The organism is Phenylobacterium sp. P4_E10 (genome assembly GCF_056401675.1).
Genome location: NZ_JBFUIW010000004.1, coordinates 1 through 109,306 on the forward strand (window position 1 = coordinate 1; position 109,306 = coordinate 109,306).

112 protein-coding genes, 2 tRNA genes and 1 pseudogene (1 of these 115 cut by a window edge) are annotated in these 109,306 nt (G+C 67.6%); 54 read left to right on the forward strand and 61 right to left on the reverse strand.

Features of this window, described 5'->3' with window-relative positions; genetic code table 11:
* The 3 genes from AC1DQJ_RS05645 to AC1DQJ_RS05655 all read left to right on the forward strand — a co-directional run.
* The coding region (locus AC1DQJ_RS05645; protein ID WP_477601120.1) for a carboxyl transferase domain-containing protein at positions 1-248 on the forward strand (248 nt) is incomplete at its 5' end.
* 90 nt (positions 249-338) lie between these two features.
* Positions 339-1,172, forward strand: coding sequence for a BON domain-containing protein (locus AC1DQJ_RS05650; protein WP_477601122.1), 834 nt, complete (start codon positions 339-341; stop codon positions 1,170-1,172).
* A 43-nt stretch (positions 1,173-1,215) separates the two neighbouring features.
* Positions 1,216-2,025: an aminoglycoside phosphotransferase family protein gene (locus AC1DQJ_RS05655; RefSeq protein ID WP_477601124.1), complete on the forward strand. Its 810-nt coding sequence runs from the start codon at positions 1,216-1,218 to the stop codon at positions 2,023-2,025.
* Here AC1DQJ_RS05655 and AC1DQJ_RS05660 read toward each other — a convergent pair.
* Together AC1DQJ_RS05660 and msrB are read right to left on the reverse strand one after the other, a co-directional pair.
* Positions 2,022-2,993: an SDR family NAD(P)-dependent oxidoreductase gene (locus tag AC1DQJ_RS05660; RefSeq protein ID WP_477601126.1), complete on the reverse strand. Its 972-nt coding sequence runs from the start codon at positions 2,991-2,993 to the stop codon at positions 2,022-2,024. The two genes, AC1DQJ_RS05655 and AC1DQJ_RS05660, sit on opposite strands and share 4 nt — an antisense overlap.
* 62 nt (positions 2,994-3,055) lie before the next feature.
* Complete coding sequence (gene msrB / locus AC1DQJ_RS05665; protein ID WP_477601128.1) at positions 3,056-3,550, reverse strand: peptide-methionine (R)-S-oxide reductase MsrB; 495 nt, start codon at positions 3,548-3,550, stop codon at positions 3,056-3,058.
* Between the two features lie 58 nt (positions 3,551-3,608).
* On the opposite strand from msrB, the gene AC1DQJ_RS05670 reads away from it, so the two are divergent.
* Positions 3,609-3,929, forward strand: a complete 321-nt coding sequence (locus AC1DQJ_RS05670; protein WP_477601130.1) for a heavy metal-binding domain-containing protein — start codon at positions 3,609-3,611, stop codon at positions 3,927-3,929.
* Positions 3,930-3,955: 26 nt separating this feature from the next.
* On the forward strand, positions 3,956-4,360 hold the full coding sequence (locus AC1DQJ_RS05675; protein ID WP_477601132.1) for a DUF805 domain-containing protein: 405 nt from the start codon (positions 3,956-3,958) through the stop codon (positions 4,358-4,360).
* Positions 4,361-4,468: 108 nt separating this feature from the next.
* On the opposite strand, the gene lipB is transcribed toward AC1DQJ_RS05675, so the two are convergent.
* Positions 4,469-5,194: a lipoyl(octanoyl) transferase LipB gene (gene lipB / locus AC1DQJ_RS05680; RefSeq protein ID WP_477601134.1), complete on the reverse strand. Its 726-nt coding sequence runs from the start codon at positions 5,192-5,194 to the stop codon at positions 4,469-4,471.
* A 41-nt stretch (positions 5,195-5,235) separates the two neighbouring features.
* On the opposite strand from lipB, the gene AC1DQJ_RS05685 reads away from it, so the two are divergent.
* From AC1DQJ_RS05685 to AC1DQJ_RS05705, 5 genes are all read left to right on the forward strand, one after another.
* Positions 5,236-5,526, forward strand: a complete 291-nt coding sequence (locus AC1DQJ_RS05685; RefSeq protein ID WP_477601661.1) for a FliM/FliN family flagellar motor switch protein — start codon at positions 5,236-5,238, stop codon at positions 5,524-5,526.
* Between the two features lie 48 nt (positions 5,527-5,574).
* Positions 5,575-5,659: transfer RNA gene (locus tag AC1DQJ_RS05690), tRNA-Leu, on the forward strand.
* A 61-nt stretch (positions 5,660-5,720) separates the two neighbouring features.
* Positions 5,721-7,151 (forward strand): magnesium transporter, encoded by a 1,431-nt coding sequence (mgtE, locus tag AC1DQJ_RS05695; protein ID WP_477601136.1) that lies wholly within the window; start codon positions 5,721-5,723, stop codon positions 7,149-7,151.
* Between the two features lie 69 nt (positions 7,152-7,220).
* Positions 7,221-8,462 (forward strand): lysozyme, encoded by a 1,242-nt coding sequence (locus tag AC1DQJ_RS05700; RefSeq protein WP_477601138.1) that lies wholly within the window; start codon positions 7,221-7,223, stop codon positions 8,460-8,462.
* A 48-nt stretch (positions 8,463-8,510) separates the two neighbouring features.
* Positions 8,511-8,924, forward strand: coding sequence for a DUF3574 domain-containing protein (locus AC1DQJ_RS05705; RefSeq protein WP_477601140.1), 414 nt, complete (start codon positions 8,511-8,513; stop codon positions 8,922-8,924).
* Here the strand turns inward: AC1DQJ_RS05705 and AC1DQJ_RS05710 are convergent.
* Together AC1DQJ_RS05710 and AC1DQJ_RS05715 are read right to left on the reverse strand one after the other, a co-directional pair.
* Positions 8,921-9,727, reverse strand: a complete 807-nt coding sequence (locus AC1DQJ_RS05710; RefSeq protein WP_477601142.1) for an MmyB family transcriptional regulator — start codon at positions 9,725-9,727, stop codon at positions 8,921-8,923. The genes AC1DQJ_RS05705 and AC1DQJ_RS05710 overlap by 4 nt on opposite strands.
* A gap of 308 nt (positions 9,728-10,035) precedes the next feature.
* Positions 10,036-11,796, reverse strand: coding sequence for a patatin-like phospholipase family protein (locus tag AC1DQJ_RS05715; RefSeq protein WP_477601144.1), 1,761 nt, complete (start codon positions 11,794-11,796; stop codon positions 10,036-10,038).
* A gap of 97 nt (positions 11,797-11,893) precedes the next feature.
* On the opposite strand from AC1DQJ_RS05715, the gene AC1DQJ_RS05720 reads away from it, so the two are divergent.
* Positions 11,894-12,730: an enoyl-CoA hydratase-related protein gene (locus tag AC1DQJ_RS05720; RefSeq protein WP_477601146.1), complete on the forward strand. Its 837-nt coding sequence runs from the start codon at positions 11,894-11,896 to the stop codon at positions 12,728-12,730.
* A 7-nt stretch (positions 12,731-12,737) separates the two neighbouring features.
* Positions 12,738-13,139, forward strand: a complete 402-nt coding sequence (locus tag AC1DQJ_RS05725; RefSeq protein ID WP_477601148.1) for a DUF1489 family protein — start codon at positions 12,738-12,740, stop codon at positions 13,137-13,139.
* A 1-nt stretch (position 13,140) separates the two neighbouring features.
* On the opposite strand, the gene panC is transcribed toward AC1DQJ_RS05725, so the two are convergent.
* On the reverse strand, positions 13,141-13,992 hold the full coding sequence (panC, locus tag AC1DQJ_RS05730) for a pantoate--beta-alanine ligase (RefSeq protein ID WP_477601150.1): 852 nt from the start codon (positions 13,990-13,992) through the stop codon (positions 13,141-13,143).
* 166 nt (positions 13,993-14,158) lie between these two features.
* Between panC and AC1DQJ_RS05735 the strand changes: the two genes are divergently transcribed.
* Both AC1DQJ_RS05735 and AC1DQJ_RS05740 read left to right on the forward strand, forming a co-directional pair.
* Entirely contained in the window at positions 14,159-14,983 is an 825-nt protein-coding gene (locus tag AC1DQJ_RS05735) for a division plane positioning ATPase MipZ (protein ID WP_477601152.1), read from the forward strand.
* A 10-nt stretch (positions 14,984-14,993) separates the two neighbouring features.
* Complete coding sequence (locus AC1DQJ_RS05740) at positions 14,994-15,416, forward strand: J domain-containing protein (protein WP_477601154.1); 423 nt, start codon at positions 14,994-14,996, stop codon at positions 15,414-15,416.
* A 127-nt stretch (positions 15,417-15,543) separates the two neighbouring features.
* On the opposite strand, the gene AC1DQJ_RS05745 is transcribed toward AC1DQJ_RS05740, so the two are convergent.
* Positions 15,544-16,845 carry a D-alanyl-D-alanine carboxypeptidase gene (locus AC1DQJ_RS05745; RefSeq protein WP_477601156.1) on the reverse strand — a complete coding sequence of 434 codons (1,302 nt, stop codon included), beginning with the start codon at positions 16,843-16,845 and terminating at the stop codon, positions 15,544-15,546.
* A gap of 308 nt (positions 16,846-17,153) precedes the next feature.
* On the opposite strand from AC1DQJ_RS05745, the gene AC1DQJ_RS05750 reads away from it, so the two are divergent.
* From AC1DQJ_RS05750 to AC1DQJ_RS05765, 4 genes are all read left to right on the forward strand, one after another.
* The gene (locus AC1DQJ_RS05750; protein WP_477601158.1) at positions 17,154-17,588 is read left to right on the forward strand and encodes a phasin family protein; all 435 of its coding nucleotides are present in this window, start codon (positions 17,154-17,156) and stop codon (positions 17,586-17,588) included.
* Between the two features lie 111 nt (positions 17,589-17,699).
* Positions 17,700-18,161 carry a RidA family protein gene (locus AC1DQJ_RS05755; protein WP_477601160.1) on the forward strand — a complete coding sequence of 154 codons (462 nt, stop codon included), beginning with the start codon at positions 17,700-17,702 and terminating at the stop codon, positions 18,159-18,161.
* Complete coding sequence (locus AC1DQJ_RS05760; protein WP_477601162.1) at positions 18,158-18,904, forward strand: glycerophosphodiester phosphodiesterase; 747 nt, start codon at positions 18,158-18,160, stop codon at positions 18,902-18,904. Before AC1DQJ_RS05755 ends, AC1DQJ_RS05760 begins: the two co-directional genes overlap by 4 nt.
* The gene (locus tag AC1DQJ_RS05765) at positions 18,901-20,061 is read left to right on the forward strand and encodes a GNAT family N-acetyltransferase (RefSeq protein ID WP_477601164.1); all 1,161 of its coding nucleotides are present in this window, start codon (positions 18,901-18,903) and stop codon (positions 20,059-20,061) included. Before AC1DQJ_RS05760 ends, AC1DQJ_RS05765 begins: the two co-directional genes overlap by 4 nt.
* A 53-nt stretch (positions 20,062-20,114) precedes the next feature.
* Here the strand turns inward: AC1DQJ_RS05765 and AC1DQJ_RS05770 are convergent, their stop codons facing one another.
* Positions 20,115-20,789, reverse strand: coding sequence for a PEPxxWA-CTERM sorting domain-containing protein (locus AC1DQJ_RS05770; RefSeq protein ID WP_477601166.1), 675 nt, complete (start codon positions 20,787-20,789; stop codon positions 20,115-20,117).
* A 259-nt stretch (positions 20,790-21,048) separates the two neighbouring features.
* Between AC1DQJ_RS05770 and AC1DQJ_RS05775 the strand changes: the two genes are divergently transcribed.
* Positions 21,049-21,486, forward strand: coding sequence for an HIT family protein (locus AC1DQJ_RS05775; RefSeq protein ID WP_477601168.1), 438 nt, complete (start codon positions 21,049-21,051; stop codon positions 21,484-21,486).
* Between the two features lie 59 nt (positions 21,487-21,545).
* Here the strand turns inward: AC1DQJ_RS05775 and clpA are convergent, their stop codons facing one another.
* The 4 genes from clpA to AC1DQJ_RS05795 all read right to left on the reverse strand — a co-directional run bounded on the left by clpA (position 21,546) and on the right by AC1DQJ_RS05795 (position 25,776).
* Entirely contained in the window at positions 21,546-23,867 is a 2,322-nt protein-coding gene (gene clpA / locus AC1DQJ_RS05780) for an ATP-dependent Clp protease ATP-binding subunit ClpA (RefSeq protein WP_477601170.1), read from the reverse strand.
* A 6-nt stretch (positions 23,868-23,873) separates the two neighbouring features.
* Positions 23,874-24,203 carry an ATP-dependent Clp protease adapter ClpS gene (clpS, locus tag AC1DQJ_RS05785; RefSeq protein ID WP_056734830.1) on the reverse strand — a complete coding sequence of 110 codons (330 nt, stop codon included), beginning with the start codon at positions 24,201-24,203 and terminating at the stop codon, positions 23,874-23,876.
* A 152-nt stretch (positions 24,204-24,355) separates the two neighbouring features.
* Entirely contained in the window at positions 24,356-25,624 is a 1,269-nt protein-coding gene (locus AC1DQJ_RS05790) for a DNA polymerase IV (protein WP_477601172.1), read from the reverse strand.
* Complete coding sequence (locus AC1DQJ_RS05795) at positions 25,621-25,776, reverse strand: hypothetical protein (protein WP_477601174.1); 156 nt, start codon at positions 25,774-25,776, stop codon at positions 25,621-25,623. Before AC1DQJ_RS05795 ends, AC1DQJ_RS05790 begins: the two co-directional genes overlap by 4 nt.
* A gap of 68 nt (positions 25,777-25,844) precedes the next feature.
* On the opposite strand from AC1DQJ_RS05795, the gene AC1DQJ_RS05800 reads away from it, so the two are divergent.
* Positions 25,845-26,558, forward strand: a complete 714-nt coding sequence (locus AC1DQJ_RS05800; protein ID WP_477601176.1) for a YceI family protein — start codon at positions 25,845-25,847, stop codon at positions 26,556-26,558.
* A 31-nt stretch (positions 26,559-26,589) separates the two neighbouring features.
* On the opposite strand, the gene AC1DQJ_RS05805 is transcribed toward AC1DQJ_RS05800, so the two are convergent.
* Positions 26,590-27,204, reverse strand: a complete 615-nt coding sequence (locus AC1DQJ_RS05805; protein WP_477601663.1) for a hypothetical protein — start codon at positions 27,202-27,204, stop codon at positions 26,590-26,592.
* Positions 27,205-27,367: 163 nt separating this feature from the next.
* On the opposite strand from AC1DQJ_RS05805, the gene AC1DQJ_RS05810 reads away from it, so the two are divergent.
* From AC1DQJ_RS05810 to AC1DQJ_RS05820, 3 genes are all read left to right on the forward strand, one after another.
* The gene (locus AC1DQJ_RS05810; protein WP_477601178.1) at positions 27,368-27,733 is read left to right on the forward strand and encodes a response regulator; all 366 of its coding nucleotides are present in this window, start codon (positions 27,368-27,370) and stop codon (positions 27,731-27,733) included.
* Positions 27,734-27,740: 7 nt separating this feature from the next.
* Positions 27,741-29,105, forward strand: coding sequence for a PleD family two-component system response regulator (locus tag AC1DQJ_RS05815; RefSeq protein ID WP_477601180.1), 1,365 nt, complete (start codon positions 27,741-27,743; stop codon positions 29,103-29,105).
* Positions 29,106-29,181: 76 nt separating this feature from the next.
* Positions 29,182-29,859 (forward strand): spermidine synthase, encoded by a 678-nt coding sequence (locus AC1DQJ_RS05820; RefSeq protein ID WP_477601182.1) that lies wholly within the window; start codon positions 29,182-29,184, stop codon positions 29,857-29,859.
* 23 nt (positions 29,860-29,882) lie between these two features.
* On the opposite strand, the gene AC1DQJ_RS05825 is transcribed toward AC1DQJ_RS05820, so the two are convergent.
* The 8 genes from AC1DQJ_RS05825 to AC1DQJ_RS05860 form a co-directional block, all read right to left on the reverse strand.
* On the reverse strand, positions 29,883-30,839 hold the full coding sequence (locus tag AC1DQJ_RS05825; protein WP_477601184.1) for a DMT family transporter: 957 nt from the start codon (positions 30,837-30,839) through the stop codon (positions 29,883-29,885).
* 143 nt (positions 30,840-30,982) lie between these two features.
* Positions 30,983-31,150: a 50S ribosomal protein L33 gene (gene rpmG / locus AC1DQJ_RS05830; protein WP_056018215.1), complete on the reverse strand. Its 168-nt coding sequence runs from the start codon at positions 31,148-31,150 to the stop codon at positions 30,983-30,985.
* Between the two features lie 112 nt (positions 31,151-31,262).
* Positions 31,263-32,255: an FAD:protein FMN transferase gene (locus AC1DQJ_RS05835; RefSeq protein ID WP_477601187.1), complete on the reverse strand. Its 993-nt coding sequence runs from the start codon at positions 32,253-32,255 to the stop codon at positions 31,263-31,265.
* Positions 32,255-33,073: a DUF4198 domain-containing protein gene (locus AC1DQJ_RS05840; RefSeq protein WP_477601189.1), complete on the reverse strand. Its 819-nt coding sequence runs from the start codon at positions 33,071-33,073 to the stop codon at positions 32,255-32,257. Before AC1DQJ_RS05840 ends, AC1DQJ_RS05835 begins: the two co-directional genes overlap by 1 nt.
* 11 nt (positions 33,074-33,084) lie before the next feature.
* Complete coding sequence (locus tag AC1DQJ_RS05845) at positions 33,085-33,600, reverse strand: DUF2271 domain-containing protein (protein WP_477601191.1); 516 nt, start codon at positions 33,598-33,600, stop codon at positions 33,085-33,087.
* Positions 33,601-33,611: 11 nt separating this feature from the next.
* A complete protein-coding gene (locus AC1DQJ_RS05850; RefSeq protein WP_477601193.1) occupies positions 33,612-34,289 on the reverse strand; it encodes a PepSY-associated TM helix domain-containing protein in 678 nt (225 codons plus the stop codon).
* Positions 34,290-34,386: 97 nt separating this feature from the next.
* The gene (locus AC1DQJ_RS05855) at positions 34,387-35,055 is read right to left on the reverse strand and encodes an NUDIX hydrolase (RefSeq protein ID WP_477601194.1); all 669 of its coding nucleotides are present in this window, start codon (positions 35,053-35,055) and stop codon (positions 34,387-34,389) included.
* Between the two features lie 96 nt (positions 35,056-35,151).
* Positions 35,152-35,580: an EamA family transporter gene (locus tag AC1DQJ_RS05860; protein WP_477601195.1), complete on the reverse strand. Its 429-nt coding sequence runs from the start codon at positions 35,578-35,580 to the stop codon at positions 35,152-35,154.
* Between the two features lie 24 nt (positions 35,581-35,604).
* On the opposite strand from AC1DQJ_RS05860, the gene AC1DQJ_RS05865 reads away from it, so the two are divergent.
* From AC1DQJ_RS05865 to AC1DQJ_RS05875, 3 genes are all read left to right on the forward strand, one after another.
* The gene (locus tag AC1DQJ_RS05865) at positions 35,605-36,294 is read left to right on the forward strand and encodes a phosphatase PAP2 family protein (RefSeq protein ID WP_477601196.1); all 690 of its coding nucleotides are present in this window, start codon (positions 35,605-35,607) and stop codon (positions 36,292-36,294) included.
* A 99-nt stretch (positions 36,295-36,393) separates the two neighbouring features.
* Positions 36,394-38,355: a YbaL family putative K(+) efflux transporter gene (ybaL, locus tag AC1DQJ_RS05870; protein ID WP_477601198.1), complete on the forward strand. Its 1,962-nt coding sequence runs from the start codon at positions 36,394-36,396 to the stop codon at positions 38,353-38,355.
* A gap of 338 nt (positions 38,356-38,693) precedes the next feature.
* Complete coding sequence (locus AC1DQJ_RS05875) at positions 38,694-39,596, forward strand: type II toxin-antitoxin system prevent-host-death family antitoxin (RefSeq protein WP_477601200.1); 903 nt, start codon at positions 38,694-38,696, stop codon at positions 39,594-39,596.
* Positions 39,597-39,600: 4 nt separating this feature from the next.
* Here AC1DQJ_RS05875 and rnr read toward each other — a convergent pair whose 3' ends face one another.
* The 4 genes from rnr to plsY form a co-directional block, all read right to left on the reverse strand.
* On the reverse strand, positions 39,601-41,907 hold the full coding sequence (gene rnr / locus AC1DQJ_RS05880; protein ID WP_477601202.1) for a ribonuclease R: 2,307 nt from the start codon (positions 41,905-41,907) through the stop codon (positions 39,601-39,603).
* A 62-nt stretch (positions 41,908-41,969) separates the two neighbouring features.
* Positions 41,970-44,630, reverse strand: a complete 2,661-nt coding sequence (gene topA, locus AC1DQJ_RS05885; RefSeq protein WP_477601204.1) for a type I DNA topoisomerase — start codon at positions 44,628-44,630, stop codon at positions 41,970-41,972.
* Between the two features lie 89 nt (positions 44,631-44,719).
* A complete protein-coding gene (dprA, locus tag AC1DQJ_RS05890) occupies positions 44,720-45,814 on the reverse strand; it encodes a DNA-processing protein DprA (protein ID WP_477601206.1) in 1,095 nt (364 codons plus the stop codon).
* Positions 45,811-46,455: a glycerol-3-phosphate 1-O-acyltransferase PlsY gene (gene plsY / locus AC1DQJ_RS05895; RefSeq protein WP_477601208.1), complete on the reverse strand. Its 645-nt coding sequence runs from the start codon at positions 46,453-46,455 to the stop codon at positions 45,811-45,813. Before plsY ends, dprA begins: the two co-directional genes overlap by 4 nt.
* Before the next feature lie 227 nt (positions 46,456-46,682).
* On the opposite strand from plsY, the gene AC1DQJ_RS05900 reads away from it, so the two are divergent.
* Complete coding sequence (locus AC1DQJ_RS05900; RefSeq protein ID WP_477601210.1) at positions 46,683-47,156, forward strand: DUF4440 domain-containing protein; 474 nt, start codon at positions 46,683-46,685, stop codon at positions 47,154-47,156.
* 4 nt (positions 47,157-47,160) lie between these two features.
* Here the strand turns inward: AC1DQJ_RS05900 and pyrC are convergent, their stop codons facing one another.
* The 3 genes from pyrC to AC1DQJ_RS05915 are packed head-to-tail and all read right to left on the reverse strand — an operon-like array spanning position 47,161 to position 50,011.
* A complete protein-coding gene (gene pyrC / locus AC1DQJ_RS05905; RefSeq protein WP_477601212.1) occupies positions 47,161-48,447 on the reverse strand; it encodes a dihydroorotase in 1,287 nt (428 codons plus the stop codon).
* Positions 48,444-49,034 carry an LOG family protein gene (locus AC1DQJ_RS05910; protein ID WP_477601214.1) on the reverse strand — a complete coding sequence of 197 codons (591 nt, stop codon included), beginning with the start codon at positions 49,032-49,034 and terminating at the stop codon, positions 48,444-48,446. The genes pyrC and AC1DQJ_RS05910 overlap by 4 nt, the downstream gene beginning before the upstream one ends.
* Positions 49,034-50,011: an aspartate carbamoyltransferase catalytic subunit gene (locus AC1DQJ_RS05915; protein WP_477601216.1), complete on the reverse strand. Its 978-nt coding sequence runs from the start codon at positions 50,009-50,011 to the stop codon at positions 49,034-49,036. Before AC1DQJ_RS05915 ends, AC1DQJ_RS05910 begins: the two co-directional genes overlap by 1 nt.
* 137 nt (positions 50,012-50,148) lie before the next feature.
* Between AC1DQJ_RS05915 and AC1DQJ_RS05920 the strand changes: the two genes are divergently transcribed.
* Complete coding sequence (locus AC1DQJ_RS05920) at positions 50,149-50,520, forward strand: PilZ domain-containing protein (RefSeq protein ID WP_477601218.1); 372 nt, start codon at positions 50,149-50,151, stop codon at positions 50,518-50,520.
* On the opposite strand, the gene ruvX is transcribed toward AC1DQJ_RS05920, so the two are convergent.
* Entirely contained in the window at positions 50,517-50,990 is a 474-nt protein-coding gene (gene ruvX, locus AC1DQJ_RS05925) for a Holliday junction resolvase RuvX (RefSeq protein WP_477601220.1), read from the reverse strand. The two genes, AC1DQJ_RS05920 and ruvX, sit on opposite strands and share 4 nt — an antisense overlap.
* 78 nt (positions 50,991-51,068) lie before the next feature.
* On the opposite strand from ruvX, the gene gatC reads away from it, so the two are divergent.
* Together gatC and gatA are read left to right on the forward strand one after the other, a co-directional pair.
* The gene (gene gatC / locus AC1DQJ_RS05930) at positions 51,069-51,356 is read left to right on the forward strand and encodes an Asp-tRNA(Asn)/Glu-tRNA(Gln) amidotransferase subunit GatC (protein ID WP_477601222.1); all 288 of its coding nucleotides are present in this window, start codon (positions 51,069-51,071) and stop codon (positions 51,354-51,356) included.
* On the forward strand, positions 51,357-52,829 hold the full coding sequence (gene gatA / locus AC1DQJ_RS05935) for an Asp-tRNA(Asn)/Glu-tRNA(Gln) amidotransferase subunit GatA (RefSeq protein WP_477601224.1): 1,473 nt from the start codon (positions 51,357-51,359) through the stop codon (positions 52,827-52,829).
* Positions 52,830-52,845: 16 nt separating this feature from the next.
* Here the strand turns inward: gatA and AC1DQJ_RS05940 are convergent, their stop codons facing one another.
* Complete coding sequence (locus AC1DQJ_RS05940; protein WP_477601226.1) at positions 52,846-53,763, reverse strand: slipin family protein; 918 nt, start codon at positions 53,761-53,763, stop codon at positions 52,846-52,848.
* A gap of 168 nt (positions 53,764-53,931) precedes the next feature.
* The gene (locus tag AC1DQJ_RS05945; RefSeq protein ID WP_477601228.1) at positions 53,932-54,252 is read right to left on the reverse strand and encodes a hypothetical protein; all 321 of its coding nucleotides are present in this window, start codon (positions 54,250-54,252) and stop codon (positions 53,932-53,934) included.
* A gap of 169 nt (positions 54,253-54,421) precedes the next feature.
* On the opposite strand from AC1DQJ_RS05945, the gene gatB reads away from it, so the two are divergent.
* The gene (gatB, locus tag AC1DQJ_RS05950; RefSeq protein WP_477601230.1) at positions 54,422-55,918 is read left to right on the forward strand and encodes an Asp-tRNA(Asn)/Glu-tRNA(Gln) amidotransferase subunit GatB; all 1,497 of its coding nucleotides are present in this window, start codon (positions 54,422-54,424) and stop codon (positions 55,916-55,918) included.
* 47 nt (positions 55,919-55,965) lie between these two features.
* Here gatB and AC1DQJ_RS05955 read toward each other — a convergent pair whose 3' ends face one another.
* On the reverse strand, positions 55,966-56,487 hold the full coding sequence (locus AC1DQJ_RS05955) for an RcnB family protein (protein WP_477601232.1): 522 nt from the start codon (positions 56,485-56,487) through the stop codon (positions 55,966-55,968).
* A gap of 348 nt (positions 56,488-56,835) precedes the next feature.
* Here AC1DQJ_RS05955 and AC1DQJ_RS05960 point away from each other — a divergent pair, with 348 nt between their 5' ends.
* Positions 56,836-57,102 carry a sel1 repeat family protein gene (locus tag AC1DQJ_RS05960; protein WP_477601234.1) on the forward strand — a complete coding sequence of 89 codons (267 nt, stop codon included), beginning with the start codon at positions 56,836-56,838 and terminating at the stop codon, positions 57,100-57,102.
* Positions 57,103-57,112: 10 nt separating this feature from the next.
* Here AC1DQJ_RS05960 and AC1DQJ_RS05965 read toward each other — a convergent pair whose 3' ends face one another.
* Positions 57,113-57,832 (reverse strand): polysaccharide biosynthesis/export family protein, encoded by a 720-nt coding sequence (locus AC1DQJ_RS05965; protein ID WP_477601236.1) that lies wholly within the window; start codon positions 57,830-57,832, stop codon positions 57,113-57,115.
* A gap of 193 nt (positions 57,833-58,025) precedes the next feature.
* On the opposite strand from AC1DQJ_RS05965, the gene AC1DQJ_RS05970 reads away from it, so the two are divergent.
* The 3 genes from AC1DQJ_RS05970 to AC1DQJ_RS05980 are packed head-to-tail and all read left to right on the forward strand — an operon-like array spanning position 58,026 to position 61,464.
* Positions 58,026-59,447 carry a GumC family protein gene (locus AC1DQJ_RS05970; RefSeq protein WP_477601238.1) on the forward strand — a complete coding sequence of 474 codons (1,422 nt, stop codon included), beginning with the start codon at positions 58,026-58,028 and terminating at the stop codon, positions 59,445-59,447.
* Positions 59,448-59,500: 53 nt separating this feature from the next.
* Positions 59,501-60,202, forward strand: a complete 702-nt coding sequence (locus AC1DQJ_RS05975) for a P-loop NTPase family protein (RefSeq protein ID WP_477601240.1) — start codon at positions 59,501-59,503, stop codon at positions 60,200-60,202.
* On the forward strand, positions 60,199-61,464 hold the full coding sequence (locus AC1DQJ_RS05980) for an O-antigen ligase family protein (protein ID WP_477601242.1): 1,266 nt from the start codon (positions 60,199-60,201) through the stop codon (positions 61,462-61,464). The genes AC1DQJ_RS05975 and AC1DQJ_RS05980 overlap by 4 nt, the downstream gene beginning before the upstream one ends.
* Here the strand turns inward: AC1DQJ_RS05980 and hfsH are convergent.
* The 5 genes from hfsH to AC1DQJ_RS06005 all read right to left on the reverse strand — a co-directional run bounded on the left by hfsH (position 61,461) and on the right by AC1DQJ_RS06005 (position 67,426).
* Positions 61,461-62,222 carry an oligosaccharide deacetylase HfsH gene (hfsH, locus tag AC1DQJ_RS05985; protein WP_477601244.1) on the reverse strand — a complete coding sequence of 254 codons (762 nt, stop codon included), beginning with the start codon at positions 62,220-62,222 and terminating at the stop codon, positions 61,461-61,463. The two genes, AC1DQJ_RS05980 and hfsH, sit on opposite strands and share 4 nt — an antisense overlap.
* Entirely contained in the window at positions 62,222-63,154 is a 933-nt protein-coding gene (gene hfsG / locus AC1DQJ_RS05990) for a polysaccharide biosynthesis protein HfsG (protein ID WP_477601246.1), read from the reverse strand. Before hfsG ends, hfsH begins: the two co-directional genes overlap by 1 nt.
* Complete coding sequence (hfsF, locus tag AC1DQJ_RS05995) at positions 63,151-64,587, reverse strand: polysaccharide biosynthesis protein HfsF (protein WP_477601248.1); 1,437 nt, start codon at positions 64,585-64,587, stop codon at positions 63,151-63,153. The genes hfsG and hfsF overlap by 4 nt, the downstream gene beginning before the upstream one ends.
* Before the next feature lie 84 nt (positions 64,588-64,671).
* Entirely contained in the window at positions 64,672-66,198 is a 1,527-nt protein-coding gene (hfsE, locus tag AC1DQJ_RS06000) for a polysaccharide biosynthesis protein HfsE (RefSeq protein ID WP_477601250.1), read from the reverse strand.
* 238 nt (positions 66,199-66,436) lie between these two features.
* On the reverse strand, positions 66,437-67,426 hold the full coding sequence (locus tag AC1DQJ_RS06005) for an alpha/beta fold hydrolase (protein WP_477601252.1): 990 nt from the start codon (positions 67,424-67,426) through the stop codon (positions 66,437-66,439).
* 151 nt (positions 67,427-67,577) lie between these two features.
* Between AC1DQJ_RS06005 and AC1DQJ_RS06010 the strand changes: the two genes are divergently transcribed.
* The gene (locus AC1DQJ_RS06010; RefSeq protein WP_477601254.1) at positions 67,578-67,787 is read left to right on the forward strand and encodes a hypothetical protein; all 210 of its coding nucleotides are present in this window, start codon (positions 67,578-67,580) and stop codon (positions 67,785-67,787) included.
* Between the two features lie 139 nt (positions 67,788-67,926).
* On the opposite strand, the gene AC1DQJ_RS06015 is transcribed toward AC1DQJ_RS06010, so the two are convergent.
* On the reverse strand, positions 67,927-68,187 hold the full coding sequence (locus AC1DQJ_RS06015) for a hypothetical protein (protein ID WP_477601256.1): 261 nt from the start codon (positions 68,185-68,187) through the stop codon (positions 67,927-67,929).
* 936 nt (positions 68,188-69,123) lie between these two features.
* On the opposite strand from AC1DQJ_RS06015, the pseudogene AC1DQJ_RS06020 reads away from it, so the two are divergent.
* Both AC1DQJ_RS06020 and AC1DQJ_RS06025 read left to right on the forward strand, forming a co-directional pair.
* Positions 69,124-69,234 (forward strand): annotated as a pseudogene (locus tag AC1DQJ_RS06020) (PEPxxWA-CTERM sorting domain-containing protein); the annotation flags it as partial.
* 177 nt (positions 69,235-69,411) lie between these two features.
* Positions 69,412-69,501, forward strand: a tRNA-Ser gene (locus tag AC1DQJ_RS06025).
* A 200-nt stretch (positions 69,502-69,701) separates the two neighbouring features.
* On the opposite strand, the gene AC1DQJ_RS06030 is transcribed toward AC1DQJ_RS06025, so the two are convergent.
* The 7 genes from AC1DQJ_RS06030 to AC1DQJ_RS06060 form a co-directional block, all read right to left on the reverse strand.
* On the reverse strand, positions 69,702-69,977 hold the full coding sequence (locus AC1DQJ_RS06030; protein WP_477601258.1) for a hypothetical protein: 276 nt from the start codon (positions 69,975-69,977) through the stop codon (positions 69,702-69,704).
* Complete coding sequence (locus AC1DQJ_RS06035) at positions 69,974-70,270, reverse strand: hypothetical protein (protein ID WP_477601260.1); 297 nt, start codon at positions 70,268-70,270, stop codon at positions 69,974-69,976. The genes AC1DQJ_RS06030 and AC1DQJ_RS06035 overlap by 4 nt, the downstream gene beginning before the upstream one ends.
* Before the next feature lie 630 nt (positions 70,271-70,900).
* Positions 70,901-71,362 carry a YybH family protein gene (locus tag AC1DQJ_RS06040; RefSeq protein ID WP_477601262.1) on the reverse strand — a complete coding sequence of 154 codons (462 nt, stop codon included), beginning with the start codon at positions 71,360-71,362 and terminating at the stop codon, positions 70,901-70,903.
* A gap of 27 nt (positions 71,363-71,389) precedes the next feature.
* A complete protein-coding gene (locus AC1DQJ_RS06045; protein ID WP_477601264.1) occupies positions 71,390-71,824 on the reverse strand; it encodes a DUF805 domain-containing protein in 435 nt (144 codons plus the stop codon).
* Positions 71,825-71,869: 45 nt separating this feature from the next.
* The gene (locus AC1DQJ_RS06050; RefSeq protein ID WP_477601266.1) at positions 71,870-74,827 is read right to left on the reverse strand and encodes a hypothetical protein; all 2,958 of its coding nucleotides are present in this window, start codon (positions 74,825-74,827) and stop codon (positions 71,870-71,872) included.
* Positions 74,828-74,834: 7 nt separating this feature from the next.
* Positions 74,835-75,242 (reverse strand): hypothetical protein, encoded by a 408-nt coding sequence (locus AC1DQJ_RS06055; protein WP_477601268.1) that lies wholly within the window; start codon positions 75,240-75,242, stop codon positions 74,835-74,837.
* A 22-nt stretch (positions 75,243-75,264) separates the two neighbouring features.
* Entirely contained in the window at positions 75,265-75,708 is a 444-nt protein-coding gene (locus AC1DQJ_RS06060; RefSeq protein WP_477601270.1) for a DUF3617 domain-containing protein, read from the reverse strand.
* A 294-nt stretch (positions 75,709-76,002) separates the two neighbouring features.
* Here AC1DQJ_RS06060 and AC1DQJ_RS06065 point away from each other — a divergent pair, with 294 nt between their 5' ends.
* The 4 genes from AC1DQJ_RS06065 to AC1DQJ_RS06080 all read left to right on the forward strand — a co-directional run bounded on the left by AC1DQJ_RS06065 (position 76,003) and on the right by AC1DQJ_RS06080 (position 81,838).
* Positions 76,003-78,552: a GAF domain-containing protein gene (locus AC1DQJ_RS06065; RefSeq protein WP_477601272.1), complete on the forward strand. Its 2,550-nt coding sequence runs from the start codon at positions 76,003-76,005 to the stop codon at positions 78,550-78,552.
* The gene (locus AC1DQJ_RS06070; protein ID WP_477601274.1) at positions 78,549-79,259 is read left to right on the forward strand and encodes a response regulator; all 711 of its coding nucleotides are present in this window, start codon (positions 78,549-78,551) and stop codon (positions 79,257-79,259) included. The genes AC1DQJ_RS06065 and AC1DQJ_RS06070 overlap by 4 nt, the downstream gene beginning before the upstream one ends.
* 129 nt (positions 79,260-79,388) lie before the next feature.
* Positions 79,389-80,036, forward strand: coding sequence for a hypothetical protein (locus tag AC1DQJ_RS06075; RefSeq protein WP_477601276.1), 648 nt, complete (start codon positions 79,389-79,391; stop codon positions 80,034-80,036).
* 140 nt (positions 80,037-80,176) lie between these two features.
* Positions 80,177-81,838, forward strand: coding sequence for a CocE/NonD family hydrolase (locus tag AC1DQJ_RS06080; RefSeq protein WP_477601278.1), 1,662 nt, complete (start codon positions 80,177-80,179; stop codon positions 81,836-81,838).
* A gap of 6 nt (positions 81,839-81,844) precedes the next feature.
* Here the strand turns inward: AC1DQJ_RS06080 and AC1DQJ_RS06085 are convergent, their stop codons facing one another.
* Positions 81,845-82,579 carry a hypothetical protein gene (locus AC1DQJ_RS06085; protein WP_477601280.1) on the reverse strand — a complete coding sequence of 245 codons (735 nt, stop codon included), beginning with the start codon at positions 82,577-82,579 and terminating at the stop codon, positions 81,845-81,847.
* 135 nt (positions 82,580-82,714) lie between these two features.
* On the opposite strand from AC1DQJ_RS06085, the gene AC1DQJ_RS06090 reads away from it, so the two are divergent.
* Positions 82,715-82,876: a hypothetical protein gene (locus AC1DQJ_RS06090; RefSeq protein ID WP_477601282.1), complete on the forward strand. Its 162-nt coding sequence runs from the start codon at positions 82,715-82,717 to the stop codon at positions 82,874-82,876.
* 4 nt (positions 82,877-82,880) lie between these two features.
* Here the strand turns inward: AC1DQJ_RS06090 and AC1DQJ_RS06095 are convergent, their stop codons facing one another.
* On the reverse strand, positions 82,881-84,152 hold the full coding sequence (locus AC1DQJ_RS06095; RefSeq protein ID WP_477601284.1) for a M20/M25/M40 family metallo-hydrolase: 1,272 nt from the start codon (positions 84,150-84,152) through the stop codon (positions 82,881-82,883).
* A 57-nt stretch (positions 84,153-84,209) separates the two neighbouring features.
* A complete protein-coding gene (locus AC1DQJ_RS06100) occupies positions 84,210-84,743 on the reverse strand; it encodes a sigma-70 family RNA polymerase sigma factor (RefSeq protein WP_477601286.1) in 534 nt (177 codons plus the stop codon).
* A gap of 193 nt (positions 84,744-84,936) precedes the next feature.
* Between AC1DQJ_RS06100 and egtB the strand changes: the two genes are divergently transcribed.
* Positions 84,937-87,162 (forward strand): ergothioneine biosynthesis protein EgtB, encoded by a 2,226-nt coding sequence (gene egtB / locus AC1DQJ_RS06105; protein WP_477601288.1) that lies wholly within the window; start codon positions 84,937-84,939, stop codon positions 87,160-87,162.
* Here the strand turns inward: egtB and AC1DQJ_RS06110 are convergent.
* The 5 genes from AC1DQJ_RS06110 to AC1DQJ_RS06130 all read right to left on the reverse strand — a co-directional run bounded on the left by AC1DQJ_RS06110 (position 87,159) and on the right by AC1DQJ_RS06130 (position 92,114).
* Positions 87,159-87,377 (reverse strand): con-10 family general stress protein, encoded by a 219-nt coding sequence (locus tag AC1DQJ_RS06110; RefSeq protein ID WP_056018305.1) that lies wholly within the window; start codon positions 87,375-87,377, stop codon positions 87,159-87,161. The genes egtB and AC1DQJ_RS06110 overlap by 4 nt on opposite strands.
* Before the next feature lie 317 nt (positions 87,378-87,694).
* Positions 87,695-89,044 carry a sensor histidine kinase gene (locus tag AC1DQJ_RS06115; RefSeq protein ID WP_477601290.1) on the reverse strand — a complete coding sequence of 450 codons (1,350 nt, stop codon included), beginning with the start codon at positions 89,042-89,044 and terminating at the stop codon, positions 87,695-87,697.
* Positions 89,041-89,781, reverse strand: coding sequence for a response regulator (locus AC1DQJ_RS06120; RefSeq protein WP_477601292.1), 741 nt, complete (start codon positions 89,779-89,781; stop codon positions 89,041-89,043). The genes AC1DQJ_RS06115 and AC1DQJ_RS06120 overlap by 4 nt, the downstream gene beginning before the upstream one ends.
* A 52-nt stretch (positions 89,782-89,833) precedes the next feature.
* Positions 89,834-90,502 carry an MBL fold metallo-hydrolase gene (locus AC1DQJ_RS06125; RefSeq protein ID WP_477601294.1) on the reverse strand — a complete coding sequence of 223 codons (669 nt, stop codon included), beginning with the start codon at positions 90,500-90,502 and terminating at the stop codon, positions 89,834-89,836.
* A 64-nt stretch (positions 90,503-90,566) separates the two neighbouring features.
* On the reverse strand, positions 90,567-92,114 hold the full coding sequence (locus AC1DQJ_RS06130) for an amino acid permease (protein WP_477601296.1): 1,548 nt from the start codon (positions 92,112-92,114) through the stop codon (positions 90,567-90,569).
* Between the two features lie 173 nt (positions 92,115-92,287).
* Here AC1DQJ_RS06130 and hrpB point away from each other — a divergent pair, with 173 nt between their 5' ends.
* Complete coding sequence (hrpB, locus tag AC1DQJ_RS06135; RefSeq protein ID WP_477601298.1) at positions 92,288-94,723, forward strand: ATP-dependent helicase HrpB; 2,436 nt, start codon at positions 92,288-92,290, stop codon at positions 94,721-94,723.
* Here the strand turns inward: hrpB and AC1DQJ_RS06140 are convergent.
* The 3 genes from AC1DQJ_RS06140 to AC1DQJ_RS06150 are packed head-to-tail and all read right to left on the reverse strand — an operon-like array spanning position 94,720 to position 96,675.
* Entirely contained in the window at positions 94,720-95,505 is a 786-nt protein-coding gene (locus AC1DQJ_RS06140; RefSeq protein WP_477601300.1) for a TrmH family RNA methyltransferase, read from the reverse strand. The genes hrpB and AC1DQJ_RS06140 overlap by 4 nt on opposite strands.
* The gene (locus tag AC1DQJ_RS06145; protein ID WP_477601302.1) at positions 95,502-96,404 is read right to left on the reverse strand and encodes a class I SAM-dependent methyltransferase; all 903 of its coding nucleotides are present in this window, start codon (positions 96,402-96,404) and stop codon (positions 95,502-95,504) included. The genes AC1DQJ_RS06140 and AC1DQJ_RS06145 overlap by 4 nt, the downstream gene beginning before the upstream one ends.
* 49 nt (positions 96,405-96,453) lie before the next feature.
* On the reverse strand, positions 96,454-96,675 hold the full coding sequence (locus AC1DQJ_RS06150; RefSeq protein ID WP_477601304.1) for an RING finger protein: 222 nt from the start codon (positions 96,673-96,675) through the stop codon (positions 96,454-96,456).
* Positions 96,676-96,873: 198 nt separating this feature from the next.
* Between AC1DQJ_RS06150 and AC1DQJ_RS06155 the strand changes: the two genes are divergently transcribed.
* The gene (locus tag AC1DQJ_RS06155; protein WP_477601306.1) at positions 96,874-97,509 is read left to right on the forward strand and encodes a TetR/AcrR family transcriptional regulator; all 636 of its coding nucleotides are present in this window, start codon (positions 96,874-96,876) and stop codon (positions 97,507-97,509) included.
* Positions 97,510-97,521: 12 nt separating this feature from the next.
* Here AC1DQJ_RS06155 and AC1DQJ_RS06160 read toward each other — a convergent pair whose 3' ends face one another.
* A complete protein-coding gene (locus tag AC1DQJ_RS06160; protein WP_477601308.1) occupies positions 97,522-99,690 on the reverse strand; it encodes a lytic transglycosylase domain-containing protein in 2,169 nt (722 codons plus the stop codon).
* Positions 99,691-99,809: 119 nt separating this feature from the next.
* Between AC1DQJ_RS06160 and dapA the strand changes: the two genes are divergently transcribed.
* From dapA to AC1DQJ_RS06175, 3 genes are read left to right on the forward strand one after another with little or no spacing between them, the layout of a single operon-like run.
* Positions 99,810-100,694 carry a 4-hydroxy-tetrahydrodipicolinate synthase gene (gene dapA, locus AC1DQJ_RS06165; protein WP_477601310.1) on the forward strand — a complete coding sequence of 295 codons (885 nt, stop codon included), beginning with the start codon at positions 99,810-99,812 and terminating at the stop codon, positions 100,692-100,694.
* Positions 100,694-101,149, forward strand: a complete 456-nt coding sequence (gene smpB, locus AC1DQJ_RS06170; protein ID WP_477601312.1) for an SsrA-binding protein SmpB — start codon at positions 100,694-100,696, stop codon at positions 101,147-101,149. The genes dapA and smpB overlap by 1 nt, the downstream gene beginning before the upstream one ends.
* On the forward strand, positions 101,136-101,876 hold the full coding sequence (locus AC1DQJ_RS06175) for a GNAT family N-acetyltransferase (protein WP_477601314.1): 741 nt from the start codon (positions 101,136-101,138) through the stop codon (positions 101,874-101,876). The genes smpB and AC1DQJ_RS06175 overlap by 14 nt, the downstream gene beginning before the upstream one ends.
* Here AC1DQJ_RS06175 and AC1DQJ_RS06180 read toward each other — a convergent pair.
* Together AC1DQJ_RS06180 and AC1DQJ_RS06185 are read right to left on the reverse strand one after the other, a co-directional pair.
* The gene (locus AC1DQJ_RS06180; protein ID WP_477601316.1) at positions 101,873-102,517 is read right to left on the reverse strand and encodes a uracil-DNA glycosylase; all 645 of its coding nucleotides are present in this window, start codon (positions 102,515-102,517) and stop codon (positions 101,873-101,875) included. The genes AC1DQJ_RS06175 and AC1DQJ_RS06180 overlap by 4 nt on opposite strands.
* On the reverse strand, positions 102,517-103,125 hold the full coding sequence (locus AC1DQJ_RS06185) for a LabA-like NYN domain-containing protein (RefSeq protein WP_477601318.1): 609 nt from the start codon (positions 103,123-103,125) through the stop codon (positions 102,517-102,519). The genes AC1DQJ_RS06180 and AC1DQJ_RS06185 overlap by 1 nt, the downstream gene beginning before the upstream one ends.
* On the opposite strand from AC1DQJ_RS06185, the gene folK reads away from it, so the two are divergent.
* The 4 genes from folK (at position 103,124) to AC1DQJ_RS06205 (ending at position 107,088) form a co-directional block, all read left to right on the forward strand.
* Positions 103,124-103,660, forward strand: coding sequence for a 2-amino-4-hydroxy-6-hydroxymethyldihydropteridine diphosphokinase (folK, locus tag AC1DQJ_RS06190; protein ID WP_477601320.1), 537 nt, complete (start codon positions 103,124-103,126; stop codon positions 103,658-103,660). The genes AC1DQJ_RS06185 and folK overlap by 2 nt on opposite strands.
* Positions 103,661-103,744: 84 nt before the next feature.
* Positions 103,745-104,383 (forward strand): HAD hydrolase-like protein, encoded by a 639-nt coding sequence (locus AC1DQJ_RS06195; protein WP_477601322.1) that lies wholly within the window; start codon positions 103,745-103,747, stop codon positions 104,381-104,383.
* Between the two features lie 84 nt (positions 104,384-104,467).
* A complete protein-coding gene (rpoZ, locus tag AC1DQJ_RS06200) occupies positions 104,468-104,827 on the forward strand; it encodes a DNA-directed RNA polymerase subunit omega (protein WP_477601324.1) in 360 nt (119 codons plus the stop codon).
* Positions 104,828-104,919: 92 nt separating this feature from the next.
* Positions 104,920-107,088: a RelA/SpoT family protein gene (locus AC1DQJ_RS06205; RefSeq protein ID WP_477601326.1), complete on the forward strand. Its 2,169-nt coding sequence runs from the start codon at positions 104,920-104,922 to the stop codon at positions 107,086-107,088.
* Between the two features lie 42 nt (positions 107,089-107,130).
* Here AC1DQJ_RS06205 and AC1DQJ_RS06210 read toward each other — a convergent pair whose 3' ends face one another.
* Entirely contained in the window at positions 107,131-107,568 is a 438-nt protein-coding gene (locus AC1DQJ_RS06210; RefSeq protein WP_477601328.1) for a CBS domain-containing protein, read from the reverse strand.
* A gap of 429 nt (positions 107,569-107,997) precedes the next feature.
* Between AC1DQJ_RS06210 and AC1DQJ_RS06215 the strand changes: the two genes are divergently transcribed.
* Positions 107,998-109,306, forward strand: partial view of an N-acyl-D-amino-acid deacylase family protein gene (locus AC1DQJ_RS06215; protein WP_477601330.1) — the 5' portion only. Its footprint extends 428 nt past the window's final position; only the first 1,309 of its 1,737 coding nucleotides appear in the window; the start codon lies at positions 107,998-108,000; its stop codon lies beyond the right edge, outside the window.

Genomic DNA, 109,306 nt, shown 5'->3' on the forward strand with positions numbered 1-109,306 from the left:
TGATGGGCGCCAAGGGCGCAGTGGAGATCATCTTCCGGGCCGAGGCTGGCGACCCCGAGGCGATCGCGGCCCGAGAGGCCGAGTACAAGGCCCGCTTCGCCAACCCGTTCGTCGCCGCTTCCCGCGGCTACATCGACGACGTCATCATGCCCCACTCCACCCGCCGGCGCATCGCCCGGGCGCTCAAGAACCTCCAGGGAAAGCAACTCGCCAACCCTTGGAAGAAGCACGACAATATCCCGCTGTAGGGTTCTGGGCGTCGCGGAGACTTCGCGGAACTTGGCCGCTCATCCCTCGTTGTCGATCCCATGGCGAACGAAAATCCAGGGAGTACGACCATGTCCGACAGATGGATGGACGAGCGCGAGGAGCTGGAGCGAATGGACCGCGAGCGCGGCTACGGCCGCTATGGTCGCGACCGCGAAGACGCCTACCGATACGACCGCGGGCTCTATGGCGACCGCAGCTTCCAGCCCCGAGGCGACCACGTTTTCGGGGAGAGTGAGAACGGCGTCGACTACATCAGTCCGCGCGGCTCGAGTGACTACGCCTATGGGGCTCGGATGGCCCAGCGCGCGCGCCGCCAATATGCCCGCCGCGCCGACGCCGACTACCGCGGCGACTATGCGGCGATCACCCGTGGCGGCGCCTACCCGCAACGTCGCTATGAGGCCGACCGCTACTACAGCCCGGACCACTACGACCGTGATCGCTGGCGCGAAGAGCACGCCTACCGCGTGGCCTATGGGGATCATCATCCCGACCACGAAGGCCACTACGAACAAGAGCCCGAGCACCGCAGCTTCTGGGAGCGAACCAGCGACCGGGTCGCCTCCTGGTTCGGCGAGGGCGAGCACCGCGGCCGCGGGCCGAGCGGCTACAAGCGTACCGACGAGCGGATCAGCGAGGTGGCGCATGAGCGGCTCACCGACGATCCGTGGCTCGACGCCAGCGCCATCACCATCATTGTGGACGGCGGAGAGGTGACGCTGGCCGGGACCGTGCCTGATCGAGAATCCAAGCATCGCGCAGAGCGACTCGTGGAGGACCTGGCTGGGGTGAACCACGTGCAGAACAATCTGCGCATTAGCCGTGGCGACCCGAACGCCGGACCCGCAACGGGCTTCGGCGACAGCGGGGCGCAGATCAGCGCCTCGACCCGCAAGAACTAGACGCGCCTCTGGCCCCGGCGCCTCCATGGCCTAGATTGTGGACGTGCCGGGCCCCTCCTTCCAATCCTGGCTCGACCTCTGGAACCTAGTTCCGGATGGCGAAGCCTTCACCACGCCGGTCACCGGCAGTTGGCTGCTGCCTGTGCGCCTGGCAGATCGTCCGGCGATCCTTAAGGTCGCCAGCGCGCCGGAGGAGATCGCGGGCGGTGCGCTGATGGAATGGTGGGGCGGCGAAGGGGCGGCGCTGGTGCTGGCGCGGCAGGGCGAGGCCCTGCTGCTCGAGCGCGCCGAGGGCGTCCGCTCGCTGGCCGAGATGGCCTGGGCCGGCCGCGACGCGGAGGCCACCGCGATCATCTGCGATGTGGTCGATGTGCTGCATGGGCCGCGCGGCCGGGCGCCGCCCAAGACCCTGGTTCCTCTGGATATCTGGTTCCGCGCCCTGGGGCCCGCAGCTCGGGTTCATGGCGGCGTGCTGGCCAAGGCGGATGCAGCGGCTCAGGCGCTGCTGGCGGAACCCCGGGACGTCATGCCGCTGCACGGCGATGTGCACCACGGCAATATCCTCGACTTCGAGAGCCGCGGCTGGCTGGCCATCGACCCGAAGGGCGTGCTCGGCGAGCGCGGCTACGACTACGCCAATACGGTCTGCAATCCCGACATCGCGACTGCTCTCGCGCCGGGCCGACTGGAACGCTACCTGGCGCAGGTGTCAGTCAGGGCGTCGATCGAGCCGCGGCGCCTGTTGATGTGGATCCTCGCCTATAGCGGCCTTTCAGCCGCGTGGAGCCTTGGCGACGGCGGCAGTGTCGACCTGTCGATCGTCGAGCGGGCCGCCGCGGCCCTGGACGGCTAGCGGCCCAGCCGCCAGCCGACGTCGCGGGCGAAGTCCTCGAAGAATTCCGGCTCGTAGGCCTTCTCCGGATCGCGCCGGACCCATTCGTCCAGCGCCTTGGCGTCCTCGCCGACCAGGATGCGCCAGCGTTCGGCCTTCACCCCGTCGAGGATCACCTTAGCCGCCGCCGATGCGGTCATCGGCGCGTCCTCCAGGAAGGCGCGGGCCATTTCGGCGCTCATCGCCCGGATTGTGTCATCGGGGATATGATCAGCCTCCATGCCGGCTGCGGCCATCCGCGCCCGGGCCGCGGCGAGCTCTTCGGCGGTCAGGTCGTCGGAGTCGGTTCCGCCCTGCACCTTGCGTGAGTTGGCGATGATGGAGGTGCCGATGTGGCCGGGCATGACCACCGAGCACTTGATGTGCGGCGCGGTCAGCCGCAGGTCGGTGACCAGCGCCTCGGTGAAGCCCTTTACCGCGAACTTTGCTGCGGCATAGGCGGTGTGCGAGGTGTTGGGGCCGATGGTCGCCCAGAAGCCGTTGACGCTGGAGGTGTTGACGATGTGGCCCTCGTCGGCGGCCATCAGCATCGGCAGGAATGTGCGGACCCCCAGATAGACCCCGCCCCAGCAGACGTTGAAGGTCTTCTCCCAGGCCGCGCGGCTGTCGGCGACCATGCTGCCGCCGCCGGCGATGCCGGCGTTGTTGAACAGCAGGTGGATGTGGTCGGTCTGCTGCTGTTCCTTCAGCTCCTCGCGGAAGGCGATCAGCGCCTCTTCCAGCGAGACGTCGGCGATGTGGGTGGTGACCTTGGTTCCCTGAGGACGGCCGTCGGCCTCGATCAGCCGCACGGTCTCGGCCATGGCCTTGGCCGAGACGTCGCACATGGCCACGCTGCAGCCCTCAGCCACCAGTTGACGGGCCAGCTCACGGCCCATGCCCGTACCCCCGCCGGTGATCACGGCGGTCTTACCTGCGAAGTCCTTCACGGCGTCGCCTCCCTTATATTTTACGGGAGACTAGAGCGGTTTCCGCGCGGTCCGCCAAGCGCTCAGGCTGTGGCGGCGTCCAGGGCTGCGACGTCGCCGCGGTGCAGGGGATCGCGCAGCTGCTCGTTGTGCCCCACGAACTCCAGCGACACCGAATTGATGCAGTAGCGCAGGCGGGTCGGCGGCGGGCCGTCCGGGAACACATGGCCCTGGTGGCTGTCGCAACGGGCGCAGCGGGTCTCGATGCGGACCATGCCGTAGCTATCGTCGCGGACGCCGACCACGTGGGCCTCGTCGAACGGTGCGAAGAAGCTGGGCCAGCCGGTGCCGCTCTCGAACTTGGTCTTGGCGCGGAACAGCGGCAGGCCGCAGAGTCGGCAGCAGTAGACGCCGTCCTCCTTGTTATCCAGCAGACCGCCGCAGAACGGCGCCTCGGTGCCGTGGTGCAGCAGCACGTCGGCTTCTTCCTGGGTGAGGTCGGCCTCCAGCGCTTTGCGTTCCGCCTCATCGGGCGGGGTGAGGTCGAAACCGGTGGGGGAGGCGGCTAGCGTGCTCATGGGCTCCAATCTAAGGTCCCTGCCGAGATCGCGAAAGTATGTCGCGGAGGAAGAGATCATGATCACCAGCACGACGCCACAGGTGGCGGAACGGGACATCGCCCAGACCATCGGCGTGGTGAGCGGCGAGGCCATCATCGGGGCTCACATTTTCCGCGACCTGTTCGCCGGCATCACCAACATCATCGGCGGGCGCGCCGGGGGCTATGAGAAGGCGCTGCGCGAGGCGCGCGACATCGCCATCCGCGAAATGTGCGAAGAGGCCGCCAAGCTGGGCGCCGACGCCGTGGTCGGCGTCGATCTCGACTACGAGGCCCTGGGCATCGACAACGGCATGCTGATGGTCACGGCGGCCGGTACAGCGGTTAAGCTGCGCTAGGGCTCCTCGATTCCCGGGGGAACGCGATGAACGGACAGATGGACTGGGCGACGCTGCTGTTGTCGGCGCAAGGCCGGCTGGCGCGCGCGCCGTTCCTGATCGCCGCAGCCATGCTGCTGGGCCTGGCGGCGGTCTACGAGGCCGTCGTCGGGGTGACCCTGCACTGGCTGACCGGCTGGTTCGTCTATCCGGCCCTGATCTATGCCGGGGCCTGCGTGCTGTCGAAGCGGCTGCACGACCGCGGCAAGTCCGGCTGGTGGGCGGCGCTGATCCTGTTCGCCCTGGTGGCGGTTTGGCCCCAGCCGGTCGGCTTCTTCGACTTCCTGTTCGGAATCGCCCTGGTCTGGGCGGCGGTCGAGCTGGGCGTCATGGGCGGCGAGATGGGCGCCAACCGATTCGGCCCGAACCCGCTGCGGGCGGCGACGGCGTAGGAGTTCTCCTCTTGGGGGAGGGGGACTGCTCTCAAGCAGTGATCAAAATCCCCCTCAGTCAGCCATTCGGCTGACAGCTCCCCCAGCGGGGAAGCATCTGACATCGCCTCAAACCGGCGCCTGCGCCTCTTCGATCTCGCCGAACACCAGGCGGAAGCTGGCCTTCAGCGCCTCGTCGGCCTCGTCCATGGTCACCGGAAGGCCCAGGTCGACCAGGCTGGTGACGCCGTGCTCGGTTTGGCCGCAGGGCACGATGCCGGAGAAGTGGCCGAGGTCGGGCTCGACGTTCAGCGAAATGCCGTGGAACGACACCCAACGGCGCAGCTTCACGCCAATGGCGGCGATCTTGTCCTCGCGAGGCGGCGCTCCAGGCGTCTTGCGTTCGACCCAGACCCCGACCCGGCCGTCGCGAATCTCTCCCTCGACATTGAAGCGGGCGAGGGCGCCGATCACCCAGGCTTCCAGGCTGGCGACGAAGGCGCGGACGTCGCGCTGGCGCCGGGTGAGGTCCAGCATGACGTAGGCCACCCGCTGGCCGGGGCCGTGATAGGTGAACTGCCCGCCGCGGCCGCTGGCGAACACGGGGAATCGGTCCGCATCCAGAAGATCCGATTCTTTCGCTGAAACCCCGGCCGTGTAGAGCGGCGGATGCTCCAGCAGCCAGACCAGCTCGCCGGCCGATCCCTCCGCAATGGCCGCGGCGCGCGCCTCCATGGCCGCCACGGCGACCGGATAGGGCACCTGGCCGCTCGAAATCGCCCATTCGACAGGGAGGCCGTCCTCACGGCCGAAGATCGCGGGCTCGGCAATCAGGTTTAACGACCGGTCAAGCATGTCAGACCCAATGTGGTGTTCGAGCAGGGCAAACCAAGCCCATCCGTCCGTACCTCTTAGTGTTTCAAGGGCTTTCCGTCTTGGGTCAGGTCAACGAAGTCAATGTCGAGATATCGGTCCTGCTGGGCCGATCGACCCTGCCCATGCAGCAACTCCTGCGTATGGGACGCGGCGCCGTGATCCCGCTGGACGCCGGCGTGAACGAGGAAGTTTGGATCCTGGCGAACAACCATCCGGTCGCTCGCGGCGAGATCCAGATCAACGAAGACCGCATCTCGATCGCCGTCACACGTGCGGCGGATGTGTATGACTTCATGGCAGGCGGTCAGTAGGGCTTCACAAAGCTGCGGGGGTTTGCTACCTGCCGCGCCTCACCACGAGCGGTCGTGGCGGAATTGGTAGACGCGCAGCGTTGAGGTCGCTGTGGGGCAACCCGTGGAAGTTCGAGTCTTCTCGACCGCACCAGTGAATCAGGGTCTTCAACAGCGATAGAGCAACAGTTCGTTCGACGCCGAGGGAGGTCCGCATGAGCCGCGAAACGGCCGACCTTTCCGGAGCGAAAGACAAGCTCGCTCCTGAGGTTGAAGAAGACCTTGAAGACCTCGCCCTAGGCGAGGACTACGCGCTAAATCCAGAGTTCGTTGCGATGGTGGTGGACGCCGCCGATCGCGGCGACGCTGAGCGGCTGCGCGAGTTGCTCGGAGCCCTGCACCCGGCCGACGTGGCCGACCTGATGGGCTTCCTGTCGGCCGACTACCGCGAAGAGGTGCTGGCCCACCTGGCGCCTGAGGCTCTGGCTGAAATCCTTTCCGAACTCGACACCGAGATTCGCGAAGAGGTGCTGGAGACCGTCGCCCCGGCGACCCTGGCCAAGGCCCTCGAGGAACTCGATTCCGACGACGCCGCCGACGTGGTCGACGACCTGGAAGACGACAAGCGCGTCCAGGTCCTGGCCGCGATGCCGGAGACCGAGCGCACCGCGATCGAATCCTCGCTCTCCTACGAGGACGAGACCGCGGGCCGGATCATGCAGCGCGAGGTCGTGGCCGCGCCTCAATTCTGGACGGTCGGGCAAACCATCGACCACTTCCGCAAGGAAGCTGACGACCTGCCCGAGCTGTTCTTCGACGTCTATGTGGTCGACCCGAGCTACAAGCCGGTCGGCGCCACCCCGGTCAGCCACCTGCTGCGGGCCAAGCGCGATACGCCGCTTGCTCAGATCATGGAGCCGGTCACTGAAATCCCGGTCGGCATGGACCAGGAAGAGGTCGCCTACATCTTCGACAAGTACCACCTGATCTCGGCGCCGGTGGTGGAGCCGGGCGGGCGGCTGGTCGGCCAGATCACCGTCGACGATATCGTCGGGGTCATTCAGGAAGAAAGCGAGGAGGACATCCTCGCCCTGGCCGGCGTGTCCGACGCGGGCCGCAACGCCGACGTGCTGGACATCATTCGTGCGCGTCTTCCGTGGCTTGCGCTGAACACGATCACCGCCGCCCTGGCCGCCAGCGTCATCCAGGCCTTCGAGGGCGAGATCGCCAAGCTGGTCACCCTGGCGGTGCTGATGCCGATCGTCGCCTCGCTGGGCGGCAACGCCGGCACCCAGGCCCTGGCTGTCGCCGTGCGCGCTCTGGCGAGCAAGGAACTGTCCGAGGTCAACGCCTATCGGACGGTCTTCCGGGAAATGGCCGTTGGGCTCGCCAATGGCGCGGCGCTGGCGCTGGTGACGGGCAGCGTGATCTTCCTGATCTTCCGCGACCCGATGCTGAGCCTCACGTTTGGGCTCGCACTAGTCATAAACCTGTTCGTCGCCTCGCTGGCCGGGGTCCTGGCGCCTCTCGTGCTGGAACGGATCGGTCGCGATCCCGCCGTGTCGTCGTCGGTGTTCGTCACCTTCGCCACGGATTTCACGGGCTTTTTCGCCTTCCTAGGCCTGGCCGCCCTCATCCTGCTGTAAGCGGCGCCTATCTTGCCACCTGAGCCATGGGCGCGTGCGCCCTTGTGTCAGGATGGGTCAGAACAGGCCATGAAACCGCGTAGCCAAGTGTCGAGATCGGCCATCGAGCTGATCAAGCGCTTCGAAGGATACCGCCGCAAGTCCGCCCGGCTGGCCGATGGCCGCTGGACGATCGGCTATGGCCACACCCTGACCGCCCGCGAGGGCGTGGAAGTCTCGGAACAGGACGCCGAGGCGCTGCTGATCTACGACCTGATCGCCGTCTCGCATTCGGTGAACGAGTGGGTGTTCACCCCGCTCACCCAGAACCAGTTCGACGCCCTGGTGGCGTTCGCCTTCAACATCGGCCTCGACAACTTCCGCCATTCCTCGGTCCTGCGCCGCCTGAACGAGGGCGCGATGATCCAGGCCGCCTGCGCCATGGAGCTGTGGCGCAAGGCCGAGTTCGAGGGCGAGACCATCGTCGTCGACGCCCTGGTCCGCCGCCGCTCGGCCGAGAAGACCCTGTTCCTGACTCCTGCGGAGGGTTGGCGCCCGGCGCCGTCGCCGGTGCTGCGGCCCAATCTGGACCACGACATCTATGGGGTGGTGCCGCGCGAGACGCCGACCGCCCTGACCACGCCGATGGAGGGCGCGACCGCCGCCGCCGAGCGCGACGAGGCCCGTCAGGAGCATCCGCACGCAGCGATCGTCGAGGATGACGACGCTCAGAGCCCAGCCGCGGCCGCCGCCGCCTCGGTTTCCTCGCGGCTGTCGGCGATCTTCCGCGAACCGGCCGACGGCCCGATCCCGCCGCCCGAGCCGCGCCTGATCATCGAAGAGGTCGAGGGCCCCGCCGAGACCGCGGAAGAGGCCGGCTTCGTGCTGACGCCGCCAGAGGAAGAAGAGCTTCCCCCCTCGGAAGCCTTCGTAGCCCGTCGTGAGTACGTCGCCGCCAACGAATCCGAACCGGGCCTGTTCGACGCGCGGGACGCGCCGCCTGAGGTCGCGGCGGAACTGGAGCTGACCGACGCTGTCCCGACCCCGGTCGAGGACGAAGCGCCGATCTACATGAAACCCGCGCGGAAACGCAGCCTCGCGCCCGCCGTCGGCCTGGCCGGGGCAGGGGTGGCGCTGTTCGGCGGTTGCCTGTTCTGGGCGCTCAACATGCCCGCCCCGCCGACCGACGGCGCGCTCAATCCGGGGACGGTGGTCTGGCTGGCCGGAATCGCCGGCGTCGGTCTGATCGGTGTGGCCGTCTACCTGATCCTGGATCGCCTGGGCCGCCCGCCGATCGAGCACATCGACGCGGTCATCGAGCGCGACGAATAGCCACGGGGCTGTTCCTGCACGCGCACTACGCGTGCTAGGCAACGCTCCATGATGCGTTTCGCCCCTGTCGCGGCGGTCGCGAGCGTGTTCGCGCTCGGCGGCTGCGCCACCCTAAGCGGGCCGGCCTGTCCGGTCGGCCAGGAGCCGATGCGCACGGCCCAGCTCTTTTTCGGCCAGAACATCGGCGACAAGCCCGGCGTCACGCCGAAGGAGTTCCAGGCCTTCGTCGACGAGGAACTGACCCCGCGCTTCCCCAGCGGCCTGACCGTTCTGGACGGCGGCGGCCAGTGGAAGGGCGACGAGAACCGCCTGATCCGTGAAGCCTCCAAGGTGGTGGTGCTGGTGCTGCCCAACCGCCTCGAAGCCAGCCTGAAGCTCAACGAGGTGCGCCGCGCCTACAAGGCCCGCTTCAAGCAAGAGTCGGTCATGCTGGTCACCCAGGCCGCCTGCGTGGATTTTTAGGCCGGCAGCCTGTCGGCGAGCGCTCTTAGCGCTTGGGCGGTCTCGGCGTCGGCCGGGAAGAAGGTCTCCAAAGTCAGTTCCGACAACGTCACGTCCACAGGCGTGCCGAACACGGTCGTCGTGCTGAAGAATGACAGCATGCCGGCGGGGGTCTGGATCCGGAACGGGATCGCGACGCCGCCATATTCGTCCGAGGCCTTGCGCGGCGGTTGCCCGCCGGGAATGGGATAGGCCTTCAGTTCGGTCAGCAATTCCGACAGCCGCGGGTCGGCGGTCAGTTCGACCTCGCGCCGCAGACGCTCCAGCAGGTGGGCGCGCCACTCGTGCAGATTGGCGATCCGCGGCGCCAGGCCCCGAGGATGCAGGGTCAGGCGCAACACGTTCATCGGGGGCGCAAGCAGCTCCGGATCGACCCCCTCGAGCATGGGCGCGATCATCCGATTGGCGCTGATCAGGTTCCACCCGCGGTCCACGGCCAGGGCCGGGTGCGGTTCGTGCCCGGTCAGGATGATGTCCACGGCCTTGCGCGCCGAGGCCAGGGCGGGATCGTCCAGCGATCGCTGCGGAAACACCGGCGCGTAGCCGGCGGCCACGAGCAGGGTGTTGCGCTCACGCAAGGGGATTTCGAGGTGCTCGGCCAGACGCAGCACCATGTCCCGGCTGGGCTGGGCGCGGCCGGTTTCCAGGAAGCTGAGGTGGCGGGTGGAGATCTCGGCGTCGAGGGCCAGGTCGAGCTGGCTGAGCCGGCGGCGCTGACGCCATTGGCGAAGGTGGTCGCCCACTGCGGTTGCTGTCGCGATCATGGGCGGCAGCTTAGTCGGCCGAGCGCGGCGGCTCCATGACCTCAGAGGTAAAGGATCTGCGGCCCAGAAAGGACAAAGGGCCGGCCCCCTTTCGGAGACCGGCCCTTCCATTGTCGGACCGCAAAGCGGCCCACAACTCGGCGCTTACTTGGAGACCTCGTAAGCGGCGACCCGAGTCGCGGCTTCCACTTTCGGATGAGGACAATGAGACACTGGGTCACCTCCTTTCAGCTGTTGAACAGGAATCTCAATATGGGGCCGTTTCTGCGGTTTGCAAATGGAGATCGAGCTCAAGCCAGCGTGAGCGCCTACGCCATAGGCGCCTCATGGCGGCCGGGGCGGCGGCGGAGCTCGCTGACGGGCTTGGCGAGCTTGTCGAGCGCCTCGATGGTCGAGCGGTAGCCGGCCTCGACCGCGGGGTCGTAGGCCGACCAGTCACGGATCTCGACGCCGGTCAGGTCCGGGGTGATCAGCACGTCAGTGGCCTCGCGGGCGGCGGCCAGGTCGCGGCCCGATGAGACCGTGGCGGCACGCATCAGCAGCGAGACGATCGGCGGGCCCTTCCGCCATTGGCCCGAACGGATCCAGCGCCAGACCGATTCCGGCCGCGCCACGTCGTCGGCGGTGATCGAGCGGCCGCGGCTGACATCGACCCCGACAATCGGGCCCAACTGCGAGGCGCGCATGATGTCGGCGGGGAAGTTCTTCATCACCGCGCCGTCCACCAGCACGTTGTTGTCGGCGGTGGTGGCCGGCGGCAGGACCCCGGGCAGGGCGATGGTGGCGCGCAGCGCCTCGCGCAGCAGGCCGTTCTTGTGCAGCTCGTAGGCGCCGGTGGTCAGGTTTGAAGAGACGCAGAAGAACGGCAGCCACAGATCGGCGATCTGGATGTCGCCGAAGTGCCTGGCCAGCCGCTCGCGCACCTTCTCGCCGCGGGTCATGGCCAGCAGCGGCAGGGCGATGTCGTCCAGCGGACTGGTGGTGACGAAGGCGTCGCGGAGGCGCCGGTCCATTTCCTCGCCGTCCCAGCCCACGGCCAGGCCCGCGCCAATGATGGCGCCCATCGAAACGCCGCCGATGAAGTCGATCGGCACGCCGCGCTCACGTAGCGCCTTGATCGCCCCGACATGGGCGTAGGCCCGCGCGCCGCCCCCCGACAGCACCAGGCCGACCGATTGGCCGGTCAGCAGGCGGGCGATGCGCTGGGCGTCGTCTGTGTTGTCACGGCGGACCTGAAACAGGCGGGCCGGCGACAGGGCGTCGACCCACGCCTGCGAGCCCTGCGGCGTCTTGCGGGTCTTGGGCTGCACCAGGATCAGATCGACCAGCCGCTGGGCCTGCAGCGGTTCGGCGTGCGCCAGGCGCCCGGCGGGAGGCGCGGTGTCGCCCTTCGCGACGCGGAACAGGCGGTCCACCTGGCGGCCGACAACCTGGCGCCAGCCGCTGTCTTCGGCCTCGGCGGCGTACAGCACGAAGTCGTAGTCGCGCTCGACCTCGGAGAACCATTCGGTCGGGGCGTGCTGGGCCTCGGCGCCGATGACGGTCACGGTATAGCCGAGCCGGCCGATCTCGCGGCCGATCTTGTCGACCAGGGTGCGGACCGGAAGCGGCGCGCCGGTGGCGACGAAGCCGAACACCGAGGGCTCGCCGATGCTGGTCTTGGTGGCGGCCTGACGGCTGCGCAGGATCATCAGCCGCGCCAGCTCGGTCATCACATGGGCGTCGGCCTCGGCGGCCTCGAAGAAGGCGGCGCGGGGCAGGGCGAAGATCTCGGAATCGCGCAGCGCCACCACTGTGCCGCTGTGCGGCGCGCCGGCGATCAGCGACATCTCGCCGGCCGGTTCGCCCGGTCGGATGACGCCCAGGAAATGCGGCTCGCCGTTGTCTTCCTTGCGGAACGCCCCCAGCCGGCCGGCGCGCAGGAAATAGAGATGATCGGCCGGTTCGCCGGCCTGGAAGAGGGTCGCGCCGCCGGGCAGCGAGAACCACGTGGCCTCGCCCTGACCGCGCTCCTCGTAGAAGAGCCGGGCCAACGCCGAGTCGGTGGGAATGTCAGGCAGGCCGACCACGCAGGCAGCCTAGCTTGCGTCGCGCCGGGGGGCTATGGCTTGGCCTGATCCAACCGTTAGGTTCGGCGTTGTTGAGACGTACGAGGAGTGCGCAACCATGACCAATCCCATCGCCGACCCGCTGGTCGAGGTTCCGGACACCGACGCGGAGTCACGGCTCGTCGACATCGATGCGACGCCGGAGGGCGTGGCCATCGTCACCCTGAACCGCGCCTTCCGCCGCAACGCGTTCAACGCCGAGCTGATCGCGGCCCTGCACGAGGCGTTCGAGACGCTGCAGGGCGCCGAGGGCGTGCGGGTGGTGTTCCTGCGCGGCGCGGGCGGGACGTTCAGCGCCGGCGCTGACCTGCAATGGATGCGCGACGCCATCGAGCGCACCGAGGCCGACAACCGCGACGACGCCATGCTGATGGCTAAGATGCTCAAGAGCCTGTGGGACATCCCGGCCCTGACGGTAGCCCTGGTCGAGGGCGGCGCGTTCGGCGGCGGGGCGGGCCTGGCGGCGGCCTGCGACCTGGCGGTGGCCACCGACGACGCCAAGTTCAGCTTCTCCGAGGTGCGCCTGGGCATCATCGCCGCCACCATCAGCCCCTATGTGGTCGCGGCCATCGGTCCGCGTCAGGCGCGCGGCCTGTTCGCCACCGGCAAGGTGTTCGACGCCGCCTATGCCGAGAAGATCGGGCTGGTCAACGAGGTCGTGGCCGACGTGGCCGCCCTCGACGCCGCCCGCGACCGCATCGCCGAGGAGATCATGGCTTGCGGTCCCGAGGCCGTCGCCGAGTCCAAGAAGCTGGTCGAGGACGTGGCCTATCGCCCGATCGAAGAAGTGATGGACGAGACCGCCCGCCGCATCGCCCGCATCCGCGTCAGCCCCGAAGGGCAGGAGGGCGTGCGCGCCTTCCTGGAGAAGCGCAAGCCGAACTGGCTCGCCTGAGGCCCCGATGCCGTTGCACATGATCAAGCTGGTGGTGGGCGCGAGCACCATCGAGGACCTGCTCGCCTGGAGGGCCGGCCAGCCCGGCCCCTGGGTGATGCGGACCCGCCAGACCCCCAAGCGCGCCGCCGAGCTGCTGGACGGCGGTTCGCTCTATCGCGTCTTCAAGGGCGTGATCCTGTGCCGCCAGGCGATCCTGGCGGTCGACACCGTGGGCGAGGGCGTCACCGCCCGGTGCGAGGTCACCGTGGATCCGCAGATCGTCCGCGTCGCGCCGACGCCGCGGCGCGCGTTCCAGGGATGGCGTTATCTGGAAGCCAAGGACGCGCCGCCCGACATGATGGGCGGCGAGGACGGCGAGATCCCGGCCGAGCTGGCCCGGCAACTGCGTGAGGCCGGAGCCTGGTAGCCTAGACGGCCATGTTGTCGATCAGGCGGGTCTTGCCGATCACCGCAGCGGCCAGCACCCGGCCGGGGACGGTGAGGGGGCCTGCGCCCGGATGGCTGAGGTCGTCGGCGTTGCGGACCTCGAAGTAGTCGATGCGCTGAAAGCCGGCGCGTTCCAAGGCGGCGATGCCGGTCGCTTCGACCCGTTCGACGCTCTCGCCCGCGTTCAGGCGGCGCACCGCCTCGGTCAGGGCCACATTCATGCGGCCGGCCACCTCGCGCTCGGCCTCGCTGAGATAGGCGTTGCGCGATGAGCGGGCCAGGCCGTCCTCCAGGCGCGAGGTCGGCGCGCCAAGGATCTCGACCGGAATGTCCAGGTCGCGGACGAAGCGCTTGATGACCTGGAGTTGCTGGTAGTCCTTTTCGCCGAAGATCGCGACGTCCGGGCCGCACTGAAGCAGCAGCTTGGTGACCACGGTGGCGACGCCGGCGAAGTGTCCCGGACGTGCGGCGCCGTCCAGCGGGTCTGAGACGCCGGTGACGTTGACGGTGGTGGAGAAGCCGGGCGGGTACATCTCGGCGACGGTCGGGGCGAACAGCAGATCGCAGCCGGCCCCGGCCAGCAGCTCGGCGTCGCGCGCCTCGCCGCGCGGATAGGCGTCGAAATCCTCATTGGGCCCGAACTGGGTCGGGTTGACGAAGACGCTGGCGACCACCCGCTCGGCCCGGGTCTTGCCCAGGGCGATCAACGACAAGTGGCCGTCGTGCAGAGCGCCCATGGTCGGAACCAACGCCACTCGCTCGCCGCTCTTGCGCCAGGCCGCCACCTGGGCGCGGAGGTCGGCGACGGTGCGGACGATGGCGATCTGGGACATGGAGGAACTCACTTTGGGTGTGGGGCTTATGGCGCGGTCCCCCGCCTGCGTCCATTCCATCCACAGACCTTCCGGCGGATCGCGTTGACGCCACGTCGCAGTGAAGGTTCCTGTTAACCTATGGAATCGGTGCAATGCCGCCGACTCGATGTGGAGTTAGAGATCGATGTCACAAGCCAAGGTGATCGTCGTCGGCAATGAGAAGGGCGGGGCGGGCAAGTCCACCATCGCCATCCATCTGGCCACGGCCCTGCTGCATGACGGGGCGAAGGTCGCGACGCTGGATCTGGACGTGCGCCAGCAGTCCATGGCGCACTTCTTCGCGCACCGCCGCGCCTGGCTGGAAGCGAACGGCGCCGTTGCGCCCGTGCCCCAGGAATTCCTGCTTGGCCCCGAAGTGGCCAAGCTGCCCGAGGCCGACGCGGTGGCCCAGTTCGAGGACGCCTTCGGCCGTGCGGCCGAGCAGGCCGACTTCGTGCTGATCGACACCCCCGGCAGCGACACGGCGATCGGCCGCGCGGCGCACGGCATGGCCGACTTGATCGTCACCCCGATGAACGACAGCTTCGTCGACTTCGACATGCTCGGCGTGGTCGATCCGGTGACGCTCGAGCTCAAGCGCCCGAGCCTCTATTCCGAGACTGTGTGGAACAGCCGCAAGGTCCGCGCCGTCTCGACCGGCAAGTCGATCGACTGGGTGGTGCTGCGCAATCGCCTGGCCCCGACCGAGGCCCGCAACCGCAAACGCCTGGACGAGCGGGTGCAGGCCCTGTCGCGCCGCGTGGGGTTCCGCGTCGGGCCGGGGCTGCGCGACCGAGTCATCTATCGCGAGCTTTTCCCGTTCGGCCTGACCATCGCCGACCTGTCGCCGACCATCCGTCCGGTCGCCATGTCGCTGCAGCACGTGGCTGCGCGCCAGGAGCTGCGGGCGTTGATGGGCTCGCTGGGACTGGGCGGTCTGGCTGGCGAAGAGCTGTTGGCGGCGCAGTAAGCCGGCTCAGATGCTCTATCTCGCCATCGGCTGCGCGGTGCTGGTGCTGTTCATCATGGCCGGCCGCGGCAAGCCCATGCTGAAGCGTCGCGAGTGGCGGTTCCTGGCCGGAGCCCTGGCCATCGCCTGCTTCGCGGCCGCCGCCTATGTGGGTGTGCGCGGCGGCTGGGGAAAGTCCATCGTCCTGGTGGTGTTGGGGCTGTGGCTGGCGGTTTCGACGCGGCGGACCGGGATGGGACCCGGCGCAGCGCCTGCGAGCAAGATCAGCGACGCCGAAGCCCGTTCGATCCTCGGCGTCGGCCCCGAGGCGGGCGAGGCTGAAATCAGGGAAGCCTATTCGCGCCTAATGCGCATGGCCCACCCCGACAAGGGTGGGACCAGTGGCCTGGCCGCGCAGTTGAACGCGGCCAGGGATCGTCTTCTCAAGAAGTAGCGGTTGTCACGCCCCTAGACCCTTTCCGGTTCAGGTGGATCACCTGTACCGGAGGAAAAGGGTCTATCTTCATAAGTTTAGAGCGTGACGGTCGCTTCAACCGGCTTCCACTTGAAGCGGTCACGCCCTAGGCCGGGCGGACCACCATGCAGGCCAGCCGCTTGGCTTTCAGGGCCTGGCAGGCGTCCTTGGCCGAAGCCTCGGTGTAGCCGGAGAACCGGGCGCGATACGATCCGCCGACCTTGGCTCCGACCTCGCCGTCGGCGGCGTCGAAGTGCTTGCCGAAGCGCTTGGTCACGAACGCCAATTGTTCCTTGGCGTCGGACTTGGTCTTGAAGGCGCCGACCTGAACGGTCCACTTGCCGCCCTTCTTCTTGTCGTCCTTCTGGCGCAGGGCGCTCTTGCCCGGCTCGACGATCTTGGTGCGCGAGGCCGAGGCCGGGGGAGGGGCCGAGGCCAGAACGATCTTCAGGCCGTCCTGCTCGCCGTCGCCCTGAGCGATCGACGGGCGCATGACCGGGCCGGAGGGCTCGGGCTCGAACAGGTTCTGGGCGACGGTGATCTTCTCGCCGCGGTCGCGGCGGGCCATCACGTCGAAGCCGGTGAGCAGCAGGTCTTCTGCGTTGTTGTTGCGGATAGCGGTGGACGGCGCGCCCAGCACGACGGTGATCAGGCGACGATTGTCGCGCACGGCCGAGACCGCGATGTTGAAGCCCGAGGCGTTGGTGTAGCCGGTCTTGATGCCGTCGACGCCCGGCATGGTGTTCAGCATGCCGTTGTGGTTGCGCATGGTCACGCCACGGTGGGTGAAGTTCTTGGCGCCGAAGAAGCCGTAGTACTGCGGATAGTCGCGCATCACGGCGCGCGACAGGATGGCGATGTCGCGAGCAGTGGAGATCTGACGGCTGTCGGGCAGGCCGGACGCGTTCACGAAGCGGGTGTTCTGCATGCCCAGTTCCTGGGCGCGCAGGGTCATCATTGCGGCGAACCTAGCCTCGGTGCCGCCGATCTTCTCGGCCATGGCCACGGCCATGTCGTTGGCCGACTTGGTGCACATGGCCAGGATCGCGTCCTGGACTGTGATGGTTTCGCCGGGACGAAGGCCGAGCTTGGTCGGGGCCTGGGCGGCGGCGCGCGGCGAGACGACGATGGTGTCATCCAGCCTCAGGCGTCCGGCGGCCAGCGCCTCGAACGCGAGATAAAGGGTCATCACCTTTGTGATCGACGCGGGATACCTCGGGCTGTCCGCGCGTTTAGCGTAGAGCACCTCGCCGGTCTTGGCGTCGACAACGACGGCCGCATACTTCGGCTGGCTCGCGGGGAGCTGGAGATAGGGAACCTGGGCCTGCGCGGTCGAAGCTACCGGCGCGACAAGCGTTGCGGCGGCGAGCGTGAGAGTCGCAAACAGGCGGCGGGCGCGCTGAAACATGCGGGTTCGTCCGTCGATACAAAGGGTTAAGTGACCCTCTGGGGCCACTCGAGATGACCCTACCATGACAGCGTCAGCCTTGCGCGATGGTAAACAGCTCTTGAACGAGCCCAATTGTCGCGCCTTTTGCGATCAACTCTCGCGTGATCACCCTGTGGGCGTTTTTCGGGCAAAGCTATTGTGCGGTGCACAAAAATGCCTTGACTGCTGCACTGCAACATGGAAAATACGGGCAAGTTCAAGGCAAGTCCCCCGTCCACGTTTGCGTCGCGGTACACCCGCCCCATCCCGACCCCAGGAGTCCGCCCATGGCCGCCGCTGAGACCGTCAAGAACACCGTCGAGCAGTTCACCACCGCCGGCAACGTCGCGTTCAAGGACGCTGTCGAGAAGTCGCTGACCCAACTCAACGATTTCAACACCCATTCGAAGAAGAACCTGGAAGCCGTCATCGCCTCGGTGACCGCCTCGACCAAGGGCGCTGAAGCCCTCGGCGCCCAGGCCATGGCCTACTCCAAGAAGGCCGTGGAAAATCACGTGACCGCCGCCAAGACGCTCTCGGGCGCCAAGTCTGTGCAGGAAGTGATCGAACTTCAGACCACCTACGCCAAGTCGGCTCTCGATGCGTACATCGCCGAAGTCTCGAAGATGTCGGACATCGTGTCGTCGTCGATGAAGGACGCGGTGAAGCCGCTCAACGAGCGTGTCACCGCCGCCGTCGAGCGCCTGCAGGCCGCTCGCTAACAGCTCTCCAGTCGCCCGGCGTATCGGGGCGTCCTCCTGGAAAGGCCCGCGCCAGCCATGGCGCGGGCCTTTTCTCTTTGCGGCGTCAGAGCGCGGCGCTAGACCTTCGGCATGTCTCAGGTTGAAGAACGTCTGGCCGCACTCGGGATCACCCTGCCGCAGCCCAATCCGCCCGTAGCCAACTACGTCCCGTTCGTGCGGGCCGGAGATATCGTCCACATCTCGGGCCAGGTCTCGATCGACGCAGGCGGCGGAGTCCGCGGCGTGGTCGGCGAGGACGTTGATCTGGAAACCGCCAAGGGCGCCGCGCGGCTGTGCGGAATCAACCTGCTGGCCCAGATGAAGGCCGCCTGCGAGGGCGATCTGGAGCGGGTGGTCCGGGTGGTGAAGCTGGGCGGCTTCGTCCAGGCCGGCCCGGGCTTCTTCGAAATTCCCCAGGTGGTCAACGGTTGCTCCGACCTGATGGTCGCGGCCTTCGGCGACGCGGGCAAGCACGCCCGCTCTGCGGTGGGGGTCTATCGGCTGCCGATGAACTTCGCGGTGGAAGTCGACGCTGTGGTGCAAGTGCGGTGAGCAACACGTTCGGCGAGGCCTGGGAACTTCTGTTCCACCCGCCGGTGGCGCACCGGGGCCTGTGGAACGGCAACGGCGCGCCGGAAAACTCGCTGGGTTCGTTCCAGGCCGCCTGCGACGCCGGCTACGGCATCGAACTGGACGTTCAGCTGTCGTCCGATGGCGAGGCCATGGTCTTCCACGACGATGACCTGCTGCGAATGACGGGCGTCGCGGGACGCTTGCGCGACCGCACGGCCGCCGACCTCTCCGAGCTATCGCTGGCCGGGTCGGACGAGCGCATCCCGACCCTGCGGGAAACCCTGGCCCTGATCGGCCGCCGCGCCATGGTCCATGTGGAGCTCAAGACCCCCTATGGCGAGGTCGGGCCGCTGGAGCAGCGGGTGCACGAGATCCTGATCGATCACGCCGGCCCAGTCTGCGTCATTGGCTTCAATCCCTATTCCCACGCCTGGTTTGCAGAGCGCTTTCCGGGCGTGCTGCGCGGGCTCGACAGTTACGACTACCGGCGCGCGCCGAACATGAACGAGGCCCAGCGCGAGTCGTTTGCGCGGCTTGAGCATGTATCGATCGCCCGGCCGCACTTCCTGGCCCTGCATTTCGACATGCTTCCGGATCCCCGCGCGACCAAGTTTCGCGAAGATGGGATGCCGGTGGTGGCCTGGACGATTCGCGACCCGTCCCAATGGGCCGCCGTGAAGGATCACTGCGACAACCTAATCTTCGAGGGCTTCGCCGCGTGAAGCTGAAGTCGGCGGTGCAGATCAGCCGCCGGATCGCCGATATCGGGCGAGAGGCGTGGGAGAACTGCGCCGCCAATCCCGACTATTTGGGCAATCCGTTCGTCGGCTTCGACTTCCTCGATATCGTCGAGGCGTCCGGCTGCTGCATCGAACGCACAGGCTGGGGTCCCCAGCACATTTCGGTCGAGGACGATGCTGGCCAGGTTGCGGCGGTGATGCCGCTTTACCTGAAGTCCCACAGCCAGGGCGAGTACGTCTTCGACCACGCCTGGGCGGACGCCTATGAGCGGGCAGGGGGCCGCTACTATCCCAAGCTGATCTCGGCAGCGCCCTTCACCCCGGTGACCGGGCCGCGGCTGCTGGTCCGGCCGGACGTCGATCCGGAAGAGGCGCGGCGTATCCTGATGGGCGGCGCGCTGGCTGTCTGCGAGCGCTTTGACGCCTCGTCGCTGCACGTGAACTTCCCGATGCAGGACGAATGGGCCTGGATGGGCGAGCACGGCCTCTCCCTGCGTCAGGGCCAGCAGTATCACTGGGTCAACGGGGGTTATTCCAGCTTCGACGACTTCCTCGGGGCGCTGTCATCGGGCCGGCGCAAGACCATCCGCCGCGAGCGCCGCGACGCGCAGGCCGAGGTCGAGATCCTGGCCCTGACCGGCGCCGAGATTACCGAGGATCATTGGGACGCCTTCTTCGGCTTCTACATGGACACCGGCTCGCGCAAGTGGGGGCGGCCCTATCTCAACCGGCTATTCTTCTCGCTGCTTGGCGAGCGGATGGCCGACCGAGTGCTGTTGGTCATGGCCCGGCGGGACGGGCGCTGGATCGCAGGCGCTCTCAACCTGATCGGGGACGACTGCCTCTATGGCCGCAACTGGGGCTGCGTCGAGGACGTGCCCTTTCTGCATTTCGAGCTTTGCTACTACCAGGCGATCGAATGGGCGATCGGCCGGGGCCTGGCCCGCGTCGAGGCTGGGGCCCAGGGGCAGCACAAGATCGCCCGCGGCTATCTGCCCGCGCCGGTCTATTCGGCGCACTTCATCTCCGATCCGCGGCTGCGCGAACCCGTCGCCGACTTCCTGGAGCGCGAACGCGCGGCCGTGCAGGGCGAGATGGAGTGGCTTGCGGACGAGTACTCGCCCTTCAAGCAGTCCTGAAACGACAAGGGCCGCCCGAAGGCGGCCCTTGCGCAATCAGCTTTTGAAGCGGCTTAGGCGAAGGTCGCCTGAAGACGACGACGGCGGTCGTAGCGCAGGGCGCCGCCGAGGCCGGCGAAACCGATCAGCATCATCGCCCAGGTGGCCGGTTCCGGAACTGCGCCGCCCTCGCTGAAGGTCGCCGAAAATTGGACGTCGCCAAAGTTCGAGAAGTAGTTCCAGGACCCTGAAAGCGGCGTGCTGCCGTTGTTCCAGACGAAGTAGTTGATGCCGGCCTGGTCCGCGCCCAGCGGCATGCTGGTGGCGCCCAGCCCTTCAGTCGGCAGGCCGAAGACGCTCAGATAGGCGACATAGAGTTGGCCGGCGACGACCGAGATGTTGGTGTCGAAGGAATAGGCGGCGGCGGCGTTCGAGGCGATCGGGCCGCTTTGATAAAGCAGGCCGCTGAGGCCGCCCCCGGTGCTGTAGGTCGACGCGCCGCTCCATTCGCCGACGCCGCCGACCAGCGAGCCGACGCCGCCGTTGAGGTTTAGGGTGAAGCCGGTCAGAACGCCGGTGACCGGAGCGGTGAACACTTGGCCGTAGGTCTGAGAGTCCGGATAGCCGAAGGTGCCGATCGAAGCGCCGGTTGGCGAATTGGACAGCGTGACGTCCGCATGCGCGGCCGAGCCGGCGCCGACCATGGCCAGGGCTGCCACGGCGGCGGCGAAGGTGTTGGTGATACGCATAACTATCCCCCAGAGCGCCCGTCGCCTCGACACACTCCGAGACAATTCCAAGCTGGTTACTGAAATTGCGGATTCGTGGTCAGCGAACAAGGCTGTTCGCTTCTACGGCGAATGGTTTGGTCCGCCGGCGGATCAGGAGCGCTCCCAGGCTTCGGTCAACAGAGGCGAACCACTTCTGTTGGCGTTCCGTCAGGGTCACGGTTTCGTCCTCTCGGTCGATGCGCTACCACCAAAGGCGCGAGTTGGAGGAATGCACGCCATGAGCCTGGACGGCAGCTACGACGACGGCAACATCTTCGCGAAGATCCTGCGGGGCGAGGCGCCGGCCGCCAAGGTGTTCGAGGACGGCGAGATCTTCGCATTCATGGATGTCTTCCCCCAGTCCAAGGGACACACCCTGGTGATCCCCAAGCATACGCAGGCGCGCAATCTTCTGGAGGTGGAGCCGGAGGTCCTGACGACCTTGGTGCTCGGCGTCCAACGGGTGACGCGTGCGGTGCGCGCGGCGCTGAAGCCCGACGGCATCGTGGTGACCCAGTACAACGGCGCGCCCGCCGGGCAGACGATCTACCACCTGCACTTCCACATCATCCCGCGCTGGGAAGGCGTGGCGCTTGGCCGTCACGCCGGCGGCGGCATGGCCGACCCGGCCGAGCTGAAGGTCCTGGCGGAACAGATCGCGGCCCAGATCTCGTAGGGCGCAAAGAAAAACCCCGGAGCTGGGCTCCGGGGTTTCGCTAGGTTTCGGCTGATCGCCTACTTGACCAGTTCGGGGGCCGGATCCTCGGCGGGATCCTCGATGACCGGGGCTCCCGGCTCGCGATCGTCGCCCTCGATCTCGAAGGCCAGCTTGCTGTCCTTGAGCACCACCTTGACGTGGCCGCCCTTGACCAGCTTGCCGAACAGGATCTCGTCGGCGAGCGGCTTCTTGATGTGCTCCTGGATGACCCGGGCCAGCGGCCGGGCGCCGTAGAGCTCGTCGAAGCCGTTCTTGGCCAGCCAGTCGGCCGCTTCCTCCGTCGTCTCGATGGTGACGTGACGGTCGGCCAGCTGGGCTTCCAACTGCATGACGAACTTCTGGACGACCTGGCGGATGATCTCCTGGGTCAGCGCCTTGAACTGCACCACCGCGTCGAGGCGGTTGCGGAATTCCGGCGTGAACAGGCGCTTCAGGGCCTCGTCGACCTCATCGTCCTGCTTGCCGCGGCCGAAGCCGATGGCGTTGCGCTGGGCGTCGGAGGCGCCGGCGTTGGTGGTCATGATCAGGACCACGTTCCGGAAATCGACCTTCTTGCCGTTGGCGTCGGTCAGGACGCCGTGGTCCATGACCTGCAGCAGGATGTTGAAGACGTCCGGGTGAGCCTTTTCGATTTCGTCGAGCAGGACCACGGCGTGGGGGTGCTGATCGACGGCGTCGGTCAGCAGGCCGCCCTGGTCGAAGCCGACATAGCCGGGAGGCGCGCCGATCAGGCGGCTGACCGTGTGGCGCTCCATGTACTCCGACATGTCGAAGCGCAGGAGCTCGATGCCCATGGTCGAGGCCAGCTGGCGGGCGGTCTCGGTCTTGCCGGTGCCGGTGGGACCCGAGAACAGGTAGCAGCCGATCGGCTTGTTGGCGTCGCGCAGGCCGGCCCGCGCCATCTTCATGGCGGCGGAAAGCTGCTCGATGGCGTCGTCCTGGCCGTAGACCGCGCGCTTCAGATCCGTTTGCAGCTCCTTCAGCGCCACGGTGTCGGACTTCGACACGGACTTCGGCGGGATGCGGGCGATCTTGGCGACGACCGTCTCGATCTCCTTCACGCCGATGGTCTTCTTCCGCTTGGCTTCGGGCAGCAGCATCTGGCTGGCGCCGGCTTCATCGATGATGTCGATGGCCTTGTCCGGCAGCTTGCGGTCGGTGATGTACTTGGCCGACAGCTCCACGGCGGACTTGATGGCGTCCCCGGTGTAGCGGAGCTTGTGGAACTCCTCGTAGTAGGTCTTCAGGCCCTTGAGGATCTTGATGGTGTCCTCGATCGTCGGCTCGTTGACGTCGATCTTCTGGAACCGGCGGACTAGGGCCCGATCCTTCTCGAAGTGCTGACGGAACTCCTTGTAGGTCGTCGAGCCCATGCAGCGCAGGGTGCCCGAGGCCAGGGCCGGCTTCAGCAGGTTCGAGGCGTCCATCGCCCCGCCGCTGGTCGCGCCGGCGCCGATGACCGTGTGGATCTCGTCGATGAACAGGATCGCGTCGGGGTGGTTCTCAAGCTCCTTGACGACCTGCTTCACGCGCTCTTCGAAGTCGCCGCGATAGCGGGTGCCCGCCAGCAGCGAGCCCATGTCGAGCGAGAAGATCGTCGCGCCGGCCAGGACCTCGGGGACCTGGTGGTTGATGATCTTGCGGGCCAGGCCCTCGGCGATGGCGGTCTTGCCGACGCCGGGGTCGCCCACCAGCAGCGGGTTGTTCTTGGTCCGGCGGCAGAGGATCTGGATGCAGCGCTCGACCTCGGCCGAACGCCCGATTAGCGGATCGACCTTACCCTGCTTGGCCTTCTCGTTGAGGTTCACGCAGTAGGCTTCGAGGGCTTCGCCGCCGGTCTTCACAGCAGGCTTGTCCTCGTCTTCCGCGCCCTTGACGGTCTTGGGCTGGTCGGCGCCGGCCTTCTTGGCGATGCCGTGCGCGATGTAGTTCACCGCGTCGTACCGCGTCATGTCCTGCTCCTGCAGGAAGTAGGCGGCATGGCTTTCGCGCTCGGAGAAGATCGCCACCAGGACGTTAGCCCCGGTCACTTCTTCGCGGCCCGACGACTGGACGTGGATCACCGCGCGCTGGATCACGCGCTGGAACGAGGAGGTCGGCTTGGCGTCTTCGCCGTCGTCGACGACCAGGGAGCGGAGCTCATTGTCCACGTAGTTGGTGAGTGTGGTGCGCAGGGCCGCCAGGTCCACGTCGCACGCACGCATCACACCCGCCGAGTCCTCATCGTCGATGAGGGCGAGCAGCAGGTGCTCTAGCGTCGCGTACTCGTGCTTTCGCTGATTGGCGAAGGCCACCGCGCGGTGGAGGGATTCTTCAAGCTGGCGAGAGAATGACGGCACTGGGCCTCAATCCTTTTCCATGGTGCATTGTAATGGGTGCTGATGCCGGCGAGCCGTATCAACGACCTGGGCCACTTTTGTTTCCGCCACTTCGTATGTGAACACGCCGCACACGCCCACACCGTGCTGGTGTACATGCAGCATGATCCGCGTCGCGTCTTCGCGCGACTTGTTGAAGTATTGTTCAAGCACGTAGACGACGAACTCCATCGGCGTGTAGTCATCGTTTAGGATGAGCACGCGATACATCGACGGCTTCTGCGTCTTCGGCTTGGTCTGAGTGATGACCGTCGACCGGACGCCCGTATCTTGATCACCTTGCTTTCGCTCGGCCATCGCACAGGTCTCCTGAGGGCACGAGCCCTCGCTATCAATGGATTAGATATGGAAAAGGTCGCCGTATGGAAGGGTTGAAATCGCCGCTAAGGCTCCCAACCATGACAACCGCGTGTTTTTGTCACGTTGGACGCTGAGGAACCAGGCGGACTTCAATCGCCTGACGTGCGTTTTGAGCCCAATGCACGGCCAGAGGTGACCACATCCGGGCCGAATCGGGCCCGCAGCTTATCCACTGCGCGTTCTTCCACCAGAGCCCGGCGCTCCTCGCCGGCGAAAAAGTCGTGCTCGACAGCGTCCGCCTCGATCAATTCGGCCAGGCCGATGCCGATTAGGCGCCAGGGGCGGCCGGTCGCCTCCTTCGCCAGCAGCTCCCGCCCGACCGCGAACAGCGTCTTGGCCGTCTGGGTCGGGACGGGCAGGGCGCGGCGGCGAGTGATGATCTTGAAGTCCGTGCGGCGCAGCTTGAGCGTCACGACGCGACCCGCCACCCCGCCAGCCCTGGCCTGACGGGCGACGCGCTCGCAAAGCGGGGCGAGCTTGTCCTCCAGGTCGCGCACCGCCGAGAGGTCGTCGTTGAACGTGGTCTCGGCGCTGATCCCCTTGCGCTCCTCGTTGGGATTGACCGCGCGATTGTCGCGGCCGTGCGCCAGCTCGTGCAGTTTGAGCCCCTGCGTCCCGAACCGCTGGGCCAGGGTCTTCAGGTCCGCCTTGGCCAGGTCGCCGACCTTGAAATAGCCCGAGCCCTCCAGCGACTTGACCATCGCCGGGCCGACGCCGGGGATGATGCCGACCGGCTTGGAGGCCAGGAAGCTTTGCGCCTCGGCCCTGCCGATCACCGAGAAGCCCCGCGGCTTGTCCAGGTCGGAGGCGATCTTGGCCAGGAACTTGTTGGGCGCCAGGCCGATGGAGACGGTGATCCCGATCTCGGTCTCGATTCTGGCTTGCAGTCGCGCCAGGGTCTCGGCGGGCGGCGCGCCGTGCAGGCGCTCGGTGCCCGACAGGTCCATCCAAGCCTCGTCCAGCGACAGCGGCTGCACCAGCGGGGTCAAGTCGCGGATCATCTCCATGATCCGCCGGCTCTCAGTCCGGTACTTCGAGAACTCGGGCTTGAGGATCACCGCCTGCGGGCAGAGCTGGCGAGCCTTGTACATCGGCATCGCCGAGCGGACGCCGGAGATCCGGGCGATGTAGCAGCAGGTGGTCACCACGCCGCGCTTGCCGCCGCCGATGATCAGCGCCTGGTCGCGCAACTCCGGCCGATCGCGCTTCTCAACCGAGGCGTAGAAGGCGTCGCAGTCCATGTGGGCGATGGTGAGCTGCTCGAGCTCGGCGCTAGCCACGAGTCGTGGGGAGCCGCAGGCAGGACAGCGGCGTTCGAACGCGCCGCGCCGGAAACAGTCGCGGCAGAGCGTGCTCATGGCTCCGCCTCGATCTTCATGCCGCCGAAATCCACCCCGATGCGGATCATGAGGTCATGCTTTGTTCCGTTTCGCGGCAGAGCGCAATGGTCGCGCGCATCGGTCGGCGGCGAGGCGCGGTTCACCGATTTGAGGTAGCGTCGTTTGGCCACCGATGCGACGTTCGGTTGCGAGCCCGCTCCCTTCGCAGTTCAGCGGGCGCAATTGGGAAGGAACGCGCATGAAGAACGTCGCATGGGCTCTGGCCGCCCTGTCGCTCGCCGCCTGTTCGCAGCAGCCTGCCGAGAAGGCCCCCGTCGCCAAGGCGCCCGAGCCCGCTGCCGCGCCCGCCGCCCAGAACACCGCTCCGCCCGGCGAGTACAAGCTGGACAAGACCCACGCCAGCGTGACGTTCCGGGTCAACCACATGGGGCTTTCGCGCTACACCGCGCGCTTCACCGGCATCGAGGGCACGCTGCAGTTCGACCCGGCCAACCCTGCCGCCATGAGCGTCATCGCCAGCGTCGACCCCAAGTCCATCGAGACCGACTATCCGCTGGCCAAGCCCGACTTCGACGCCGAATTGGCCGGCCCGTCCTGGCTCGACGCCGGCAAGTTCCCGCTGATCACCTTCAAGTCGACCAAGGTTGAGGTCACCGGGCCCAACACGGCAAAGGTCACCGGCGACTTCTCGATGCACGGGGTAACCAAGCCGCTGACGTTGGATGCGACCTTCAATGGCGGCAATGAGCCCAACGGCATGGATCCCGCGGGGTCTCGGATCGGCTTCTCCGCGCACGGCGCGCTCAAGCGCTCCGACTTTGGCGTTTCTTACGGCGTTCCCGCGCCCGGCTCGAACTTCGGGGTCGGCGATGAGGTCGAGATCATGATCGAGGCCGAGTTCACCCAACTGCCGCCGCCCGGCGCGGCGCCTGCGGCCAAGCCCGCGACCTAAACGGAGCGCGATGGCCGCCGGCTATCGCGCTCTAGCCCAGCGTCGCCTCGATCGCCTCGCGCAGGGCCGCCCAGTCGTCGATCCGCCGGTGGCGGTCCGGCGCGCTGGGGGCCAGTGGCTGCAGGCGCGGGTCGGCCACCATCTGGAACCGGGTCACCGCCGGCGCGTGCTCGGCGACGGAGTCGAGGTTGGAGATCAGGTCGTCGATGAAGACCGCCGGTCCCTTGACCTGCCGCGCCATGGCCGAGGCCAGCGGCCCCTTGGGGCCTGAGTTCAGCACCAGCGGATAGTCCATGCCGTGCCGCCCCAGCCAGCGGGCCCGCGCCAACCGGCCGTGATTCGGAGCGTTGGTCAGGATCACCACGCTGGCCTGACCCGAAAGCGCGCGCAGCGCCTCGGCGCCGCCTGGAGCCGGCTCCATGTCCGAGCAGGCGTAGCGGAAGAAGTCGTCGAAGTGCGTGCGGCCCTCTTCGAGCGGCAGATGCTGGTTCTCGCCCGGACGATAAATGTTCTGGAACAGGGCGAAGCGGTCGACCCGGAACTCGAAGCCACGGCTTTCGAGGAAGCGGCCGAAGCCCTGCATGAACAGGCCCAGGACCTCGTCCACGTCGACAATCAGCAGTGGGCGCGAAGGATTCACGCCCATATCGACCAGACTAGGGGCCCTCGGGACCAGGTGCTGAGGTGAAACGCCGGCCAACTGGCCCTCCTGCCGCGACTAACGCGAGTTTAAGGATATCCGTGGGATTAACGATCCAAAGGTGGGGTCAGCGGCAGATTCGCAGGCTCGAAGCATTGTCGAGACGAAAATGGCCAAGAAGGTCCTCATCGTCGAGGACAACGAGCTGAACATGAAGCTCTTTCATGATCTGCTCGATGCCCAAGGCTACGAAACGCTACAAACCCGGGAGGGCTTGCAGGCGCTTGCGCTGGCGCGCGAGCACCGGCCCGACCTGATTCTCATGGACATCCAGCTCCCCGAGATCTCCGGTCTGGAGGTCACCAAGTGGCTGAAGGAAGACGATGACCTGGCCGCGATTCCGGTCGTCGCCGTCACGGCCTTCGCCATGAAGGGAGACGAGGAACGCATCCGCGAAGGCGGGTGCGAGGCCTATATTTCCAAGCCGATCTCGGTGTCGCACTTCCTCGATACCATCCGGCGCCTGCTGAGCTAGTCCTGCGATGTCCGCCCGCATCCTTGTCGTCGACGATATCGAGGCCAACGTCCGTCTCTTGGAAGCCAAGCTGACGGCGGAGTACTACGATGTCCTGACGGCCAGCGATGGGCCGACAGCGCTGGCCATGGCAGCCAAGGAAAAGCCGGACATCGTCCTTCTGGACGTGATGATGCCGGGCATGGACGGCTTCCAGGTCTGTCGCCGGCTGAAGGACGACCCTGAGACCCGTCACGTCCCGGTGGTGCTGGTCACCGCCCTGGACGGCCGCGCCGACCGCATCGCCGGCCTGGAAGCCGGCGCTGACGAGTTCCTGACCAAGCCCATCGACGACGTCATGCTGTTCGCCCGCGTGCGCAGCCTCACCCGCCTGAAGATGGTGATCGACGAACTGCGCGAGCGGGAGGCCTCGGGCCGCCGGATCGGCGTCATCGCCGGCGCGGCCTCGCGCCTCGGCGGCACGGGCGGACGGGTGCTGATCGTCGACGATCACGAACGCCAGGCCCAGCGCGTGGCGACCGAACTGGCCATCGAGCATCGTCCGGTGATCGAGGCCGATCCGGAAAAGGCGCTGATGACGGCCAAGGGGCCGGTCGACCTGATCATCGTCAACGCCACCGCGCGTGCGTTCGATGGCCTGCGTTTTGCGGCCCAGATGCGTTCCGACGAGGCCACCCGCCACCTGCCGATCCTCGCCATCGTCGACTTCGACGAGCGGGCGCGGCTGGTGAAGGCCCTGGAGATCGGGGTCAACGACATCCTGCCCAAGCCGATCGACCCGCAGGAGCTGGCCGCTCGCGCCCGCACCCAGATCCGGCGCAAGCGCTACACCGACTATCTGCGCGACAACCTCGACCATTCGCTGGAACTGGCGGTCACCGACCAGCTCACCGGCCTGCATAACCGCCGCTACATGGTCGGACAGCTGGAAGCCCTGGTGCGCCGCGCGGTCCACGGCGGCGACCCGGTCGCCAGCCTGCTGATCGACATCGACCACTTCAAGAAGATCAACGACGGCTATGGCCACGACGTCGGGGACGAGGTGCTGCGCGAGTTCGCGGTGCGCCTGGCCTCCAACGTTCGCGCTATCGACCTGCCGTGCCGCTACGGCGGCGAGGAGTTCGTGGTGGTCATGCCCGACACCAAGCTGGAGGACGCCGAGCGGATCGCTGAGCGCATCCGCCTGCACGTCGCCGGCTCGCCGTTCCGGGTCATGGGCGGCTCGGAGCTGCTGACCGTCACCATCTCCATCGGGGTGGCCGCCACCATCGGCGAGAGCGACAAGCCCGAGGCGCTGCTCAAGCGCGCTGACGAAGCCGTCTACGAAGCCAAGGCTTCCGGACGCAACAAGGTCGTCGCCCGCGCGGCCTGAGGCCGCTTGCCGCCGCAGCCGGACGCGCCTACCGCATCGGCGCTTACCCCTTGCGCAGCGAAAGGCGTTCCGCTCCATGATCCGCTGGTCCCTGATCGACGCGACCACCGTGCCAGACGACGGCGGCGAACTGCGCCTCATGCAGCGCGGGACCGAGTTCTCGATCATGTCCGGCGCCATCGAGCTGATGAACAGCCGTCTCAGCGGCTCGGAGAAGGCCCTGGCGACCCTGGCCTATGAGCGGCTCAAGGATCGCCCGAAGGCGCATTTCCTGATCGGGGGCTTCGGCATGGGGTTCACTCTGCGCGCCGCCCTGGAGAGCCTTGGAGCGGAGGCGAAGGTCACGGTCGGCGAGCTTGTTCCCGCGATCATCGCCTGGGCGCGCGGGCCGATGGCGCATATCTCGGGCGAGTGCCTGAAGGACCCCCGGCTGACAATCCGCGAGGGTGACGTCAGCGACCTGATCCGTGCGGGGCAGGGCGAGTACGACGCGATCCTGCTCGACGTCGACAACGGCCCCGAAGGGCTAAGCCGCAAGGCCAACAATCGCCTCTACGACCCCGTAGGCCTCGCCGCCGCCAAGCGCGCTCTGAAGCCCGGCGGCATCCTGGCGGTCTGGTCGTCGGCGCCGGACGCGAAGTTCACCCAGCGGCTTCGCAAGGCCGGCTATGAGGTCGATGAGGTGCGCGTGCGCGCGACCGGCGGCAGCCGCGGCGCGCGCCACATTATCTGGATGGCGACCAAGGCCAGCTGAGGCGCCTTGGGCTGGCTGGATTCTCAGGCTTGCTGATCTTGTGCATGAGCGGGCGCGCTCATGCGATGGGCGGAAACGCAGGAGAGCACGCTGGCGATCATCAGGGCGATGGCTGCGGCCTCCAGAACGGTGGGCCCTCGGGACTCCCACAGGAAGCCGTAGAGCAGGGCGAACAGGGTCTCGAAGACAATCATCTGGCCGACCAGGGTCATCGGCAACAGCCGGCTCGCCCGGTTCCACAGGGCGTTGCCGATGATGGAGGCGAAGATCGCCACGCCGGCCGAGACGGCGAGGAAGCGGCCCCAAGCGCTAGAGGCATGATCACCCAGCCCGATCAGCAGGGCGGCGGCCGCCAGGAGTAGGGCCTGCGCACCCGTCGCTACGCCGGTGAGCAGGCTCCAGTCGGCGGCCGAAATGTGCTCCAGCCGCGCTAGCCATCGTCCGTTCAGCACCGCATAGGCGGTCCAACTCGCCAGGGCCCCGGCTGCGCAGAGCAGGCCGATCGCACCCTGCGGATGGGCCGCTCCCCTCACGCCGTTCAGCGATTCCCAGGCGATGCAGGCGACGCCGGCTGCGCCGAGGGCCAGGGCTGGGGCCAGCCGGCGCAGGCGCACCGCGCCGTGGTCGAAGCTGCCGATCGTCGTGACCGCCACCGGCAGGAAGCCGATCACCACCGAGGTCATGGCGACGCCGCCCATCTGTACGGCGAAGGCGAGCAGCACGTAGTAGAGGGTGTTGCCGAGCAGGCTCAGACCCGTGAGAGCCAGCCACTCGCGCCGCCCGACGTGGGCCGCCAACCGCCGCCAACGGGGCGCGATCAGGGCCAGGGCAAAGGCGCCGTAGGCCAGGTAGCGCCCGGCCGCGAGCTGCAGAGGGGTAAAGTCGGAGGCGAGTTCCGGCGCCAGGAAGACCAGCCCCCAGAACGCGCCAGCCAGCAGGCCGCAGCCGATCCCGAGCCACAATCCATCTGCGCGTGTCATGGCGCTGACCCATGCCACAGCCGGCGGCCCGCGTCTTGGCGTCGTCTATCGAGTCTTCGCTGGAAGGCGGCGGGCCTGAGACAACGAAAAACGCCCGGCCATACGGCCGGGCGCTTTGCAGACTGGAGAGTCTGGAAGGATGGCTACTTAATCTTGCCTTCCTTGAACTCGACATGCTTCCGCACGACCGGGTCGTACTTCATCATGACCAGCTTTTCGGTCTTGGTGCGGGCGTTCTTCTTGGTGACATAGAAGTAGCCGGTGTCCGCAGAGGAGTTCAGGCGGATCTTGATGGAGGCGGGCTTCGCCATGGTCGGTCCTCGCGGGGCCGGACAGGCCGGCAGGTGTTCGAAAGAGCCGCGGACAATACGAATCCCGAACCCAAAGTCAATGCGGCCTTGGGAAAATCATCAATGTCCTGGCTCAGGCCAGCATCGCCTCAAGGGCGGGCGAGAGGATTTCCCTTAATCCGTCGCCGTTGTCGACCAGGAAATGGGCCGCGAGCGAGTGCGATTCGGCCAGCTTCAGCCCAGCCTGCGGCCCCATGACGCTCAGTGCGGTGCACAGCGCGTCGGCGTCTATGCAGTTCCGGGCGATGACGCTGACGGAACAGACGCCGGCGTCGATCGGTCGGCCGCGACGCGGATCGAGCGTGTGGCTGTAGCAGACCCCGTCATGCTCGAAGAAGCGGCGGTAGTCGCCCGAGGTGGCGATGGAGAGGCCGTGCAAGGCCACGCGCAGCGGCCCGCCTGGCAGGCCGAGCCCGGGCGGCGGGGCGATCTCCGCCCACCACGGTGCGAGGTCCGGCTTGACGCCTTCGCCGCGCAGTTCGCCGCCGATCTCCACCAGATGGTGCGCAAGGCCAAGATAGGAGAGGGCGCGCGAGACCTCGTCGACGCCGAAGCCCTTGGCGATGCCGGAAAAGTCGAGCGCCATGCCGCCGGGCTGGAAGGCCCGTGCGCCGTCGAGGGCCAGACGGTCCCAGCCGCAGGCGTCCAGGGCGGCCTGCAGCGCCGGCGCGCTTGGCGGGGCGGCCACAGCGCCGGCGGGGCCGAAGCCCCAGAGGTCGGTCAGCCGGCCGGTGGTCGGGTCGAAAGCGCCTTCGCTGACTTCCGCCCAATGCAGGGACCGCTCCAGCACGTGCTGGAAGGCGGTCGGAAGGTCCATCCAGCCGCCGGCGGGCAGGCGGTTGAAGCGGCAGATGGCGGCGTCGGGCTCCCAAGTGCTCATCTGGCCGACCAGCCGGTTGAGCAAGCCCTGGATCTGCGCAGTCGCGACGCCCACGTCGAAGGACGGTGGGGCGATCGCCTTCACCGTCCAGGAAACGCCCATGGTGGGGCCGCCGAATTCCACCAGCTCTCCGTCGGGCCTGACGGCCAGGGGCGCGAGCTCCAGCGGGACGGCGACCCGCGTCATCAATCGGGCAGGACTTCCAGGGTCGTGATGTAGGAGGCGCTTCGTTCGGCGTTGGGGATGGTGCTGGGGCCGCCGCGAACCGAGGCCTCGACCCAATACATGCCGGCTTCCGGCCACTTCACGGTGAAGGCGCCCTGGGCGTCGGTCTTCAGCTTCTGCTCGTTGGCGGCGCTGCGATAGCGGCTGCCGCCCTCGACGATGTCGACCTCGACGTTGGCGGCGGGCTTGCCGTCCAGCATCAGCTTGAAGGTCGCCGGTTCGCTGGCGACCAGATCGTTGGGGTGCGTGACCGGTTCCAGCTCCAGGCCCCGGCCGGTGATCTTCAGCACGTCCTTGGTCGGGGCGCCGCGGGTCGCGAACACCTCCAGCCGGCGCTGGTTCTCGGTGACCTTCACCTCGGTGGCGTCCTTGGGGATCGCCGTGGCCAGCTCGGCGGCCGATCCGCGCCAGCGCTTCACTTCCGCGCCGACCTTGTAGGAGGCGCCGACGCCGTCGCTGACCGTGACGATCTTGTAGGTACCGGGCTTGTCGAGCTGCACGTCGAAGGTGCTGCGGTACTTGCCGGTCGCGCCGTTCTTGATCTCGCCCTTGGAGCCGTCCGGCGCGATCACCGAGACCGCATCGAGGCGCATCGGGTTGTGGTCGAAATAGAACAGGTCGTTGGAGACGGCCGCGTCGATCGTGATCCACGGGTCGTTGCCCGAGAGCACGGTGGCCGAGGGCAGCATCCACTGACGGTGGGCGCTGGCGGCGGCCGGGATCGCCAGGGCGGCGGTGAGCGAGAGCGCGGCGAGCGCGCCGCGGCGGACGAGGGTCATGGCTGGCATCCTTACGGCTTGACGGTGACGCTCAAGGCGCCGAGTTCGCTGGTCCCCTTGGCGGAGGACGTGGACTTGGCCTTCGGGGGCCATTGGAACGGAGCGCGCACCACTTCGACGCCGCCGACTTCACGCGCGGCCTCGACGACGATGTTGTACTGACCGGCGGGCAGGTTCCCGAGCGGATTGACGCCGCCCTTGTAGACCAGCTGGTGCTTGCCGGGAGCGCGGGTTGCGGCGCTGACGCCGTCGGCCGGGAGGGTCATGTCGCGGCCGGCCCTGCGCCACCACTGGCGCATGTCCTTCAGCCACTTCTGGCCTTCCTGGTTCTTCATCTTGACGTCGTACCAGACCGCCAGGGTCTTCACGGCCGCCTTGTCCTGATCCTCGATCCACACAGACACGTAGGGCCGGTGGTATTCGGCCACCGTCAGGCGCGGGATCTCGAGGCTCAGCTCCAGGTCCGCGGCGAGGGCGGGGCTCGCCATCAGGCCGGTGAAGGCGGCGGTGTAGATCGGCAGGCGCATGCGGTCTCCGGTCAATGGATGAAGATGAGAGCGAGGATCAGCGGCACAGCGAGGCCAAGCCCCACCAACGGCCAGGTGATCTTCCGCGCGCGTGAGTGCAGTTGCAGCAGCACCAGGCCGGTGACGCAGAACACCACGCAGCCCAGCGCGAAGATGTCGAGGAAGAGGCTCCAGGCCGCGCCCGTGTTCCGCCCCTTATGCAGGTCGTTGAGATAGGCCAGCCAGCCGCGGTCGGTGCTCTCGTGAACAACGGTTCCGGCGCCTGCGTCGAAGGTCACCCAACCGTCGCCGCCGGGGCGGGGCAGGGAGACGTAGGCTTCCTCGTCGGTCCACTCGATGGCCGCGGCCTTAGGGGCGTCGACGCCGACCTCCTTGGCCAGCCAGACGCGGATCTCCTCCGGCAGCGGGCCCTTCGCGGCCTGGGCGGACTTGGCGACTGCGATCAGTTCAGGGGGAAGTTGGCCCTCGACCTCGACGGTCTTCGGCTTGCCCTCGATGTCGCCGGCGTGGTTGAGCGTGAAGCCGGTGATTGCGAATAGCAGCATCCCGACCAGGCAGACCGCCGCGCTGATCCAGTGCCATTGCACCATCTGGCGCATCAGCGCGGCCCGCCGCTGCGCCTTCCGCTTGGCGCGCGCCTTTTCCTCGTCGATGGCCGGTTTGGCGCCCACGAGTTCCGAAGCCGACAAAATACTGTTCCCCGCTAGTGCTGCGTGGCTCGCACTAACAAGGCCGCATTCTCAACGCAAGCTAGTTGAGAGTAATTCGCATTTGAAATGTGGCGGGCTAGAGATGGCTGACCCGCGAAGTACCGGTTCCGAAGCGGATGAACGGGCGTGGCCGGCTGGGGTCCTCAAGTCGCTGGACCGCCTCGCCGATCACCGTGCGGGTGACCGCCGGCAGGGGCAGGGCGATGGCTTCGTCGAAGTCGACCCAGGCGATCTCTTCCAACTCGCCGCAGTCGGGCTTGCGCTCCAGGCTGACCAGCCGCTCGGCGTCGGCCATCAGGAACCAGGTGTCGAAGCGCTTGGCCAGCATCGGCGGAGTCACTGCGCGAGCGACGATCTCCAGGGCCTCGAGGTCGGCCGCGGCGCCTTCGGCCGCGAACTCGCGCCAGGGACCCGCGAGCGGGCGGGGCGGGACAGCCTTGGCCAGCAGCAGCCCGGCTTCCTCGAAGGTCTCGCGGATGGCGGTCAGGGCCAGCGCCCGGCCGCGGGCCATCGGGATGTGCGCCTCGAACCGCGCCGCCACGTCGGGGCGCAGGTCGGTGGCGAACGGCGCCCGGAAATCGCTGCGGTCGATGCGCCCGCCGGGGAACACCCAGAGGTTCGGCATGAAGTCGTGGCCGCTGTGACGCTTGCCCATCAGCACCTGCGGCTTCTTCCGGTCCCGGCGCACCACGATCAGGGTGGCGGCGTTGCGCGGCTTCACGGCGCGGGCTCCGGGAGCGCGCATACGGCCGCCCTCTGGCGGGCGGTTGGTCGGGACGGCGGTGCTGGTCATCAAACAACTGTATGAGACTCGGTGAGTCCTGGGAACGACGACGTAACGTCAACCTCGCCAGGCGACCAGCACGGCGCCGACCGCGATCAGGCCGACACCCAGCCAGTTGGGGCCCGACAGCTTCTCACCGAGGAACAGCACCCCGATGACCGCCACCAGCACCACGCTCAGCTTGTCCAGCGGCGCCACCCTTGCGGCGTCGCCCAATTTCAGGGCCCGGAAGTAGCAGAGCCACGACAGGCCCGTCGCCGCGCCGGACAGCACCAGGAACAGGTAGGTCCGCGAACTCACCTCGCCCGGCGCCTGCCACTGGCCGGTGGCGGTCACGATCCCCGCCGCGACGCCCAAGATGACCAGGGTTCGGATCACTGTGGCGTAGTCGGAGTTGATGTTCTCCACCCCGACCTTGGCGAACACCGCCGTCAGGGCCGCGAAAGCCGCCGACAGCAGCGCCCAAAGCTGCCAAGAAGAGGTCATCGTTCTCACCCCGCTGCGACTTGCATGATCGAACGCCTGAAACAGCTGGTCGGCAAGCTCGAGACCCGCACTCTCGTCGCGCTGCTGTTGCTGGTGGGCCTGCCTTGGCTGTTCCTGGAGGTGGCCGACGAGGTGTCCGAGGGCGAGACCGCCGCCCTCGACCGGCGCCTGCTGCTGGCCTTGCGCACGCCGGGCGACCCCTCCGACCCAGCGGGGCCGCGAGGGGTCGAGGAGGCGATGCGCGACATCACCGCCCTGGGCGGCTTTACGGTGCTGACGCTACTGACAATCGTCGCGGCGCTGTTGCTGATTTTCCACGGCCGCCGGCGCGAGGCGCTGATCTTCACCGCCACCGTGGTCGCCGCCCAGCTGTCATGCGACCTGCTCAAGGGCCTCTACGACCGCGACCGCCCGGGCCTGGTCAGCCATGGCAGCTACGTCTATTCGCAGAGCTTCCCCTCAGGGCATTCGGCGATGGCCGCGGCGGTGTTCCTGATCCTGGCGACGGTCACGGCCAGCGTCGAGCCGCAGCGGCGCACCAAGGCGCTGATCTATGGCGTGGCGATCAGCGGCGTGGTCGCGGTCGGCTTCAGCCGGGTCTATCTCGGAGTTCACTGGCCGACCGACGTGTTGGGCGGCTGGGTGCTGGGCGCCAGCTGGGCGCTCATCGCCTGGCTGATCCTCGCCTTCACCCGCCCGAGGGCGGGTAGATGACGTCCTTGTGTCCGGGGGGACAACCCATTTGCGGTTGAACTGAAGTTGCGCCACCGCAATTTCAGGGCGGGAACCCCCTGAAACTGCCTGCGGAGGCCCATGCCCCATCATACGCCGCTGATCGCCACCATCGTCGCGGGCCTCGTGGCCGCATTCGCCTTCGGAGCGCTCGCCCAGCGCCTGCGGCTCTCCCCACTGGTGGGCTACCTGGCGGCCGGGGTGCTCGTCGGCCCGTTCACGCCTGGCTATGTCGCCGACCAGAAGATCGCCAACGAGCTCGCCGAGATCGGCGTCATCCTGCTGATGTTCGGGGTCGGGCTGCACTTCTCGCTGAAGGACCTGCTGGCGGTCCGCAAGATCGCCGTGCCGGGCGCCCTGGGGCAGATGGCTGTCGCGACCATGCTCGGCATGGGTCTCTCCTGGCTGCTTGGCTGGCCGCTGATCTCGGGCCTGGTGTTCGGCCTGGCTCTATCGGTCGCCTCGACGGTGGTGCTGCTGCGGGCCCTGCAGGAGCGCCGCCTGGTCCAGACTGACCGCGGCAAGATCGCCGTCGGCTGGCTGATCGTCGAGGATCTGGCCATGGTCCTGGCCCTGGTCATGCTGCCGGCCTTGGCCGGCGCCATGAAGGCCGGGGAGGGGGCGGCCGATCCGCTTACCGCCTGGGGCATCCCGCTGGGGATCACCTTGCTGAAGGTCGGGGGCTTCGTGGCCTTCATGCTGATCGTGGCGCGGCGCGCCGTACCCTGGCTGCTGCACTATGTGGCTCACACCGGATCGCGCGAGCTGTTCCGCCTGGCCGTGTTCGCCATCGCGCTGGGCATTGCGTTCGGCGCAGCGATGCTGTTCGGCGTCTCCTTCGCCCTGGGCGCGTTCTTCGCGGGCATGATCCTGGCCGACTCCGAGCTCAGTCACCGCGCCGCCGAAGAGACCCTGCCGCTGCGCGACGCCTTCGCCGTGCTGTTCTTCGTCTCTGTCGGGATGCTGTTCAATCCGTTCGTGCTGCTGCAGCACCCGCTGACGGTCCTGGCTGTCCTGGCCATCGTCATCGTCGGCAAGTCGTTGGCCGCCTACGCAATCCTCAAGGCGTTCGGCCGCTCGAACACCACCGCCCTGACGGTCGCCGCCAGCCTTGCCCAGATCGGGGAGTTTTCGTTCATTCTCGTGGGCTTGGGCATCGATCTTGAGATCCTGCCACGCGAAGGACGCGACCTGATCCTGGCCGGCGCGATCATCTCGATCATGCTCAACCCGCTGATCTTCGGCCTGGCGGTTCGCGCGCCGAAGGTCGAGCCCCTGGTCGCCAAGCCGCCCGCGCCCGACGCTCCGGAACCGGCCAACGATTTGCTGCCGACCGGTCTCTCCGGCCATGACGTGGTCGTCGGCTTTGGCCGGGTGGGCGAGGCGCTCACCGCCGGCTTGAGGGCGCGGGGGACGTCCTTTGTGCTGGTCGAGGCCGAGCCCGAGTTCGCGGCGCGGGCGGCCGAACTGGGCTACGAGGTGATCATAGGTTCGGCGGTGCAGCCCCCGGTTCTCGAAGCAGCGGGCCTCGCGCGCGCCGCGCGCATGTTCGTCGCGATCGCCGACGGCTTCGAATGCGGCGGGGTAGTTGACCACGCACGCAAGGCCAACCGGGGCCTTGAGATCATCGCCCGCGCCCATTCCGACGCCGAAGCCGCCCACCTCCTCGCCCACGGAGCCGACCGCGTGGTGATGGGCGAGGCGGAGATCGCCCGGGGCATGCTGGACGCCGAAGCCTCAGTCCGCGCTGCCGAGCCCGAAATCTCGGCGGAACTCGTCCCGACCGGCCCGCGCCTGCTGATCCTCGACGATGCGGAGCGTGCCGTGCTGGCCGTGCTCCGCGACCTCGACATCTGGCCGGGCGAGGCGATGTCGCAGGCGCCGGTGCGTGACGCCGCCGTTGCGCGGGGCTTTGACGCCGCCCGCATCGACCGCGCCCTGATCGCCTTGCGCGAGAAGGACTGCCTCCGGGATCTGGACGACGAGCGCATCACCGTCACCCGCCAGGGCTTCCTTGCCGCCCTTCAGCCGGCGGCGGCCTGAGATCGAATATCGCCTGTCATCGGGCCCCAGGCCGAAGACTAGAACCCGCTAACACTGGGTGGTTGGGCGGCTCTGCTGGCGACGCCGGTGACAATGGGTCCCGGACAAGCGCCTCGCGCTTTCCGGAATGACACGTAGGCCGCTGCGACAAAATGAGGGCTTGTCGGACTCAGGATTGCGTAAATTGTGTAAAATATAGATCGTGTGTTTGCGCTTCAAAGTTGCGGCTTTGACGCCCGTAGGGCGATATCTATTGGTACACGCATAGATGTCGCATCTATGAGTCGCGACATTGATTTGATGATTCTCAATTTAGTTCGTGTTTTATGGAAATTGGTATGTCTACTCACTTCGACGGGCCGGGAAGTAAGACGTCCGCTGCTGAAATCAGCCGTAATATCGGCCATTGGCAGGACCGCGCGATGCGCGAACCGGTGCTCGTTACCCACCACGGGCGGCCGCGCGTGGTGGTCATGGGAGCCGATGAATATTTCCGACTAGCGGGTGAGCGACATCAGCCGGACGTTCCGAAAGCTTCGGACAGAGGTCTGGATACGTCCGTCCTGCTTGCGAACATGACCGAGGGGTTCCTGGCGTTCGATGCGGAGTTGCGATTGACGACCATGAACGCCGCCGCGGCGATCAGTTCCGGATTGAGACCGGACGACATGGTCGGGCGCCTGGTGGATGATCCCCGGCATGGCGAGTTCGGGACCCTGCTTGCCGCCCGGCTTAGGCGGGTGCTTCGGACGGGCGAGGGCAGTCAGTTCGAGATGCGGGGCCTGGTCCATGCGCACCGAACGTACGAGGTGAAGGCGTTCCCGTTTGACGGCGGAGTGGCCTTGACCTTCGGCCAGCTGACGGAACTCTACGACCTGCGAAAGGCGCATGACATCTGGACGGCGCGGGAACGCGCGCTTGCGGGCGTCGTGGGGTTGATCGAGTTCGCGGTCAGCACGATGGGATTTGTCGAACGACCCAACCAAGCCTTTTGCCGGTTCCTGGGTTTTGCGAGCTCGCACATCGAAAGCGCGAGGCTGGTCGATTTCGTTGCGCCGGCTTATCGCCACGAACTCGGCGACGCGATGAACCGAGTGCTGCAAGGCCGCAAGGACGATCACGTGGCGACGGTCGAGATCGTCTCACGCGACCACGACAAGGCCCGCCTCCAGCTCTCGTTTGCGCGCGTCTACCTCAACGAAACCTGCACCGGCCTCGCCGTCGCCGGCCTGGCGATCTAGCAGCCTAGCGCCGCTTGCCCTTCTTCGGCGGCGCCTTGCCGGCTCCCCCGCCGCGCTTGGGGCCCTGGAAGTTGCTGCGGGCGCGCACGCCCAGGCGAGGCCGGGGCGCGTTCGGATCGACGGGCATCGGCTCGCTCAGCATGCCGAACACCAGACCGCCGGTGATCGGGGTGGCCTCCTTGAGCTCGACCTGCACCCGCATGCCCAGCGGCCAGCGCCGGCCGGTGCGCTCGCCGACCAGGGCGTGAGCCTTGTCGTCGTGCACGAAGAACTCGCCCCCCAGGGTCGAAACCGGCACCAGGCCGTCGGCGCCGGTCTCGTCCAGCCGGATGAACAGTCCAAAGCGGGTGACGCCGGTGATCCGCCCCTCGAATTCGGCGCCCACGCGGTCGGCTAGGAAGGCGGCGACGTAGCGGTCGGTGGCGTCGCGCTCGGCGGCCATCGAGCGGCGCTCGCAATAGGTGATGCGCTCGGCGGTGTCCTTCATCTGGGCGACGTCGCGGTCGGTCAGGCCGTCATTTCCCAGGCCCAGCGCGCGGATCAGCGCCCGGTGCACCACCAGGTCGGCATAGCGGCGGATTGGCGAGGTGAAGTGCGCATAGCGGTCGAGGTTGAGGCCGAAGTGCCCGATGTTCTCCGTCGAGTAGATCGCCTGCATCTGGGTGCGCAGCACCACCTCGTTGACGATCTCGCTGTGCGGCCCCTCGCGGGTCTCGTCGAGCAGCTTGTTGAAGCGGTCGGTGCGCGGCGCCTCGCCCTTGTTCCAGGCCATGCCGATGGTCTGGAGGAACTCGGCCAGCGACTGGACCTTCTCCTGGCTCGGCGCGTCGTGGATCCGGTAGATCAGCGGCGTCTTCTTCTGCTCAAGAGTCTCGGCGGCGCAGACGTTGGCCTGGACCATCATCTCCTCGATCAGCTTGTGGGCCTCCAGCGAGGCGCGCGGCGTGATCGAAGTGACTTCGCCCTCCGGGTTGAGGACGATCTTGCGCTCCTGGCTCTCGATGGCCAGCGGCGAGCGGGCCTTGCGGCCCTTCTGCATGGTCGCAAAGGCGGCCCACAGCGGCTTCAGGATCGGCTCCAGCAGCGGATTGGTCTGGTCGTCCGGGAAGCCGTCGATGGCCCGCTGGGCCTGCTCGTAGGATAGCTTGGCGGCCGAGCGCATCAAGCCGCGAACGAACTTGTGCGAGCGCTTGCGGCCATCGGCGCCGAACACCATCCGCACGGCCATGCAGGCGCGATTCTCGCCCTGGCGCAGCGAGCAGAGGCCGGCCGAGAGCCGCTCGGGCAGCATCGGCTCGACCCGGTCGGGGAAATAGGTCGAGTTGCCCTTGTCGCGCGCCTCGCGATCGAGGGCCGAGTCCGCACGCACATAGGCGGCCACGTCGGCGATGGCGACCCAGACGATCCAGCCGCCCTCGTTCTTCGGGTCGGTGTCGGGCTCGGCGTAGACCGCGTCGTCATGGTCGCGGGCGTCCGGCGGATCGATGGTGACCAGCGGCACGGCGCGCAGGTCCTCGCGCCCGGCCAGGGTGGCTTCCTGGGCGGCTTCGGCCTCGGCTTCGGCGTCCTGGGTGAAGCCGGTGGGAATGCCATGGCTGTGGATGGCGATCAGCGAGGCTGCGCGGGGCTGGTCCTCGCGGCCGACCACTTCGAGCACTTTGCCGCGCTTGGGGCCGTAGCGGGCCTCTACCGTCACCTGGGCCAGGACCAGGTCGCCGTCGTGCAGATTGGCGGCCTCGGCCGGAACCAGGGTCAGGCTCTCCTTGGAGCGCCGATCGACGGGTTCGACGCGGACCTGCTTGTTGGCCTTGCGGACCACGCCCAGGATCCGGTGGGCGCTCTGGCCCAGCCGCTTGATCAGCCGCGCCTCGGTCTCGCCGTTCTCCAACGCCTCGAAGCGCACCAACAGCCGGTCGCCCAGGCCGGGCGCGCTGCCGACCGCGCCGGCGCGGTCGGGGGCCAGGCGCACCAGCGGCGCATCCTCGCCCTTGGTCAGTTTGACCAGCAGGTCGCCGTCCGGATCGCGCTCGACCACATCGACGACGCCGACCGGGGGCAGGGCGCCGGCTTCGGAGAAGCCCTTGCGGCCGCGCTTTCCGAGCGCGCCCTCGGCCTCCAGCGATTTTATCATGTCGCGCAGGGCGCGGCGTTCGCCGCCCTTCAGGCCAAAGGCCTTGGCCATGTCGGCCTTGTCGGATTCGCCCGCCTCGCGGATGAATTTCAGCAGGGTCTCGCGGTCAGGCAGTCCTTGCGGCTGCCGCGTCGACTTGGCGGTGAACCGGGCGTTCTTCGGAATTCGGGCTTTGGCCATTCCGCCTTGTAACGCAGGAATCGCGAAGCGGTGGCGGGGATTTGGTCCCCGCCACGCTTAGCCTATTCGTCGTCCCAGGGCGCTGCGCCGCCGACCGTGGCCGGTTCGGGCTCGGCCTTGGCGGTCTTCTTCGCCGCCGGCTTCTTTGCGGCAGGCTTCTTCGCAGCGGTCTTCTTGGCGGGGGCGGCCTTTTCGGCCTTGGGCTTGGCCGCGGCCTTGCCCTTCTTGCCGCCGCCCTTGGCCGCGCGTTCGGCCAGCAGCGCGACGGCTTCCTCCAGGGTGATCTCCTGCGGATCCTTGCCCTTGGGGATGTTGGCGTTGGTGGCGCCGTGCTTGATGTAGGGGCCGTAGCGGCCGGCCAGCACCTTCACTGCTCCGCCGTCGGTCGGGTGCGCGCCCAGGTCCTTCAGCGCCGCAGCCTCGCCGCGTCCCGGACGACCGCCGCCAGCTCGCTTCTCGGCGAGCAGGGCGACCGCGCGGTTGAGCCCGACGTCGAACACCTCATCGACGTTCGGCAGGTTCGCATAGGTGCCATTGTGGAGGACGAAGGGCCCAAACCTGCCGATACCGGCCGAGATCATGCCGCCGTCTTCCGGGTGAGCCCCGACCTCGCGCGGCAGGCGCAGCAGTCGCAGGCCCTTGTCGAGGTCCATAGCCGGCGCCGACCATCCCTTGGGCAGGCTGGAGCGCTTGGGCTTGTCGCCTTCGCCGAGCTGGACGTAGGGGCCAAAGCGGCCGGCCTTGAGGAATACGGTCTCGCCGGTCACCGGGTCGACGCCCAGCTCACGGTCGCCGTTGTCCTGAGCGGCCTCGTCGTCCGACTGGGCCAGTTGGCGGGTGAAACGGCACTCCGGATAGTTCGAGCAGCCGATGAAGGCCCCGAACTTGCCGGTCTTCAGCGACAGGCGGCCGGTGCCGCAGGTCGGGCAGCCACGCGGGTCGGAGCCGTCTTCCTTGGCCGGGAAGATGTGCGGGCCGAGCGCCTCGTTCAGGGCGTCGAGCACGTTGGTGACGCGCAGCTCGGCGATCTCGCCGACGGCGGCGTGGAAATCCTGCCAGAACTCGCGCAGCAGGGCCTTCCAATCCATCTCGCCGGCTGAGACCAGGTCGAGCTTTTCCTCCAGCGCGGCGGTGAAGTCGTACTCCACGTAGCGCGAGAAGAACTGCTCCAGGAACGCGGTGACCAGGCGGCCCTTGTCCTCCGGAACGAAGCGGTTCTTGTCCATGCGGACGTATTCCCGGTCGCGCAGCACGGTCAGCACCGAGGCGTAGGTGGACGGCCGGCCGATGCCGAGCTCTTCCATCTTCTTGACCAGGCTGGCTTCGGAGTAGCGCGGGGGCGGTTCGGTGAAGTGCTGGTCGGCGCGGGCCTCGATCACCCGGGCCGAGGCGCCTTCGTTGACCTGGGGCAGGCGTCCGCCTTCCTCGTCGTCGGCGTCGTCGCGGCCTTCTTCGTAGACCGCCAGATAGCCGTCGAACAACACCACCTGGCCGGTGGCGCGCATGCCGGTCTTGCCGTCCGCGCTCTCCAGCTCGATCGTCGTGCGCTCGATCCGCGCCGACTCCATCTGCGAGGCGATCATCCGCTTCCAGATCAGCTCGTAGAGACGGCCCAGGTCGCTCTCCAGCCGCAGGGACCCGGGGTTGCGGGCCAGGCTGGTCGGACGGATGGCTTCGTGCGCCTCCTGGGCGTTCTTGGCCTTGGTCTTGTAGATGCGGGCGGTCTCGGGGACGTATTCCTTGCCGTAGACGCCGCCGATCACAACGCGAGCTTCATCCAGCGCTTCGGGCGCGGCCTGCACGCCGTCGGTCCGCATGTAGGTGATCAGACCGACCGTCTCGCCGCCGATGTCGATGCCTTCGTACAGCTTCTGCGCGGCCTGCATGGTGCGCTGGGCCGAGAAGCCGAGCTTGCGCGAAGCCTCCTGCTGCAGGGTCGAGGTGGTGAAGGGCGGCGGCGGCGAGCGGCGGCCGGGCTTCTTCTCGACGCCGGCGACCGTGAAGGTGGCGGCCTGGACGGCGGCCTTGGCCGTGTTGGCGCTGCCTTCATTGCCGAGGTCGAACTTCGAGAGCCGCTTGCCCTCGTGCTTGACCATGCGGGCCAGGAACGGCTCCGCCCCGGCCGAGACGTCGGCCTCGACGGTCCAGTACTCCTGGGTCTTGAACTTCTCGATCTCGAGCTCGCGGTCGACGACCAGGCGCAGGGCCACCGACTGGACGCGGCCGGCCGAGCGTGAGCCCGGCAGCTTGCGCCAGAGCACCGGCGAGAGGGTAAAGCCGACCAGGTAGTCCAGGGCGCGGCGGGCCAGGTAGGCCTCGACCAGCTCCATGTCGATGTCGCGCGGCGACTTCATCGCCTCGGTCACGGCGCTCTTGGTGATGGCGTTGAACACCACCCGCTCGACCTTCTTGTCCTTGAGGACCTTTTTCTTCTGCAGGACCTCCAGCACGTGCCAGGAGATCGCCTCTCCTTCGCGGTCGGGGTCGGTGGCCAGGATGATGCGGTCAGCCTTCTTGGCCGCCTCGGCGATGTCGCTCAGCCGCTTGGCGGCCTTGGCGTCAACGTCCCAGGACATGGCGAAGTCCTCGTCGGGCCTCACCGATCCGTCCTTCGCCGGCAGGTCGCGAACGTGGCCGTAGGAGGCCAGGACCGTATAGTCCGAACCCAGGTATTTATTGATGGTCTTAGCCTTGGCGGGGCTCTCGACTACGAGAAGGTTCATGGTCGCTCTGTGTGGGGCGGCTTGGGCGGATCGCCCGAAATTCAAGGGCGCGAAAGGTGGGGGCGGCGCCTAGGGCCTGTCAACTGGGCTCATCCGAGGCTGGCGACAAGCCCCCCTGGCAGCAATTCGGCGCGCCCGGCCAGCGCAAGCTCGGTCAGGGCGGCCAGAACCACGGCGGCCGGAGCGCGCGCCGTGCGAACCAACTCGTCGCGCGAGACTGGCGTCGGCGAGAGCAGAGCGGCGACGGTTTCGCGCACGGCGTCGATCTCCGCCTCGCCTACGGGCGAGTGCTGGAAGCCGCGCTCGGGTTCGTGCAATCCGCCGCCTTCCAGGGCGCGCAGCACGTCATCGACGCCTTCGCAGAGTGCTGCGCCCTGGCGGATCAGGTCGTTGGTCCCACGCGCCCTCGGGTCCAGCGGCGAGCCGGGAACCGCCAGGACTTCGCGCCCCTGTTCGGCAGCCAGGCGGGCGGTGATGAGCGATCCGGAGCGCAGTTCGGCCTCCACGACCACCACTGCGCGCGACAATCCGGAGATGATCCGATTGCGGCGCGGGAAGTCCTTGGCGGTGGCCGTGGCGCCCGGCGCGCGCTCCGACACCACGCAGCCCTCAGCGACGATTCTCTCGTAGAGACTGCGATGTTCGCTGGGATAGACGTCGTCGATTCCCCCGCCGAGGACCGCGATCGTGCCGGTGGACAGCGCGCCTTCATGGGCGGCGCCGTCGACGCCGCGCGCCATGCCTGAGGCCACGACGTGTCCTGCGGAGCCCAGTTCCGCGGCCAGGCCGCGGGCGAAGCGCTGACCTCCCGCTGAAGCGACCCGGGCGCCCACCACCGCCACCGTCGAGCGGTTCAGCAGCGTTTCGTCGCCTCGCGCCCACAGCACTGGCGGGGGTGGGTCGAGCGCGGCGAGCGGGGCGGGGAAGGCGGCCTCGCAGGCGCAAAGCAGCCGTGCGCCGAGAGTCTCACCCGCAGCCAGCTCCTGCTCCACCTCGTCGATGCCCGGAATGCCGAGCGGCGAGACCCGCCCGCCGCGCCGGGCGAGGTCGGGCAAGGCGGCCAGCGCGATCGAGGCTTCGCCGAAGCGCACGATCAGATTGGCGAAGGTGACCGGGCCGACGTTCTCGGTCCGCGCCAGGCGCAGCCAGTCGCGGCGTGCGGCGTGCGTCAGCGCTCGGCTCACGCGGCCTCTTTCTTCTTGCCGCCGATCTTCGGCTCCTCGCCCTTCAGCAGCCGCCCGATGTTGTCCTTGTGGCGGATGTAGATCAGCAGCGCCATGAACAGGGCCATCACCGCGATCGGGTAGGGACGGTCGAGCAGGAAGACGTAGATCGGCGCCAGGGCCACGGCGGTCAGGGCCGCCAGCGACGAGATCCGGAACAGCAGAGCCATCACGATCCAGGTTGCGCCAGCCGCCATGCCTACCGGCCAGGCCGCGGCCAGCAATGTGCCGAAGAAGGTCGCCACGCCCTTGCCGCCCTTGAACTTGAGCCAGACCGGGAACAAGTGGCCGAGAAAGGCCGAGCCGCCGGCCAGCGAGGTCAGCAGCGCTTGGGCCTGGGTTCCGGCGTCGCGGGTCAGCAGCCAGGCGATGAACACCGCCAGCGCGCCCTTGCCGCCGTCGCCCAGCAGGGTGATCAGCGCCAAGTCCTTGCGGCCGGTGCGTAGGACGTTGGTGGCTCCGATATTGCCGGAGCCGATGGAACGCACGTCGCCGGCCCCGCCGAGCCGGGTGGCGATCACGCCGAATGGTATCGAACCCAGGAGGTAGCCGCCGATAACCGCGGCGGCGATCAGCACTGGGCTCAGCGTTTCAGTCGGCATTGCGTTTCCCCACTCATTCGACTCGCAGTCGTAGCCGGGCGGCCGGCGCCCGTCACCCTGAACCGGGGCGACAGCTTGGCTGCGACGGGCGTGTTCGTCAATTGTTCCGGTTCGCGGTCCGCCTGAGCGGGGCGAGTAACTCACAATCAAGGCGACGTCGCCGCCGAGGTGTTCCGGGTCTATGATTTCAGCACGGGAAGGGGACGGATCAGGGCTAGGAGGGACACATGCGATCGTTGTTGTTCGGTCTTGTCTGGTTGGCTGCGCTTTCTGCCGCTTCCGATGCGGCCGGCGCCGACCCAGAACTTGCCGCGCCTATTCGCCAGTTCATCGACAGCTTCAACAAGGCGGACATGACGGCCGCTGCCGCCACCCACACCGCGGACGCAGTCATTATCGACGAACCCGCGCCGCATCTGTGGAGCGGTCCTGGCGCCTTTAACGCCTGGGGGGTGGCGTTGGGCAAGGACAGCGCCGCCCGCGGGCGTTCGGGAGAGTCCGTCGCGATCGGTGCGGCGACCCGCGAAGAGGTGGCCGGCGACAGCGCCTACGTGATCGTCCCGGCCACCTACGCCTTCAAGGAGAAGGGTGTGTCGATGCGCGAGGTCGCCCAGATGACCTTCGTTCTCAAGCGAGAGGCGGGCGACTGGAAGATCGCTGGCTGGGCCTGGACCGGGCCACGGGCCAGCGCGGCGAAATGATCGCTCAGATCCGGTAGACCACGCGGCCGTCGACCAGGGTCATCTGCACTTCGCCGAACAGCCGACGGCCGTCGAAAGGCGAGTTGCGCGACTTGGACTTCAGCTTGTCGAGATCGACGACGATGGGCGCGTTGAGATCGCACACCACCAGGTCAGCGGGCGCGCCCTTGGCCAGCGTACCGGCGGGCAGGCCCAGGAGCTCCGCCGGGCGGCTGGTCACCGTCCGCATCAGATCGATCAGCGGCAGGCGGTCCTGGAACGACAGAAGGGCGGGGAGGAGGGTCTGCAGGCCCACGGCGCCCGGCGCGGCCTCATCGAACGGCAGACGCTTGTCCTCGGCCGGGGCCGGAGCGTGGGCCGAGACCACGATGTCGATCAGGCCGCTCGCCAGCGCCTCGATGGTCGCTTGGCGGTCGCCCTCGCTGCGCACGGGCGGATCGAACTTCAGGAAGGTTCGGTAGTCGCCGATGTCGATCTCGTTGAACGACAGGTGGTTGATCGAAGTCGTGGCCGTCACCGGAAGGCCCTTGGCCTTGCCGCGCGCCAGGCTCTCGAGGGCGCTGGCCGTGGTGATCTGGTCGACCAGGAAGCGCGCGCCGGTCAGTTCGACCAGGGCCAGGTCCCGCTCCAGCATGATCTTCTCGGCGATGGCCGGAACGCTCGGCAGGCCCATGCGGCCGGCGAACTCGCCGGCGGTGGCGGCGGCGCCGGCCGACAGCCACGGATCGGCCGGGCGATGAGCCACCAGGGTGTCGAAGCTCTTGGCGTAAGCCAGGACCCGCTGCAGGACCTTGGAATTGACGATCGGTCGGTCGGCGTCGGTGACGTAGACGCAGCCGGCTTCGCGCATCAGGCCGATCTCGGCCATGCGCTCGCCCTTGGCCCCCTTGGTGGCTGCGCCGGCGGGGTAGACGTGCACCAGTTCGATGTCGCGGGTGCGGCGCAGGATGAAGTCGACCACCGAGGCCTCGTCCACCACCGGATTGGTGTCCGGCTGTAGGACGATCGAGGTGACGCCGCCGGCGGCGGCAGCCAGGGCGGCGGACTTGAGGGTTTCCTTGGTCTCGAAGCCGGGTTCGCCGGTCTTGACCCGCAGGTCGACTAGGCCTGGGGCCAGCATGGCGCCACGCGCGTCTATCACCTCGATGTCCGCCGACAGGCTGCCGAGATCGCCGCCCTGGGCGACGTCGGCGATCTTGCCGTTCCGGATCAGCAGGGCGCCGGGCCCGTCCCAGCCGCTGGCGGGATCGACAAGGCGGGCGTTCACGAAGGCGGTCGGGCGTTGGGTCATAGTTCGGGGCGTCCGATCCATTTTTCGACGACGGGCGGGACATAGGCGGCCAGCGCGTCCAGCGCGGCGGCGCCATCCTCGCGGAAGATCAGCATGTCGCGGTGGGGCGCCTTCAGGAACGCTTCGCCGACCGCGTGGTCCACAAAGGCGCGCAGCCCGTCATAGTAGCCGCGCACGTTCAGGAAGGCGGCGGGCTTGGCGTGGAAGCCGAGCTGGCCCCAGGTCCAGATCTCGAAGATCTCCTCCAGGGTGCCGGCGCCGCCGGGCAAGGCGATGAAGCCGTCGGACAACTCGGCCATCCGCGCCTTGCGCTCGTGCATCGAGGCGACAACCTCCAGGCGGGTCAGCCCATCGTGGGCGATTTCCTTGTCGGTCAGCGCGTGGGGCAGGACCCCGATCACCTCGGCGCCAGCGCCCAGGGCCGCATCGGCCACCGCGCCCATCAATCCGACCTTGGCTCCGCCATAGACCAGCCGCAGGCCGCGGCCGGCGATCTCGCGGCCCATGGCCTCGGCGGCGGCGCGATAGGCCGGGTCTCCGCCGGGGCTCGCCCCGCAGAACACGCAGACGGAGGACAGGGCGCTCATCAGTCGTTGTCCAGGCGCGCGGCGAGGGAGGCCAGCACCGCCATGCGGGCGGCGACGCCCATCTCCACCTGATCCTGGATCAGCGACACATTGAGGTCGTCGGCGACGTCTGAGTCGATTTCGACCCCACGATTCATCGGGCCGGGGTGCATGACCCGCACGTTGTCGGAGGCGAAGGCCAGCTTCTCACGGTCGAGGCCGTAGAAGCGGAAGTACTCGCGCTGCGAAGGGGCCATCACGCCATCCATGCGCTCCAACTGCAGGCGGAGCATCATCACCACGTCGCAGCCGGCGATGCCCTTGCGCATGTCGTGATAGACGGCGACGCCCCAGCGTTCGGCGTCAGTGGGCATCAGGGTCGGCGGACCGACAAGGCGCACTTCGGCGCCCATCATCTGCAGCAGGCCGACATTGGACCGGGCGACGCGGCTGTGCAGGACATCGCCGCAGATGGCGACCCGAAGGCCGGCGATCCGGCCGAACGCGCGGCGCATCGACAGCATGTCCAGCAGCGCCTGCGTCGGATGCTCGTGCTGACCGTCGCCGGCGTTGATCACCGAGCAGGTGACCTTCTGCGACAGCAGTGAAGCCGCGCCCGACGAGGAGTGGCGCACGACCAACAGGTCCGGCTGCATGGCGTTCAGGGTCACCGCGGTGTCGATCAGGGTCTCGCCCTTGGAGATCGACGACGAGCGCGGGCTCATATTGACCACGTCCGCGCCCAGCCGCTTGCCGGCTAGCTCGAAGGAGCTCTGGGTCCGCGTCGAGTTCTCGAAGAACAGGTTCATCAGGGTCCTGCCCTTGAGCAGGTCCAATTTCTTCGACGTCTGGCGGTTCAGGGACACGAAACTGTCAGCCAGATCCAGCAATCCCGTGACCTCCACGGGATTCAGATCGACCACGGACAGGAAGTGGCGCTTGGGGAAGGGGAAGGTCCTGCCGAGGACCTCGTTCAGGCCGGTGGGTGGCGTATTCATTAAAGCGCCCTCTTAGGGGAGGCAGGGGCGGGCGCCAAGGGGAGAGGAACGCCTGTCCCCAAGTCTGTATTTGCCAAGCTGCAATTGAATGTCACGGCGGTGCGGACTCAGGATAACCCGTTATCCGGGAGCGACCTATGACTGGATCAAGTGCCAAGACGACCGCCGAGCGCTGGTCACGAGCCAATGCCGGGGTCGAGCGGCGGGCGACGCCGCGCGAGCCGGTATTGCTTCCGGCCCTGATCGTCGAGGCGAGTGGGCGACGCCGGCCCTGCGTGATCGTCGACAGGTCCGACGGCGGCCTGCGCATCAGCCTGCCCGGCGACGAGGCCACGCCAGACACCTTCTGCGTCCTGGACCTGGTGACGGGTATGGGCCGCGAGGTGGAAGTCGCCTGGCGCAACCTGCCGGAACTCGGCCTCAAGATCGTCCGCACCTACGACCTGGATCGACCCCAGGACGGCCTGGGCGAAACCCTGCGCCAGATGCGGATCGCGGTGCTGGGCTAGGCCTGCAGCCCGCTCAGACGGTCCAGGGCGCCCTGCAGGATCCAGCCGGCCGCCATCTGGTCGACCAGCCCGGCGCGCTTGGCGCGGCTGGCGTCGAGTTCCTCGATCAGGAACCGGTTGACCGCCATGGTCGACATCCGCTCGTCCCAGAAGGCGATGGGAATGTCGCGCAGGCGCAGCAGGTTGCGGCCGAAGGCGCGGTTGGACTGGCAGCGCGTCCCCTCGGTCCCGTCCATATTGATCGGCAGGCCGATGACGATCGCGCCGATCTGCCGTTCGTCGATCAGGGCGAACAGCCGGTTGGCCTCGGCGGTGAACTTGGTCTTGCGGATGAGCTCGAGCGGCGTCGCCACCATGCGGGTGACGTCGGACACGGCCACGCCGATGGTCTTCTCCCCCAGATCGAGCCCTATCAGGGCTGAATAGCGGGGCAGGAGGGCGGGAAGTTCGGTCAGATCGACAACAGCCATGGCGCTTCTTAGCGGTCATCGCTTGTCAAAGGGAGGCCCACACGGCTAACCCCTGCCTCGAACCATTAGGAGGGCCCCATGGCCATCGACGCCGCGACCGTTCGTAAGGTCGCGAGGCTCGCGCGGATCGCCGAGCCCGAGGAGAAGCTGGAAGCGCTCGCCAAGGAGCTGACCGGGATCATGTCCTGGATCGAGCAGCTGAACGAGGTGAACACGGACGGAGTCGCGCCGATGACCTCGGCCGTGGCCGTCGCGCTGCCGATGCGCGAAGACGTGGTCACCGACGGGGGCGACTCCGCCAGGGTGTTGTCGAACGCGCCGAAGACCGTCGATGGCTTCTACGTCGTGCCGAAGGTGGTGGAATAGATGTCTGCGCTCACCCAACTCACGCTGAAGGCCGCGCTCGACGGCCTGGCCGACAAGGCGTTCTCCTCCGAGGAGCTGACCAAGGCCCACGTGGACGCTGTGGCGGCCGCCAAGCCGCTGAACGCCTTCATCCTGGAAACCCCGGAAAAGGCCATCGAGATGGCCAAGGCCTCAGACGCCCGCCGCGCCAAGGGCGAGGCCGGCGCTCTGGACGGCGCGCCGCTGGGCATCAAGGACCTGTTCTGCACCGAGGGCGTGCGCTCGACGGCCTGCTCGAACATCCTCGGCAACTTCATTCCGACCTACGAGTCGAGCGTCACGGCCAACCTCTGGCGTGACGGCGCGGTGATGCTGGGCAAGCTGAACCTCGACGAGTTCGCCATGGGCTCGTCCAACGAGACGTCGGCCTTTGGGCCGGTGGTGAATCCCTGGCGCTCGGAAGGCTCCAACGCCAAGCTGACCCCGGGCGGTTCGTCCGGCGGCTCGGCGGCCGCCGTCGCCGCCGACCTCTGCCTGGGCGCCACGGCGACCGACACCGGCGGCTCGATCCGCCAGCCGGCCGCCTTCACCGGCACGGTCGGGATCAAGCCGACCTACGGCCGCTGCTCGCGCTGGGGCATCGTCGCCTTCGCCTCGTCGCTCGACCAGGCGGGCCCGATCGCCAAGACCGTCGAGGACGCGGCGATCCTGCTGAAGTCCATGGCGGGCCATGACCCCAAGGATTCCACCAGCCTCGACATCGCCACGCCGGACTTCCCGAGCTTTGTTGGCAAGTCGGTGAAGGGCCTGCGGATCGGAATTCCGAAGGAATACCGCGTCGACGGCATGCCGCCGGAGATCGAGAAGCTCTGGGAGCAGGGCATCGCCTGGCTGAAGGAAGCCGGCTGCGAGATCGTCGAGGTCTCGCTGCCGCACACCAAGTACGCCCTGCCGGCCTACTACATCGTCGCGCCGGCCGAGGCGTCGTCGAACCTCGCCCGCTATGACGGCATGCGCTACGGCCTGCGCGAGAGCGGCGCGAACCTCACCGAGACCTACGAGAACACCCGCGCCGCCGGCTTCGGCGCCGAGGTGAAGCGCCGGATCCTGATCGGCACCTACGTGCTCTCGGCTGGCTACTACGACGCCTACTACGTCAAGGCGCTGAAGGTCCGCCGGCGGATCGCCGACGACTTCGACCAGGCCTTCCAGAAGGTCGACGCGCTGCTGACCCCGACCGCGCCGTCCGCGGCGTTCGGTCTGGGCGAGAACGCCGACGACCCGGTGGCGATGTACCTCAACGACATCTTCACGGTGACGGTGAACCTGGCGGGCCTGCCGGGCATGAGCATCCCGGCCGGGGTCGACGCCAACGGCCTGCCGCTCGGCCTGCAGCTGATCGGCAAGGCGTTGGACGAGGGCACGCTGTTCTCGCTCGGCGGCGCCATCGAGAAGGCGGCGGACTTCAAAGCCAAGCCCGCCAAGTGGTGGTAGGCCCGCTCTAACCGGTCTAGGCGGCCGGCCGCACCACGGTCGGTTTCTGCGCGCGGGGCTTGGCCAGTTGCAGGCCAAGCGCCGTCGTGCCGGCCAGGCCGCCCAGGTTCATGGTCTCGACCGCGCTCGAGGGCACCACGACGATGGTCGAGTTCTGCTTCAGGCCCTCGTAGAGCATGTTCATGGCCCGCAGGTGGAAGGCCGTCGGGTCGTCCGCATAGGTGCGGGCGGCCTCCTGGAACTTCGCGGCCACCTGGCGTTCGGAATCGCCGAGGATGATGCGGGCCTGACGTTCGCGTTCGGCCTGGGCCTGCATGGACATGGCGTCCTCCAAGGAGGCCGGTATCAGCACGTCCTTCAACTCGACAGAGATGACGTTGACGCCCCAGGGCTGGCTGCGCTCGTCGATGATGCGTCCCAGCTCGCGGCTGATCTTCTCGCGACCCTCGAGCATGTCGGCCAGCATGGTCTTGCCGATGACGTCGCGCAGGGCGGTTTGTGCGGCCCAAGCTATGGCGACGCTGTAGTCCTCGACGTCGAGGGCGGCCTTCTGCGGGTCGATCACCCGCCAGAACAGCACCGCGTCCACATCGACCGGAACCGTGTCTTTGGTGAGGGTCTTCTCGGCCTTGAACGTGGAGGTGATGACCCGGATGTCGATCCAATAGGCGATCGAGTCGACGATCGGGATAATGAAGAACATCCCGGGCCCGCGAAGGGCCTGGAAGCGACCCAGGCGCAGGACCACCGCGCGCTCCCACTGGCTGGCGATCTTGATCGCCGCGCCGACCAGGCCGGCGCAGAGCAGCCCAAGGCTCCCGACCCAGACCGAGGCGGCCCAGGCGCCCGCAGCGAACGCCAGGTAGGCCAATCCGTAGCTGACAGCGAGAATGAGAAGGAAGACGGTTAGGGGAATAGCGCTGGTCCGACGCATCGGAACCTCCTGCCGAGGCGCGGCGCCCCGGCGCCCATGCGCTGGCGCCGCCTCGCTGTAAAAACGCACGCCCTGCGGCCACGGTTGCGGCCGGAGCGCATTGAAGCGCAACAAAAAACCCCCGCTCCTAAAGAGCGGGGGTTTCTGGATATCCGAAGTGGACGGATCCTACTTCTTGGTCTTGTCCAGGTCGGCCTGGACGGCCTTGATCTGGTCGTCGGTGATCTGCCCGCCCGACATGGGTTGGACCTGCTTGAGGCTCATGCCCTTGAACTGCTCATAGGCCTCGTGGCTGGTCAGACCCGGCAGATTTTTGTCGAGGACGGCCTTGCCTTCCGGCGTGGCGGCGATGTCGGCGATCGGCGTGTTCTCGGCCGACAGCGCCGCGCCGTGGCCGGCGTGAGCGTCCTGGGCCAGGGCCGGAGCGGCCGCCAGAGCGCCGAATGAAAGCGTGGCGCCGACGAGCGCGGCCGTGAGCAGTTTCTTCATTGGGTGTTTCCTCTCCCCGGTTGAGGCGCGGATTTCAGCTCCGCTTCCGCCTTTTGCGCAAGGGATTTCGACCCGGCCGGCGCCCCATTGCCGCGCGTCTTCGCCTTGGAGCGTGATCGGGCGCAAAACCGGTTTCCACTTTTGCCGACCACGCTCTAAAGAACGGCGCATGACTGATACGTCGAAGTTGATCGCTGGCCGCACCGGCCAATGGGAAGTGGTTCTGGGCCTGGAGGTTCACGCTCAGGTCGCCTCGAACGCCAAGCTGTTTTCCGGCGCGGCGGTGGGATTCGGCGCGGGCCCGAACGAGCAGGTGGCGCTCGTTGACGCCGCCATGCCGGGCATGCTGCCGGTCATCAACAGGCACTGCGTCGAGCAGGCGGTGAAGACCGGTCTGGGCCTCAAGGCGCAGATCAATCTGAAGAGCCATTTCGACCGGAAGAACTACTTCTATCCGGACCTGCCGCAGGGCTATCAGATCAGCCAGTTCAAGGATCCGATCGTCGGCGAGGGCGAGGTCATCGTCGAGCACGATGACGGCACGACCTTCGCGGTCGGCATCGAGCGCCTGCACCTGGAGCAGGACGCCGGCAAGAGCCTGCACGACCAGGACCCGAACTCGACCTATGTCGACCTGAATCGGGCCGGCACGGCGCTGATGGAGATCGTCTCGCGCCCCCACATGCGCTCGTCGGCCGAGGCCGCGGCCTATGTGAAGAAGCTGCGCACGATCCTCGTCTACCTCGGCACCTGTGATGGGGACATGGAGAAGGGCAACCTGCGCGCTGACGTGAACGTCTCGGTCTGCCGTCCCGGGGCCTACGAGAAGTTCCGTGAGACTGGTGATTTCAGCCACCTGGGCACGCGCTGCGAGATCAAGAACGTCAACTCCTACCGCTTCATCCAGCAGGCGATCGAGTACGAGGCGCGCCGGCAGATCGAGATCCTCGAGGACGGCGGCAAGATCGACCAGGAGACCCGCCTGTTCGACCCGGGCAAGGGCGAGACCCGCTCGATGCGCTCGAAGGAAGAGGCGCACGACTATCGCTATTTCCCCGATCCGGACCTGCTGCCGCTGGAGCTGGACCCGGCCTGGGTCAAACGGATCGAGGCCTCGCTCCCCGAGCTGCCGGACGCCAAGAAGGCCCGCCTGCAATCGCAGTACGGCCTGTCGGCCTATGACGCCGGCGTGCTGATCACCGAGCAGGCGCGCGCGGACTTCTTCGAGGAAGCCGCCAAGGGCCGCGACGCCAAGCTGGTGTCCAACTGGGTGACCAACGAACTGGCCGCCAAGCTGACCGCCGGCGGGCTCGACATCGAGAACAGCCCGCTGAAGCCCGACGCGATCGCCGAGCTGGTGGCGCTGATCGAGGAAGGGGTGATCTCCTCCAAGATCGCCAAGGACGTGTTCGAGCGCATGTGGGCCGGCGAAGGCCGCCCGCGGGAGATCGTCGAGAAGCAGGGCCTGCAGCAGGTGTCCGACACCGGCGCGCTCGAGAAGATCATCGAGGATTTGATCGCCGCCAATCCGGGTCAGGCCTCGGCGGTGAAGGAGAAGCCCCAGGCGATCGGCTGGTTCGTCGGCCAGGTCATGAAGGCCACCGGCGGCAAGGCCAATCCGGGGTCCGTGAACCAGCTTCTGAAAGCCAAGCTGGGCATCGAATAGCAGAACGCCCCGGAGTTTCCTCCGGGGCGTTTTTCATTTCAGATCAGCTAGTTGTTGGCGATGATGTCAAAGATGATTCCGCTCGCGAGGGCGGCCAGCAGATAGTCGTCGCCAACCCGATACCAGGCGTAGCCGTGCGGCGGTTGGCGCAGGTGGTAGCGGTAGTAGTCGTTCACGACATAGCCGCGGTAGTAGGGCGGCAGAGCTGCGCCGCGACGCCAGGAGGCGTATCCCGGGCGGTAGTACGGATTGCCGTAATAGGCTTGCGGCGGTGGGCCGTAGTACCAGCGATTATTGTAGTAGTAACCGTTGTGACGACCACGGTCCCAGCCGTTGTGCCGGCCGTTGTCGTGACCGTTCCAGCGATCGTTGCGGCCGTAGTTTCGCCGGTCATCGCGGCGGTCGTCGCGCCTATCGTCCCTGTGATCCCAGCGATTGTCGCCGCGGTCCCAGCGCTGCTCGTGTCGGCCACCGCGGCGCTCGTCGTCAGCTAGGGCCGAGGTCGCGCTGAACGCCATGGGGCCAGCGACGTCAGCGGCCGCCGCAAGGGTAAGGATAAGGCGTTTCATACTGTGGGCCTCCTGGCTCCAATCAACTCAAGTCCCTTGGCTTCAAACTTGGCCATAGCGCCTGAACTCGACCTGAACAGAACTGTCAGTTTGACCGCCAGCTGCAGCCGCTAGCGCAACGGTATGCCCCCACGCGTCCACGGAGAAGGGGAGGCAGTCGATCTTAAGGTTCTGGATACGGAGCTTTCCAGTCAGTAAAAGCAACGAATAGTCAAAGTCGACGCGGCCAAAACACTGCGTTTTCGCGATTAACCCTATCTTCAGTCAGCATCGACTTATCTGGGTTCAGGATCGCCGTTATCGGAACCCAGAATGGGGACGAGGCGGCGGGGCTAGGGAAACGAAGTCATGCTTATCAGCGTGGAAAACGAGGGGCTGCCGCTGCCTACCGCCGATGCGAGCGGCGACGAGCTCTTCAAGATGGGGCTGCTCTATTCGACCGGGCAGGGCGGGGCGCCGCTGGACTACGTCTCGGCGCACATGTTGTTCAATCTGGCCGCCATGCGCGGTTCGATCGAAGCCAAGGTCTACCGCAAGGAACTGAGCCAGGAGATGCCGTCCGAGGACGTCGCCGAAGCTCAGCGGCAGGCCCGCGAGTGGCTGGCCCACGGCTGACCGTCGCGGTCTACGGTGCCGCCGCTGCGTAGCTGAACGGGATCGGCAGCATGTCGCGGAAATATTGCTGCATGTGCAGGTTGGCTTCGGCGACGCCGCTCCTCGGCACGTAGATGATGTCGTACCGTCGAAGCGGCACCAGATCCGCCTCGGCGTTGCTCAGGCCGTTCAGCAGGTCCGCTCGACGGACCATGCCCCGCCCGTCGGGCCCGCGGCGGATGATATAGACGCCGCTCCGATCAGCACTGCTGCGGAAGTCCCCCGCCTGAATCACTGCGCGCAGGGCGTCGGCGTCGCCGCTCAAGTCGATGATCCCGGGATTGCCGACCTCTCCCCCCACGAACACTTTCAGCGGGGCCGCCTTGGCGGTCACGTCCACCTGCGGGCGCAGCAATTGGGTCGAATAGGCCTGGGCGATGCTGGTTTGCACCTGGCCGATCGTGCGATCGGCAGCCATCACTGGCCCAATCAGCGGCAGCGTAATGCGCCCGTCGGGTTGGACGGTCACGGTCTTGGTCAGTTCCGGCGCCGAAGGCACCGCCACCTCTAACTCGTCCCCGGGATAAAACCGGTAGTCCGGCTCATAGTCGGTCCAGCTCGCATACGGGATGTTGCTGAACGTCGGCTCGCGCGGGGCCGGGGCGGGCTGTTTGGCGCCCATCACAGCCATCTGCGGCGCAGTCGGCGTGGCGCAGCCGGTTAGGAGGAAGCCGACACAGGCGGTCAGCACGGGAATTGGACGGCGCTTCTGAAGCATGGCGCAGAGGTTAAGGAGAATGGGTAACGGAACATTAATCGCGGCCTCGCAGGGTCCGCCTTAAGTGTTGCAGGGCCGAGATTCTCAAGTGGCGCAGGGTGCGTGGACAGGACGATCGCAACAGGCCGGACCGGCTTTGGTCTGGGCGGCGCGTCCACGCTATGCGTTGACCGACCTCCCGATTCTGCTCTGGCGCGAACGCTACCTTATGCTGGCCATCTTCCTGGCGATCTGCGTGCTGGGGGTTCTGGCGGCCCTGGCCATGAAGACCAGCTACCAGGCCTATTCCAGCGTGCTGGTCAGGCTGGGCCAGGAATATGTCTACGAACCCAGGGCCGGCGACGCCGGCCGCGGCGCGGTCCTGGATTCCGACCAGGTCATCCAGTCTGAAACCGAGATTCTTGGCGCAGGTCCGCTGAAGTTGCGTGTGATTGAGCGTCTGGGCCTGGCCAAGACCTACCCGCAACTGGCCGAGAAGTACGCCAGGGGCTCGGCCGCCGAGAAAAAAGCGATCATGGGCCTGGCTGTGCGCGCCATGGAACAGGGTCTGGAGATCGAGACCGCCCCTGACACGCCGATCGTCCGTGTGGGGTTCAGCCACAACGATCCGCAGACCGCGGCGCTCATTCTCAACACCCTGCTCGAGGAGTATCTGATTTATCGCCGCACGGTGCTGCTTGATCCCAGTTCCCCGGCGCTGGAGCAACAGCGCCGACTGTTCGAAGGCCGCCTGAGCGAGGCTGACGCCGCCTACGAAGAGTTCCTCAGCTCCAACCGGATCGGCGACTTCGTGGCCGAGAAGGCGTCGCTCTCACAGCTGCAGGCGCAGATTGAGCAGCAGAAATACCAAACCGACACGCAGTTGCAGGACCGCATCGGCCGCCTGGCGACCCTCAACAGCCAGTTGGGCCAAGTGGCGTCCGAGGTGGGCCTCTATCGCGACGTCTCCGGCGCGCCGGGCGAAAAGCTCGTCGCCCTGAAGCTCCAGCGCGAGGAGGTGCTCTCCCGCTACCGCGCCGACGCCCGCCCGGTGCAGGAGCTCGACGCCCAGATCGCTCAGCTCGAGGCCGGCATCGCGGCCGGCCGCACCCTGGGCGAGGGGGTTCGACGGATCGGGATCAACCCTGTCTACCAGACCCTGCAGACCGAACGGATCCAGCTCGCTTCCGAGGTCGGCGCATTGAAGCGCGCGCAGGTCGAACTGAACGACCAGATCGACCGGTTGACCGAGCGGCGGCTGCGGCTGGCCGAGCTTGAGCCGCGGTTCCAGGAGCTGTCGCTGAACCGCGACGTTCTGCAGACCAGCGTCCGCGACTTCTCGGTCAAGGAAGAGCAGAGCCGTGCGGCGCAGGAGATCGCCGCACGCTCCAATGACAACATTCGTATCGTCCAGCGCGCCATCGCACCGACCAAGGGCAAGAGCCTGCGCAAGCCGGTGGTGATGCTGGCGTTCCTGTTCGCCGGATTCACCGCACTCTGCGCGGGTCTGCTGGCGATGTTCATGCGGCCGGGCCTGCCGACGGCGCGATCGGCGTCCCGCACGCTGGACCTTCCGATCCTGGGCGCCGCGCCCTTGAAGGCTCGGTAGATATACGCGGTTTGCGGTAGCCTGCGGCGATTGGGCGGGCTGCGATTCGGGGAATGGTCGATCTGAGTACCGAGATGGCCGAACTGTGGGCGTCCCTAGGGTCGCCTGCGCCCGGCCGTGCGCGGATCATCCAGGTCACGGCGGCGCGCAGCGGGGAGGGAGCCTCGACGGTCGCTCGCGAGCTGGCGCACTATGCTGCTCGAAAGGCTGGACGCTCCGTCTGGCTGGTCGATCTCGACCTGGCCACCGCCTCCCAGCACGCGGCCATCGCCGCCGAGGCCGGTCGCTACGGCGTACTTTCGCAAGCCGTGCAGGCGAGTCCGGACGGCTCGACCTTCTACACAGTGCAACCGCCGGCGCGCACCGCTGAGGGGGAGATCTGGCCTGACGCCCGCTACCTGGCCGCCTACCGCGTCGGCGCCGCGCGTTGGTGGGTGACGCGGTTCATGCGCGAACGCCTGGTCGGTCGCCAGGCGGTGCAGATCGTCCCGACCGCCGACTACTGGAACGCCCTGCGCAAGTTCGCCGAGGTGATCATCGTTGACGGGCCCGCGCCCGACCGCTCCCGCGCCCCATTGGCGGTCGCCCCCTTTATGGACCAGACCGTACTGGTGGTGTCGGCCGACCAGGCCGACGTACGCGCGCCCGCCCAGCTGCGCGACGCCATCGCCAGCGCCGGGGGGAATGTCACCGGCCTGTTCTTCAATCGCGCGGTGGTCGAGACGCCGGCCTTCCTGAAGGCGATCCTGCCGTGACCCAGGCGCTGGCGGGCCAGGACGCCGCGCCACCGCTCACCGCCTGGCGAGCCCTGACCATCGGCGCCGCGGCGCTGATCTTCCTCACCTACAGCCAGTTCTGGGTGTTTCCGTTGCTCGGGGAGGCGGGCAATCCGTCGGCCAGCGGCCTGGTGCGGGCGCTCTACCTGCCCGCATACGGAGCCGCCGCTGCCCTGCTGCTGATTTCACCGAGGGCGGGGCTGCTGGCCCTCGCGCGCCAGCCGTTCCTGGTGCTGCTGCTGCTCATCGCGGCGGCCTCGACCCTGTGGTCGATTGCGCCCGACCAGACCTTTCGGCGGGCGATCGCGCTGGGGTTCACCACCCTAGGCGGGGTGATGCTCGCTGCCCGCTACCGATGGGCGGATCTGACCGAGATCCTGGCCGGAAGCTTCGCCTTCCTCACGGTGGTGGCGCTGCTGGTTTCGCTGGCCGTCCCCTCGATCGGGGTGATGCACGAACTGTTCCCCGGCGCCTGGCGCGGGGTCTGGCCGGAGAAGAACGCGCTAGGCGGCATCATGGCCCTGGGCTTCATCGTGTTGGCAGCGGCCGCAGCGCTGAATCCGTCCCGCGCCAAGTTGTGGCTGCCGTTCGCGGCCGTGGCGCTGCTGCTGGTGCTGATGTCGACCTCCAAGACATCGCTGGTCTCGCTGATGCTGGGGGCGGGGGGAATCGTGCTGGTGTTCCTGGTGCGTCGGAGCCCGGCCATCGGCGTCGCAACCATCTGGCTCGGCGCCCTGTGCGTCGCCATGGTGGCGGGGGTCTTCCTGTTCGCGGGCGACCTGTTCTTCGAGATACTCGGCAAGGACGCCACCCTGACTGGGCGCACCAAGATCTGGGCGGCGGCCATGCGGCAGATCGAGCTGCGCCCCTGGACGGGCTACGGCTACGGGGTGATCTGGGACGTGAAGGGGCCCTGGACGCCGCTGGCCTGGATCATCAAGGACGCCGGCTTCACCCCTATCCACGCACACAGCGCCTGGATCGAGCAGTGGCTGGGCCTGGGCGTGTTCGGTCTCGCCGCGTTCGGGCTGACCTACCTGCAGACCCTGATGCTGGCGGCGGTGGCGCTGTTCCGCAGCTCCGGAGCGTACTTCGCCGTGCCGTTCCTGATCGTCTACAGCCTGATGAGCCTGACGGAGAGCATCGCCGTCACCTTCCACGATTTCCGGTGGATGATGTTCGTCATGGTGGCGACCAAATTGGTTTGGCCCGACCGCGAGGTGCGTGACCCCTCGCTCTAGATCGCGAGCCGGCGAGAAATCTCGGCGACGGTGCCGATCTCAAATCCGGCTTCGAGCGCCTCGTCGATGATCTTGGCGAAGCCATCCGGCGTGCACCCCCAGGCGGAGCGCTGAGGCGCCACGTCGTGAGTGTAGAGGATCAGCCAGGCCTTGCGCACCAGAGCCTCGGCCAGCCAGCGGCGCGCGGCCGTCTCGCCGTGCTCGCCCTCGATCCCCACCGAGGGGGCCTGGTTGAGATCGGTGCCCTTCTCGATGATCCCGTGGTGCAGGCCGCGCAGCGTGGAGTAGCGGCGTGCCAGCGCGCCCTTGGGCCCGGCGGCGACGTCGCCGTAGGGATAGGCGAAGCTGACCACGTCGCTGACGCCCCAGTCGGCCAGGACACTGACGTTGCGGTCGGCCTCGTCCTGAGCCTGGGCCGCGGAGGCGCGGCCGCAGTCGAGGTGGGAGAAGGTGTGGCAGGCGATCTCGTGGCCCGCGGCGGCCAGGCGGCTGTAGTCCTCTGAACGGGCGCAGACCCCCATCGGGGCATCCTGACCCGCCAAGCCCGCCGAAACGTAGAATGTGCCGCGCAGGCCGCGGGATTCCAGGATCTTTGCTCCCGTCGTCGCGGCGGTCAGCGGAGCGTCGTCGAAGCTGAACGACAGCATCGGGCGACCCGGAGCGGTGTGCAGGGGCCGGCGATGGGCCAGGCGCGCCACGCGGCGGCGCAGCTTGCCCCTCAGCGACGCATCGGCGGCGTAGGCTTGTTCCTGCTGCATCAGACCGCCTCGGCGTAGAGCGCGGCGCGATAGAGCCGCATGGCCAGGGCGCGACTGGCCAAAGGCGCGGCTTCGGCCAGGGCGTACTGCTTGAGCATCGGACGCCAGACCCCGCGCATGGGCGCGCGCTTCAGCAGCTTGGCGACGCGGTAGCTGGGATAGCTGCTGACCACCGCCGGATGAGCGGCGACCACACGGGCGAAGTTGGCGGCCGACTGCTCATACTTGGCGGCGATGGCGCGGGCGGTGTCGAGCCCCAGGTGGGTGGCCGGATTGTCCAGGTGCTGGATCGGCCAGCGGCGGGCGACGCGCATGCCCCATTCGACGTCTTCCCAGCCCCAGCCGATGAAGCTCTCGTCGAAGGCTTCGGCCTCGAACACGTCGCGGCGGACCAGCAGGTTGGAGGTGAACACGTGCTTCTCGGGCGTGAGACTGCGGGCGGCGGCGTCCAGGCAGTCGCTGTGGGCGGCCATCGAGCGGTGCAGCGCCTGGTCCCGGCGGGGCGGGACCTGCTTGAGCGAGAAGCCGCCGAACGCGACGGGCGGATCCTCGGCGTCGATCACATGCAGCCAACGGCCGAGAAAGTGGTCGTCATCCGGCAGCATATCGCTGTCGAGGAACAGGAACCTGTCAGTACGCGCGTGAGAGACCAGGCGGTTGCGGCCGCGCGAACGGCCCTCGTTGCGGGCCAGGCGGACGAAGCGCGCCGGCAGGCCGAGAACGCCGATGGCGGCCTCGACCTCGGCCGAAAGCTCCGGGTCGTCCGAACCGTCGTCGAGGATCACGATCTCTGCGGCGCAGGTGTCGCGAGACAGGGCGGCCAACAGCGGGATCGGATCGTCGCCCTTGAACGGGATCAGCACCGACAGGCGCGCGCCGCCACGGCCCCAGGCGGTGTTGTCGAACTGGGTGACGGTCTGGGAAGCGGTCATGCTGGGTTCCGGGCGCGCAGGGTGCGGAGAGCGCGGCTGCGCAGACCCCCGGCGTCGATGAAATAGGTGATGGCGCCATAGACGAGCGCGCCGAGCGCGGCCTTTGCGGCCAGTTCTTGCAGGCCGCCGATGGCCGGGACCTGATGGACGGCCAGCGCCATCAGCGCGCTGGCGCCGCCGGCCTGAACTAAAGTCAGCCAGGGGACGGGCAGGGCCATGAGGCGGCGGCCAAGGGCGGCGGAGGCGGCCAGGCCCAAGCCATAGCTGGCGAGGGTCGAGATCAGCGCGCCCTGCAGGCCCAAGCGTGGGATCAGCACAAGGTTGAGACCAAGGTTCGCGAGGGCCGGGATGGCCATGGCCGCCAGCAGGAAGACCGTGCGCTGGCCCAGGGTGAAGGCCTGGTGGAAGTAGTAGGTGGTGAGCCCCGCGAGCAGGCCGCTGGCGGCGATCCACGGCGTGACCTTCGCGGCGCCGGCGGCGAGCGCAGGGCCGATCATCAGCTGGGCCAGCGGCGCCGAGACCATGGCCAGGCCCACCGCCGCTGGAAACGTCAGCAGCAGCATCAGCGAGGCCTGCTCGCGGGCCGCGGGGAGGAGGGCTTCACGGCCGCCGCGCTCCAGGGCCATGATCAGGGCCGGGCCGCCGGCCGCACCGAGCCAGATGAACACCACGTCGAGGGTGCGGTTCGCGAGGCTGTAGCCGGCGTGATAGACGCCCACCGCCGCCTCATCGAGAAAGGCGGCCAGCAGGAAGCGGTCGGTGCTGGAGAGCACCAGGGCCAGGATCAGCGACAACGCCACGGGAACGCCGTAGCCGGCGTGACGCAATGCGCGCGGGGCTTGGGCCAAGCCGCCGGCGCCCTTGCCGTACTCTGAGCGGAAGCACCAGAGCGCGCATAGGCCCGAGGCGACGGCTCCGCCCAGCAGCGGCGCCGCGCCGCCCAAACCGGCCAGCGCCAGGCTTGCGCCGAAAGCGAAGCCGCCGAGCGTCTGCGCCAGGTCGATAGCGGCCGAACCGCTGACTTCGCCGGCTGCGCGGCGACGTTCCTGGGCGAGTTTGGTGAAGGTCCGGGGCAGGACCGAGATCAGGCCGCAAACCGCGGCCAGCTTCAGTCCCGGATTGAGCGGCAGCAGCAGGGCGACCATGCAGGCGGCCGGGACGGCGGCGAGCAGGATCATCCAGGTGCGGTAAACGGTTGCGGCGAGATCGCGGCCGCCGTCGCGATCGGCCTCACCGGCCCAGTAGCGGGCCAGCGCCGCTTCGTTCCAGGTGAAGACCGCCGTGTGAAGCAGGCTCATCAGCGTGAAGCCAAGGGCGTAGTCGCCGAACTGGCTGGGAGAGAGCAGGCGGGTGAAGGTGACGATCGTCAGCAGGCCGACCAGGCCCTGGACGATGTTGACCGGCAGATAGCCGACTACCCCCCGCCAGAACATCAAACCGCCCCTCCGCGCCCAAACCGCCGCGCCTGCGGACAGTCTGCCCCGAAGACCGATTGCAAACCGTTAAGCGGCCGCGGTTCAGCGGATGGTTTCTGAGTCCCCGAGCAGGCAGGGGACGGTCATGAACATGATGTAGATATCGAGCCAAAAGGATTGGCGCTCGATGTACTCGACGTCCAGAGCGACCCGCTGGCGGACCTTTTCCGGGGTGTCGATGGCCCCGCGCGAGCCGTGGATCGCGGCCCAGCCGGTCATGCCCGGCTTCATGCGGTGGCGATGGGCGTATTCGGCGACCAGACGCGAACTCTCGACCTCGCCGGTCTTCATGCCGATGGCGTGCGGCCGCGGGCCGACCAGCGACATCTCGCCGGTCAGGACGTTGATCAGTTGCGGCAGCTCATCGAGGCTGGTTTTGCGGATGAACTTGCCGACGCGGGTGACGCGGTCGTCGTCGGCGCTGATCTGGCGCGAGGCCTTGGCGTCGGCAGTCTCGGTCCGCATCGAGCGGAACTTCCAGACCACGATCTCTTCGTTGTTGAAGCCATGGCGGCGCTGGCGGAAGAACACCGGACCAGGACTGTCCAGCCGCACGGCGATCGCCACCATCAGCATGATCGGCGTCGCCATGAACAGGGCGATGGAGCCGATGATCAGGTCCTGGGCGCGCTTTGCCAGGGCCTTGCCCTGATCGATCTCTGCGCCGGAAACCCGGGTCAGCCGGATGTTGGCGATCCGGTCGATGGCCTCGGCCTCTTCGGCCTCGCCTTCGCGGTCAAGCAGCAGGGTGATTTCATTGGGCAAAACGCTCAGCCGCTCAAGCAAGGCGTGTACGCGCTCGCGGGCGCCGGAGGGCACCGTAATGACGATGCGGTCGACGAAGGGCATGATGCGGTGGGCCAGCAGTTCGTCGGTGCCGCCCAGCAGCGGAACGCGGCGCAGGCCGGCGGCGCTGCGCTCGGCCCGGTCGTCGAAGACGCCCAGGACGTTGGCCTCGCGGGTTTCGAGGATCGCCTCGATCAGACGCTCGGCCGCGCCGGTGGCTCCGACGATCACCAGATTGGGCGTCAGTCGTCCGTTGCTGCGCCAGCGTTTGACGTTGACCCACCACAGACTGTGGGCGGTCGCCACGCAGAGGAAGGCGAGGGGCGTCCACACGCCCAGAGAGGCGGCCAGCATGATCACGCCGACGAAATGGGTCAGCACGGCGAAGCACATGGCCACGGCGACGGCGAAGGCGACGGTGACCCGCATCAAATGCATGGCCAGGTCTTCGCGCCGCCCGAACTTGTAGCAGTCGAACAGCCGCAGGCTGGCGAAGGCCGCCAGGGCCGCACCGCCGTAGATCAGCAGCACGTCAGCGCCGTGCGTCAGGGCCGCGGCGGTCAGGCCGCCGAGCACGAGCGCCAAGGCGTCGCCGCCCTGGAAGAACCCGGTCAGCATCCGGCCGGACATCCGCAGCCGGGTTGGGGTCAGTTTCTCGGGGCGTAGCGGACCGCGGCGGTCGCGGCCAGGTTCGGTCCAGGCGGCTTCGGCGTCGGCGTCCGCCTGACGCCGCGCGCGGCGGTCAGTCAGTGCGCCGGGCTTGAAGGGAGCAGCGAGAGACATATCGGACCGGAATTGTAGGGGAGTGACAAGCGCCACCCTGCCATGGGGCGTCTGTGCGAGCGGTTAACGTACCGGTGTTTTTGTTCTAAGCCCTCTGTAAACTAATCGCGTTGCGTATCCAGGCCCATTTGGCTGCGGATTGGCCGCTGGCGCAATGTCAACGGCGCCACATTGGCGAAAGAACTGCCGAACGCCGGCGGGTTGCTTACACATCTGCGGTGCGGCGCAGTTGATCGACTCAATCCTGCATTGACTGGCGGGCAATTTCTCGAATGGCGGCGCCAACAACGTCTGGTTTATCGGTCATCATCATGTGCGAGCTGTCGTTGATCTGGCGATTGATACCCTTGGTCGAGCGGGCGGCGAGTTCACGGTGTAGCTGCGACCAGAGCTCGGCCAGCGGGGCGCGGTACTCCTCCGGGGCGGACGAGTAGGTCCCGTCAGCGGTCAGCACGATCAGCGGCAGGTCGTCGTAGGATTGTCGGCCGGCGTCCAACTGGTCGGAGGTCGCGCTCCAGAGCGTTTCCAGTTCTGAAATTCGCGTCCGCCAGCCGGAGGGGCGCATGGCCTCCGCCGCGCGCGAGCGATTGACTGCGGGCGGCAGGTCGGCGCGCGGCTGGGGCACGCACCGCGCCAGCTCGGGGGTGGCGGAGGGAAGCTGCCCGGCCTCCGCGGCTTGGAGGCAGAGCGAGGCGCGCTCGATCAGCTGTTCCACCCCGCCGGCTCCGGGGCCGAACACCGCCGCGAAGCGCTTGTCCTGATGCTCGACCGAGGGATCGACAAGCACCATGCCGACGATTTCGCTGGGGCGCAGGTTGGAGAACAGTCGCATGTACAACGCGCCCGCCGAGTGTCCGACCAGGATGTAGGGACCCTCGATACGGGCGGCGTGCAGCGCATGGTCCAAGTCGCGGGCGATGGCTTCGCCATCCCGGGGAAGGGGGCCCGGATCGGAGAAGCCGGCGCCGGCCCGGTCATAGGAGCAGACGCGATAGCCCCCGCCGATGGCCGTTTTGACCTTTCCCCAGCCGAGCGCGGTGGCGCCGTAGCCGCCCTCCAGCAGTACGGTCGGGGCGCCTTTGCCAGCGCAGCGGAAGTTGATCCTCCGGCCGTCAGCGAGGCGCACCAGCAACTCCGGGTGGGCTGAGACTTCGTCGGCTGAGATGGCGGCGGCGCTGGGACCTGACAGGGCGAGGGCGGCGACGAGGGCATACGCGGTTCGTCGCATTGTCGGCTCCGAGCTAGTCTAAGGCCAACCTCTCTAGGAGAACGCCTGACCGCAGTGCAACCGCAATGCGATGCGCACGTTCAGGCGCGGGGCGAGGCTTGACCGAAGTCTTCTCACGCTCCGTTGGTCCTAGTAGAGGCTGGAGTTTGGCGTGGCCGATCAGTTTGTTTCGCACGGCGGTGACAACACCCCCGAGCACATTGCCTTCAAGCTCATGGAACGCATCGCTGAGGCCGAGGGCGTGTCTTTTTCGAGGGACGGCAAGGAAAAGCCCGCGACACGCAAGTGGATCCTCGACACCTACGCCGAGAGCCTCGACGCCGTGCGCGCCAATCGTCGCTACAGCAAGCCTCTGACCTGACGAGAGCAAGGGGAGCGCGCGTACGCGCTCCCCCGCTTTCGCCGACGCATGGAGCGCCGGCAGCGCGCACTGGGACGATGGGCTCGTTTTGGTGCGCGAGTGTCCCGCTATGGGAGCGCGCAGCAAGTCACGTGCCGGTCTAGACGGGTATGCGCTGCTCGCCGGCTTCGCTGGGCACCAGCAGCCAGGTTCCTGGCTCCGCAGACGCATTCAGCTCGACGTCGCGGTACCAGGCCGTGTCACGGTTCGGGTCGCAGTCGAGGAGAATGGCCGTTTCGCCCACCTCGGCAAACAACTGCTGAATATCGCCTGGGCAGGCGCAGATCAGGCTGACCGAACGCCCGGCGGCGCGAAGCTCGCCGATCTTCGCGTCCAGCCGCTCGTGCAGGGGATCGCTCATGACCAAGAACCTAGGGTGGATTCACAGAATTAACCCTAAAGTCGGCTGGCTCAACCCGAAAACTTTCGCCGCTCGACTGCCGAGATGCGGCCTCAAGTATAGATGTTTCGGTCTTTTACTCATCGACCGCCCGAGATGGCTCTCAATCGCCTGGGGCGGCGTATGATTGCAAGTAGGTCAGCAAATTAGCAGCGAATTGCCGTCCGAGATTGCCCAGGCCTATGTCGCATAGCGAACATAAATCCCCTGAGAAGAGAATACCGTGCGCGCAAAGCTGAGATGTACAGGTGCAAACCTGTCATTGCTGGCCCAGGGTTGTTGACACTCTATTAACCTTCAGTGCATGTGCGGCCGTGACGGCGTTCAAGGAACGCTGGTTTAACCACTGGTGGGGTACCAATGCGCAAACTACTGATTGCGGGTGCGGCGGCTGCGGCCACGCTGCTCGCGACCGCTGGCACGGCCTCGGCCGCCACGGTCATTCTTGAGTCCGACTTCGAAGAGGTCGCGGTCGGTGCAGGCTCCTATGTCATCGTGGATTCGGCCGATGGCTGGACGAAGGGTATGGGCACTGCGGGCATCGAAATTCAGAACAACGTCGCGGGGGCGCCGGCCGCCAACGGCGGCTCCAAGTTCGTCGAACTGGACAGCAACTCGAACAGCTCGATGTTCTACACCTTTGGTGTGGGGGGCTCGTTCCAGCTGACCTTCCTGTACTCGCCGCGTCCGGGCGTTGGGGCGGGCAGCAACGGCATCACGCTGTTTCTGAACGGCAACGTCATGGACCCGCCCGGTGAAGTCACCGGCGTCGGCGGCGCCTCGACCAACTGGACGTCGCACACGGTCAATTTCAACGCCAACGCCGGCGACACCATCGCCTTCGCGGCGACCGGCTCGTCCGACTCGTACGGTGGCTATATCGACAACATCAAGATCTCGTCCGCGGTGCCGGAACCGGCGACCTGGGCGATGATGATCGTCGGCTTCGCCGGCGTCGGCTCGATGGTCCGCAGCAACCGTCGCAAGCAGGCGCTCGGCCTCGCCTAGGCGACCCGCGCGATAAGACAGCGCCGCCTGCCGATCCGGCGGGCGGCGTTTTCTTTTTTCGGGCCGGTTGCTCCTCGCGGCCTCTTTCGGCTATGGAGTGCGACCCGATTTGGAGCGGATCCGACCGACTGGCCGGACACGCCCTGCGGGACGGGAGAAAACCCGCCCAAAAACGCTGGTGACGTGGCCGAGTGGCTGAAGGCAACGGTTTGCTAAATCGTCATACGTGAAAGCGTATCCAGGGTTCGAATCCCTGCGTCACCGCCATTCTCTTTTGAATTTTCTATGGTTTTTGGCCAATTGCGCCATTTGCCCACCATCCGCCTTCGGAATGTCCGAGATGGGTGGGAAGCGGACATCGGCAGACAGTGCCTAGCCCAAACGTCGAGCTAGAAGCTGACCGCCAGCGTCGCGCGCGTGGTGGTGTCCGTCCATTTGTGCATCGCGGTCTCCTCAAACCCATCCGGCTAGGGTGTCGAACCCAACCACGGTTCAGGTGGCGCTACTTGACGCGAGGCCTCAAACTTGCGGATGCGCTCCACGACGCTGACTAGGGGCGTTTGATCGTTGCGGATGACGCCGCTGCGGGCGCCATCGAGTTCCAGAACCACGCTGATCGCCAGAGCCAGCAGCACGAAAGTGATGGCGGGCGCCCACAGAAGACGCCGGCCTGGCTTGGCCGCGTAGCCCAGGAAGGCGGCGGCCATCAGGGCATACAACGCCACGACGCGAATGATCGTCACCGGGACCCCGGCCGACAACGCATCGCGGCGAGCCCGGCGGCGCGAAGCAGCTCGCCCGCCCCTTCGAGCGCGGCCTCGACTTCGGGTGATTTGCTTTGGCGGGAGACCGACGCGACGCCGAGCCAGAGCTGAGTTCCCGCGGTTTCGCTGGCCTCGACAGCCCGAGGGAGTTGGGGCTCGTCGCGAACCGCGGAGTAGGCCTCGCGTGCGTCGAGGTAGCGGATCAGGTTGCCAGCCAATCGAGTCCGCTCCGGTTCCTTCAGCCGCAGCAGGTTTTGGTAGTAGGCGTCCACGGCCAACGTCTCCTGTCCCACGAGGTCCCTGCGAACATTGTAGCGCTCGAGGGAGGCCCCAAAGGCGAAGGCGATGAGGAGCGAAAGGAGCCCCAGCGCGGCGGTTAGATACTGACCTCCAACGTCCTGATCGTCCGCCGCGCCACCGGTAGCCTTCCGGCGCAAGAGGAGCCGCCGAACCCGCCTACCGAGGTCATGTGCCACCAAAAGGACAAGCGCTAGGAGCGGCGCCAGGAGCCAGAGGGAGAGGTTCTGCACCGCGAGCATGAATGGGGCCGCCCCCTCAGCACATCATGGCCTGATGCAAGCGTGGCCCCTGAAACTGGTCAGAGGCTCCCGAATAGCGACGACATGGTCGGCAGGGTATCGGGTCTTCCCCGTAGTGCTTGCGGCTCGAGCCCTGTGGCTCGTTCCGCGTCAACGTCCGCTAGGGGGCGAAGCGGTCATCGCCTCCGCGCCGGAAGCGGACGTTCGGCACGTGGGACAATAGTCGGTGAGGGCGGTAAGGGGGCGGCGAAAGCGCCGCGTAGCCCGGTTGTTGGACAGGCGGCCCTCCAGGATGTCTGCACACGGGCGCCGCCGCCCGGCGCAATGCGGCCTGGCGTTGGCCAGCCGCATTGCGCTCGGGGATCAATTGGCCAGAAAGGCGCGGACAACGCGCATCTTCCAGACACCGGCCTCGCGGGTGACTAGCGAGAGATTGTCGAACCGGCGAAGTTCCTTCCAGCTGCCGTCCGGCTGCTGGGCCTCGACCCGTATTTGGAGGTCGGTGACAGCCAGATCGGGCCCAAGCATGTCGACGCTCCGAATCTCGCCCACGTGGCGCATGACGCCGGGGCGTTGCGCGAAGGCTTGCTGAAAATAGGCTTGCACGGCCGGCCGGCCCGCGCGCAGTGGGGTCGCACCGCCCACCAGCAGCGTCGCCTCGTCGGAATAGTAGCTGGCCATGAGGTCGGGATCCTTCAGGTCCCAGGCCTTATCGACGGAGGCGGCCAGGGTGCGTAGCGCGCTGTTGTCCTCGGGGCTTGGGGGAGCGGCCTGGGCCGCAGCGGACAGAGCCCAGGCGCAAGCCGTCACAACGATCATCTTCATTGGGTTCTCCTTCGGGATGTTTGGGACTCAGGCCGTGACGGCCAGCGCGGGGCCGTAGGTGTTGGCGCCCGCGTTGCCGGGCTTTAGGCCCACCCACAGCAGGAAGCCGAGCGAGGCGAGCAGCGCCACGCCGGAGACCATCAGGGTGAGGCCGGCCCCGGCGAACGCGACGCCCATGGTGGCGACGTTCGAGGCCGCCAGGCTGGTGACGAGGGCGAGTGTTCCGGATACCGCGGCGGGCGCGGCGGCCACGATTACAAGCCAGCCAGACCGTCCAAAGTCGTGCAACCGCTTCGCCGCCAGACAGGTCCAGGGATAGATTAGGGCCAGGGAGATCAGCGCGCCCGCGAGGGGGATCGCTCCGCCGATCAGGTTTGCCACGACGAGCGCGCCTGCGCCGATCCAAAAGTCCTTGCGGCCGATGCGGCCTTGCGCGGACAGGAATAGGTTCTGCCAGTCCATTTGTATTCTTTCAGTCGGATGAAGGATGGGAGGGGGAGCGGCCGGCTACCGGCCCGGTGAGAAGACCTGTTCGACCGTGCCGTCGCTGATGGTGATGGGCCCCGAGACCGGACCCTCGAAGACGTAGCGGAGGCGCGCCTCGCGGCCAGGTTCGACATAGACCAGCAGAGGGAGCTCATCGCTGCGGGGGCCGCGGATCGGGTAGAGCGCGCTGCGGCTGGTCGCCTCGCCGCCATCGGCGTCGCGGGCGCGGAGCTTGATCCACCCTTTTGAGATGGTCTGCACCTTGGCCCCCGGGTTGCGGAGGGTCAGGATCGCCTCGATCCTGCCGTCGCGAGCCCGGGCGACGTTGTCGATCCGCACGTCGAAATTGCTCAGCGCCTTGAACGTCCCGCCGCCGGCCGGCGGCGCGGCGGTCGCCGCGAGGCCGCTGAACGCGACGCCGGAGACGTCGAAGACCAAGTTTTTGGCGGGGCTCTCGTTGATGACCACCGCGCTGAGCGGCGACGTGAGCGAGGGCGGGCTCATAACGAAGCGGAACTGGAACTCGCCGCCCGGCGGGACCGACGGGGTGGAGGAGAACGACTCCGGCGCGTCCGAGGTGGCGCGCCAGATCTGGCTTTCGCTCACGCCCACCCCATCGGCGTCAGTCATCACGGCGGTGAAGACACCGGCGCCGATCGAGCGGGCCCGGTTGGTGGTGTTCCTGACGGTCAGGAACACATGCACCGCGCCGTTGCGGGCCGCCGAGGCGCGGTCGAACCGGATGTCGAAATCCTCCAACTTGTGGAAGACGCCCGCCTGGATGACGGCTCGGCCCGGCCCGGCGTTATCGGGGGCGTTCTCCGGAGGCGGCGCTGGCGGATCGTTGGGTGCGGGTGCGGGAGCGGCAGCGGCCCGCTTGCCGTTCCACCGGTTCACGGCCGTGTTTCCCGCCGCCTGGGACGTCGCGGCGAAGGTCTGACGTTGAGCGTCGAACGTCAGCACGACATCCATGCGTTGCTCGCCGTAGAGCGCGGCTCCCTTGAGTACGCCGGCCGAATCTCCGCCGCGCAGCTCCAGCCGCTCTCCTTCGCGCTCGCGGCCATTCGAGTCCCGCGCCATGAGGCGGCCGCGCAGGACGCCGTCGTCGGCCAGTGCGAGGCTGACCCGTCCGTAGGTCGTCTCCCAGTCGCCGGCGAAGGGCGTGAGGTCCTGGACGGGCGTCGCGGGCGTGGGCGCCGGCGCGGGCGATTCGGCGGACTGGCCCGGCTCGTCGATCCAGGGCTTCTCGCCGACCTGGCTGAGGAAAAGCCTCCGATAGGCCGCTCCCCCGGAGGCCGCGAATGCCGGCTGCGGAGAGGGCGAACCCTTGGCCGCGATCCCCTGCCACTGGTTGCCGGCGTCCAGAGAGCGCACCCAACCCAGCATCAGGTTCTGGAATTCCCCCGGCGATTCGCCCATCGCGGCGTTCTTGGCCTTCAGGGTGGCGTCCAGATCCTCAAATCCCCTGTCGCCCAGGAGCATCATCTTGGTGAGCTGAAGCGTGTTGAAGGCCGGCGGCAGGTCGTCGATCTTCCACTTCTCTGACGGGTTCGAATAGCCGGTGTCAGCGATCTTCAGATGGTCGCGGTTGAAGGTCGCCAGGTCGATCTGGTGGTCGCTCTCGCCGCCGTGGCCGCCGCCGGGACGGTTCATCACCTCGTTGAAGTGGTTCTCCGGGTTCTTCAGATAGTCGCCCCACTGGTCGGGCGTCTTGCCGCTCACGCCCTTGACCATCGCGTCCAGCGGGGCCTGCATCATCGCCCGGAACGCGTCGCGCACGGGCGCCGGCAGGATGCCGTCGATGACGCTGGAGATGAAGGCGGCGGTCGCCACGGCCGCATCCGGAGCCCCGGCCATGGAGGCCAGGTGTTCGACCACGTAGCGGTCCATCACCGCCTTGGCGCGAGCCATGTCCGAGCCGGCTTCGTTGTAGACGATGGCCTTGGCGATCTCGTGGCTGACCGCGGGGAAGGCGGCCAGTCCGTCGTCGATGTCCTTGATCCAGGCGCGCTTGTATTCGGCGGCCGGTCCGTTGAGCGCGGCATAGGCGAGGCGTTCGGGGCCGCTCTTGGCGAGCCGGGTGCGGTCGTAGTCCGACACCTGCGCCTGCAGGCCGTTGCGCAGCTTCGAGAAGATGAAGGGGATGGAGCGGCTGACGCCGTCTCCCTTCAGGAGCTTCTGCTCCAGCACGCTGCCGGGCCGGGCGAAGGTGAGCTCCTGATAGATGAAGTCCTCGACGCCGGAAATGCTGGTCTGCTCGCCGGTGACAACGCCGTGGTAGGTGGCGGTGGCTGGGGTCGCGTCGGGCTCCAGGCCGAGATCCTCGCGTTTGCGCGGGTCGACAGGGCCGCCCGTCCGCACGCTGGAGCTGATCGCGCTGATCGTGGCCGGCGTGCGTTTGCCGATATAGCCCTCCAGCACAAGATGCTTGGTCGCGTTGGTGGGATCGGGAACCAGCTGGAATTCACCGCCAGCGAAGTGGTTGACGTAGGTGTGGGCGAAGATGTCCCCCGCCGCATGGGTCAGATAGCCCACCGTGAACGCCCGGATCTGGGGGCTCGGATTGTCCACGAAGCCGCGTCGCCAAAGGTGGGTGAGCCAGGCGTTGGAGCCGCCGGCGCCCGGCCCTACGTCCTCGGCCGCGTCCGGATGGATCACCTGCTGGCCCGTCAGTATGTCCGGGTAGGCGTCGGGGCCGAGCACGCCGGCTCGGTACTGCTGAGGCGCCGCGCGAAGGGCGGCGAGGATCGCTGGATCGACGTCGAACCGCCCCAACTCGCCGACGATGCGGCCGGTGCGATAGTCGGTCTCCCGGATCGTCACCTTGCCGTCGTCGAGGGCGTCGCGAAGCGCCTCCTCCGAAAGGTAGACGTGGGTCTTGGGTTTCCATGCGAGAGCCGGGGCGGCGGGAAGCAGCATCAAGGCGGCGACGCCGCACATCAGCGCACGGCGGGCGCAGGGTGTCTTGATCGGTTGCATGTCCACCTCAGCGCCAGACATCGGCCGAAGCCTGGACGGGTTCGGCTGGGGTCTGGCAGGCCTCCGTCTGAGCCGCGGGCGCCGAGCGATTCATGGTCTGCGCCATTCCAGTGAGCGCGCCGGTCGCCCAGGCGGTGCGCGCGTCACGGCGGGTTCCCGGGATCGCCGCGGCGACGCCGGCGGCGTCGCCGGAGATGGCCGCGCTGGCCGCGGCCGTGGCGACCCGGCCGTACTGAGAGGCGCCCAGGCCGCCAGCGAGCGCCTCGCCCAGCCCGGCCTTCTGGGCGGCCGAAAGCAGGCCGCCCAGAGTCGGCTTGCGAGCGGCGGCGGGCTCGGTCTGACAGTGAGTCTGGGCGAGCACAGGCGTGGCGATAAGCGTCGCGGCCAGGGCCGCGGCGGTCCGCAGTCGAGTCATGTTCGGATCCTTCCGGCTGCCGTCAGCGCGTTCCGGCGGGGCAGGCCGCCGCGAGGCGGCGGCTGGTCGAGGTCAGGTTCAGGCTGGCCGATTGGCCGCCGACCACGGTCGTCGAGGTGAGGTTCATCGTGAACCCAGTGGACGAGTAGACGCCGGTGTTCTTGAAGGTCGACTTCACGCCGTCGTCGTTGCACGAAGCCGCGATGGCGAACCGGCCGGCGCCGATCTGACGCTGGCTGTAGGCGCACTGGCCCTGCATCGCCTTGGCGAGTTCCCGCTCGACGGTGCGGGCGCGGGCTTCCTCCGCCGTGACGCAATCGCGCGTCACCTGCGGATCGGGATCGCCGGCGAAACGGGTCACCGTCTCATAGTAGCCGGGCGCCATCACGGTCTCAGCGAGGGCGGCGCCGGCGTACAGCGCTACGGCCACGCCCGCGGCGCTGGCGATCAGGGTCATCTTGCTCATTCTTCTGCTCCAGTTCGGCCTGGCCGGGGGGAGCGTCAGGAGGGGCCTGGCGTCCCTGAAAGAAGCGACGGAACAGCTCGGCGAACAGCTGCTCGTAGCCCGGGTCGGCGGGCTCGAGGTCGTCGTCGGGCGGCTGGGTCACGTCGTTTCGATCCGGCGAAGTCGATGGCGACCGGATACGTCGGCGCCGGCGCCGGTGTGGTGTCGCGGCGCGAGGAACTTTGTGGCAATTGTGGCGGGCCCGCGGGGGCTGCAGTAGATCGACGGGCGTCGCTCCGTCGCGACGGAGCGCATATGGACACGGTCATCCAATCCGGCGACGCCGCCTCCAACGCGCCTGGAACCGGTTTCCTGCTGCGCCTCGGGGACGCGCTGCGCGGCCTTAGCGATCCCTTGGCCATCCTGGCCTACGCCTCGGAATCGCTGGGCTCCCACCTGGGAGTGAGCCGCTGCGGCTATGCCGAGGTGCGGGTCGACGACGGGACCTTTGTCGTCGAACGCGACTGGACCGACGGAACGGTCAAGCACGGCGTCGGCCGCAGGCCCATGGCCGCCTTCGGCGATGGAATCGTCGGGCCTCTCTACCGGGGGGAGACCCTCAAGGTCTGCGACTACGGCCGCGACGATCGGGTCGCGCCGACGGATCGGGCGGCCTTCGACGAGATGTCGATCGTCGCGGCCGTAACCGTACCCCTGGTCAAGAACGGCGATCTGGTGGCGATGCTATCGCTGCACCAGACCACGCCGCGGGATTGGACCTCGGCCGAGGTCCGGCTGATTGAAGAAGTCGCCGAGCGTACCTGGGCGGCGCTAGAGCGCGCGAGGGCTGAGGCGCAGCTGCGCGAGAGCGAGACCCAGCTGCACATGCTGGCCGACCACATGAGCCAGCTCGCCTGGATCGCCGACGCGGGCGGCGATGTGGTCTGGTACAATCGCCGCTGGTACGAGTTCACCGGCGTGCCTGAAGGCGGCGCGGACGGCTGGCTGGGGATTATCGCCCCGGAGGCTCTAGCGGAGACCCAGGGTCGGGTGGCCGGGGCCATGGTCGCGGGCGAGCCCTTCGAGTTGATCCTGCCGCTGCGCCGGGCCGACGGGGTTCACCGGCCGTTCCTCACGCGAGTGCAGCCGATGCGGGCTCCCAACGGCGGCGTGGTCCGCTGGTTCGGTACCCACACCGATATCGGCGAGCAGCTAGAATGGGAGCGCCACCGAGGCTTCCTCCTCGCGCTGGAGGATCGGTTGCGACCGATGAAGGATCCGGTTGTCATCCTTCAGACCGTCTCCGAAGCCCTGGGACGCCACTTGGGCGTCAACCGAGCCGGTTACAGCGAGGTCGACGAGACTGGCGAGTATCTCATCGTCGAGCAGAGCACCTGGACCGATGGGCGCATGCCCGATTCAGTCGGTCGCCATCCGCTCGAAAGTTTCGGGCCCACGATCATCGCAGCCTTGCGTCGCGGCGAGTCTCTGGTCTGCCCAGACATGAACGCCGAAGAGCGCCTGGACCCGATCTACCGCGCGCCCTATCTCGGTCTCGGCATTGTCAGTCTGGTGACCAAGCCGCTGCTGAAAGGCGGCAAGCTGGTCGCGATCATGACGGTCAATCAGGACGAGCCGCGCCCTTGGCCGGACGCAGAGGTGCGGCTGATCGACGAAGTGGCCGAACGCACCTGGGCGACGCTCGCCCGAGCCCGCGCCGAGGCCGAGTTGGCAAAGTCCCGCGAGGCCCTTTACCAGTCGGAGAAGTTGACGGCGCTGGGTTCGCTGCTGGCTGGCGTGTCGCACGAGATCAACAATCCCCTGGCCGTCGTGGTCGCCCAGGCCATGCTGCTCGAGGCCGATGCCGAGGGCTCGCCGCTGGGTGAGCGGGCCGGCAAGATCCGGCGCGCCGCTGAACGCTGCGCGCGCATCGTCCAGACCTTCCTGGCAATGGCTCGTCAGAAGCCGCCGGTACGTACGACGGTGTCCCCCAATGCGGTCGTTCTGTCGGCGCTCGACCTGACGGGCTATGGTCTGCGAACGGCGGGCGTCACGGTCTCGACGAAGCTGGCCGACGATCTTCCGCCGCTTTCGGCGGACGCCGACCAACTCCACCAGGTGCTCGCCAACCTGCTGATCAACGCCCAGCATGCGCTGCAGGACCTCCCAGGCCCCCGCGAGGTGGCCGTGTATACGCGCGCGGGACGAGAGCCGGGCACCGTCGAGATCGAGGTTGCGGACAACGGGAACGGCGTTGCCCCTGAACTTCGACGGCGGGTGTTTGAGCCCTTCTTCACCACTAAGCCGCAAGGTGGCGGCACTGGTCTCGGTCTTTCCTACTCCCACGGCGTCGTCGAGGCCCACGGGGGGCGCATCGAACTGCTCGACCGCAGTAAGGGCGCGGCCTTCGTGCTCGTCTTGCCGGCCGTCGCGACGGCCGCCGACGCCGGCAGCGCCGAAGCGGAAAATGCGCACCGCCGGCCCCCGCCGCCCGGATCAGCTCTCCTCGTGGATGATGAGGCGGACGTTGCGGAGGTGCTGGCCGAAATCCTCGAAGGCCAAGGCTTTCGGGTCACGACGGCGGCTAGCGGACGTGAGGCCAAGGCGCGTCTGCGTGCGGAGGCCTTCGACATCGTGCTCTCGGACCTGCGCATGCCGGATCTCGATGGGCCCGGCCTCTACGACTGGATACGTCGCGAGCGGCCTGAACTGGCCGAACGCACTGGCTTCATCACCGGCGACACCCTGGGCCCGGCCGTGGCCCGCTTCCTCGCGGATGCCGGACGGCCCTATCTGGAGAAGCCGTTCACACCCGGCGCCGTGGGCGCGTTCGCAGCGCGTTTGCGCCGGGGAGACACGGCGTGAGCCATATCGTCATCGTCGACGACGAGCCTGAGTTGCGCGATGCAGTACGTGACTACTTGCTGCGTCACGGCTACGCGGTGAGCGAGGCGGACGGCGGGAAGGCTTTGGATGCCCTGATGGCCGAGCGGCCCGTCGACCTGGCCATACTCGATATCAACATGCCCGGCGAAGACGGGTTGAGCATCGCTCGTCGGCTTCGCAGCGGGGGCCGGATCGGGCTGCTGATGCTCACCGCCAACAGCAGCCTGGTGGACCGCATCGTCGGGCTCGAGGTCGGAGCGGACGACTATCTCGCCAAGCCGTTCGACCTGCGCGAACTGCTGGCGCGGGTTCGCGCGATCTTGAGGCGGGTGGGCGACGACGATCGCCCGTCCGCCACCCTGGGCCGCGAGGTGAGCTTCGGCCGCTGCCGGCTCAACCTCGACAGCCGAAAGCTGTTCGACGCCGAGGGAGCCGAGCTCCATCTGACGGCTATGGAGTTCGATCTGCTGAGGGTGTTCGCCGAACACCCAGGCAAGGTTCTCAGCCGCGACAGGATTCTCGACCTGGCGCACAACAGCGACATGGCGCCGTTCGACCGTTCGGTGGATTCGAGGGTCGTGCGGCTGCGGCGAAAACTGGAAGTCGATCCGGCCCGGCCGCAGGTGCTCAAAACGGTGCGTGGGCAGGGCTACGTCTTCTCGCCAAGTAGCGGCTCTGAGCGGTAGAGGGCCGTCCGCCGGATTGGCGCATCGCAACCACGGCATGTTGCGCGTCGCATTTCGCCTTTCCGGCCCTTTCGCCTCACCCGAAGCAGACATAAGAATCTCAAATGGTCCGGTGTCGCAGGGGTGAGCATGAGAGACGCTTTCGACGCTTCGACGAGAATCGCTATCGACGCACTTCACGCACATGTCGCAGTGCTGGACCGGTCCGGCCGCATCCTCGCGGTGAATGAGCGTTGGCGTCGGTTCGGTCGCCAGAACGGAGCTACGTCCGACTACGTGGGCGTCAGCTACCTGGATGTCTGTGCTCGGGCGGCCGATGAGGGCGACGCGCGCGCGGCGCGCGTCCAGAAGGGACTGCTGAATCTGCTCAACGGCGAGGGCGACCAGTTCGGGGTGGCCTATCCTTGCGCAAAACGGTCTTTCCGTCTCAGAGCCAGCCGGCTGGCCGAGACGGACGCGCGCCTGCTGGTCGCCCATGAGGACATCACTGCGCTGGTACAGGCTCGGCGTGAGCGAGACGCGGCGGCCGCCTCCTTGGTTCAAACCTCGATCGAGCACACCGGCCTGATGGCCGATGTTTATGAGGAGCTAGGTCAGCGGCTGGCGGCCATACGGCTGGCGGCTGCGGCGCTCGTGGGCGGCTCGCCCACCGCGCTGGCGACGATCCGTCTGGCGGTGGATGAGGCCAGCCACGAGATGCGTCGCCTGCGCCACCAGCCCGGTCCGACTCGCGAGAGCGCCGCACCGGTGCGGCGGGCGCCGCTTCAGGTAAAGTAGATATCGCGGTTTACGGGCGTCCGGCGCTCCCAACAGCTAGCGCGGCAGGTGGGATTCGCGCCAAGATGGCGGCCGGCGCCCCTCGACGGGCGGCGATCCGCTTAAACGGGAGGCGCGGGGACACGCGCCGGGGGAAACACATGAGGAAGTTCACCCACTTCGCGGCAGTCGCCGCCGTGGCCTTGTTGCTCACGGCCGGGCCCGCGTCGGCCCAGACGGCAATTACGCCTGGCGCCGTCGAAGAGTTCGTGGCCATGCGCGACGGCGCAAAGCTGGCGGCGAATGTCTTCAAGCCTGTTGGGCAGGGCCCCTGGCCGGTGATCGTGTCCCGCACGCCCTATCTGAAAGACCCGCGGCCCGATCAGCCGACTGGCCCGGCCAAGCTCGCGGCCCAGGCCAAGCGTTACACCGACGCCGGCTATGTGTTCGTGCTGCAGGACGTGCGCGGCAAGGGCCACTCGCAGGGCTTCTACGCCGCCTTCGAGAACGACATCGAGGACGGTTACGACACCGTGGCCTGGGCGGCCAAGCAGCCGTGGAGCAACGGCAATATTGGGATCACGGGTGGTTCAGCCCTGGGCATCACCAGCAATGCGGCGGCCATGGCGGCGCACCCGGCGCTGAAGGCGGCTTATGTGATCGTCGCGCCCTATGACCGGCTGCAGAACACATACATGGGCGGGGTCCTGAAGGAGAAGGACACCCTCGGCTGGCTGAAGGAGCAGGGTGTCGAGGAGGAACTGCTGAACACGGTCCGCTCCCGGGTGGTCGACGATGTCATCTGGAACCGCGGGGCGATGAGCGAAAACCGCAAGTACGTGCGGATTCCGATCTACAACGTTGGCGGCTGGTACGACATCTTCAACGACGGCAGCGTCGGTAACTTCAGCTGGCTGCAGAACCACGGCGCCAGGGGCGCACGCGGCAATCAGAAACTGCTGATGGGCCCCTTCGGACACGGCGAGCTGTCAGGCGATCTGGAATACCCGCCCCAGGATCCGGGCGGCGCTCAGGAGATCCGCTGGTTCGACCACTGGCTGAAGGGCGCCGACAACGGGATCATGGACGAGCCGCCGGTCAGCTACTTCATGATGGCGGCCGCCCGCAAAGGCGCGGCTTCGCCCAAGAACAGGATGATGACCTCCGCAAACTGGCCGCCGGCTTATCGCGAGGTGCGATACTACCTGACCGCCGACAAGGTGTTGGCGACCCAGCCGCCGAGCCTTGATGCGTCCAAGACCACCTACCGTTTCGATCCCGCCAATCCCGTGCCGACCGTGGGCGGCGCCAACCTCACCTTTGAGCGCGGGCCGATGGACCAGCGCGTGATTCCGGCCCGCCAGGACTATCTGCGCTTCCAGACCCCGGTGCTGGACAAGGACGTGGTGATCGCGGGGCCGGTGAAGGTCGAGCTCAATGCCGCCACCGATGGACCGGACACCGATTTCACCGCCAAGCTGGTGGACGTCTATCCCGACGGCTACGAGGCGGTGGTGCTGGACGCCCCGATCCGCGCTCGCTTCCGCAACGGCCGCATGCCCGATGACGTCAAGCCGATGTCGCCGGGCGCGCCGGAGGCACTGGTCATCGATCTGTGGAACACTGCGATCACCTTCGAGAAGGGGCACCGGATCGCGCTGCATGTCAGTTCTTCCAACAGCCCGCGCTTTGCAGTGAACCCGAACACCGGCGAGGCCGAGGGCGGCGGCAAGCTGAAGCCGCGCGTGGCGACGAACAGTGTCTTCCATGACGCCGCCCACCCGTCGGCGCTGGTGTTGCCGGTGATCTATCCGGGGCCCTAGGCCGCGTTAGACACGGTCTTCCGGTGGCCGCTCACCTTCCGCCTCAGGGGCGGTGAGCGGGTCCTGGGCGTCCTGCTGGCTGCGCCAGTCGGAAAAGCTGCGATCGAAATGATCCAGACGTTGGCCTCGGAACGCGCGGTATTCGGCGTCGTACTTGCTCAGCTGCTTGGCTCGCCAGAGGGCGTAGTCGCGGTCATGGCTGCGCAGTTGTTCTTCGCGCCACTCTAGATAATCGAGCTCGAACTCGATGTTGGCGCCGGGGTGATAGGCGTAGTCGGCTGGCGGGCCGAACTGGCGCACGCCGGGGTCGCGGGCGTCGAGCGGCTGGTCGCCATAGGGCGCACGGTCTAACTCGCTGGCCTCGCGTTGCGGCGGGGCGGCGCGTCGACGGACCAGGCGTTCGCGATAGCCGTGAGGCTCGATGCCATACTCCTGACCGCCATGCGGGCCGTCGAGGCTGTAGTAGCCGCGGGTCAGGGCGTCCTGCTCGTCGAATGGCAATTCCACCCCCGGATCCCGGCCGGCCTCGAACCGGCCGCGCCGCCAGGCTGGGCGCTCCGGATGCGGGCGCTGGCCGGGGGCTGCGCCGAACGAGCGAGTGTCGGCGCCGTAGTACCGCGCCTGGTCGGACGAATAGCGCCCTTCCTCGCCGAAACTGCGGCGGCGATCCTCGCGCGCGTCGGTTTCACGCCAGCGAGCTTCTCCGCGAGGGTCCTCAGGGTGCAAATCGCGATTTGGCATGGACAGGTACTCCGCACGGTCTTGCAGGAAAACGGCGGGGAAGGTTGGCTGTTCCGCAGGCGTCGCTCGGACGGCGACTCAGGCCGCGACTCGCGCGACATTCGGACCGGTCCCTTGTGGCCACGGTTGGAAAACATGGCTGACGAACCGGAAAAGATCCGCAGGTCCACCGTTGGCGAGCGCCTGAAGGCGATGTTCAAGGCTGCCGAAGAGCTGCCTGTGCCGGGCAAGCTGCGCGATGTCGCCGCCGAGCGCGCTGACGAAGAGGCGGCGCCTAAGCGCCGCCGAAAGCGCTGACGCCCTAGTTCATTCCGGCGGCGGCGAGGATCGCGGCCAGGCCGACGCTCATACCGCGCACGTCGCCCGACTTCTCGACATCGATCCATTCGTCCAGCGAATGAGCGCGCCCGCCCTTGCCGCCGCCGCCGATGGTGATGGCGGGGATGCCCAGCGCCATCGGCGCGTTGGCGTCCGTGGACGAGGCGTCATAGGCGGGGGTGTAGCCAAGTGCGGTGATCGCCGCCGTGGTTCCGGCGACCAGCGCGCTGTCCTTCGCCGTCTGTCCGGCCGGGCGGTCGCCGATCGGGGCGATGTCGGCGCTGACCGCGCCGACCCGGACGGAGCGGGCCGTGTTCTCGTGCTCGACGGCCCCCTGGACGATCGCCCTGAGGCGGGCGTCGAGCTTGGCCAGTTCCGCCGGATCGGCCGAACGCATGTCGAACTCGGTGAAGACCTTACTCGGAATGGCGTTCACCGACGTGCCGCCGCCGGTGACCGAGGCGGAGTAGGTGACCTTCGGATTGGTCGGGACCTCGACTTCGTAGAGGTCGGCGATCGCCTTGCCCATGGCGGCCATCGGGTTGACGATGCCGAATGCGCCGTAGCTATGGCCGCCGGGACCCTCGAAGGTCACGCGATAGCGCTTCGAGCCGACGCCGACGTGCGTGATGCTGCTGGGATCGAGGCCGTCGACCGAGAAGAACGCCTTGGTGCGGTCCTTGTACTTGCCCTTGTTGAAGAAGTAGCGGACGCCGCGCAGGTCGCCTGCGCCTTCCTCGCCCACGGTCCCAACGAACAGGATGTCGCTCTTGGTCTTGATCTTGGCAGCGTCCAGAGCGCGGACCCAGGCGAGCAAGACAGCGAGGTTGTGGGTGTCGTCGGCGATACCGGGGGCGTAGAGTTTGGTCCCGTCGCGGCGGACCTTCACGTCGGTGCCCTCGGGGAAGACCGTGTCCAGGTGCGCGGATACCACCACCAGCGGGCCGGGCTTGGTCCCCTTGCGCAGTCCCATGACATTGCCTTCCGGGTCGATCTCGACATCCGTCAGGCCGTGAGCCTCGAACATGGCGCGATAGGCCTTGGCCCGAGCGGCCTCCTTGAAGGGCGGCGCGGGGATCTCGGTCAGGGCGATGATGTCCGCCACGGTGCGGTCATGCTCGCGTTCGAGCGTGGCGGTGGCGACCTTGAAGGCGGGACTGGCGATGATCTTGGCCACGTCGTCCTTGGGAGCCGCGGCGGCCGGCGCCGCGATCAGAGCCGACAGGACAAGGGCGGCGGGCAGGGAACGCGACATGGCTACTCCGGTCGAACTTATGAGTCGCCGGCATAGTAACGGTGAAGGTGACGGCCGCTAGGCCCTGGCCTCGGCCACGTCGTAGGCCAGAACGTCGGATGCTTCGTCCGCGTCCATGATCTTCAGCAACCGGGCGCGGGCGCGATTGACCCGGCTCTTGATCGTGCCGAGCGCGCAGCCGCAGATCTCGGCAGCTTCCTCGTAGGAGAGACCAGCGGCGCCAACCAGGATCAGCGCTTCACGATGTTCGGCCGGCAGTTGGCCCAAGGCGGTCTGCAGGGCGCGCAGGGCGACGCTCCAGTCCTGGGTCGGCGGGGTGCGGACATTGTTGGCGTACTCGCCGGTCTCGTCGCGGACCTCACGGCGGCGGCGGATGACCTGGGTGTAGTAGGTGTTGCGCAGGATCGTGAACAACCACGCTCGCAGGTTGGTGCCCGGCTCGAACTTGTCGCGGTTGCTCCAGGCCTTGATCAGAGTGTCCTGCACCAGGTCGTCGGCGTCCGAGCCATTGTGGCTCAGTGACCAGGCGAAGGCGCGCAGGGCGGGGATCATCGCCACTACTTCTTCGCGCCATTCACCTTCGCCGCTCATGCCGACCTCCCCGGGCCTTGCGCCTGCGTGGCTTGTCAACGCGTCCTTCCGGCAACCGTTCCGGGTTGCGCTTGGCCGCACAGACCCCAGATTCCCGGAACTGCGTTTGGCCTGCGACGTTTGGGCCGGACTCAGCGCGGGTGCGCCCAACGTCGGCGTTCTTCCGCAAACTCAAGGCTGAAGGGAGCGGCGAATGGCGTTATTCGACGAGGCTAGGCGGCCTCCGGCTCCCTTGGGAGCAGCCCGCTCGCGGGGCCCCGCCGAGTGCTATCGCAAGGTTCGCGAGGCGTCGGCCGCACTCACGGGGCACCTGTCGGCCGAGGATCAGGCAGCTCAGTCGATGCCCGACGCCAGCCCGGCCAAATGGCATCTGGCGCACACCACCTGGTTCTTCGAGACCTTCATGCTGGTCCCGAACTTGTCGGGCTACCGGGTGTTCGACCCGGTATTCGCCTACCTGTTCAACTCGTACTACGAGACCCTGGGGCCACGCCAACCGCGGCCGCAGCGCGGCCTGTTGACCCGGCCGTCGCTGGCTCAGGTCATGGCCTATCGCGCCCATGTGGACGAGGCGATGGGACGGCTGCTGGCCAACGGCGCCGGTGAGTTGGCCCCTTTGCTGAATCTTGGCCTGGCGCATGAGGAGCAGCATCAGGAGCTGATCCTGATGGATATCCTGCACCTGTTCGCTCAGTCGCCGCTCAAGCCCGCCTACGCGCCGGCTCCGGCCCTTCCGGTCGGCCGCGATCCCGGGCCGGCGGGAGAAGTCGCCTTCGACGGCGGTCTGGTGGAGATCGGCCACGACGGGCAGGGCTTCGCTTTTGACAATGAGGGCCCTCGCCACAAGGTCTGGTTGGAGCCGTTCCGCCTGGCTGATCGGCTGGTGACCAACAGCGAGTGGCTCGCCTTCATGGCGGATGGCGGCTACGCGCGGCCCGAGCTCTGGCTGTCCGAGGGCTGGGCGAAGGTCCAGGCCGAGGGCTGGAACGCGCCTCAGTACTGGGAGCAGGGCGAGCACGGCTGGTTGGCCATGACCCTGCAGGGCCGTCGCGCCCTCGCGCCTCACGCCCCCGTCGTTCATGTCAGCTTCTACGAAGCCGACGCCTACGCCACCTGGGCTGGCGCGCGCCTGCCGACCGAGGCCGAGTGGGAGTATGCAGCCCATGCCCTGCCGCCGAGCGGGAACCTGCGTGAGCAGAGGCAGTACGGCACGGCCGCCGCCGGCCCCCAGCCTGGCCTTCGCCAGATGTACGGCGACGCCTGGGAATGGACCCGCAGCGCCTATTCGCCTTATCCCGGCTTCCGTCCGGCGGCCGGCGCCATCGGCGAGTACAACGGCAAGTTCATGATCGGGCAGATGGTCTTGCGCGGCGGCTGCTGTGCGACGCCGGAAGGCCATGTGCGGGCGAGCTACCGCAACTTCTTCTACCCGCATCAGCGTTGGATGTTCTCCGGCCTGCGCTTGGCCTGGGACGGCTACCCCGAGCCGCTGGTCGAGGCGCCGACCGAGTTCGCCCGCGACGTGGCGCGCGGTCTGTCGCGGCCGCAGAAGGCCCTGCCTGCCAAGTATTTCTACGACGCCGAGGGGTCGGACCTGTTCGAGGCGATTACGGAACTGCCCGAGTACTATCCGACCCGGACCGAGCTCGCGCTGATGCGCGACAAGGTGGGGGAAATGGCCGCCGCCATTCCCGACGGCGCGGCCCTGGTCGAGTTCGGCAGCGGCGCCAGCACCAAGACCCGGCTCCTGCTGGACGCCGCGCCACAGGTCGGGATCTACGCGCCGATCGATATCAGCCGCTCGGCCCTCGATGCGGCGGCCGAAGCCATCGACCGCGACTATCCCAATCTTATCGTCGCGCCGCTGGTGGAGGATTTCACCAAAGCGCTGGCGCTGCCGGAGCAGACGCAGGGTCGGCCACGGGTCGGCTTCTTTCCCGGCTCGACCATCGGCAACTTCACGCCTGACGAGGTCGTGGAGTTTCTGCGCGGCGCCCGTCACCTGCTCGGTGAGGGCGCCGGCTTCCTGGTCGGCATCGATCTGGTGAAAGAGGAAGAGACGCTGGTCGCAGCGTACGACGACGCCCAAGGCGTCACGGCCGCCTTCAATCTGAACCTGCTGGGGCGGATCAACCGGGAGCTCGGCGGCGATCTCGATCTCTCAGCGTTTCAGCATAGCGCGGTCTGGAACGCGGTCGACAGCCGGGTGGAAATGCATCTCGTCAGCCTGCGCGACCAGGCGGTTTCTGCAGCTGGGCGCACATTCCGGTTCGCTGCGGGCGAGACCGTTCACACCGAAAACTCTTACAAGTTCACGCTGGAGCGGTTCGGTCAGCTTGCGAAAGCGGCTGGCTGGAAGCTGGAGCAGCACTGGGAGAGCCCTGCTCCTAGCTTCGCAGTCGTGCTCTTACGAGCTTAGCTTTCTAGCCGATCGCCACGTGAACGCCCGCCACCGCGGGAGGACTCGCCGCCCTTCCGCCCGGCCGAGGCGGCGAGGTCGCGATCCTTGGCGAAACTGCGCTTCTCGCCCGGTACGCTGGCGCCGCCCTTGCGCGCAATCTCACGACGACGTTCCGGATTCATAGCTGCGAATCCTCGGCGGGATTTCGGCTTGGCGGTAGGTTCAAGATCCATCAGAGGCTCCTCTATGCGCCGGCCAGCCAGGGGAGGGATGGCGACGCCTCGCTTTCCCTTACGGTCAAGCAAACTCGCCAAGGGCAGGGGTGGTTGCGCGGAAAATACGAAAGGAGCCTGCGGCTATTGGCGGCCTGGCGCCTTTACCTAGGCCGCAGGTTCGTCACGGGGCCCAGTGATTCTCGGTGTGGTAGCGCTGAGCAATCCCGGGAATTGTAAGGGGTCAGCCAAGGTCGAACCCAGTCAAACTGAACGGCTTGGCCGCACAAAGGCCGCCTGTCCGTCCACCAACGATAAGGTGATCGCCTGATAGGCGATTAGATCGGCAATTGGACCCGCGCGGTCAGGCCGCCAGCCGGCCGGTTGGCCAGAACGACATCGCCCCCATGTCCGCGTGCGACCGAGCGGACCACCGCCAGGCCAAGGCCGATGCCGCCCGTCTGCCTGCTGCGCGAGGGCTCACGGCGGTAGAAGGGCTCGAACACCCGTTCGGCCTCTTCCGGCGGAATGCCGGGGCCGTCGTCCTCGATCTCGACGATCGCGCTGGTCCCGTCGCAATAGACGCGCGCCCGCGCCCGGCCACCGAACTTGACGGCGTTCTCAAGCAGGTTGGTGAACAGCCGCCGCAGCGCGAGCGGATCGCCGTTCAGCACCACCTTCTGGCCGCGCTCAACCTCGGTTTCCGCTCCGGTCTCAGCCATCTCGTCGCAGACGCTTTCCAGCAGTGAGGACAGCTCCAGCGGCGTGCGTTCGCCCGGCCGGCTGGTGTCTCGCACGAACGTCAGCGCGGCGGAGATCATCTCCTCCATCTGGTCGATGTCCGCGGACATCTTGGCGCGCGTGTCGTCGGGCACGTTCTCGATGCGAAAGCGCAGGCGGGTGAGGGGCGTGCGCAGGTCGTGGGCGATGGCGCCGACCATGGCCGTGCGATCCTCAACGTAGCGGCGCAGCCGTCCCTGCATCTCGTTGAAGGCTTTCACCGCCACGGCGATCTCCGCCGAGCCTTCCAGGCTGAGCGGCGCAGCGCGCGGATCACGGCCGAGGCGTTCTGCGGCGTCGGTAAACAGTCGGATCGGCGCGGAAAGGCGACGGGCGAAGATGTAGGCCACCGGGGCCATGGCCAGGGTGGAGAGCACGAACAGCAGCATGATCCGCTGCTGCCAGGGATCGAGGCCGAAGCCCCGATGCGGCCGCACGATTTTCCACTGGCCGCTCGGCTGTTGAACCGCCACGTCGAACGGGGCGATCAGGAAGTGCTCCTCCTTGGCGCCGCCGTCGCGGGCCATGCGGTCCTGGATGACCCGGAACACTCGCCGGTCGGACACCGGGAAGCGCGAGGCCGAGGAGATCACGACGTGGTCGACCGGGACGTCCAGGCTCTCGGCCAGTTGGGCGCGGATCTTGGGAGTCATCCGGCCTTCCATCACCATGGAGGGCGGTTCGGCCGTCATGTGAACCACCAGCGCTTCGCGCTCGGTGAAGGTCGGAGGCGGGCCCTTGAAGGCCTGAGCGATTTCGCTGATCCGGTAGAAGTCGGGCGCTGGCGGGGGCAGGTTGAACAGCAGGATCAGGCTGATCGCCTGGGCCGCCAGGAGGCTGAGGCCGATCAGGGCCAGAAGCTGGCCGAACAGCGAGGCTGTCGGACGCCCGGCCCAGGGCGGGCTCATGAACGTTTCACCTTGGCGGTGAACATGTAGCCTTCGTTGCGGATCGTGCGGATCAGGTCCTGGCTTCCGCCGCCATCGTCGAGCTTGCGGCGCAGGCGGCTGATCTGGACGTCGATGGCGCGGTCGAAGGCCTCGGAGTCAGGCCCGCGCGCGAACTCCAGCAGCTGGTCTCGGGTGAGGACCCGCTGGGGCCGCTCGACGAAGGCGCGCAGCAAGGAGAATTCGCCTGAGGAGAGGTTCACCACCACGCCCTGCGGCGAACGCAACTCGCGGCGCACGAGGTCGAGCCGCCAACCAGCGAACTCGCAGCCCGCGCCAACCGAGCCGGTTTGGCCGCGCAGCTCGGCGCGGCGCAGCACCGCGCGGATACGTGCCAGCAGCTCCCGCGGATTGCAGGGCTTGGAAAGATAGTCGTCGGCGCCAAGCTCAAGGCCGACAATCCGGTCGGTGTCCTCGCCCATGGCGGAGAGCATGATGATGGGGGGCGCCTCGCCGACCGTCAGGCGGCGGCAGATCGCCAGACCGTCTTCACCGGGCAGCATGATGTCCAGCACGATCAGGTCGACCTGACCGCGCTCCAGCGCCTGCTCCATTTCCCGCGAGTCGGCCGCGGTCTCGACCTGATAGCCGTGCTTGCCCAGAAAATCGGAGACGACGTCGCGAATTCCAGGGTCGTCGTCGACCATCAGGATGCGGGCGCCGGTCGGCCCCGCGGACTGATCAGTGCGCGTATCCATCAAGAGCATTCTTACGCCCCCGCGTAACGCACAGATTTCACAACTGAAAGCATCAGGCGTTCGCCAGAACCTCGTCGGCGACGAACGGATTGGTCCGCCGCTCCTGGCCGAAGCTGGACATCGGGCCGTGGCCGGGAACGAAGCGGACGTCGTCGCCCAGCGGCCAGAGCTTGCTGGTGATCGAGGCGATCAGTTGCTGGTGATTGCCGCGCGGAAAATCGGTGCGGCCGATCGATCCCTGGAACAGCACATCGCCCACCTGGGCGAAGCGGGCCTCGCGGTGGAAGAAGATCACGTGGCCTGGTGTGTGGCCGGGGCAGTGGAAGACCTCGAACTCGGTCTCCCCGAGCGTCACTTTGTCGCCGTCGCCCAGCCAGCGGTCGGGCGTGAATGAGCGGGCGTCGGGCATACCCCACTTGGCGCCCGAGGCGGTGATCTCGTCGATCCAGAAGGCGTCGTCGGGATGGGGTCCTTCGATCGGCGCGCCGGTGGCGGCCTGCAAGGCGGCTGTCCCGCCCGCGTGGTCCAGGTGGCCGTGGGTGATCCAGATCTTCTCAATGGTGAGGTTGTGCGCCTTCAGCGCTTCGAGCAGGCGCGGGACCTCGCCGCCGGGATCGATGATGGCGGCCTTCAAGGTCTTCGCGCACCAGACGATCGTGCAGTTCTGCTGGAGAGGCGTGACCGGCGCAATCAGGGCGCGGATAGGGGGTTCGGCTTGCATGGCCCCTAACATCGCGTCTGTCGGCCAATAAGAAAAGGCCCGGGCGAACCCGGGCCTCTCCGATTTAGTGCTGGCGATCACCAGGCGCGGGCGCGCCGGGCATCGGAGCCACCGGCCCCGGAGGAGCGTCCGGCGACAGTTCCGGCACCTCGACAAGGCCACGGCCGACGTGGCTCTTGCGGTAGCCATAGAGGAAGTAAACCACCAGGCCGATCGCGGCCCAGGCCACGAACAGAAGCTTGGTTTCGGTCGACAGGCTGAAGAACAGGTAGACGCAGCCCACCGCCGCCAGAGGAGCGACGACCATGACCGCCGGCGTCCGGAACGGACGCTTGCGACCCGGATCGGTCTTGCGCAGCACCATGACCGCGATAGCCACCATGGCGAACGCGAACAGCGTGCCGGAGTTGGAGATGTCGGCCAGCACCCCGACCGGGAAGAAGGCGGAGAACAGGGCCACGAAGACGCCGGTGATGATGGTGATCACGTAGGGCGTATGGAACTTCGGGTGGACCTTGGAGAACACCTGCGGCAGCAGGCCGTCACGGCTCATGACGAAGAAGATGCGCGTCTGACCGAACATCATCATCAGGATGACTGAGGGCAGGGCCAGGCCGGCCGCCAAGCCGAGCAGGTTGCCGATATGCGGCCAGCCGATCTCACGCAGGGTCCAGGCCAGGGCCTCCTTCGAGCAGACCACCTGGGCGTCGCCGAGCGCCTTGCAGGCGGCGGTGAGCTCGGGGCTGCCGGGGCGCAGGCCGACACCGGCCGCGTCGGTCACCGGCTGAGCGCCGACGGTGCCGATCACGCCCATGGCGACCAGGATGTAGAAGATGGTGCAGACGCCCAGCGAGCCGATCAGGCCGATGGGCATGTTGCGTTGTGGGTTCTTGGTTTCCTCCGCCGCAGTTGATACGGCGTCGAAGCCTACATAGGCGAAGAAGATCGAGGCCGCCGCCGCCGAGATCCCGGCCATGCCGAGCGGGGCGAAGGGTTCGAAGTTCTCCATCTGCATCACCGGCACGGCCAGGGCGATGAACAGCGTCAGAGCCGCGACCTTCACCGCCACCAGGATGGCGTTGACCGTGGCCGATTCCTTCGTGCCGATGACCAGCAGGGCGGTCACCGCCAGGGCGATCAGAGCGGCTGGCAGGTTGACGATGCCGCCGTCCATCGGGCCGAGCACCAAGGCGTTCGGTATGTCGATGTGGAACGCGTTTTCTACCAGACCGACGACGTAGCCGGACCATCCGACCGAGACCGCACCCGCCGCCACCGCGTATTCGAGAATCAGCGCCCAGCCGACCATCCAGGCCAGCAGTTCGCCCATGACGGCGTAGCTATAGGTATAGGCAGACCCGGAAACCGGGACCATGGACGACATTTCGGCGTAACAGAGCGCGGCGACCGCACAGACGAAGCCGGCGATCACGAACGCGGCGATCATGCCTGGGCCAGCCTTCTGGGCCGCCTCGGCGGTAAGCACGAAAATCCCGGTGCCGATGATGGCGCCGATACCGAGCATGGTAAGCTGAAAAGCGCCAAGCGACCGGTGCAGAGACTTTTTCTCTGCGGTCGCGAGAATCGCGTCGAGCGATTTAACTCGCCACATATTTCCTCCAGGAGAATCCGGGCGGCCCCCGCCGCGCGGTGATTTGGCGTTACGTGGCCCCTTCGCTGGCGCTCGGTCAAGCGGCAAGGCGCGATGCTGCATTGCGTGAAAGCCGGCGCCTGCAGGATGAGCGTCCTGCTTGGCTGGAGAGGCAGGCGCGGCTAGACCACGGCATGCTTCCGGTCGAGGAAATTTTGCCCGCGCTGCAAGGCGCCTTGGTCGCAAAAACCGCGGCCGTCCTGGTGGCTCCGCCGGGCGCCGGCAAGACCACGCTGGTTCCCCTGCGGCTGCTGGACGCTCCATGGCTGGCCGGGCGCAAGATCGTCATGCTCGAACCCCGGCGGCTGGCGGCCCGCGCCGCGGCCGAGCGCATGGCCAAGACTCTGGGCGAGAAGGTCGGAGAGACGGTCGGCTACCGTGTGCGCATGCAATCGCGCGTCTCGGCCCGCACACGCATCGAGGTGGTCACGGAAGGCGTCTTCAGCCGCATGATCCTCGGCGATCCCAGCCTCGAGGGCGTGGGCGCCGTGATCTTCGACGAATTCCACGAACGCAGCCTGGACGCGGACCTGGGTCTGGCACTGGCGCGGGACGCCCAAGGCGTGTTGCGTGAGGATCTGCGCCTGCTGGTCATGTCGGCCACGCTCGACGGCGCCGCCGTAGCGCGGCTGCTCGACGACGCACCGGTCATCGAGAGCCAGGGCCGCGCCTTCCCGGTGGATACCCGCTACCTTGGCCGCGACGATCGGCAGCGGTTAGAGGAGCGGGTCGCCCGCGCCGTCGAGCGCGCCTTGGCCGAGGAGGCTGGCAGCGTCCTGGTGTTCCTGCCAGGGCAGGGGGAGATCCGACGGACGGCCGACCTGCTGGGCGAGCGCGTGCGGCGTCCCGACGTGCGGATCGCCCCGCTCTACGGGGCGCTCGACCCGGCCGAACAGGACGCCGCCATCTCTCCGGCCAAGCCTGGGGAGCGCAAGGTGGTGCTGGCGACCTCCATCGCCGAGACCAGCCTGACCATCGAAGGCGTGCGGGTGGTGATCGATTCCGGCCTAGCCCGGGTCCCGCGCTTCGATCCGGCCAGCGGCCTGACTCGCCTGGCGACCGTGCGGGTCAGCCGCGCCGCCGCTGACCAGCGCCGGGGCCGAGCAGGCCGCACCGAGCCGGGCGTCGCCTACCGGCTGTGGGACGAGGCCGAGACCCGCGCCCTGCCGGCCTTCGCCGATCCGGAGATCCTGGATGCGGACCTGACCGGTCTTGCCTTGGACCTCGCCCGCTGGGGCGCGCGCGAGGCCGGAGAGCTGGCCTTCCTCGACCCGCCGCCCTCGGCCGCCTTCAGCGAGGCGCGCGCCCTGCTGCGGCGGCTGGAGGCCCTGACTGCAGAGGGCGTGCTGACCACCCATGGCGAGGCGCTAAGCGAGTTCCCGCTGGCCCCGCGGCTTGCGCACATGATCATCAAGGCGGCTGAGACCGGCCAGGCGCGGCGGGCGGCGCTGATCGCCGCCCTGATCACCGAACGCGGTCTCGGCGGGCGCGACGCCGACTTGCGCCACCGGCTGGAAGGCCTCGAGCGCGACCGCTCGCCCCGGGCGCGCGACGCCAAAATTCTCGCCGAGCGCTGGACCTCGCTGGCTGGCAAGGCAGGCAAGGGCGAGCCGCTGGAGGACGGGCTGTTGCTGGCCTTCGCCTATCCCGAGCGCGTGGCCAAGGCGCGTGGGGCGAGTGGAGAGTTCCAGCTGGTCAGCGGTCGCGGGGCCTATGTCGAACCCACCGACGCCCTGGCGCGTGAGAAGTGGCTGGCGATCGCCGAACTCGGCGGGGGCGATCGCCGCGACCGCATCCTGCTGGCCGCTCCGGTCGAGGAGGGCGAACTCGTGGCCGCATTCGGCAGTCAGCTCGAGATCGAAGAGCGGCTGGAGGAGAGTGGCGGCGGCCGGCTGCGGACCAAGCGGCTCACCCGCCTGGGTCGCATCGTCGTCCGCGAGGAGGTCGACGAGAACCCCGACGCCGGATTGCTGGCCAACGCCCTGGCGAACCGGGTGCGCACCGAAGGCCTGGAACGCCTGCCCTGGGGCGAGGCCGCCCGCTCGTTCCGGCAACGGGCCGGCTTCCTGCGTGCGAATGGCGAGGACTGGCCCGACCTGTCGGACTCGGCGCTGCTTGGGACGCTGGACGACTGGCTGACCCCGCTGCTGCACGGCCTGCGCTCGCTGGGCGCGCTAAAGCCGGACGTGCTGGACGGAGCGGTTCGAGCGATGGTGCCCTGGGATCAGCAGCGGCGGCTCGAGGCTTCGGCCCCGCCGCGCTGGACGGCCCCGACCGGCAACAGCTTCGCCATCGACTACAGCGCCGAAGGCGGCCCCCGGGTCGATGTGCGGGTTCAGGAGGTGTTCGGCCTGGGCGAGCATCCCTGCGTCGGCGGCGTCCCGCTGACCCTGTCGCTGCTGTCTCCGGCCCATCGGCCGATACAGACCACAAAGGACCTGCCCGGCTTCTGGCGGGGCTCGTGGAAGGACGTGCGCTCGGACATGCGCGGGCGCTATCCCAAGCACGTCTGGCCCGAAGATCCGGCCAGCGCCGCGCCAACCGCCAGGGCCAAGCCGCGCGGGACCTAGGTGGCGGCGTAGATCATGATGCCGGTGGCCACAGACAGGTTCAGGCTGTCGGCCCGACCGCGCATCGGGATCTTGACGTTGACGTCGCAGAGCGCGGCCATTTCGGGCGTGAGCCCTTGCTGTTCGTTGCCCATCAGGATCATCGCCGGCTTGGCGTAGGTTGCCGTGCGGTGGTCCACCTCGGCGGAGAGCAGGGTGCCGACGACCGAACCCGGCCAGCCGCCGCGCCAGGCCGCGAACTCGCTCTCGCTGGCCTTTGCTATCGGCACGGCGAAGATCGAGCCCATGGTGGCGCGCACCGCCTCCACCGAGAACGGGTCGCAGCATTCACCGACCAGGATCACGGCGCCGCAGCCGGCGGCGTCTGCGGTCCGGACGATGGTGCCGAGGTTGCCCGGGTCGCGGACGCGGTGCAGGGCCACGAAGCAGGGGGCTGTGTCAGGCTTCAGGGACGCCAGCGGCGCATAGGTCTGGGCGAAGACGGCGACGACCGCCTGCGGATTGTCGCGGCGCGAAACCTTGGCCAGGATGTCCTGGGTGACTTCGATCACCTCGCCGCGGGCGGCGAGCGTCGCCTGGATGGCGCGCTTGAGCAGGGGATGGCCCTCGGCGTCCTTGCCGTACATCAGGATGCGCGGAGCATGGCCGAGCTCGACCGCCTCGGTGACGATCTTCAAGCCTTCGGCGACGAACAGGCCGCTCTCGTCGCGCTCCTTGCGCAGATGCAGGGCCCGCACCGACTTGACGGTGGGGTTGGTCAGCGAGGTGACGGCGCGGCTCATGCCGACCACCGGCCGTAGAACGACATGCCGATCTGGCGGTCGGGCGCATCCTCGACGAGGGTCAGCTCGCCCCAGTCGATGGCCCCGGCGCGGCCCGGCAATTTTGATAACATGAGGGAGGAGAGCGCTGCTCCGGAGATGCGTTCGGCATAGGCGTTGAGCAGCATGAAGGACGCATTATCTGAAAGAAGTTCGGCGCATAGACCGGAAAGTTCAGGTAAGTTCTCAAATAGACGCCAGACCTCGCCATCCGGCCCGCGACCGTATTTCGGCGGATCGAGGATGATGCCGTCATAGCGTGAGCCGCGGCGGACCTCCCGCTGGACGTAGCGGCGGGCGTCTTCGCAAATCCAGCGGATCGGCCGGTCCTCAAGTCCCGACAGGGCGGCGTTCTCGCGCGCCCAGGCGATGGCCTTCTTGGAGGCGTCGACATGGGTCACGTGCGCCCCGGCCGCCGCGCAGACCAGGCTGGCGACGCCGGTATAGCCGAACAGGTTGAGAATCCGCGGCTGACCGGGCATGGCGCGCACGCGCTGGTCCAGCCAGGCCCAGTTGGCCGCCTGCTCGGGAAAGAAGGCCAAGTGCCGGAACGCGGTGAAGCGGGCGTGGAAGCGCACGTCGCCCCACGCCATCGGCCAGCTCTCCTTGGGCTTGCCGCGGAAGCGCCACTTGCCGGCGTCCTCCTCGTCGCTGGGATCGAACACCGCGTCGGCCTTCGCCCAGACGTCGTCAGGCAGCCGCGGGGCCCACATAGCCTGCGGCTCCGGGCGGACGACGGTGTAGGGGCCATAGCGCTCAAGCTTGCGGCCAGCGCCGGAGTCCAGCAGGGCGTAGTCGGCCCAACCGGTGGTGCGCATGGCGCCGGGAAGCTCGGCGACGACAGGGGCAGGCGTGGTCATGGCCAGCCACTAGCCGGTTCGCCGCGCCATCGTCCAGTCCTGGGCGGCCCTAGCGCGTGTGCAACGCGGCTTCGGTGCCCTCGATCTCCTCGCGGATCCAGTCGTGGCCGTTGGCCGACAGCACGCCATCCAGGGCGGCCATGTGCACTGACAGTCGCTCACGGATCTGCGGGTCGACGTCGTCGCGGGTCGCCATCCACTTGGCGACGAGGTGCAGTCCGAAGGCGCTGTGTAGCGCCAGGCGTTGCAGTTGGTCGTCGGGCAATTTCATGGCGTCTCCATTTGCAGCTCTGGCGCCCCGACGCGCCCAGTTTGGCGCGCAAGGCGAAGGTCACGTCAATGAAACGCGCATGCGGACGAAAGGCAGCGGCCTTAGTCCCGGATTTGCCTCGCCTTTTCGTGAGCGTGGGCTTGCCACGGCGGCGGTTTTGGTTTCCGCTTGTTACAGGACGGACTCGGAAGGAAACCCGTGACCACAGCAGTGACCACGCGGCGATCGGCCCGGAAACCCAAGGGCGACGGCCACCTTCGCAGGGCGGAGATCCTGGAGGCGGCTGAGCGCATCTTTGTGGCTGAAGGCTATGAAGGCGCCACGATCCGCAAGATCGCCGATGAAGTCGGGGTCTCGTCCACCGCCCTCTACATGCACTTCCCCGACAAGAGCTGCATCCTGTTGGAGATCTGCCAGGCGACAATCCGCCAACTCCTGGAGCGCAACGCCGAGATCGCTAGCATGCCGATGGACGCGGCCAATCGCGTCAAGCTCATGCTGGACAGCTACATGCGCTGGGGCTGGGAGCATCCGAACGCCTACGAACTGGTCTTCTCGAACACCGGCCGCCTCTCGGCGGTGATCGGAGAGGAAGAGACCACCGCTGATCTGGGCGCCCAGTGCTACGAGGTGTTCTCGGGCGTGGTGCGGGAGATCGCGGCCGAAGGGCGCCTGCGCACGGGAACCGCCGACAGCGCCGCCCAGATGCTCTGGGCCGCCTGTCACGGCGTGGTCCAGCTGGGCATCACTCGCCCCAACTTCGGATGGGCCCCGCGCGACGAGTTGATCGCGGTCACCCTCGACGGCCTGATGCACGGCCTAGTCGCCGACTAGGCCGCGACCACCCTAGTTGGGGTTGGGGATGGGGGTGTTGCTGCCCCCGATCGGCAAGGTCTGCGCAGGTCCCGCATAGGCGCCGTAGGCGCCGCGCTTCAAATCCTTGCTCAGCGTGATCGGGGCCGACCCGCCGGCCAGCCGGGCGCGATAGACCTGCATGCCTTCCATCACCCGCATGACGTAGTTGCGGGTCTCTGAGAACGGGATGCACTCCACGAAGTCGATCGGATCGGTGCTTGAGCTGCGCGGGTCGCCGCAGAACTGAACCCACTGCGGTGGCCGGCCCGGGCCGGCGTTGTAGGCGGCGATGGCCATCGGGTAGGAGCCAGCGAAGTTGTTGATCTGCCGGCCGAGGAAGGCTTGGCCGAGCTGCATGTTGTAGTCGGGCTCCCAGAGCATCGAGGCGTCGTAGCTCATGCCCAGGCCGCGAGCGACGCTGGCGGCGGTCGAGGGAAGCAGCTGCATCATGCCGCGAGCGTCGGCGCCGGAGCGCACCATCGGGTCGAAGCCGCTTTCCTGGCGGGTGATGCCGAGGGTCAGAGCGGGCTCGGGCGCGCCGGATACCGGCGGCGGGGTGCGCAGCGGATAGCCGCGATCGGGCAGGATGAAGCCACGCTGCGCCGCCGTCCGCACGACCTTCATCGAGGTGTCCTGGTCGCCATAGCCGCGCGCCAGATCGACGAGCAGGGCCTGCTCCTCGGCGGTCGGCAGAATGTCGTCGAGAGCCAGCACGAAGGTCTTGAAGAGATCGCGATTGCCGATTTCGTAGAGCAGGCGCGCGGCCCGCACGGTGTCGCGGGATTCGAAGCGGGCGCGATCGGCTTGGGTCACCTGCGGGTCCGAGCCCAGATTGAGCCGTTGGCCCAGCTTCTCGGCCGAAAGTTGGCCGTAGAACGTCGTGTAGTACTTGGCGCCCTGGGCGTAGGCCGCATCGGCCGCCGCCTGATCGCGGCGGGCTTCGGCGGTTCGGCCTTGCCAGTAGAAGGCCCGGCCGCGCGTGATCGGTGACTGGCCGATGCGCTCGAGGTTGGCGAAGTGGACCGAGGCCTTGGCCGGGTCCTTGAGCCGAGTGAGCGCAATCCAGCCGGCGTAGAACTCGGCGTCGGCGGCGGGCGCGCCGGTCGTGAGCCCGCTATTGGCGGCCGCCGCGTAAGCCCCTGGCGAGTCGCCGTTGCGCAGGGCGTAGAGGATCAGCCGGTAGCGCTCGGCCCAGATTCGCTCGGCCATGTCGCCGTGGGCGACGTCGGTCGGAAAGTTGCGGACATTGGCCAGGGCCAAGGTCTCGAGGTTGCGCTGGCGATAGTAGCTGGCGCGTTCGAAGGCGATGCCCGGGTTGGCGGCCAGATTGCCGGGCAGGGCGCTGGCTTGCTCGATGGCGCCGGCCGTGCCGGCTCGCAACGCCATGCGAGCCTGGGCGAGCTGCAGTTGGTCCGGCGGCAGCAGCGGCAGCATGTCACGGGCGGCAGGACCCTGCGCGCCGTAGAGCAGAATGTCGGCGCGGCGGACGTGATCGTCCGGCGTCAGCACGCTCCCGAAACGGGCGAGCATGGTGCGCTGCGGGCCGACCTCGAACAGCTTTTCACGCCAGAAGCTGCGGATCAGGTCGGCGGCTTCCTTCTGGCGACCCGTGGCCTGGTAGGCGCTGGCCAGGGCCATGGCCCCTTCGGCGGTCTGCGGCTCGGATCCACCGAACCAGGCGATGATCTGCTGCGGCGTCTGGCCGGACGTCTCCAGCAGTTTCTCGGCGCCAAGCTGGCGGCGATTGGGCCGCGGCCACCCGGCGAGGTCGCGGCGGGCCTGGTCCAGCTCGAAGAAGGTCATCGACTCGGAGGCCGAGTCCGCCAGCGCCCAGGTGGCGAGCTTGCGCGCGATCGGGTCGGTGAGCGAGGCGATCGCGCTGCGGGCGGTGGTCACATCGCCGCGCTTGGCGGCCGCCAGGGCCGAGTTCAGCGTCGCCGCATCGGTCATCGACAGGGACTGGCGATAGGCGGTCGGCGGGGTCTGGGTGAGCTCGATCGGCCGCGGTCCCGGCGAGGGTTGAGCGCCTGCGGTTCCGAACGGGCGATAGGTCCCTGGGGTCGGCGCACCCTGAGTCGGCGACTGCTGGGCGTTGGCCACGCTCGCCAGCAGAACGATAGAAGCCGTGGTCAGGAACGCTTTACGGGCCTTGGAAGCCAAGGGGAGAAACTCCAGTTACGCGGGAAACGATGTTGCGGCGCGGGGGCGCCCCGCCATATTGTCCGGCCAAATCCTGAGGCCGCAACAACTGGCCTCGCTTTCACGGCTTTTTGCAGACCATGTCAGATACCTTGTTCAAGGGCGTCATGCCGGCCCTGGTGACTCCGTTCCGCGATGGCGCGGTCGATGAGAAGGCGTTCGTCGCACTCGTCGAGCGCCAGATTGCGGGCGGGGTCCACGGCATAGTGCCCGTGGGCACCACGGGTGAAACTGCGACCCTTTCGCACGACGAGCACCGCCGCGTTGTCGAACTGGCCGTGAAGACCGCCGCCGGACGCGTGCCGGTGGTCGCCGGGGCCGGATCGAACTCGACCGACGAGGCGATCGAGCTCGTTCGGCACGCCAAGGCGATCGGCGCCGACGCGGCGCTGGTGGTGACGCCCTACTACAATCGCCCCAGCCAGGAGGGCCTCTACGCCCACTATGCGGCGATCAACGAGGCGGTGCAGCTGCCGGTGTTCGTCTACAACGTGCCCGCGCGCACCTCGGTGGACATCAGCAACGAGACCCTGGCGCGGCTATCGGTGCTGCCGAACGTCATCGGCATCAAGGACGCCACCGCGGACATGACCCGCGTCACCATGCAGCGGCTGCTGTGCGGCGACGACTGGATCCTGCTGTCGGGCGACGACCTGACAGCGCTGGGCTACATGGCCCACGGCGGCCAGGGCTGCATCTCGGTGACCTCCAACGTCGCGCCGGACCTCTGCGCCACCTTCTACAACGCAGCACTCGGCAACGATCCGAGCACGGCGCTCTACTGGCAGGACCGTCTGTTCCGCCTGCACAAGTCGCTGTTCTCCGACGCTTCTCCCGCGCCGACCAAGTTCGCCCTGGCGCACCTGGGGCTGTGCCTGGAGGACGCTCGTCTGCCGATCGTCCCGGCTTCGGAGGCTTCGCGCGCCGAGGTCCTGGCCGGGATGCGCGACGCCGGCGTCATCTGATGAGCGGCAAGCTGATCGCCGAGAACCGGCGCGCAAGATTCGACTACTTCCTCGAAGAGACCTTCGAGGCGGGCCTGGTCCTGACTGGATCGGAGGTCAAATCCCTGCGCACCGGCCGCGCCAACATCGCCGAGTCCTATGCCTCGGTTGAGGGCGACGAGGTGGTGCTGATCAACGCCGACATCCCGCCCTTCGCCCAGGCCAACCGCTTCAACCATGAGCCGCGCCGGCATCGGAAGCTGTTGCTGCACCGCAAGCAGCTGGACAAGCTGATCGGGGCCGTGACCCGCGAGGGCCGCACGATCATCCCGACCAAGCTCTATTGGAGCGAGAAGGGGATGGCCAAGCTCGAGATCGCCTTGGCCAAGGGCAAGAAGCTGCACGACAAGCGCGAAGCCACCGCCGAGCGCGACTGGCAGCGCGACAAGGCACGGCTGCTTCGTGACCGGGGCTGACGTCGAGGCGATCGAGCGGGCGACGGCGGACGCCGTCTCGCCCCGCGAGGTCCTGGACATCGGCGGCTGGCTGGTGGCGCTCGATCCGGGGACCATTCGCCGGGCCGGCAGCGCCGTCCCGCTGCGTCACGATCTGCAAGCCGACTCTGCGACCTTCGATGCGATCGAGGCGGCATACGCCGAGCGTGGGCTTTCTCCGGCCTTCCGGATCGCTGATGCGCCGGGCCTGGAGAGCGTCCGAACCGAGCTCGAGCGGCGCGGCTATCGCTTCGAACAGCCGACCCTGGTCAAGGTCGGCGCGCCGGCCGCGATGCTCGCGGCGGCGCGCGGCGAGGCGGCGGACGTCGCCGACGCGCCCGGCGCTGGCTGGGCCCGGGTGTTCACCAGCGAGGGCTTCGACCAGGTCGATGGCCAGAACCGGGTGGCGGCGCTGACCCGATCGCCCGACGCGGTTTATGGCGGCGTCGCCGAGGACGACCTGACCCTGGCGGTCGGCGTGGCCGCCTTCAGCCATGGCTGGGCCAGCGTGCACGGGATGCGGACCGACGCCTCGCGGCGCGGCGAGGGCCTGGCTGGACGAGTCCTGGCGGGTTTGGCGGGCGCGGCCCAGGCGCGCGGCGTCAAGCGGGTCTTCCTGCAGGTCGAAGAGGGCAATACCGGCGCGCGCAGCCTATATCGCCGCGCGGGCTTCACGCAGGCTTGGCGCTATTTCTACTGGAGCCGCTAGCCGATCAACTCGCGGGCGCGGCGGAACACGGCCTCGAACATCTCGGCGGTCAGGCGGCCGGTGTTCGTGTTGAGCCGCGAGCAGTGATAGCTGTTGAGCACGATGTACGGGCCGGCCTGGAATTCGGTCCCGTGACCGGGGATGCCCGCAGAGGCCTTGAGGCCGAGGGCTTTCAGCACGTTCCTGCGCGAAACGTCGCCCAAGGTGACGATAACCTTCAGGTTCGGCAGATCCTTGAGCCGCTGGGTCAGGAACGGCCGGCAGGTATTTTCTTCGCTGGCCTCGGGCTTGTTGCCGGGCGGCGCGCAGCGGACCGCGTTGGTGATCATGCAGTCGGTCAGCTCAAGACCGTCGTCGGTGCGGGCGTCGAACTTGCCGTTGGCGAAACCGGTCTTGGTCAGGGTGTCGTAGAGCATCCACCCGGCATGGTCGCCGGTGAACGGGCGACCGGTGCGGTTGGCTCCGGTGCGGCCAGGCGCAAGGCCGGCGATCAGCAGGCGCGCGGCCGGATCGCCGAACGATGGGGCAGGGCCGTTCCACCAGTCTGGGTTCTGGGCGGCGTTGGCCTGGCGATAGGCGACCAGGCGCGGGCAGAGCGGGCAGTCGCGAGGCGGCTCGGCGCCCCAAAGTTCGACGGACATCAGGCCTCGGCGTCGACGTCGTGGTCGTGATCGTCGCGGCCAGAGGCGGCCCGGCTTTCCTGGATGAAGCGCGGCAGGCGCGAGGGCCGGCCGATGATCTCGGCGAGGTCGGCCAGGTCCACGAAATTGTCAGCCTGACGGCGCAGGTCGTCGGAGGCCATCGGCGGCTGCGACTTGACGGTGGAGACCACGGTGACGCGCGCCCCGCGGCGCTGCACGGCTTCGACCAGCACACGGAAATCGCCGTCGCCGGAGAACAGCACCAGATGGTCGGCGTGGGCGGCCATTTCCATCATGTCGACGGCGATCTCGACGTCCATGTCGCCGCGCCAGCGCTTGCGACCCTGGGCGTCGGTGTATTCGCGCGCCGGCTTGGTCACCAGCCGGAAGCCGTTGTAGTCGAGCCAGTCGACCAGCGGCCGGATCGGCGAGTACTCCTGGTCCTCGACCAGCGCAGTGTAGTAGTAGGCGCGCACCAGCACGCCGCGCTTGCGGAACTCTTCCAGCAGCTTGCGATAGTCGATATCGAAGCCCAGCCCCTTGGCGGCGGAATACAGGTTCGCTCCGTCAATGAAGAGCGCCAGCCTGTCCGTGGGGTAGAACGTCATGGTTGCGAATAATCCTGCGAAAATGTCTCTGGGCGTAAAATCGGACGATGCTGCGGTTGTCGCCTTGGGCGGAAATATCGCCGGCGACTATGGTTCGTCAGAAGCCCTTCTCGAGGCGGCGCTCGCTCGTTTCGCGGAGGCGGGATTGCCCATCCTGCGTCGGTCGTCCTGGTGGCGATCCGCCGCCTGGCCTGACCCGAGCGCCCAGGAGTATCGCAACGGAGTCGTGCTTGTCGAGGCTGCGCTACCGCCGCAGGCGCTAATCCGAACGTTGTTCTTGTTGGAAAATGCGTTCGGACGAACCAGGGGAACCAGGAACGCCTCGAGGACGCTCGATCTGGACCTTATCGCCCACGGCCGAATCGTTTCCGACGACCCCCAACTGACGCTGCCGCACCCCCGCGCACATGAGCGATTGTTCGTGATGGGGCCGCTGGCCGAGATCGCGCCGGAGTGGAGTCATCCGGTGCTGGGAAAGACCGCCGCGGAACTGGCGGCGAGCGCCACGGTAGGGCTGGACGCGCGGCCGCTCTGAGATCCTGCGGTGGTGCGTATCGTTGACGCAACCGTCATGGGGGTATAGGGGCCGCGCCCTCTTGAGCGCATTCAGGATCGGCCCGTGGGCTACCGCCTCATCATTTTCGACTTCGACGGCACATTGGCCGACAGCGCGCCGTGGTTCGCCGGCGTGATGAACGGCGTGGCCGCGCGCTACGGCTTCCGGCAGATCGACGAGTTCGAGATGGCGCGGCTGCGCGGGCGTCCGAACCGCGAGGTGATGCGCGAACTTGGCCTGTCGGCCTGGAAACTGCCGTTCATCGCCAACCACGTGCGCAAGCTGGCCGCCCAGGCCGCCTCTTCCATCCGCCTGTTTCCCAGCGTCGAAGACATGCTGCGGCGGCTCGCCGCGCGGGGCGTGAAGCTGGCGATCGTCAGCTCCAACTCCGAGGCGACCGTACGCAAGGTGCTGGGGCCGGAGCTGGCCGGACTGATCGCCCACTACGGTTGCGGCGCGTCGGTGTTTGGCAAGGCGGCCAAGTTCCGCGAGGTGATCCGCAAGTCGGGCGTGGCCGAGGCGGACGTGCTCAGCGTCGGGGACGAGGTGCGCGATATCGAGGCCGCGCGGAAGGTGCGGCTGGCCACCGGGGCGGTGACCTGGGGCTACGCAACCGCCGACATCCTGCGCGCTCAGCGACCCAGCGCGATGTTCGAAACGACGGACGATGTGCTCCGCGAAGCCGGGTTGTGCGGCATCTGATCCTTATTTCGTCAGGTTTGCGGCGTTGCACAATCAGCGCGAAGCCTCTATTTTGCTCGGTTCTACCGCACCTCTGAGGATTCCATGGCCCGCGTCACCGTCGAAGATTGCGTCGAGAAGGTCCCCAACCGCTTCAGCCTGGTGCTGCTGGCGGCCCATCGCGCCCGCGCCATTTCGGCCGGAGCCGCGCTCCTGGTCGATCGCGACAACGACAAGAACCCGGTCGTCTCGCTGCGCGAGATCGCTGACGACGTGGTGGACGCCGACGAACTGCGTGAGAACCTGATCGGGACCCTGCAACGCGTCGACGAGCGCTCGGAAGCTGAAGAAGAGGCTGAAACCCTCGCTCTGCTGGCCGATCCGACCCACATGCAGATGAGCGAACTGGAACTGGTCCGCGCGCTGCAGAGCGACCGCGACGGCGGCCAGGAGGAGCGGTACTGAGCCCAACAGGCGCAGAACCCCTCACCGTTACGGCGGCGCCCGTACCGCCCGCCGATAAGATCGACACGCCGGTCGCCAAGCAGCGGCCCAAGATGCTCCGGCAGTACGAGCTGATCGACAAGGTCCGCTCGTACGACCCAACCGCCGACGAGGCGGTGCTCAACCGCGCCTATGTTTACGCCATGCGCATGCATGGGTCGCAGAAGCGCGCGTCCGGCGACCCCTATTTCGCCCACCCGATCGAGGTGGCGGGGATCCTGACCGACTATCGGCTGGACACCGCCACTATCGTCACGGCCCTGCTGCATGACGTGATCGAGGATACGCCGGTCACGCCCGACGATATCCGCGGCCTGTTTGGGCCTGAGATCACCGAGCTGGTCGAGGGGGTCACCAAGCTCACCAAGCTGGAACTGAACAGCGAGCGGACCAAGCAGGCCGAAAACCTGCGCAAGTTCATCCTGGCCATTTCCAAGGACGTCCGCGTCCTGATGGTGAAGCTGGCCGACCGCCTGCACAACATGCGGACGCTGCAGTACATCTCCAGCCCCGCCAAGCGCGAGCGGATCGCGCGCGAGACCCTGGACATCTACGCGCCGCTGGCCCGCTCCATCGGCTGTCACCGCATCTGTTCGGAGCTGGAGGAGCTCTGCTTCGAGCATCTCAATCCGGTGGCCCGCGACGCCATCGGCCGGCGGCTCGAGGCCCTGCGGATCGAGCAGGGCACGGCCGTCTCGATCGTTTCCGGCGAAATCGCCGCCAAGCTGGAGGCGGCCAGCATCTCGGCCCGGGTCTTCGGCCGCGAGAAGAATCCCTATTCGATCTGGCGTAAGCTGCAGCGCAAATCGATTGGTTTCTCTCAGCTTTCCGACATCTATGCCTTCCGGGTGATCGTCGACAGCGAGTCCGATTGCTATGCGGCCCTGGGGGTCATCCACCGTGCCTGGCCCAGCGTGCCGGAGCGGTTCAAGGATTTCATCTCGACGCCGAAGCGGAACAACTACCGCTCACTGCACACCACCGTGGTCGGCCCCAAGGGCATGCGGATCGAGATGCAGATCCGCACCGAGACCATGGACCGCGTGGCCGAGGACGGGGTGGCTGCGCACTGGCGCTACAAGAACTCGTCCTACGGCTTCGACGCCGAAGCCCAGGCCGCCGACGGCGGGCGCGACCCGCTGGTCAATCTGCGGCATCTGGTTCAGGTGCTGGAGCACGGCGGCGACGTCGAGGAACTGGTCGAACACGCCAAGCTTGAGATGTATCTCGACCAGGCGTTCGTGTTCACGCCGAAGGGCAAGTTGGTCAGCCTGCCGCGCGGGGCCATGCCGCTGGACTTCGCCTACGCAGTTCACACCGATGTCGGCGACACCTGCATCGGCGTGAAAATCAACGGCGAACTCAAGCCGTTGCGGACGACTCTTCAGAATGGGGACGTGGTCGAGGTCATCCGCGGGGCCAAGCCCGTGGTGCCCCCGGACTGGCGCTCGCTGACCGTCACCGGCCGGGCGCGCTCCGCGATCCGGAGGCACATCCGCCAGACCGAGCGCGAGGAATTCATCCGCCTTGGTCGGGCTACGGTCGACCAGACGTTCGAGCGGGCAGGCAAGTCGCGCAAGGACGTGCAGCTCAAGCCGGCGCTCGAACGCTTTGCGGTGGCCGCGGAGGACGACCTGTTTGAACTGGTCGGGCGCGGACGCGTCTCGCCTACCCAGGTCCTGGACGTCATCTTCCCCGGGCTCAAGGCCTCTGAGCGCGAGGCGGCCGTCGCGACACGGCGGATCGAAGGCGGCAAAGGCGCGCGGCTATACGTTCGCGGCGGCGGCCTGACCCCGGGCGTGTCGTTGAACTTCGGGCAGTGCTGCACGCCGGTGCCGGGCGACCGAATCGTCGGCATCCTGGAGCCGGACGGCACCGGCCTCACGGTCCACACCATCGACTGCGCCAAGCTGGCGGAGTTCGAGGACCGCGAGGAACTGTGGCGCGACCTGCAGTGGACGCCCGAGGCCGAGCGCAACACGGTCACGCTGTCGAAGCTGACCGCTACGATCCGCAATGCTCCTGGTGTTCTAGGGCAGGCCTGCACGGCGATCGGCGAGGCCGGCGGCAACATCGTCAACCTGCGCATGCACCGACGCCAGTCGGATTTCTTCGATGTGGATTTCGACATCGAGGTGAAGGACGCCCGCCACCTGACTCATATCGCTGCGGCGCTGCGGGCCTATCCCAGCATCGAGACCGTCGACCGCGCCAAGGGCTAGGCGGGCAGGCCGCCATGGCGGCCTGCCCGGAAGCTTGGGTCTTCAGTGAATGGATTGAGAGTGTTCGCCGCCCGGGCGGACGATGCCGCTGAGCGCCTCGCCGGCCCGTGCAGTTTGGCCAATGGCGGCGAGGTCGGCCAGGGAAACGATGCCGGTCAGCCGCTTCTCGCGGTTCAACACCGGCAGGCGGCGGACCTGAATGTCGCCCATGTTGCGCAGGACGGCGTCACTGTCCTCGTCCTCATAGCAGTACATCACCTCTCGGCTCATCACCTCGGCGATCTTGGTGTCCGGCCCCTTGCCCTGGGCGATCCCGCGGACGGCGATGTCGCGGTCGGTGATCATGCCGACCAGCCGGTCTCCGTCGCTGACCGGAAGAACGCCGGCGTCGAGGTCGGCCATTATGCGGGCGGCGTCGCGGAGGGTTTCGCCAGGGTTGGCCATCTTGACGTTGCGCGTCATGCACTCGCTCACTTTCATGGCGAAGCTCCTTGAAAGGGGAACGGCCCGCCGGCGCGGCGGGCCTGGCGGGGAAACGGATCGGGGAGATCGGTGTTCCGCTTTTCTCGCCTGTCGCGCCGATGCGATCCGAGGGCCAGAAACAGCGAAGCCCGGGGGTCTTGCGACCCGCCGGGCTTCATGTCCAATCATCGTCCAGCTAGTGGATGACTGATCGGGCGTGGTTTTCGATTTTCATCTCCAACCGTACATGAAACCCGCAATGGGCCGGTTGGGTTCCGCCGCGCACCAGAAAAAACGTCAGTGTCCGGAGGAGCAAGAAGAACCTGGATACTGGACGCTGGGGGCGCCTTGGGGCGTGTGCACGGTTCCCGGTCAGGTGGCGAAATTAGACGCGACGCCCGTTCTGCGGGGCCTGACAGGTCGGGGATTCTGGCTTCACATGCAGCCATGCAAGTGAAACCGATCGCCGCCGGCCTGGCCGCCCTGTTGTTCGCCTCTGGGTCGGCCTGGGCGATGTCGCCTCCGGCCTACGACATCCTGATCCGCAACGCCCAGGTCTATGACGGCTCCGGCCGAGCGCCGTTCAAAGGCGAGATCGCGATCGCCGAGGATCGCATCGCCTATGTGGGCGAGAAGGCGCCCGAGAGCGCCCGCATGGTCATCGACGCAGGCGGCAAGGCGGTGTCGCCCGGCTTCATCAACATGCTGTCCTGGGCGACCGACAGCCTGATCGCCGACCCGCGCGGGCTGTCGGACCTGAAGCAGGGCGTGACCTTGGAGGTGATGGGCGAGGGGAGCTCGATGGGCCCGCTCACGCCGGAGATGAAGCGGCTGGAGACCCAGCGGATGGGCGACATCAAGTACGAGATCGCCTGGACCAGCCTGGATGAGTACCTCTCCTGGCTGGAGAAGCGCGGCGTGGGACTGAACGTCGCCTCGTTCGTTGGCGCGGCGACGCTACGCGAGCACGTGCTGGGCGAGGGAGACGTCGATCCGACACCCGAGCAATTGTCCGCCATGCGCAAGTTGGTGGTCGAGGCGATGGAGGACGGCGCGCTCGGCGTCGGCTCGTCGCTGATCTATGCGCCGGCCAGCTACGCCGAGACGCCAGAGCTGATCGGCCTGGCGACCGAGGCCGGCCGCTGCGGCGGCATCTATATCAGCCATGTGCGGTCCGAGACCGACCGACTGCTCGAGGCGATCGATGAGCTGATCGAAATTTCCAAGGCTTCTGGGGCGCCAGCCGAGATCTATCACCTCAAGCAGGCAGGCAAAGCCAACTGGGGCAAGCTCGACGCGGCGATCGCGCGGATCGAGGCCGCGCGCGCCGCCGGCCATCGCATCACCGCCGACATGTACACCTACACCGCCGGCTCGACCGGCCTGGACGCGGCCATGCCGCCTTGGGTCCAGGCCGGCGGGGTCGAAACCTGGATCGGCCGAATGAAGGACCCGGCCACCCGCGCCAAGGTGATCGCCGAGATGCGGCTTGAGAAGCCGAGCTTCGAGAACCTCTACCGGCACGCCGGCGCTGAAGGCACGCTGCTGGTCGGGTTCAAGAACCCGGCCCTCAAGCATTTGACCGGTCAGACCTTGGCGCAGGTGGCGAAGGCCCGCGGCGTGTCGCCGGAGGACGCCGCCGTAGATCTGGTGATCGAGGACGGCAGCCGGGTGCAGGTGGTCTATTTCATGATGTCGGAGGAGAACGTCGCCCGCCAGACGGCGCTGCCCTGGATGAGTTTCGCCTCGGACGCGT

Coding starts and splice junctions, on each gene's coding strand:
- gatA (WP_477601224.1), top strand. CDS start 51,357: ATGTCTGCGCTCACCCAACTCACGCTGAAGGCCGCGCTCGACGGCCTG.
- AC1DQJ_RS06045 (WP_477601264.1), bottom strand. CDS start 71,824: ATGGACTGGCAGAACCTATTCCTGTCCGCGCAAGGCCGCATCGGCCGC.
- AC1DQJ_RS05860 (WP_477601195.1), bottom strand. CDS start 35,580: ATGACCTCTTCTTGGCAGCTTTGGGCGCTGCTGTCGGCGGCTTTCGCG.
- AC1DQJ_RS05775 (WP_477601168.1), top strand. CDS start 21,049: ATGAGCCTGGACGGCAGCTACGACGACGGCAACATCTTCGCGAAGATC.
- AC1DQJ_RS05790 (WP_477601172.1), bottom strand. CDS start 25,624: ATGAGCACGCTCTGCCGCGACTGTTTCCGGCGCGGCGCGTTCGAACGC.
- plsY (WP_477601208.1), bottom strand. CDS start 46,455: ATGCCGACTGAAACGCTGAGCCCAGTGCTGATCGCCGCCGCGGTTATC.
- AC1DQJ_RS05825 (WP_477601184.1), bottom strand. CDS start 30,839: ATGACACGCGCAGATGGATTGTGGCTCGGGATCGGCTGCGGCCTGCTG.
- AC1DQJ_RS06180 (WP_477601316.1), bottom strand. CDS start 102,517: ATGTCCGTCGAACTTTGGGGCGCCGAGCCGCCTCGCGACTGCCCGCTC.
- AC1DQJ_RS06075 (WP_477601276.1), top strand. CDS start 79,389: ATGAGAGACGCTTTCGACGCTTCGACGAGAATCGCTATCGACGCACTT.
- AC1DQJ_RS05910 (WP_477601214.1), bottom strand. CDS start 49,034: ATGAGCGCCCTGTCCTCCGTCTGCGTGTTCTGCGGGGCGAGCCCCGGC.
- AC1DQJ_RS05900 (WP_477601210.1), top strand. CDS start 46,683: ATGCGATCGTTGTTGTTCGGTCTTGTCTGGTTGGCTGCGCTTTCTGCC.
- AC1DQJ_RS06145 (WP_477601302.1), bottom strand. CDS start 96,404: ATGACCACGCCTGCCCCTGTCGTCGCCGAGCTTCCCGGCGCCATGCGC.
- smpB (WP_477601312.1), top strand. CDS start 100,694: ATGAGCGGCAAGCTGATCGCCGAGAACCGGCGCGCAAGATTCGACTAC.
- AC1DQJ_RS06085 (WP_477601280.1), bottom strand. CDS start 82,579: ATGCCAAATCGCGATTTGCACCCTGAGGACCCTCGCGGAGAAGCTCGC.
- rnr (WP_477601202.1), bottom strand. CDS start 41,907: ATGGCCAAAGCCCGAATTCCGAAGAACGCCCGGTTCACCGCCAAGTCG.
- folK (WP_477601320.1), top strand. CDS start 103,124: ATGGTTGCGAATAATCCTGCGAAAATGTCTCTGGGCGTAAAATCGGAC.
- AC1DQJ_RS05725 (WP_477601148.1), top strand. CDS start 12,738: ATGCCGTTGCACATGATCAAGCTGGTGGTGGGCGCGAGCACCATCGAG.
- AC1DQJ_RS05915 (WP_477601216.1), bottom strand. CDS start 50,011: ATGAATACGCCACCCACCGGCCTGAACGAGGTCCTCGGCAGGACCTTC.
- ybaL (WP_477601198.1), top strand. CDS start 36,394: ATGCCCCATCATACGCCGCTGATCGCCACCATCGTCGCGGGCCTCGTG.
- AC1DQJ_RS06060 (WP_477601270.1), bottom strand. CDS start 75,708: ATGAGCAAGATGACCCTGATCGCCAGCGCCGCGGGCGTGGCCGTAGCG.
- AC1DQJ_RS05675 (WP_477601132.1), top strand. CDS start 3,956: ATGAACGGACAGATGGACTGGGCGACGCTGCTGTTGTCGGCGCAAGGC.
- AC1DQJ_RS05945 (WP_477601228.1), bottom strand. CDS start 54,252: ATGAAGAAACTGCTCACGGCCGCGCTCGTCGGCGCCACGCTTTCATTC.
- gatB (WP_477601230.1), top strand. CDS start 54,422: ATGACTGATACGTCGAAGTTGATCGCTGGCCGCACCGGCCAATGGGAA.
- AC1DQJ_RS05875 (WP_477601200.1), top strand. CDS start 38,694: ATGTCTACTCACTTCGACGGGCCGGGAAGTAAGACGTCCGCTGCTGAA.
- hfsH (WP_477601244.1), bottom strand. CDS start 62,222: ATGCAGCAGGAACAAGCCTACGCCGCCGATGCGTCGCTGAGGGGCAAG.
- AC1DQJ_RS06205 (WP_477601326.1), top strand. CDS start 104,920: ATGCTCCGGCAGTACGAGCTGATCGACAAGGTCCGCTCGTACGACCCA.
- dapA (WP_477601310.1), top strand. CDS start 99,810: ATGTCAGATACCTTGTTCAAGGGCGTCATGCCGGCCCTGGTGACTCCG.
- AC1DQJ_RS06065 (WP_477601272.1), top strand. CDS start 76,003: ATGGACACGGTCATCCAATCCGGCGACGCCGCCTCCAACGCGCCTGGA.
- rpmG (WP_056018215.1), bottom strand. CDS start 31,150: ATGGCGAAGCCCGCCTCCATCAAGATCCGCCTGAACTCCTCTGCGGAC.
- AC1DQJ_RS05705 (WP_477601140.1), top strand. CDS start 8,511: ATGATGCGTTTCGCCCCTGTCGCGGCGGTCGCGAGCGTGTTCGCGCTC.
- AC1DQJ_RS05835 (WP_477601187.1), bottom strand. CDS start 32,255: ATGACGCGGGTCGCCGTCCCGCTGGAGCTCGCGCCCCTGGCCGTCAGG.
- AC1DQJ_RS06185 (WP_477601318.1), bottom strand. CDS start 103,125: ATGACGTTCTACCCCACGGACAGGCTGGCGCTCTTCATTGACGGAGCG.
- AC1DQJ_RS05865 (WP_477601196.1), top strand. CDS start 35,605: ATGATCGAACGCCTGAAACAGCTGGTCGGCAAGCTCGAGACCCGCACT.
- AC1DQJ_RS06095 (WP_477601284.1), bottom strand. CDS start 84,152: ATGTCGCGTTCCCTGCCCGCCGCCCTTGTCCTGTCGGCTCTGATCGCG.
- AC1DQJ_RS06100 (WP_477601286.1), bottom strand. CDS start 84,743: ATGAGCGGCGAAGGTGAATGGCGCGAAGAAGTAGTGGCGATGATCCCC.
- AC1DQJ_RS05745 (WP_477601156.1), bottom strand. CDS start 16,845: ATGTTTCAGCGCGCCCGCCGCCTGTTTGCGACTCTCACGCTCGCCGCC.
- hfsG (WP_477601246.1), bottom strand. CDS start 63,154: ATGACCGCTTCCCAGACCGTCACCCAGTTCGACAACACCGCCTGGGGC.
- AC1DQJ_RS06150 (WP_477601304.1), bottom strand. CDS start 96,675: ATGAAATTGCCCGACGACCAACTGCAACGCCTGGCGCTACACAGCGCC.
- hrpB (WP_477601298.1), top strand. CDS start 92,288: ATGCTTCCGGTCGAGGAAATTTTGCCCGCGCTGCAAGGCGCCTTGGTC.
- gatC (WP_477601222.1), top strand. CDS start 51,069: ATGGCCATCGACGCCGCGACCGTTCGTAAGGTCGCGAGGCTCGCGCGG.
- AC1DQJ_RS06140 (WP_477601300.1), bottom strand. CDS start 95,505: ATGAGCCGCGCCGTCACCTCGCTGACCAACCCCACCGTCAAGTCGGTG.
- AC1DQJ_RS05805 (WP_477601663.1), bottom strand. CDS start 27,204: ATGGGCGTGAATCCTTCGCGCCCACTGCTGATTGTCGACGTGGACGAG.
- AC1DQJ_RS05700 (WP_477601138.1), top strand. CDS start 7,221: ATGAAACCGCGTAGCCAAGTGTCGAGATCGGCCATCGAGCTGATCAAG.
- AC1DQJ_RS05770 (WP_477601166.1), bottom strand. CDS start 20,789: ATGCGTATCACCAACACCTTCGCCGCCGCCGTGGCAGCCCTGGCCATG.
- AC1DQJ_RS05815 (WP_477601180.1), top strand. CDS start 27,741: ATGTCCGCCCGCATCCTTGTCGTCGACGATATCGAGGCCAACGTCCGT.
- AC1DQJ_RS05750 (WP_477601158.1), top strand. CDS start 17,154: ATGGCCGCCGCTGAGACCGTCAAGAACACCGTCGAGCAGTTCACCACC.
- AC1DQJ_RS05855 (WP_477601194.1), bottom strand. CDS start 35,055: ATGCGCGCTCCCGGAGCCCGCGCCGTGAAGCCGCGCAACGCCGCCACC.
- AC1DQJ_RS05920 (WP_477601218.1), top strand. CDS start 50,149: ATGACTGGATCAAGTGCCAAGACGACCGCCGAGCGCTGGTCACGAGCC.
- AC1DQJ_RS06090 (WP_477601282.1), top strand. CDS start 82,715: ATGGCTGACGAACCGGAAAAGATCCGCAGGTCCACCGTTGGCGAGCGC.
- mgtE (WP_477601136.1), top strand. CDS start 5,721: ATGAGCCGCGAAACGGCCGACCTTTCCGGAGCGAAAGACAAGCTCGCT.
- AC1DQJ_RS06005 (WP_477601252.1), bottom strand. CDS start 67,426: ATGCGACGAACCGCGTATGCCCTCGTCGCCGCCCTCGCCCTGTCAGGT.
- AC1DQJ_RS06115 (WP_477601290.1), bottom strand. CDS start 89,044: ATGAGCCCGCCCTGGGCCGGGCGTCCGACAGCCTCGCTGTTCGGCCAG.
- AC1DQJ_RS05710 (WP_477601142.1), bottom strand. CDS start 9,727: ATGATCGCGACAGCAACCGCAGTGGGCGACCACCTTCGCCAATGGCGT.
- topA (WP_477601204.1), bottom strand. CDS start 44,630: ATGAACCTTCTCGTAGTCGAGAGCCCCGCCAAGGCTAAGACCATCAAT.
- rpoZ (WP_477601324.1), top strand. CDS start 104,468: ATGGCCCGCGTCACCGTCGAAGATTGCGTCGAGAAGGTCCCCAACCGC.
- AC1DQJ_RS06015 (WP_477601256.1), bottom strand. CDS start 68,187: ATGAGCGATCCCCTGCACGAGCGGCTGGACGCGAAGATCGGCGAGCTT.
- AC1DQJ_RS05840 (WP_477601189.1), bottom strand. CDS start 33,073: ATGACCCTCGTCCGCCGCGGCGCGCTCGCCGCGCTCTCGCTCACCGCC.
- AC1DQJ_RS05845 (WP_477601191.1), bottom strand. CDS start 33,600: ATGCGCCTGCCGATCTACACCGCCGCCTTCACCGGCCTGATGGCGAGC.
- AC1DQJ_RS05670 (WP_477601130.1), top strand. CDS start 3,609: ATGATCACCAGCACGACGCCACAGGTGGCGGAACGGGACATCGCCCAG.
- AC1DQJ_RS06080 (WP_477601278.1), top strand. CDS start 80,177: ATGAGGAAGTTCACCCACTTCGCGGCAGTCGCCGCCGTGGCCTTGTTG.
- AC1DQJ_RS06120 (WP_477601292.1), bottom strand. CDS start 89,781: ATGGATACGCGCACTGATCAGTCCGCGGGGCCGACCGGCGCCCGCATC.
- AC1DQJ_RS05650 (WP_477601122.1), top strand. CDS start 339: ATGTCCGACAGATGGATGGACGAGCGCGAGGAGCTGGAGCGAATGGAC.
- AC1DQJ_RS06210 (WP_477601328.1), bottom strand. CDS start 107,568: ATGAAAGTGAGCGAGTGCATGACGCGCAACGTCAAGATGGCCAACCCT.
- panC (WP_477601150.1), bottom strand. CDS start 13,992: ATGTCCCAGATCGCCATCGTCCGCACCGTCGCCGACCTCCGCGCCCAG.
- hfsF (WP_477601248.1), bottom strand. CDS start 64,587: ATGTTCTGGCGGGGGGTAGTCGGCTATCTGCCGGTCAACATCGTCCAG.
- AC1DQJ_RS06110 (WP_056018305.1), bottom strand. CDS start 87,377: ATGGATCTTGAACCTACCGCCAAGCCGAAATCCCGCCGAGGATTCGCA.
- AC1DQJ_RS05800 (WP_477601176.1), top strand. CDS start 25,845: ATGAAGAACGTCGCATGGGCTCTGGCCGCCCTGTCGCTCGCCGCCTGT.
- AC1DQJ_RS05955 (WP_477601232.1), bottom strand. CDS start 56,487: ATGAAACGCCTTATCCTTACCCTTGCGGCGGCCGCTGACGTCGCTGGC.
- msrB (WP_477601128.1), bottom strand. CDS start 3,550: ATGAGCACGCTAGCCGCCTCCCCCACCGGTTTCGACCTCACCCCGCCC.
- AC1DQJ_RS05960 (WP_477601234.1), top strand. CDS start 56,836: ATGCTTATCAGCGTGGAAAACGAGGGGCTGCCGCTGCCTACCGCCGAT.
- AC1DQJ_RS05755 (WP_477601160.1), top strand. CDS start 17,700: ATGTCTCAGGTTGAAGAACGTCTGGCCGCACTCGGGATCACCCTGCCG.
- egtB (WP_477601288.1), top strand. CDS start 84,937: ATGGCGTTATTCGACGAGGCTAGGCGGCCTCCGGCTCCCTTGGGAGCA.
- AC1DQJ_RS05940 (WP_477601226.1), bottom strand. CDS start 53,763: ATGCGTCGGACCAGCGCTATTCCCCTAACCGTCTTCCTTCTCATTCTC.
- AC1DQJ_RS06040 (WP_477601262.1), bottom strand. CDS start 71,362: ATGAAGATGATCGTTGTGACGGCTTGCGCCTGGGCTCTGTCCGCTGCG.
- clpS (WP_056734830.1), bottom strand. CDS start 24,203: ATGGCCGAGCGAAAGCAAGGTGATCAAGATACGGGCGTCCGGTCGACG.
- AC1DQJ_RS05810 (WP_477601178.1), top strand. CDS start 27,368: ATGGCCAAGAAGGTCCTCATCGTCGAGGACAACGAGCTGAACATGAAG.
- hfsE (WP_477601250.1), bottom strand. CDS start 66,198: ATGTCTCTCGCTGCTCCCTTCAAGCCCGGCGCACTGACTGACCGCCGC.
- lipB (WP_477601134.1), bottom strand. CDS start 5,194: ATGCTTGACCGGTCGTTAAACCTGATTGCCGAGCCCGCGATCTTCGGC.
- ruvX (WP_477601220.1), bottom strand. CDS start 50,990: ATGGCTGTTGTCGATCTGACCGAACTTCCCGCCCTCCTGCCCCGCTAT.
- AC1DQJ_RS05720 (WP_477601146.1), top strand. CDS start 11,894: ATGACCAATCCCATCGCCGACCCGCTGGTCGAGGTTCCGGACACCGAC.
- AC1DQJ_RS06130 (WP_477601296.1), bottom strand. CDS start 92,114: ATGTGGCGAGTTAAATCGCTCGACGCGATTCTCGCGACCGCAGAGAAA.
- AC1DQJ_RS05740 (WP_477601154.1), top strand. CDS start 14,994: ATGCTCTATCTCGCCATCGGCTGCGCGGTGCTGGTGCTGTTCATCATG.
- AC1DQJ_RS06125 (WP_477601294.1), bottom strand. CDS start 90,502: ATGCAAGCCGAACCCCCTATCCGCGCCCTGATTGCGCCGGTCACGCCT.
- AC1DQJ_RS05820 (WP_477601182.1), top strand. CDS start 29,182: ATGATCCGCTGGTCCCTGATCGACGCGACCACCGTGCCAGACGACGGC.
- AC1DQJ_RS05735 (WP_477601152.1), top strand. CDS start 14,159: ATGTCACAAGCCAAGGTGATCGTCGTCGGCAATGAGAAGGGCGGGGCG.
- AC1DQJ_RS06050 (WP_477601266.1), bottom strand. CDS start 74,827: ATGCAACCGATCAAGACACCCTGCGCCCGCCGTGCGCTGATGTGCGGC.
- pyrC (WP_477601212.1), bottom strand. CDS start 48,447: ATGACCCAACGCCCGACCGCCTTCGTGAACGCCCGCCTTGTCGATCCC.
- AC1DQJ_RS05975 (WP_477601240.1), top strand. CDS start 59,501: ATGGTCGATCTGAGTACCGAGATGGCCGAACTGTGGGCGTCCCTAGGG.
- AC1DQJ_RS06055 (WP_477601268.1), bottom strand. CDS start 75,242: ATGACTCGACTGCGGACCGCCGCGGCCCTGGCCGCGACGCTTATCGCC.